The sequence below is a fragment of the Mycobacterium sp. genome (assembly GCF_035623875.1).
In the GTDB taxonomy this organism is placed as follows: Bacteria; Actinomycetota; Actinomycetes; order Mycobacteriales; family Mycobacteriaceae; genus Mycobacterium.
In genome coordinates this window covers 1-86,189 of sequence record NZ_DASPSP010000167.1, presented here as the reverse complement: position 1 = coordinate 86,189, position 86,189 = coordinate 1, and the positions used below count along the sequence as shown (strand labels likewise).

Annotated in this window: 70 protein-coding genes, 3 tRNA genes and 2 pseudogenes; 24 read left to right on the top strand and 51 right to left on the bottom strand. The window is 65.6% G+C overall.

All coding sequences use genetic code 11. The features are described 5' to 3' along the window. From octT to VEI45_RS13900, 7 genes are all read right to left on the bottom strand, one after another. The coding region (octT, locus tag VEI45_RS13930) for a diglucosylglycerate octanoyltransferase (RefSeq protein ID WP_324854100.1) at positions 1 to 653 on the bottom strand (653 nt) is incomplete at its 3' end. Then, positions 643 to 1,326 carry a glucosyl-3-phosphoglycerate phosphatase gene (gene gpgP, locus VEI45_RS13925; protein ID WP_324854098.1) on the bottom strand — a complete coding sequence of 228 codons (684 nt, stop codon included), beginning with the start codon at positions 1,324 to 1,326 and terminating at the stop codon, positions 643 to 645. The genes gpgP and octT, both read right to left, overlap by 11 nt. Beyond that, positions 1,323 to 1,712 (bottom strand): ribosome silencing factor, encoded by a 390-nt coding sequence (gene rsfS, locus VEI45_RS13920; protein ID WP_324854096.1) that lies wholly within the window; start codon positions 1,710 to 1,712, stop codon positions 1,323 to 1,325. The genes gpgP and rsfS overlap by 4 nt, the downstream gene beginning before the upstream one ends. Continuing rightward, the gene (gene nadD, locus VEI45_RS13915; RefSeq protein WP_324854094.1) at positions 1,709 to 2,329 is read right to left on the bottom strand and encodes a nicotinate-nucleotide adenylyltransferase; all 621 of its coding nucleotides are present in this window, start codon (positions 2,327 to 2,329) and stop codon (positions 1,709 to 1,711) included. Before nadD ends, rsfS begins: the two co-directional genes overlap by 4 nt. Positions 2,330 to 2,393: 64 nt before the next feature. After that, entirely contained in the window at positions 2,394 to 3,836 is a 1,443-nt protein-coding gene (locus VEI45_RS13910) for a VWA domain-containing protein (protein WP_324854092.1), read from the bottom strand. Positions 3,837 to 3,845: 9 nt separating this feature from the next. Beyond that, a complete protein-coding gene (locus tag VEI45_RS13905; RefSeq protein ID WP_324854090.1) occupies positions 3,846 to 4,721 on the bottom strand; it encodes a MoxR family ATPase in 876 nt (291 codons plus the stop codon). 21 nt (positions 4,722 to 4,742) lie between these two features. Continuing rightward, entirely contained in the window at positions 4,743 to 5,990 is a 1,248-nt protein-coding gene (locus tag VEI45_RS13900) for a glutamate-5-semialdehyde dehydrogenase (protein ID WP_324854088.1), read from the bottom strand. A 297-nt stretch (positions 5,991 to 6,287) separates the two neighbouring features. Here VEI45_RS13900 and VEI45_RS13895 point away from each other — a divergent pair, with 297 nt between their 5' ends. Further along, positions 6,288 to 6,479, top strand: coding sequence for a hypothetical protein (locus VEI45_RS13895; RefSeq protein WP_324854086.1), 192 nt, complete (start codon positions 6,288 to 6,290; stop codon positions 6,477 to 6,479). Here the strand turns inward: VEI45_RS13895 and VEI45_RS13890 are convergent. Both VEI45_RS13890 and VEI45_RS13885 read right to left on the bottom strand, forming a co-directional pair. Further along, positions 6,436 to 7,824, bottom strand: coding sequence for a mechanosensitive ion channel family protein (locus VEI45_RS13890; protein WP_324854084.1), 1,389 nt, complete (start codon positions 7,822 to 7,824; stop codon positions 6,436 to 6,438). The genes VEI45_RS13895 and VEI45_RS13890 overlap by 44 nt on opposite strands. After that, positions 7,821 to 9,887 carry an adenylate/guanylate cyclase domain-containing protein gene (locus VEI45_RS13885; RefSeq protein WP_324854114.1) on the bottom strand — a complete coding sequence of 689 codons (2,067 nt, stop codon included), beginning with the start codon at positions 9,885 to 9,887 and terminating at the stop codon, positions 7,821 to 7,823. The genes VEI45_RS13890 and VEI45_RS13885 overlap by 4 nt, the downstream gene beginning before the upstream one ends. A gap of 249 nt (positions 9,888 to 10,136) precedes the next feature. Between VEI45_RS13885 and VEI45_RS13880 the strand changes: the two genes are divergently transcribed. From VEI45_RS13880 to VEI45_RS13870, 3 genes are read left to right on the top strand one after another with little or no spacing between them, the layout of a single operon-like run. Further along, a complete protein-coding gene (locus VEI45_RS13880; protein WP_324854082.1) occupies positions 10,137 to 10,994 on the top strand; it encodes a ribokinase in 858 nt (285 codons plus the stop codon). Positions 10,995 to 11,039: 45 nt separating this feature from the next. Next, positions 11,040 to 11,882 (top strand): enoyl-CoA hydratase/isomerase family protein, encoded by an 843-nt coding sequence (locus VEI45_RS13875; RefSeq protein WP_324854080.1) that lies wholly within the window; start codon positions 11,040 to 11,042, stop codon positions 11,880 to 11,882. A 2-nt stretch (positions 11,883 to 11,884) separates the two neighbouring features. Beyond that, complete coding sequence (locus VEI45_RS13870) at positions 11,885 to 12,505, top strand: isoprenylcysteine carboxylmethyltransferase family protein (protein WP_324854078.1); 621 nt, start codon at positions 11,885 to 11,887, stop codon at positions 12,503 to 12,505. Here VEI45_RS13870 and VEI45_RS13865 read toward each other — a convergent pair. Further along, positions 12,502 to 13,308: a GntR family transcriptional regulator gene (locus tag VEI45_RS13865; RefSeq protein ID WP_324854076.1), complete on the bottom strand. Its 807-nt coding sequence runs from the start codon at positions 13,306 to 13,308 to the stop codon at positions 12,502 to 12,504. The two genes, VEI45_RS13870 and VEI45_RS13865, sit on opposite strands and share 4 nt — an antisense overlap. Positions 13,309 to 13,401: 93 nt before the next feature. Between VEI45_RS13865 and VEI45_RS13860 the strand changes: the two genes are divergently transcribed. The 7 genes from VEI45_RS13860 to VEI45_RS13830 are packed head-to-tail and all read left to right on the top strand — an operon-like array spanning position 13,402 to position 20,843. Beyond that, positions 13,402 to 14,832, top strand: coding sequence for an MmgE/PrpD family protein (locus VEI45_RS13860; protein ID WP_324854074.1), 1,431 nt, complete (start codon positions 13,402 to 13,404; stop codon positions 14,830 to 14,832). Between the two features lie 11 nt (positions 14,833 to 14,843). Further along, positions 14,844 to 15,725: an isocitrate lyase/PEP mutase family protein gene (locus VEI45_RS13855; RefSeq protein ID WP_324854072.1), complete on the top strand. Its 882-nt coding sequence runs from the start codon at positions 14,844 to 14,846 to the stop codon at positions 15,723 to 15,725. Further along, the gene (locus VEI45_RS13850; protein WP_324854070.1) at positions 15,722 to 16,969 is read left to right on the top strand and encodes an aconitase/3-isopropylmalate dehydratase large subunit family protein; all 1,248 of its coding nucleotides are present in this window, start codon (positions 15,722 to 15,724) and stop codon (positions 16,967 to 16,969) included. Before VEI45_RS13855 ends, VEI45_RS13850 begins: the two co-directional genes overlap by 4 nt. 8 nt (positions 16,970 to 16,977) lie before the next feature. Beyond that, on the top strand, positions 16,978 to 17,526 hold the full coding sequence (locus VEI45_RS13845) for a 3-isopropylmalate dehydratase (RefSeq protein ID WP_324854112.1): 549 nt from the start codon (positions 16,978 to 16,980) through the stop codon (positions 17,524 to 17,526). Next, positions 17,526 to 18,074 (top strand): YbhB/YbcL family Raf kinase inhibitor-like protein, encoded by a 549-nt coding sequence (locus tag VEI45_RS13840; protein ID WP_324854068.1) that lies wholly within the window; start codon positions 17,526 to 17,528, stop codon positions 18,072 to 18,074. The genes VEI45_RS13845 and VEI45_RS13840 overlap by 1 nt, the downstream gene beginning before the upstream one ends. Continuing rightward, the gene (locus tag VEI45_RS13835) at positions 18,071 to 19,429 is read left to right on the top strand and encodes an MmgE/PrpD family protein (protein WP_324854066.1); all 1,359 of its coding nucleotides are present in this window, start codon (positions 18,071 to 18,073) and stop codon (positions 19,427 to 19,429) included. The genes VEI45_RS13840 and VEI45_RS13835 overlap by 4 nt, the downstream gene beginning before the upstream one ends. Beyond that, a complete protein-coding gene (locus VEI45_RS13830; RefSeq protein WP_324854064.1) occupies positions 19,404 to 20,843 on the top strand; it encodes a DUF2252 domain-containing protein in 1,440 nt (479 codons plus the stop codon). The genes VEI45_RS13835 and VEI45_RS13830 overlap by 26 nt, the downstream gene beginning before the upstream one ends. Before the next feature lie 27 nt (positions 20,844 to 20,870). On the opposite strand, the gene VEI45_RS13825 is transcribed toward VEI45_RS13830, so the two are convergent. Next, the gene (locus tag VEI45_RS13825) at positions 20,871 to 22,913 is read right to left on the bottom strand and encodes an NAD(+) synthase (protein ID WP_324854061.1); all 2,043 of its coding nucleotides are present in this window, start codon (positions 22,911 to 22,913) and stop codon (positions 20,871 to 20,873) included. Positions 22,914 to 23,091: 178 nt separating this feature from the next. Between VEI45_RS13825 and VEI45_RS13820 the strand changes: the two genes are divergently transcribed. Next, positions 23,092 to 24,051 (top strand): transglycosylase SLT domain-containing protein, encoded by a 960-nt coding sequence (locus VEI45_RS13820; protein WP_414687477.1) that lies wholly within the window; start codon positions 23,092 to 23,094, stop codon positions 24,049 to 24,051. A gap of 27 nt (positions 24,052 to 24,078) precedes the next feature. Then, the gene (locus VEI45_RS13815; RefSeq protein ID WP_324854059.1) at positions 24,079 to 24,924 is read left to right on the top strand and encodes an NAD-dependent deacetylase; all 846 of its coding nucleotides are present in this window, start codon (positions 24,079 to 24,081) and stop codon (positions 24,922 to 24,924) included. Between the two features lie 4 nt (positions 24,925 to 24,928). On the opposite strand, the gene VEI45_RS13810 is transcribed toward VEI45_RS13815, so the two are convergent. Further along, the gene (locus VEI45_RS13810; RefSeq protein WP_324854057.1) at positions 24,929 to 26,188 is read right to left on the bottom strand and encodes a cytochrome P450; all 1,260 of its coding nucleotides are present in this window, start codon (positions 26,186 to 26,188) and stop codon (positions 24,929 to 24,931) included. Positions 26,189 to 26,319: 131 nt separating this feature from the next. On the opposite strand from VEI45_RS13810, the gene VEI45_RS13805 reads away from it, so the two are divergent. Continuing rightward, positions 26,320 to 26,955, top strand: coding sequence for a TetR/AcrR family transcriptional regulator (locus VEI45_RS13805; protein WP_324854055.1), 636 nt, complete (start codon positions 26,320 to 26,322; stop codon positions 26,953 to 26,955). Here the strand turns inward: VEI45_RS13805 and proB are convergent. From proB to VEI45_RS13745, 12 genes are all read right to left on the bottom strand, one after another. Continuing rightward, positions 26,952 to 28,055, bottom strand: a complete 1,104-nt coding sequence (gene proB / locus VEI45_RS13800) for a glutamate 5-kinase (protein WP_324854053.1) — start codon at positions 28,053 to 28,055, stop codon at positions 26,952 to 26,954. The two genes, VEI45_RS13805 and proB, sit on opposite strands and share 4 nt — an antisense overlap. Continuing rightward, the gene (obgE, locus tag VEI45_RS13795; protein WP_324854051.1) at positions 28,052 to 29,488 is read right to left on the bottom strand and encodes a GTPase ObgE; all 1,437 of its coding nucleotides are present in this window, start codon (positions 29,486 to 29,488) and stop codon (positions 28,052 to 28,054) included. Before obgE ends, proB begins: the two co-directional genes overlap by 4 nt. Before the next feature lie 65 nt (positions 29,489 to 29,553). Further along, positions 29,554 to 29,820, bottom strand: coding sequence for a 50S ribosomal protein L27 (gene rpmA / locus VEI45_RS13790; protein WP_324854049.1), 267 nt, complete (start codon positions 29,818 to 29,820; stop codon positions 29,554 to 29,556). 16 nt (positions 29,821 to 29,836) lie between these two features. Then, a complete protein-coding gene (gene rplU, locus VEI45_RS13785; RefSeq protein WP_324854046.1) occupies positions 29,837 to 30,148 on the bottom strand; it encodes a 50S ribosomal protein L21 in 312 nt (103 codons plus the stop codon). 158 nt (positions 30,149 to 30,306) lie between these two features. Next, positions 30,307 to 33,162 carry an Rne/Rng family ribonuclease gene (locus VEI45_RS13780; RefSeq protein ID WP_324854045.1) on the bottom strand — a complete coding sequence of 952 codons (2,856 nt, stop codon included), beginning with the start codon at positions 33,160 to 33,162 and terminating at the stop codon, positions 30,307 to 30,309. Positions 33,163 to 33,456: 294 nt separating this feature from the next. Next, on the bottom strand, positions 33,457 to 33,867 hold the full coding sequence (gene ndk, locus VEI45_RS13775; protein WP_324854043.1) for a nucleoside-diphosphate kinase: 411 nt from the start codon (positions 33,865 to 33,867) through the stop codon (positions 33,457 to 33,459). Positions 33,868 to 34,083: 216 nt separating this feature from the next. After that, positions 34,084 to 34,488, bottom strand: coding sequence for a DUF4233 domain-containing protein (locus VEI45_RS13770; RefSeq protein WP_324854041.1), 405 nt, complete (start codon positions 34,486 to 34,488; stop codon positions 34,084 to 34,086). Beyond that, positions 34,485 to 35,927, bottom strand: a complete 1,443-nt coding sequence (gene folC, locus VEI45_RS13765) for a bifunctional tetrahydrofolate synthase/dihydrofolate synthase (protein WP_324854039.1) — start codon at positions 35,925 to 35,927, stop codon at positions 34,485 to 34,487. The genes VEI45_RS13770 and folC overlap by 4 nt, the downstream gene beginning before the upstream one ends. Next, positions 35,924 to 38,596 carry a valine--tRNA ligase gene (locus VEI45_RS13760; protein ID WP_324854037.1) on the bottom strand — a complete coding sequence of 891 codons (2,673 nt, stop codon included), beginning with the start codon at positions 38,594 to 38,596 and terminating at the stop codon, positions 35,924 to 35,926. The genes folC and VEI45_RS13760 overlap by 4 nt, the downstream gene beginning before the upstream one ends. 64 nt (positions 38,597 to 38,660) lie before the next feature. Further along, the gene (locus VEI45_RS13755) at positions 38,661 to 39,221 is read right to left on the bottom strand and encodes a DUF937 domain-containing protein (protein ID WP_324854035.1); all 561 of its coding nucleotides are present in this window, start codon (positions 39,219 to 39,221) and stop codon (positions 38,661 to 38,663) included. 181 nt (positions 39,222 to 39,402) lie between these two features. Further along, positions 39,403 to 40,662 (bottom strand): trans-acting enoyl reductase family protein, encoded by a 1,260-nt coding sequence (locus VEI45_RS13750; protein ID WP_324854033.1) that lies wholly within the window; start codon positions 40,660 to 40,662, stop codon positions 39,403 to 39,405. Beyond that, the gene (locus VEI45_RS13745) at positions 40,659 to 42,665 is read right to left on the bottom strand and encodes a S9 family peptidase (RefSeq protein ID WP_324854031.1); all 2,007 of its coding nucleotides are present in this window, start codon (positions 42,663 to 42,665) and stop codon (positions 40,659 to 40,661) included. The genes VEI45_RS13750 and VEI45_RS13745 overlap by 4 nt, the downstream gene beginning before the upstream one ends. A gap of 96 nt (positions 42,666 to 42,761) precedes the next feature. Here VEI45_RS13745 and VEI45_RS13740 point away from each other — a divergent pair, with 96 nt between their 5' ends. Both VEI45_RS13740 and VEI45_RS13735 read left to right on the top strand, forming a co-directional pair. Continuing rightward, entirely contained in the window at positions 42,762 to 43,133 is a 372-nt protein-coding gene (locus tag VEI45_RS13740) for a helix-turn-helix domain-containing protein (RefSeq protein WP_324854029.1), read from the top strand. 20 nt (positions 43,134 to 43,153) lie between these two features. Beyond that, positions 43,154 to 43,681, top strand: a complete 528-nt coding sequence (locus VEI45_RS13735; protein WP_324854027.1) for a PaaI family thioesterase — start codon at positions 43,154 to 43,156, stop codon at positions 43,679 to 43,681. 67 nt (positions 43,682 to 43,748) lie between these two features. On the opposite strand, the gene VEI45_RS13730 is transcribed toward VEI45_RS13735, so the two are convergent. The 6 genes and pseudogenes from VEI45_RS13730 to clpX all read right to left on the bottom strand — a co-directional run bounded on the left by VEI45_RS13730 (position 43,749) and on the right by clpX (position 51,496). Beyond that, a complete protein-coding gene (locus VEI45_RS13730) occupies positions 43,749 to 44,390 on the bottom strand; it encodes a transglycosylase family protein (protein ID WP_324854024.1) in 642 nt (213 codons plus the stop codon). A 1,103-nt stretch (positions 44,391 to 45,493) separates the two neighbouring features. After that, positions 45,494 to 46,126 carry a molybdenum cofactor guanylyltransferase gene (gene mobA, locus VEI45_RS13725; protein WP_324854022.1) on the bottom strand — a complete coding sequence of 211 codons (633 nt, stop codon included), beginning with the start codon at positions 46,124 to 46,126 and terminating at the stop codon, positions 45,494 to 45,496. A 1-nt stretch (position 46,127) separates the two neighbouring features. After that, on the bottom strand, positions 46,128 to 47,213 hold the full coding sequence (locus tag VEI45_RS13720; protein ID WP_324854020.1) for a 2-oxoacid:ferredoxin oxidoreductase subunit beta: 1,086 nt from the start codon (positions 47,211 to 47,213) through the stop codon (positions 46,128 to 46,130). Then, entirely contained in the window at positions 47,213 to 49,189 is a 1,977-nt protein-coding gene (locus VEI45_RS13715) for a 2-oxoacid:acceptor oxidoreductase subunit alpha (RefSeq protein ID WP_414687476.1), read from the bottom strand. Before VEI45_RS13715 ends, VEI45_RS13720 begins: the two co-directional genes overlap by 1 nt. Before the next feature lie 281 nt (positions 49,190 to 49,470). Then, positions 49,471 to 50,188, bottom strand: a pseudogene (locus VEI45_RS13710) (MFS transporter). 24 nt (positions 50,189 to 50,212) lie between these two features. Beyond that, positions 50,213 to 51,496 (bottom strand): ATP-dependent Clp protease ATP-binding subunit ClpX, encoded by a 1,284-nt coding sequence (gene clpX / locus VEI45_RS13705; protein ID WP_324854017.1) that lies wholly within the window; start codon positions 51,494 to 51,496, stop codon positions 50,213 to 50,215. Positions 51,497 to 51,760: 264 nt separating this feature from the next. Between clpX and mmuM the strand changes: the two genes are divergently transcribed. Further along, positions 51,761 to 52,666 carry a homocysteine S-methyltransferase gene (gene mmuM, locus VEI45_RS13700; protein WP_324854108.1) on the top strand — a complete coding sequence of 302 codons (906 nt, stop codon included), beginning with the start codon at positions 51,761 to 51,763 and terminating at the stop codon, positions 52,664 to 52,666. Positions 52,667 to 52,694: 28 nt separating this feature from the next. Here mmuM and clpP2 read toward each other — a convergent pair whose 3' ends face one another. The 4 genes from clpP2 to VEI45_RS13680 all read right to left on the bottom strand — a co-directional run bounded on the left by clpP2 (position 52,695) and on the right by VEI45_RS13680 (position 55,612). Next, positions 52,695 to 53,330: an ATP-dependent CLP protease proteolytic subunit ClpP2 gene (clpP2, locus tag VEI45_RS13695; RefSeq protein WP_324854014.1), complete on the bottom strand. Its 636-nt coding sequence runs from the start codon at positions 53,328 to 53,330 to the stop codon at positions 52,695 to 52,697. After that, positions 53,327 to 53,914, bottom strand: a complete 588-nt coding sequence (locus tag VEI45_RS13690; protein WP_414687478.1) for an ATP-dependent Clp protease proteolytic subunit — start codon at positions 53,912 to 53,914, stop codon at positions 53,327 to 53,329. The genes clpP2 and VEI45_RS13690 overlap by 4 nt, the downstream gene beginning before the upstream one ends. Before the next feature lie 114 nt (positions 53,915 to 54,028). Next, entirely contained in the window at positions 54,029 to 55,462 is a 1,434-nt protein-coding gene (gene tig, locus VEI45_RS13685) for a trigger factor (protein ID WP_324854010.1), read from the bottom strand. A gap of 76 nt (positions 55,463 to 55,538) precedes the next feature. Further along, positions 55,539 to 55,612: transfer RNA gene (locus VEI45_RS13680), tRNA-Pro, on the bottom strand. A 125-nt stretch (positions 55,613 to 55,737) separates the two neighbouring features. Here VEI45_RS13680 and VEI45_RS13675 point away from each other — a divergent pair. Beyond that, positions 55,738 to 55,808 (top strand) — tRNA-Gly (locus VEI45_RS13675). 109 nt (positions 55,809 to 55,917) lie between these two features. Further along, positions 55,918 to 57,102, top strand: a complete 1,185-nt coding sequence (locus tag VEI45_RS13670) for a serine hydrolase domain-containing protein (protein ID WP_324854008.1) — start codon at positions 55,918 to 55,920, stop codon at positions 57,100 to 57,102. Positions 57,103 to 58,818: 1,716 nt separating this feature from the next. Here VEI45_RS13670 and VEI45_RS13665 read toward each other — a convergent pair. The 3 genes from VEI45_RS13665 to VEI45_RS13655 all read right to left on the bottom strand — a co-directional run bounded on the left by VEI45_RS13665 (position 58,819) and on the right by VEI45_RS13655 (position 60,828). After that, entirely contained in the window at positions 58,819 to 59,625 is an 807-nt protein-coding gene (locus VEI45_RS13665) for an Fpg/Nei family DNA glycosylase (RefSeq protein WP_324854006.1), read from the bottom strand. A gap of 8 nt (positions 59,626 to 59,633) precedes the next feature. After that, a complete protein-coding gene (locus tag VEI45_RS13660) occupies positions 59,634 to 60,113 on the bottom strand; it encodes a ribose-5-phosphate isomerase (protein WP_324854004.1) in 480 nt (159 codons plus the stop codon). 103 nt (positions 60,114 to 60,216) lie between these two features. Next, a complete protein-coding gene (locus tag VEI45_RS13655) occupies positions 60,217 to 60,828 on the bottom strand; it encodes a DsbA family protein (RefSeq protein WP_324854002.1) in 612 nt (203 codons plus the stop codon). A 129-nt stretch (positions 60,829 to 60,957) separates the two neighbouring features. Between VEI45_RS13655 and pepN the strand changes: the two genes are divergently transcribed. Beyond that, positions 60,958 to 63,540, top strand: coding sequence for an aminopeptidase N (pepN, locus tag VEI45_RS13650; RefSeq protein WP_324854000.1), 2,583 nt, complete (start codon positions 60,958 to 60,960; stop codon positions 63,538 to 63,540). 14 nt (positions 63,541 to 63,554) lie between these two features. On the opposite strand, the gene VEI45_RS13645 is transcribed toward pepN, so the two are convergent. The 3 genes from VEI45_RS13645 to VEI45_RS13635 form a co-directional block, all read right to left on the bottom strand. After that, positions 63,555 to 64,022 carry a DUF5130 domain-containing protein gene (locus VEI45_RS13645; RefSeq protein ID WP_324853998.1) on the bottom strand — a complete coding sequence of 156 codons (468 nt, stop codon included), beginning with the start codon at positions 64,020 to 64,022 and terminating at the stop codon, positions 63,555 to 63,557. Further along, entirely contained in the window at positions 64,009 to 64,239 is a 231-nt protein-coding gene (locus tag VEI45_RS13640) for a hypothetical protein (protein ID WP_324854106.1), read from the bottom strand. Before VEI45_RS13640 ends, VEI45_RS13645 begins: the two co-directional genes overlap by 14 nt. Before the next feature lie 89 nt (positions 64,240 to 64,328). After that, positions 64,329 to 64,988, bottom strand: a complete 660-nt coding sequence (locus VEI45_RS13635) for an HNH endonuclease (protein ID WP_324853996.1) — start codon at positions 64,986 to 64,988, stop codon at positions 64,329 to 64,331. Between the two features lie 157 nt (positions 64,989 to 65,145). On the opposite strand from VEI45_RS13635, the gene VEI45_RS13630 reads away from it, so the two are divergent. Genes VEI45_RS13630 through VEI45_RS13620 form a run of 3 tightly spaced genes read left to right on the top strand, consistent with a single transcriptional unit; the run spans position 65,146 to position 68,162 of the window. After that, positions 65,146 to 65,541, top strand: coding sequence for a globin (locus VEI45_RS13630; RefSeq protein WP_324853994.1), 396 nt, complete (start codon positions 65,146 to 65,148; stop codon positions 65,539 to 65,541). Beyond that, positions 65,541 to 67,115 (top strand): glycoside hydrolase family 13 protein, encoded by a 1,575-nt coding sequence (locus VEI45_RS13625; RefSeq protein ID WP_324853992.1) that lies wholly within the window; start codon positions 65,541 to 65,543, stop codon positions 67,113 to 67,115. The genes VEI45_RS13630 and VEI45_RS13625 overlap by 1 nt, the downstream gene beginning before the upstream one ends. A 9-nt stretch (positions 67,116 to 67,124) precedes the next feature. After that, positions 67,125 to 68,162 carry a pyridine nucleotide-disulfide oxidoreductase gene (locus VEI45_RS13620; protein WP_324853990.1) on the top strand — a complete coding sequence of 346 codons (1,038 nt, stop codon included), beginning with the start codon at positions 67,125 to 67,127 and terminating at the stop codon, positions 68,160 to 68,162. A gap of 27 nt (positions 68,163 to 68,189) precedes the next feature. On the opposite strand, the gene VEI45_RS13615 is transcribed toward VEI45_RS13620, so the two are convergent. The 11 genes and pseudogenes from VEI45_RS13615 to VEI45_RS13565 form a co-directional block, all read right to left on the bottom strand. After that, positions 68,190 to 68,816, bottom strand: coding sequence for a hypothetical protein (locus VEI45_RS13615; protein ID WP_324854104.1), 627 nt, complete (start codon positions 68,814 to 68,816; stop codon positions 68,190 to 68,192). Positions 68,817 to 68,848: 32 nt separating this feature from the next. Then, positions 68,849 to 69,265 carry a thioesterase family protein gene (locus VEI45_RS13610; RefSeq protein ID WP_324854102.1) on the bottom strand — a complete coding sequence of 139 codons (417 nt, stop codon included), beginning with the start codon at positions 69,263 to 69,265 and terminating at the stop codon, positions 68,849 to 68,851. Then, positions 69,263 to 69,331 (bottom strand): annotated as a pseudogene (locus tag VEI45_RS13605) (16S rRNA (guanine(966)-N(2))-methyltransferase RsmD); the annotation flags it as partial. The gene VEI45_RS13610 and the pseudogene VEI45_RS13605, both read right to left, overlap by 3 nt. Positions 69,332 to 69,333: 2 nt before the next feature. Continuing rightward, positions 69,334 to 74,196 carry an NAD-glutamate dehydrogenase gene (locus VEI45_RS13600; protein WP_324853988.1) on the bottom strand — a complete coding sequence of 1,621 codons (4,863 nt, stop codon included), beginning with the start codon at positions 74,194 to 74,196 and terminating at the stop codon, positions 69,334 to 69,336. Between the two features lie 49 nt (positions 74,197 to 74,245). Further along, the gene (gene ettA, locus VEI45_RS13595; protein WP_324853986.1) at positions 74,246 to 75,922 is read right to left on the bottom strand and encodes an energy-dependent translational throttle protein EttA; all 1,677 of its coding nucleotides are present in this window, start codon (positions 75,920 to 75,922) and stop codon (positions 74,246 to 74,248) included. A 67-nt stretch (positions 75,923 to 75,989) separates the two neighbouring features. Next, entirely contained in the window at positions 75,990 to 76,457 is a 468-nt protein-coding gene (ssb, locus tag VEI45_RS13590) for a single-stranded DNA-binding protein (protein WP_324853984.1), read from the bottom strand. Between the two features lie 313 nt (positions 76,458 to 76,770). Next, positions 76,771 to 78,777 carry a bifunctional copper resistance protein CopD/cytochrome c oxidase assembly protein gene (locus VEI45_RS13585; RefSeq protein WP_324853982.1) on the bottom strand — a complete coding sequence of 669 codons (2,007 nt, stop codon included), beginning with the start codon at positions 78,775 to 78,777 and terminating at the stop codon, positions 76,771 to 76,773. 43 nt (positions 78,778 to 78,820) lie between these two features. Next, positions 78,821 to 81,169: a glycerol-3-phosphate 1-O-acyltransferase gene (locus tag VEI45_RS13580; protein WP_324853980.1), complete on the bottom strand. Its 2,349-nt coding sequence runs from the start codon at positions 81,167 to 81,169 to the stop codon at positions 78,821 to 78,823. After that, positions 81,166 to 82,842, bottom strand: a complete 1,677-nt coding sequence (locus VEI45_RS13575) for an HAD-IB family hydrolase/lysophospholipid acyltransferase family protein (protein WP_324853978.1) — start codon at positions 82,840 to 82,842, stop codon at positions 81,166 to 81,168. Before VEI45_RS13575 ends, VEI45_RS13580 begins: the two co-directional genes overlap by 4 nt. Next, complete coding sequence (locus VEI45_RS13570) at positions 82,839 to 84,314, bottom strand: wax ester/triacylglycerol synthase family O-acyltransferase (protein ID WP_324853976.1); 1,476 nt, start codon at positions 84,312 to 84,314, stop codon at positions 82,839 to 82,841. Before VEI45_RS13570 ends, VEI45_RS13575 begins: the two co-directional genes overlap by 4 nt. Before the next feature lie 226 nt (positions 84,315 to 84,540). Next, on the bottom strand, positions 84,541 to 85,791 hold the full coding sequence (locus VEI45_RS13565) for an alpha/beta hydrolase (RefSeq protein WP_324853974.1): 1,251 nt from the start codon (positions 85,789 to 85,791) through the stop codon (positions 84,541 to 84,543). A gap of 191 nt (positions 85,792 to 85,982) precedes the next feature. Here VEI45_RS13565 and VEI45_RS13560 point away from each other — a divergent pair. Beyond that, positions 85,983 to 86,056, top strand: a tRNA-Arg gene (locus tag VEI45_RS13560). Positions 86,057 to 86,189 lie beyond the last annotated feature (133 nt).

Sequence of the window (86,189 nt, the reverse complement as noted above, 5' to 3'; positions counted from 1 at the left end):
TGGATACCGTCGGGGTTGCCTCGACCACTCATAACATGCTCGGCCACCGCCGATTTCAGGTCAACCAGCGGGATGTCGTGCTGCTGAGCCCATTGGGTGATCGCCCCAACCGTGCCGGCTCGGCCATGATGGGCCTTTCCGTAAGTCTCGGCGATGTGCACCGACGGCAGCGACGCCACGATCGGGATCCCGGGCCGATTGAAATCGATTGCGCCGCGGGTCTGTTCGAGGTATTCGGCGGACAGGTGGGGTGGCAGCGCGGCTCTGGCCACCGGAGACAGCCGCGGCTGCACCCAACCGTAGCCATCGCGGACCCATCGCCGCAGCCACGGCGGTCGCACGTAACGGATGAGCTCACGCAACGCGGTCGGCAACGGCGACGGCAGCGAATCCATTCCGCCTGTCGCGAAGATCACCGCCCCGGCGCGGGGCAGCGCCGCCCAGGCCCGCGGGTCCTGGGTGGCCGCCCACCACACATCCCGACACGTCCAGCCGATGCGGCCGATCAGCTCCAGATCCCAATTTAGCTGCGAGGCAACAATGTTGGGCCAGATGCGCGGATCGTCTGCAGGCAGGCCACCGGTTGGTCCGTAGTAGGCCAGTGAATCGGCGAAGATCAGCAGCGCCGGACGCGGCAATTGCTCAGAGGACATCGGCGGTGACCTGTGCCGATGCGTTCCACACGTCCAGACGCCACCGAATGTCGTCGCCGGCATAGGCGCCGTTCTGCGCATCGCCGGAGTGCCCGGCCAGCTGCGTCCAGCTGGCGTTGCCCATGCCGCCCAGCGCGGGCCAGTTGGCGACCGGCAGCCGCAGCAGCGCCGCGGTCAGGGCCGCGATCAGCCCGCCATGCGCGACCAGCACCACCGGTCGCGCCGGTTCCTCGTCGGCACCCCATTCGGGCTCACCGGTGACCAACTCGGTGATCAACGGCAGGCTGCGCGTGGCCACATCGACCCTGCTCTCGCCGCCGTGCGGTGCCCAGGTCGCGTCCTCGCGCCAGGCCAGCCGGGCACCCGGTGCTTTCGTGTCGATCTCGGCGTGCGTCATGCCCTGCCAGTCGCCGAGGTGGGTCTCGCGTAACCGCTGGTCAACCCGCACCGGCAAGCCCATACGCTCCCCCAGCGCGACTGCGGTGTCGTATGCGCGTCGCAGATCCGACGACACGATGAGCAGCGGCTGGCGTTTGGCGAGCGCCTCGGCTGCGGCGACCGCCTGGGCGCGGCCCAGCTCACTTAGCTCGGTGTCCAGCTGGCCCTGCATTCGACTGCCGAGATTGAAGTTCGTCTGCCCGTGCCGCAGCATCACCAGGCGGCGCGTCGTCATGACCGGCTCGCAGAGCTCTGGGGGTTTTCGGACAAGTCCACTAACACCACCGGGCAGTCACCCCAAAGCCGGTCCAGCGCATAGAAGTTGCGTTCGTCTTGGTGCTGGATGTGCACGACGATGTCGACGTAGTCCAGCAACGTCCAGCGGCCTTCGCGGGCACCTTCGCGGCGCGCGGGCTTGTAGCCGGCCCGACGCATCTTCTCCTCGACCTCATCGACGATCGCGTTGACCTGCCGTTCGTTGGACGCCGAGGCGATGACGAAGCAGTCGGTGATGACCAGCTGACCGGAAACGTCGATGACGACGACATCATCCGCAAGCTTCGACGCCGCCGCGCCCGCGGCGACGGTAGCCATCTCGACCGCCTCCGAGGTGGCCGTCACGTGTCGTCCCGGGGTTTGCGGTACAGCTCGCGCTTGGAGATGTACTGCACCACGCCGTCGGGCATCAGATACCACAGCGGCCGCGACTCTTGCGCCCGCCGACGACAGTCCGTCGACGAGATTGCCAGCGCCGGGATTTCCACCAAGGTCAACGCGTCGTCGGGCAGGCCGTCGAGGACATCGGCGAGATGTTCGCGGTCCAGCTCATAGCCGGGCCGGCTGACCCCGACGAACCGCGCCATGGCGAAGAGTTGCTCCAAGTCCTGCCACGACAAGATGGCGGCGAGCGCGTCGGCACCGGTGATGAAGTACAGGTCGGCGTCAGGGTTGAGCGCGTGCAGATCCCGCAGGGTGTCCTTGGTGTAGGTGGGCCCGCCGCGGTCGACGTCGACCCGGCTCACCGAGAAGCGGGGATTGGCCGCGGTCGCGATCACCGTCATCAGATACCGGTCTTCGCCGGCGCTGACCCGGCGTTGCTTCTGCCAGGGCTGACCGCTGGGCACGAAGACGACTTCGTCCAGATCGAACAGATAAGCGACTTCGCTGGCCGCGACCAGGTGGCCGTTGTGGATGGGGTCGAAAGTTCCACCCATCACTCCCAGCCGCCGCTTTCGCATGGTTTGCCAGCTTACTGGAGCGGCGCCGCACACCCGATTCCCGCAAGCGTCCTTGCTGGCCGGGCTAGACGGGCAGCAGCTGGTCGATCACCGCCGCCAGCTGCTTGGCGGAGCGGCATTCGTGCATGGTGATCACCTCTTGGTAGCGGGGCACCGCCGAGTCGCCGCTGCCCCACAGGTGCTTGGGCTCCGGGTTGAGCCAGTGCGCGTGCCGGCTGGCGGTGACCATGTGGGCCAGCACATCGGTGGCCGGGTCGCGGTAGTTGGTGCGGCCGTCGCCGAGCACCAGCAACGAACTGCGCGGTGACAGCACGTTCGGATGCGCCTGGATGAACGAGACGAACGCGTTGCCGTAATCACTGTGGCCGTCGCGGGTGTAGACACCGGCCTCCCGGGTGATGCGCTGGATCGCCACGGCCAGGTCGGCGTCCGGGCCGAACATGTGGGTCACCTCGTCGGCGGTGTCGATGAAGGCGAAGACCCGAACGCGGGAAAATTGTTGGCGCAGTGCGTGCACCAGCAGCAGGGTGAAGTGGCTGAAGCCGGCGACCGACCCCGACACGTCGCACAACACCACCAGTTCGGGGCGCGCCGGGCGCGGTTTGCGCAGCACCAGGTCGATCGGCACGCCGCCAGTGGACATCGACTTGCGTAACGTCTTGCGCAAGTCGATCGCCCCCGCGCGGGCACGGCGCCGACGAGCGGCCAACCGGGTGGCCAGGGTGCGGGCCAGTGGCTGCACCACCCTGCGCATCGCACGCAGCTGTTCGCCTGAGGCGCGCAGGAATTCGACGTTCTCGGCCAGCTGTGGGATTCCGTACATCTGGACGTGGTCACGGCCGAGTTGCTCGGCGGTGCGCCGCTTGGTCTCGGCGTCGACCATTTTGCGCAACTGGGTGATCCGCTGTGCGGCAAGCGCTTTGGCGATCTGCTCCTGGGTCGGCGTGGGCTCGTCGCCGTAGGGAGCGAGCAGTCCGGCCAACAGCTTGCCTTCCAGTTCGTCCAGCGCCATCGCCTTGAGCGCCTGATACGACGAGTACGACGGGCCGCGGCTTGAGTTGTACTTGCCGTAGGCGTCGACGATTTGGGCGATCATCGCCAATAGCCGCTCGTCCATGTCGGCGAGGTCGGCATTGGCGGTGAGCAGATCCAGTAGCATCTGCCGCATCGCCTCGACGTCGTCGGGTGGCAACTGGATTTCGGGATCGGCCTCGGCCTCCTCCGTCACGACGGCACGTGCACCCAGCGCGGCGGGCCACCACAGGTCGAACATCGCGTCGTAGGTCTCGCGGTGCTCGGGCCTGCGCAATACCGCGCAAGCGAGCCCCTCGCGCAGCACCTCGCGATCACCGAGGCCAAGGACCGCCATCACTTTGCCGGCATCCACCGTCTCCGATGGTCCAACCGAAATGCCTTGCCCGCGAAGCGCTTCGACGAAACCCACCAGATGACCCGGCAGGCCGTGCGGAGCAAGCGGATAGCTGGGGCGAACGCGGCGAACGGTCATCTGTGCGCCCTAGTTCAGCCGAAGTTCGCCGGTCGCGCGCTGCTGATCGGATTGGTGTTTGAGCACCACGCCCAGCGTCGCGGCGATGGTCGCATCGTCGATGGTGTCCATGCCGAGCGCGAGCACCGTCCGTCCCCAGTCGATGGTCTCGGCCACCGACGGCAGCTTTTTGAGTTGCATTCCGCGTAGCACCCCGATGATGCGCACCAGCTCGTCGGCGATGTGTCCGGGCAGTTCGGGGACGCGGGACAGCAGGATACGGCGTTCCAGCTCGGGGCTGGGGAAGTCGATGTGCAAAAACAGGCAACGTCGCTTGAGGGCCTCGGACAGCTCGCGGGTGGCGTTGGAGGTCAGCACCACGAACGGCGCCCGCTCAGCGGTGATGGTGCCCAGTTCGGGGACCGTCACCGCGAAGTCGGAGAGCACTTCTAGCAGCAGACCCTCGATTTCGATGTCGGCCTTGTCGGTTTCGTCGACCAGCAGCACCGTGGGCTCGGTGCGCCGGATCGCGGTCAGCAGCGGCCGCGACAGCAGAAACTCCTCGCTGAACACGTCCATCTTGGTCTGGTCCCAGTCTCCGGACCCGGCCTGGATGCGCAGAATTTGCTTGGCGTGGTTCCACTCGTAGAGCGCGCGGGCCTCGTCGACGCCTTCGTAGCACTGCAGGCGAACCAAACCGGATCCGGTAGCCTGCGCGACGGCGCGGGCCAGCTCGGTCTTGCCGACCCCGGCGGGTCCTTCCACCAAGAGCGGCTTGCCGAGCCGGTCGGCGAGGAAAACCGCAGTGGCGGTGGCAGTATCGACCAGATAACCGGTTTCAGCCAGCCGCTGCTCGACGTCGTCGATATCAGCGAACAGCGGCACGGGCCGCGCGGGCACACTCACGTTGTGTTTCTCCTCAGCATGTCAGGCCGGGCGTGTCTGACCGTCTCCCCAGACGATCCACTTGGTCGAAGTCAATTCTGGCAGTCCCATCGGGCCGCGGGCGTGCAGCTTCTGGGTGGAGATGCCGATCTCGGCGCCGAACCCGAACTGCTCACCGTCGGTGAAGCTCGTCGACGCGTTGACCATCACCGCGGCTGCATCCACTCCTTCGGTAAACCGTTGAGCAGCGGCCATATTGGTGGTCACGATGGCTTCGGTGTGCCCGGTTCCGTATTCGTTGATATGCGCGATCGCCGCGTCGACACCATCGACGACCGCAACCGCGATCTCCATCGCCAGGTATTCGCGGCGTAAGTGCGCCTCATCGGGGTCGAGATGCACGGTCACGCCGGCGTCTTGCAGTGCAGCGATCAGCCGCGGCAACGCCTGCCCGGCGATCGCGGCGTCGACCAGCAACGTCTCGGCGGCGTTGCAGACGCTGGGCCGACGGGTCTTGGAGTTCAACAGGATCCGTTCAGCCATGTCGAGGTCGGCGGCATCGTGCACATAGACATGGCAGTTGCCGACACCGGTCTCGATGGTCGGCACTTGCGCATCTCGGACCACCGCGTCGATCAGGCCGGCTCCGCCACGCGGGATGACCACGTCGACCAGGCCGCGGGCCTGGATCAGATGGGTGACGGTCGAGCGGTCGGCAGCCGAGAGCAGCTGGACGGCGTCGGCGGGCAGGTCCTCGCTCAGCAGCGCAGCGCGTAACACGGAGACCAGCGCCTCGTTGGACTTCGCCGCCGATGCGCTGCCGCGCAGCAGTGCGGCGTTGCCGGACTTGAGCGCCAAACCGAACGCGTCAACGGTGACGTTGGGCCGGCCCTCGTAGACCATACCGATCACGCCGAGCGGAACCCGCTGCTGGCGCAGCGCCAGCCCGTTGGGCAGGGTGTAGCCGCGCAGCACCTCGCCGACCGGATCGGGCAGTCCAGCGACTTGGCCCAGTCCGGCGGCGATGCCCTCGACGCGCTTCGGGTCCAATGCCAACCGGTCGATCATGGCGGTCGGTGTCTGCGCTGCCCGCGCCGCATTCAGATCTTCGGCGTTAGCCGCCAGGATCTGATCGCAGCTAGCCACAATTGCCTCCGCGGCGACACACAGCGCCTGGTCCTTGGCGACAGTCGGCAAAGAGGCCAGCACTCGGGCCGCGACCCGCGCCCGGCGTGCGGCGTGGTGCACCTGTTGGCGCAGGTCGGGAGCCGACGGAGCATGCACACTCATTAACCCAGGGTATCGAGTTTCCTACGGCCCGGTTGACACGGCCCTAGTCGACGTTCGGGCGAACGCTTCGGCAGACCGAGATTTACCTCTCTGCGGCGCGGCAGGATGCGCTAGAAGGCGGCTGAAATCCCTTTGATCATCGCTATTCCGGCGTTGTGGGCAGTGATATTCGGCTGGCCTTTGGTCAATCGCGGCCGTGGCGCCAGGGCTGGGCAATATCGAGATGGCCAGGTTCGAGTTGTGCGCATCGCACCTGTAGGCGCCGATGTAGCTGGCCCACGACGGAAGAAGGTCGCAATGACGCGCCTGATTCTTGAATTCGTTCGGGCCTTACCGCTGGTAATCGCCTTCATCCTGACAGCCATGCTGGTGCAGACTGCCATGAGCCTGGCCGGTCCCTGGCCGCTGAAGGTCATTCTCGACAACGTGGTGGTCGCGAATGCACTTACGACCCCGGGCTGCCGACGCGCTTTCGCCGGTCTTCGATGATGCGGCCCAGCTCCTGAAGCAGTAAAGGTGACCGCATGACCACATCTTCGATGTGCTCGCGATCGATCTCCAGCGCAGTCACCTCTTCGAGCGCATACGCTGTAGACAGACTTGGTTGACGGGTCAGTGTGGTCAGCCCGAGGAATGAACCTTCTTCCAGCACGCTAAGTGACAGGACAGAACCGTCTTCGGCAGTGGTGGTCAGCCGGACGCAGCCGGTGATCAGAAATGTCATCGCGGTGGGCACTTTACCGGCGAATTGCACGACTTCGTCGGTGCCGTATCGAACGATTTTCGCGTGCGAGGTCAGGGACTGTTGATCAGTGTGACTCAACCGCAAGGCTGGCGCCACGACAGTTCGCATCGCCATCTGCACCCGTGCCGGTGTGGAGAAGTCGTCGTCGGCGCCGTCGAGGTGGAGGCCCTCACGCCGCGCCGCGTACCAGATCCATCGGAGGAATGTCGCTCGCGCCGCGCCGTCATCGGCGGGCGACTTCAACCCGATGGTGACGCGGTACTCGCCGCTACCGGCGGCCACTGCGGTCGGTGTGCTGTCGGCCTTGCATTGCGGCAGTGTGCCGGCGATCCGCGATAACAGATGTCGCACGCGGTCGGGCGGGTCGTCAGGAGAAAATATGGTTGTTATCTCCAGTTGGTGTGCGCCGGGCGGACGGCTGAGATTCGTGAACGAAGTAGCGGCCAGTACCGAATTCGGTGTGATCTGCAATCCGCGGTCGGTTTGGATGTGGACGGCGCGCCAGTTCGCTTCCACGATGCGTCCCCGCGCCGTCGGGGTGTCCAGCCAGTCGCCGATCCGGAAGGGTTGCTCGAACAACATGAACAGGCCCGACACGATCTGGCCGACGGAATTCTGCAGCATCAGGCCGATGACCACCGACCCAACGCCGAGCGCGGTGAACAGGCCGCCGATACGCACTCCCCAGACGTAGGACAAGATCAGCGCCAGGCCTACGGCGATCAGCAAAAGCCGCGTTACGTCCCGAAATATCGTCGGTACCCGCGCGCGCCAAGAGCCCTGCGGGGCGCTCTCGAACAGCGTGGCGTTCAGCCCGGACAACAGCAGTACCAGCACCAAGAAGCCGAATACCGTCGCGAGCATCCGCACCGAGTTGAGCCGCTCCGGAACCTGCGCCACCTTGACCAACAGCAGCAATAGCGCTGTCAGCGGCACCAGATAGCTGCGCAGCAGGTTGACCGGTCGGGCCAGAGCGCTCTGCCTGCGGGCGAGCGCGTGGTGCAACTCGGTGAGAGCGATCAGCGTGAAGGGCAGTCCGACGGTTAGCCCGACGGCCCAGTAAAACCAGGCTGCGTCAACGAATTTCACTTGCGCTCCGACAATCGCCAAATCGGCTGCTCCGAGCCGCCAACCGTGATGGTGCCTGCGGGCGTGAAGTGCCGAATATCCCGCATCACCTCGTACACCTCCGAGGTGACGTAGATCCCCGACTCCGTTGCACCGCTATGCATCTGGTGGGCCAGATTGACCGCGGCGCCCCACATGTCGTAGATGACGCTGGTCCGGCCGACAAGTCCACTGATGACGTTGCCGGTGTGAACGCCGGCCCGAACGCTGAGGTGCTGGCCCGTCCGGCTATTGAATCGCTCGATGACGCGTTGCATCTCCACGGCGAAGTCGATGGTTCGGGGCACGCTGTCCAGCCGCGGAACATTCAAGCCGCAGCTGGCGAGGTAGCCGTTGTGCACGGTGCGAACCGGCTCGACGCCAAGGGTTTCCGCCGCCGAATCGAGTTCCCGAATCAGCTCGTCGACCATCCCCACCAGTTCGTCACCCGATAGCTCGTTGGAGATCTCGTCGAGGCCGACGATGTCCGCGAAAATGACGGCGACGTCCTGGTGCTCTTGGGCGATAGTTTGTTCGCCTTCGCGGTAGCGCCGCACGACCGGCTCGGGCATCAACGACAGCAGCAGCCGGTCGTTTTCATTGCGCTGTTCGGTAAGCAGTTCTTCTTTGGTCTGCAGATTCCGGCTCATGTCGTTGAAAGCGACAGTGAGATCACCGATCTCGTCACGCGACGTCACCGGCATGCTCACGTCGTAATTCCCGGCGCTGATCGCCTGGGCGCCGGCCTGCAGCCGCCGGATAGGCCGCACGAATATCTGGGCAATCAGCATTGCCGCCACGCAGATGACGAAAACCAATGCCGCGGTGGTCAATATCAGTGTTCGGGTGAATGAACTGATCCGGTCGAAGGCTTCTGCGCTGTCCCTGGTCGCCAGGATCGACCAGCGCAGGTCCGAATTGGGCAGGTGGAGCGGGGCGTAGGCCGCGAGCTCCCGGTCTCCCAGGTAGCCGGTATCGACGACGGTTCCGGTCTGCCCGCGTTGGGCGGCGCGAACAGCCGCGGTCTCGACGGGTTGAACCAGCGTCGTGCCGTGCCACCTGATCGCCTGGTCGACGATGTCGGGCGGGGTTCCTGCCGCTTCGGCCTCGCGCCGGTATCTCTTGGGGTCCTCCAGAAACAACCGCGAGTCAGAACGCATTAACTTGTCCGGACCGGCCAGATACGTCTCCGCCGTCTCCCCCATGCCGGCGGCTTTCCAGCCCTTGTCGGCAGTCATGATCCGGTTGACTTTGGAGATCGGTAACGGCAGCGCCAGCACCCCCGCCGTCTTGCCCGCCGCGGTGATCGGCGATACCAGCCAGGCGATCGGCACCCCGAGTGCGGCCTGAAACGGCTGGAAGTCGGTGATCCACACGAAGTCCACCGAGTCGGCGGCCATTGCCTTTTCGTAGGCGCTGCGCAAGTTGGACTCGCGATACGGACCGGTCAGGATGTTGGTGCCCAGCTCGGGACCTTTGTTCACGCTGTAGACCACGTTTCCCCGGGTGTCGAGCAGAATGGCGTCCCGGTATTCGAAGCGGGTCGCGATCTCGCGAAAGTAGTTGTTGAAACGGGCATTCGCGGCCGACCAGGCGCTGCCGTCACCGGCATCGTCGAGCGAGGTTGAGGCGCCGAACGACGGCAGGGTGTAGTGGATTTGCAGATACTTCTGCGCATTGCTGTCGGGCAGCACCGCATTGATACTCAGCTTATCGCCGGTCGCCTGCTGAATCGGTTTGATTAGCTTGTTGTTGTAGAAGTTCACCAGCGACTGTTGTTGGCCGGGGTCGATCGTCGCATTAGCCAGTTGGTCGAAGCCGTCGGTGAACGCCTGCACCGCCTCGACGGCGGTCGACCCGCTGCTGTAGACAATCAGCGAATTCGTCAGGTCCGCGAACAGCATCTCCATTGCCCGCTTCTGTGCCTCACGCAGCTGGATCATTCGTTCGGACTCGGCAGGCAACAGGGCGTGACGGGCGGATATGAACTCGACGACGCAAATGACCGCCAACGACGCAAGGCTGGAAACCAGCAGCAGCACCATGATCTTGGACTGGATGCTTAACCTGGGCAGCACCCGCAAGTGTCGCCTACCCTTGCCGGCCGGGACCGTTTGGTCTTGCGATACCGGATCAGTTGAGAGCCGCGTCAATCGGCTTCCTTTCGCTGACGGGCCGGAAAAGTCCAGATCACGCAGCAGCGTAACGCGAACGGTGTACTGAAATTGGATTTGCCGAAAACCGTTATCAACGCGCCGTTGTGAAACCGCGCGCGACTCCATACCGTCGGCGGAATGACACGCGTATGCGTGGTGGGCAGCGTGAATATGGACATGGGGTTCGAGGTCGACGCCCTACCGCACCCGGGCGAGACGGTGCTGGCGACTACAACCCGATCGACACCCGGTGGTAAGGGCGCCAATCAGGCGGTGGCGGCAGCGCGTGCCGGAGCGCAGGTGCAGTTCGTCGGCGCGGTGGGTGACGACTCGGCGGCGACAGCCCTGCGCGAGCATCTGACCGCGAACGGCGTGGGCACCGACGGACTCATCACCTCGCCGGGTCCCAGTGGCAGCGCAGTCGTCGTGGTCGACTCCGCCGGCGAAAACCTCATCGTCGTCGCGCCCGGCGCCAATGGTCACCTGACGCTGCACTCCCCGGTGCTCCGCGGGCTGGCCGCCGACTGCGATGTGCTGTTGCTGCAGTTGGAGATTCCGGTCACGACAGCGACAGCAGCTGCCCGCGAAGCCCATTCGGCCGGAGCGACCGTCATCGTCAACGCCTCACCGTCCGGTGGGGACCCAGCCGAGCTGGCCGAACTGGCCGAGCTCACGGATGTGGTGGTGGTCAACGAAGCCGAAGCCGCGCACTGGGTTTGGCCAGTCCCGCATCGGGTGATCACCCGCGGCGCCCACGGCGCCAGCTATGCCGGCGACGGTCAGGAATTCAGCGCCACGCCGCCGGCCGTGGAGGTGATCGACACCTCCGGCGCCGGCGACGTGTTCGTCGGCGTGCTGGCAGCGGGCTGGGCCAACGGCCACGACCACGCGTTGCGCCGCGCCTGCGCCGCCGGCGCGCTGGCGACGCTGGTGCCCGGCGCCGGGGACTGTGCACCGTATTCCGAGGCGATCGACGAAGCGATTCTGCGGGACTGATCAAATACCAGAACCGAACGAATCGCGCCGCAAAGGAGAGACGCAATGCCGCCAACCCCAGCAGACCTGCCAGACAATGGCAGCCCACGCCCGCCCGAGGGTGACTGGCTGGGAACGCCTTATCTGACGTTTCGGCGCGACGGGCCGTTCGCGATCGTGACGCTGGACCGCCCGCAAGCCCGTAACGCCATGACACCGGCGATGTACTTCGGCATCCGCTATGCCGTTTCGCGGGTCGACGCCGACGCCGATCTGGCGGGGCTGCTCCTCACCGGAACCGGTGACGTGTTCGCGCCGGGCGGCGACCTGGGCGGTGGCGGAGCCGACAACTGGATGCAGTGGGGATCGGCGCTATCACTGGATGTGACCCCGTTCGACACGTTGCGGAAGTCGGCCAAGCCGGTGGTTTCCGCAGTCAACGGGCTGTGCCAGGGCGGCGGGCTGCAGATCGCCATGTGCAGCGACGTCGCCGTGGTCAGCGAGCAGGCAACCTTCCGAGTCCCCGAGTTGTACCGCGGTATCGCCGACACCTATTACAGCCAAATGCTGGCGCGAATCGTGGGCCCGATCCGCACCCGCGATCTGATGCTGACCGGGCGGACGTTGTCCGCGTCGGAAGCCGTCGAGTGGGGCATGGTCGCGCGGATGGTGCCGCACAACGAACTGATGACAGCCGCCAAGGAGGTGCTGGCGCAATGTTGCCGTACCGCGCCCGGAGCGCGACGGGTCGTCAAGTCCAGCCTGGATAACTACCTCGGCCTCTACGACCGCATCGGGATGGAAGCCAGCATCGAGAGCGCCGAGGCCGTCGAAGGCTTCGTCGCATTCCGGGAGCGCCGGTCCCCGAACTGGGTGCATCCCGACCTGCGCGTCGATGGACGGCTGTGACGATGTCTCCCGTTTCTGCGGCGGTGATCGCGCTGGCGTTGCTGATGGTGTTCGGTCTGCTCGGATTCGTCTGGCGCGCTTGGCTTCAACTTCGGCGAACGGGATCGACCGGGCTTCGCGGTACCAACGGCAGCATTGGCTCAGTGGAATGGGTCGCCGGGCTGGGCTTCGTCATCGCACTGGTCGTCGCGGTGATCGGCCCGTTGCTGCAGCTGTTCGGCATCATCACTCCGCTGTCCGTCCTGCACGCCGACGGAATTCAGACCGCGGGAATCGCGTTGGCCATGCTGGGCATCGTGTTGACGGTGTGGGCGCAGCTCGACATGGGAGATTCGTGGCGCGTCGGCGTGGACGAGAGCGAAACGACCGCACTGGTGCACACCGGCATGTTCGGGCGGGTGCGTAACCCCATCTACATGGCGATGCTCACATTTAACTTCGGAATCGCCTTGCTGACACCGAATTTCGTGACGATCGCCGGACTGATCCTCGCGGTCAGCGCGCTCGAGCTGCAGGTACGCCGAGTCGAGGAACCGTATCTGCTGGGCAAACACGGTGCGGCCTACCGTAGCTATACGGCCCGTGTCGGCCGGTTTCTCCCCGGCATCGGGCTGCTCCGTTAGGTCGAGCCGCGCCGCACGTCGTGAGCGATCGCCAGGCCGTCATCCGTTTGGAGTTCGGCGGCGGTCTGGCTCATCAGCACGCGACTCCGGTTGGGCGAGAGCAGGATCGATACGTAGTGATGCGGCGAACCCGCCACGAACGCCAGACGGTTGACGCGAAGCAGCGCCGAACCGATCGCAGTGTTGAGCAGACGCGCGTTGCGCGGACCCGCGATCTCCGCCGTGATCTCATGCTGCATCCGGTCGATGACGACACCGGCGGTGGAGAGCAACTCGTAAAGCGGTTTTCGGCGCAGCGCCGAGGTGCTCAGCGTATCGGCGAGACCCGTTGGCAGCCAAGCTTCAGTGACCATCAACGGCTCGTGGGTTCTGCGCTCGCGGCGCACCCGCAATATGTGCAGTATTTCGGCGGTCATCCCGAGCGCATCGCCAATTGAGGACGGCGGCGTTCGGAGGTCGTACTCCACCACGTCGATGGACGTCTGGAATTGCGCCTGCCGAAGACCGTCCATGTACGAGCCGACCGGAGGTGCCTGGTCAGATCGGCCGCGTTGACGGACGAACGATCCCACGCCTTGCCGGCGATCGATGTAGCCCTGCTCGGCCAGGTCGGCCAACGCCCGACGCACCGTAATGCGGGAAACGCCGAACTGGTCGCACAGCGCTTGTTCGGTCGGCAGCGCCGCGCCGGGAGCGAGCGCTCCCCGGGCGATCTCGTCATGCAACACCAAAAACAGCTGACGATGCAGCGGCACCCCGGCACCGGTGTTCACCGGTCCGACACCGCCGTCGGTCTCCTGCATGAGCATCAATGTTCGCACACTCCCTTGCCGACCTCGCCATCATTTGTTATATCTATATAACAAGCATACAACAACGGATGGAGGGCAGACAAAATGACCGCGGTTCAGCAGGCCGCCGCCACCGATCCGAACGGACCGACCGGACGGCTCGCCACTTGGGTCGCCGACGTGACACTTGACGACGTGCCGTGCGATGTCGTCGAACGTGCCAAACACCTGCTGCTCGACGGGGTTGGCTGCGCCCTCATCGGATCGCAACTGCCCTGGTCGAGGGTGGCCACTGGGGCGGTCCTGGAGTTGGAGAACACCGGCGGCGTCGCGGTCATCGGGACCGGCAAATCCACCAGCGCACCCGCGGCAGCGGTGCTCAACGGCACCTTTATTCAAGGATTCGAGCTCGACGACTTCCACCCGATCGCTCCGGTGCATAGCTGCTCCCTGGTGATTCCATCACTGATCTCGACAGCCGCTGCACGGCCCGGAACCACCACGGGGGCAGACTTTCTGCTCGGGGCGATCGCCGGATTCGAGGTCGGCCCGCGCGTCGGCTACACGCTGCACGGCACGCAGATGCTTGACCGCGGTTGGCACTCGGGACCGGTCTTCGGCACCCACTCCGCGGCCATGGCCTCTGGGAAGATGCGCGGGCTCTCCCCCGCACAGTTGGAAGATGCATTGGGCCTTGCCGGCACCCAATCCGCGGGGCTGATGGCCGCGCAGTACGAGGCGATGAGCAAGCGGATGCACCATGGGTTCGCCGCCCGCAACGGCTTCTACGCCGCCGGGCTGGCCGCGGCGAACTACACCGGCATCAAACGGGTATTCGAGCGCGAATACGGCGGATTCCTTAGCGTTTTCGGCGAAGGCCACGATCCCGACGCGTCATTGCTGACCGAGCAACTGGGTGAGCGCTGGGAGACCAGCATCATCATGGTCAAGTCCTACGCGGTCATGGGTGGCCTGCACGGAGCCGTCGACGCGGCCCGGCAGCTGCGCCAATCGCTTGTCCCCGAAGACATCTCAAAGATCGACATCATGGTGGGCGAGACTGTATACAAGCACGGTTGGTGGAAGCCTGAGCGGCCGCTGACCGCGATCGGCGCCCAGATGAACATCGGCTACGCGACCGCCGCCGCGTTGCTCGACGGTAACGCTCTGCCCGAACAATTCACCCCTGCGCGGCTAGGCGCCGACGACATCTGGTCGCTGATCGACAACACCGATGTGCACCTGGACGAGTCGCTGGCCGGCGCCCCCCTTACCGAGCGGTTCCGCACCGACCTCTCGGTGACCACCCGCGACGGCAGCGTGCATCACACCCGCGTCATCGCACCCCATGGTGCGCCGTGGGACCCGGTCACCAACGAGGAGCTGGTCACCAAATTCCATGCCCTCGCCGACCGGGTCACCAGCCGCGATCGCGCGGACGCGATCGAGCGAGCAGTGGTCGGTCTCGAGGACCTCGACGACGTCGGTGCCCTCGTCGATCTACTGGCCCCGCCCGTCGCCGGCGCACTCGACTGAAAGGATGACAGATGGCCACCACACCGGCCCGACACAAATTGCGCGCCTTGCTCGATGACGGCGAACTCATCGTCGCCCCAGGCGTTTTCGACGGGATAACCGCACATCTGGCACAGCGCACCGGTCAGGCGGCGGCGTACATGACCGGCGCCGGCGTGGCGGCGTCCGGGTTCGGCCTGCCGGACATCGGACTGGTCACCGCCACCGAGATGGCCGACCGGGCCCGGATGCTTGTCGGCGTGCTCGGCGACGTCCCGTTGATCGCCGACGCCGACACCGGCTACGGCGCCGCGATGAACGTGGTGCGCACCGTCCGTCTCTACGAGCAGGCGGGCGTCGCTGCAATCCAATTGGAAGACCAGGCATTTCCGAAACGCTGCGGGCACCTGTCTGACAAGCATGTCATCGACGCAGCGGCCTTCGAGCAGACTTTGGCCGCCGCGCTCGACACTCGCGATGACAACAACGTGCTGGTCGTCGCGCGGACCGACGCTCGGGCCCAGCTCGGATTGGAGGCCGCGATCGAGCGGGCGAATCGCTACGCCCGGGCGGGTGCGGACGTCATCTTCGTCGAGGCGCCGCAGAGCATCGAGGAGATTGAACGTATCGCACGCGACGTCGAGGCTCCACTGCTGATCAACCTGGTACTTGGCGGTATGACACCGCTGGAGTCGGCGACGCGACTGCAAGAACTGGGTTACGCCATCGCCATCCATCCGAGCAACCCGCTCGCCCGTGCGGTCCTCGGCATGCTCGAGGGGCTGTGTGAACTCAACGGGGGCAACGTCGCCGACTACCTGCCCACCCGACCCGCCGACTTCTTCAACCTGGTCGGGATGGCGGAGTGGCTGCAACTCGACGCCAAATACGCACGCATGAAGGACCGCCCATGAGCATGACCATCATCGAGAAGATCTTCGCCCGCAAGGCCGGTGTGGACAAGGTGTCCGCGGGCGAGACCGTCGTCGTCGACGTCGACATGACGGTGCTGATCGATCTGCAGTTCGCGACGATGTGGATCGAGCCGCTTCGCATTCACGACGCCGACAAGCTGGCGATCGTCATGGACCACGCCGTACCCGCACCGACCATCAAAGACGCCGCCGGCGGCCCGCATGCCCGAAAGTTCGCCGCCCAGTTCGGCATCGAGCGCTTCTACGACGTCGGCAGACACGGCATCTGCCACCAGGTCATCGCCGAGAACGGGCTGGCGCGCCCCGGAGAAATACTGGCCTGCACCGACTCTCACACCTGCGCAGCCGGCGCCTACAACACCGCCGCCCGCGGGCTGGGCCCCGCCGAGGTGTACTCGATCATGTGTACGGGCAGCACCTGGTTTCAGGTCGCGCCGACGATCCGCTACCAGCTCGAAGGCGTCAAACCCGACACGGTCAGCGGCAAGGACATCTTCTTGCACATCGCCAACGAGTATGGCGACGCCGCGAACCTGAACCTGGAATTCGGCGGCCCCGGGCTGGCGAGCATCCAGATGCACGACCGCCGCACCATCGCCACCCAGGGTGCCGAGGTGTCGGCCGACTTCAGCACGTTCGAGCCCGACGAGGTGCTGACGTCCTTCCTCGACGAGCGCGGCGTCACCGGATATGACTCTGCGGCACCGGATTCCGATGCGGCCTACCGCGAGGTGCGGCAGGTGGATCTGGCCGCTCTGGAACCCTACGTGGCCCGGCCGGGCACGGTGAGCCGCAACGGCTTGCCGGTCTCCCAGTTGGGCATGCAGAAAATCGATCAGGCCTTCATCGGTTCGTGTGCCAATGGCCAACTCGCAGACCTCGAAATCGCCGCGGACGTGTTGCGCGGCAAGACGGTTGCCGGCGGTGTCCGGCTGCTCGTGACTCCAGCATCGCAGGCCGTCTACCGCGAGGCGATGCGGCTCGGCTACCTGCAGGACATCGCCGACGCCGGCGCGGTGATCACCAACTCCACTTGCGGCGCGTGCTTCGGGTACCACATGGGTGTGCTAGGGCCCGGCGAAGTCTGCCTGACGTCGAGCACCCGGAACTTCACCGGTCGCATGGGCAGCCCCGAGGCGCAGATCTTCATGGCCTCACCGGCAACCGTCGCCGCATCGGCGATCACCGGCTACATCACCGACCCAAGGAGTGTGACCCGATGACGCTCGCCATCACCGGAAAGGTCTGGGTGTTCGGCGACGATCTGAACACCGATGCCATGTATCCGGCCTTCGCGATGAAAATGGATCCCCCAGAGGCGGCCAAGCACATCTTCTACGAGGTGCGCCCCGGTTGGACCGATCAGGTGTCATCCGGCGACATCGTGGTGGCGGGCAAGAACTTCGGGCTGGGATCGTCGCGTCCGGTCGCGGCGCTATTCACCGAACTCGGCGTCACCGGCCTGGTCGCCGAGGAATTCAATTCACTGTTCTTCCGCAATGCCGTCAACGCCGGGTTGCCCGCGATGACGATTCCCGACGCCACCTCCGTGTTCAGCGAGGGCGACACCGGCAGTTTCGATCTAAGCACCGGCGAATGGCGCAACGAGACGACCGGGGCGTCGGGATCGGTACCCAGGCTGCCCGACCTGATTCTCGACATCATCGCCAGCGGAGGCGTATTGCCGCGGCTGGCGGCGCAAGGTTACCTGCCGTCCGAATTGGGCGACATGCTGCGGTCCAGCACAGTGGCGATCCGCGGCGCCGGAAGCGGCGCGTGATGGGCACCCTCGGCAGACTGCTCCACAGTGTCCGAGCCGGCGAGCATCGAAGCCCGCTGGCCGGTTCGGATTTCACCGCCCCCTATGACATCACGATCACCAGCACCGCATTCAGCGATGGCGGCGCGATGCCGGCGTCGAGCGCCGGAAAGGGCGTTGGTGACAACAGGTCACCGCAGCTGCACTGGACCGGGCTGCCGGCACAGGCCCGTCAGCTGGTGCTGATCATCGACGACGTCGACGTTCCGCTGCCGCGCCCGCTGCTGCACACCGTCGCGGTGATCGAGTCCGGCATGCAGGATGTTGAGACCGGCGCGTTGCAGCCGGGTACCGCCGGAATGCGCTTCATCCCGGGCAGTTTGGGGTATCGCGGATACGCGGGCCCACGCCCGATTCCCGGTCACGGGCCACATCACTACCGGTTCCATGTGTTGGCGCTTGACGAGCCGGTTCCCGACCACGTCGCCACCGCTAAGGCACTGCTGAAGCAGATGGCCGGACACGTCATCGCCCGCGGGGTGCTGACCGGAACGTACGAACGCCCATGACCGGCTTGACATCGGAATTGGGTGAACGGTCGGCCCGTCTGAGTTTCGAGCAACTGCCTGACGACGTTGTCGCCGTGGCGCGGTTGTGCGTGCTGGACTGGCTCGGCGTCACCGTCATCGGCAGCCGAGAACCGGCTCCGCAGACACTGCTGCGAACGCTCGCGCCCGACGCCGTCGCGGAAGGCGCCAGCGTGATCGGTCACGGGGTTCGGGTGAACCCGCTGCAGGCCGCGCTGGTGAACGGCACCTCATCGCACGTCCTCGACTTCGACGATGTGAACGCGACGCTCATCGGTCACCCGTCGGTCGCGATACTCGGAGCGGTATTGGCGTTGGCCGAATCGCTGCACAGCTGCGGGCCAGAGTTCCTGTGCGCCTTCGTCGCCGGCTACGAGACCGCTTGCCGGGTTGCCGCTGCGGTTGGCCCGCTGTCGTATCTCCGGGGCTTTCACCACACCGGGACGATCGGCACACTGGGCGCCGCGGCGGCGTGCTCGCGTCTGCTGTCGCTCGACGCGCAACGCACGACGATGGCACTCGCGTTGGCCGCCACCCAGGCCGCCGGGCTGGGCTGCATGGTGGGCACCATGTCCAAGTCGTTCCATGCGGGAAAGGCATGCGAAAACGGGCTGCTGGCCGCGCTGCTGGCCCAGAACGGATTCACCGCAAACGAATCAGCTATCGAGGGCGCAAAGGGTTTCGCCGCCACTGCGAGTGGAGCATGCGACGCGGCTGCCGCGCTGGCCGAACCACCGATGGGCTGGCACATCTTGAGCAACCTGTTCAAATTCGACGCGTCCTGCTATATGACACATTCGACGCTGGGCGGCATCCGTAAGCTACGCGCGCAGCATCAGCTGAACATCGATGAGGTCAACGAGATTCGGCTACATCTGGGCGAATTGGAATTTGCCACCTGCGCATTGCCCAGGCCGGCAACCGGACTCGAAGTCAAGTTCAGCGTTGCGCACCTGGCCGCGATGGCGACCCTGGGCCGGTCGACCATGGTCATCGACGACGCGGCGGCCAGCGACCCGGCAGTCATCGCGCTGCGCGACAAGGTGACCGTCACCGACGACGGAACATCGGGCGCGCCCACCCTCGTTGAGGTGACCCTGAACGACGGCAGGCAGTTAAGCACCACTCATGACGTGAACACACCTCAAGCTGATTCGGCCCTGCAGCGCCAACGGCTCGAACAGAAATTCCGGACCATCACCACACCGCATCTCGGCGCGGACCGCGCCGAAGCGGTGATCGCCGTGCTGGCCAAGCTCCCAGCCCTCCTCGACATGGCCTCGGTTACCGAACTCACCTGCCATCATGCCGATGCAGGACGCAACGACCTGGGTTGAGTACGCTGAGCAGATGCCGCAACGGGTGTTGCGTGACCGCCTGATCGATCTCGAAGTCCCGAGCAAGGATGTGGCGCGCGGTCGGGCGCTGCGAAAGACCGCCCCACGGCGCGCTCTCGCACAGCTGACTCCCTCTCCGCGAACGGCCGCCGAAATCCTCGTCGAGCAAAACGCCGACCGGCTGCGCGAACTCGTACCGCTGCGTTTTGCCCGGATGCTCGCCGACCCATTCTCGTTCTACCGCGGCTCCGCCGCGGTCATGGCCGCCGACCTCGCCGCCAGCCCATCGAGTGGGATCGAGATCATGTGCTGCGGTGACGCTCACATCTCGAACTTCGGCATGTACGCCGCCCCGGACCGCGCAATAGTGTTCGACCTGAACGATTTCGACGAGGCTGCTGTGGCGCCCGCCGAGTGGGACCTCAAACGCCTGATCACCAGCGCGATCATCGGGGGCCGCCATGCCGGGTACCCGGCCAAGGCTATCCGCCGTTGCGTCGAACAGGCGCTGGCGGGTTACCAAACCAGTCTGCAGGCGATGCTCGAGGAGATGAATGTTCTGGACCGCTATTACCTGCGGCTGGAGCCGGAGCACTACACCGGGAAGGTATCCAAGGGCCTGCAGGCCGTGATTCAGAAGACGACATCTCAGGCGCGCACTCGAACGTCAGCGCGAGTCTTTAAGCAAATTACGAAGATTGGGCCCGATGGGACGCCGCGCCTGCGGGAATCACCGCCGGTCCTCCAGCATGTCGACGAAGAGGTCGAAGCCCCGCTGGTGGAGGCGGTCCAAGAGTATCTGGCCGCAGTCCCGACCGACGTTGCGCTGCTGCTATCGCACTTCCGCATCACCGATGTCGCGCTGCGGGTAGTTGGCGTCGGCAGCGTCGGCACCCGCTGCTATTTAGTCATCTTGGTCGGCCCCAACGACACACCGCTGATCCTGCAGATCAAACAAGCCACGCGATCAGTGCTCGAAGAATACGGGGGTTGGCGCCAACCCAAAAGCCTGACCGAGGCCGTCGCGGCGAAGGGCCAGGGCGTGCGCGTCATCGATGGCCAGCGAATTCTGCAGGCAATGTCCGATGTGTTCCTCGGAACGACCCGCAAAGACGGCCACGACTACTACATCCGCCAGTTCCACGACATGAAGGGCAGCGTCGACACCGAAGGCATGTCGGCCTCGACGTTCCGCGAGTACGTCCTAGCCTGTGCGGTGCTGCTGGCGCGGGCGCACTCACAGAGTGCGAACGCGTCCATCCTGCGGGGATACGTCGGCACCAGCGACACCGCGCACGACGCGGTCGCCGAGTGGTCGTACGCCTACGCCGACAAGTCGCTTGACGACTTTCACCAGTTACGGGCGGCGGCCGCGGCCGGGGACATCGAAGTCGCGGACGATCCCGCCCGCTAGCGGGTCGGCAGGCAGCCCGCTCTCGTACTACTCTTCGGGAATGTCATGCTCGATCTCGTCGAGCCAGGCCTGCGCCGACATGTCCGACGGGGCGCGCCAGTCGCCGCGCGGGGACAGCGCACCGCCATGCGACACCTTGGGCCCGTTGGGCAGCGCCGAGCGCTTGAACTGGCTGAACGAGTAGAACCGCTGCACGAAGACCTGCAGCCAGTGCCGAATCTCCTTGAGCGAGTAAGACGGTCGCATGCCATCCGGAAACCCCGGTGGCCAGCCGCCGCAGTCGGGATCACTCCATGCATGCCATGCCAGAAACGCGATCTTCGACGGCCGGAATCCGTAGCGCAACACCTGGAACAGTGAAAAGTCCTGCAGCGCAAACGGTCCGACCTTGGCCTCACTGCTCTGCAGCTCCTCCTCCTCGCCACTCGGGATGAGCTCCGGGGTGATCTCGGTGTCAAGCACCGACTGCAGCACCTCACCCACCTGTGGGTCGAACTGGCCGGAGGAGATGACCCAGCGGATCAAGTGTTGGATCAGTGTTTTGGGCACACCGGCGTTGACGTTGTAGTGCGACATCTGGTCGCCGACACCGTACGTAGACCAGCCCAGCCCCAACTCGGAAAGATCACCGGTTCCCAGCACGATTCCGCCGCGCTGGTTAGCCAGCCGGAACAGATAGTCGGTGCGCAGGCCGGCCTGGACGTTCTCGAAAGTGACGTCGTAGACCCTCTCGCCACGTGAGAACGGATGATCGATCTCCTTGAGCATCAGCTTTGCAGTCTCGGTGATGTCGATCTCGGAGAAAGTGACACCGAGTGTTCGGCACAGCTCGACCGCATTGCGTTTGGTGTGCTCGCCAGTCGCGAAGCCGGGCAGTGTGAACGCCAAAATGTCGCTGCGCGGCCGGTCTTCGCGGTCCATCGCTCGCGCAGCGACAATCAGCGCGTGCGTAGAATCCAGCCCACCGGAAATCCCGATGACAACCTTGGGATATTTCAATGCCCGCAACCGCTGTTCGAGCCCGGCGACCTGAATGTTGTAGGCCTCGTAGCAGTCTTGCTGCAGCCGGTTGGGATCAGCCGGCACGAACGGAAACCGTTCGACCGTGCGCCGCAGCCCGATGTCGCCGGACGGTGGCTCCACGCGAAAATCGATGCGCCGGAACGACTCCGCCAGCGCCCGGTGGTGGCGCCGGTTGTCGTCGAAGGTCCCCATCCGCAGCCGTTCCGCGCGAAGCAGCCCAGTGTCGACGTCGGCGATCGCACGTCGTTCGCCTTTGGGAAAACGCTCGGACTCGGCGAGCAATACACCGTTCTCCCAGATCATGGTCTGGCCGTCCCAGGCCAGGTCGGTCGTCGACTCGCCCTCGCCTGCGGCGGCGTAGAGATAGGCGGCCAGGCAGCGCAACGACGCCGAACGGGCAAGCAGGCCGCGATCCTCGGCGCGCCCGATCGTGATCGGGCTGCCCGACAGGTTGGCCAGCACCGTCGCGCCCGCCAGCGCCGCTTCAGCGCTGGGCGGAATCGGCACGAACATGTCCTCACAGATTTCGACGTGCAACACGAAATCGGACAGGTCCGATGCCGCGAACAACAGGTCCGGGCCGAACGGAGCTTGCATGCCGGCGATTCGGATCGTGCCGCGCTCGTCGTCACCGGGCGCGAGCTGGCGGCGCTCGTAGAACTCCCGGTAGGTGGGCAGGTACGACTTCGGCGCGACCCCAAGCACAACACCGCGATGGATGATCACCGCAGTGTTGTAGATGCGGTGCCGGTAACGCAGCGGGGCACCGACCACCAGCACCGGCAGCAGGTCGGAAGAAGCCGTCACGACATCAAGCACGGCGTCCTCGACGGCGTCGAGCAACACGTCTTGCAGCAGGATGTCCTCGATGGAGTACCCGGACAGCGTCAACTCCGGAAAGACGGCCAGGGCCGCGCCGTCGTCGTGGCACTGGCGGGCCAGCCGCAGGACCGACGCGGCATTGGCCGCCGGGTCGCCGATCGCGGCATGGTGTGTGCACGCGGCGACACGGACAAACCCCTGGCTGTAGGCGTTATAAAAGTCCATCGCCCTTCCATTGTCGCCCGGCCGGTGTTCACACCCGACCATCGGGTATCAGCACAGCATGCGCGACGAACCGATAGCCGTCATCGCATTGATGTCGTACGGTCCGATACGAAAGGCTCGCGGGCGGGCCAACCACCCGCAACCGCGAGAATTCCGGCCACCGAGGGAAGTGAGCACAGTGGGCTCTAACCGTGTCATCGCAGGTCCGCTGCGGCCGGCTTTCGGGCTTCTTGGAGCGATCGTGTTCGCCCTCGTCGGCTGCACACAGTCGACGGAGCCGCCAACCAGCGCGGTGACCGCGACGACAGCCGCCGCCACGCCGCTTGCGTCAAGAACATTGGCCGCCGCACCGAACCTGCCCAAGGGCGCGCAGCCACAGCTGGCATCGGACCCCGCGCAGCTGGCCGACGACCTTGTCGCCGACGAGCACGCGCTGCGTGACCCGTCAACAGCGGAGGAAGCGCTGGTGGCGGCCGCACGCCGTGAGCAGGCGGCCTACCGCGCCATCGGGCGGCACCCCGAGTGGAATGCGATCACACGACCGCGAATCCCGCCGTCCCTGCTCGACGTCTACGACCGCAATGTCGATGCCCGTCGGCAGCTCAGCGCGATAACACCCGTGAGAAACACGCTGCCTGCGTGGCGCATCGAGCCACCAGCTCCGGCCGACGAACTCATGGGCTACTACCATGCGGCGGAGGCTGAGACCGGCGTCGGCTGGAACTACCTGGCCGCGATCAACCTCGTCGAGACCCGCTTCGGCAGCATCGTCGGCGCCAGTACCGCCGGCGCGCAAGGACCCATGCAGTTCTTGCCCGCGACCTTCGCCAGCTACGGGCAGGGCGGCGATATCAACTCGCCCCGCGACAGCATCATGGCAGCGGGCCGCTACCTCGCCGCTAACGGCTTTGCCAACGATCGTGATCACGCCATCTACCGGTACAACCACGCGAACGAATACGTGCGTGCGGTCAACCAATACGCAGCGCTGCTTGCCGCCGATCCCGCCACGTTCACCGGCTACTACCGCTGGGACGTCTATTGCGGCACGACCGCGGGCGATGTGTTGCTACCCATCGGCTATGCCGCGACGTCACCGATCCCCGCCGCAGACTACGTGGCAAGCCACCCACAGTAAGGTCGGCCGATCCGTACTCTCGAATGGGTGACGGCCTGCGCGGAATCTCCGGAGCTGATCGCCCTGTTGGCCGGTCGCCGTGTCGCGGTTTTGACCGGAGCGGGGATTTCCACCGACTCCGGTATCCCCGATTACCGGGGTCCCGATTCGCCACCGAGCAATCCCATGACAATTCGGCAGTTCACCTCGGATCCGGTGTTTCGGCAACGGTACTGGGCGCGCAATCATGTCGGCTGGCGGCACATGGACGCAACCCTGCCCAACGCCGGGCACCGAGCGGTGGCTGCGCTGGAGCGCGACGGCGTGGTGACCGGGGTTATCACCCAGAACGTTGACCTGTTGCACACCAAGGCAGGCAGCCACAACGTGATCAATCTGCATGGCACCTACGCGCGGGTGATCTGCCTGCATTGCGGCGACTCGATGAGCCGCGCCGCGCTCGGCGAAAAGCTCGATGCGCTCAACCCGGGATTCGTCGAGCGGGCCGAGGCAATCGGTGGGCTGGCGGTTGCTCCCGACGCTGATGCCGTCGTCGCCGAAACGGATTGCTTCCGCTACCTGGACTGCCCATCGTGTGGCGGTATGCTCAAGCCCGATATCGTCTATTTCGGCGAAAATATATCCAAAGCTGTTGTCGAACAAGCTTTCTCGCTAATTAACGGAGCTGACGCGCTGCTGGTGGCCGGATCATCGCTCACGGTGTTCTCGGGCTATCGGTTCGTGCGCCACGCTGTGGCGCTGGGCATCCCGGTCGCGATCGTCAACCGCGGGCCCACCCGCGGCGACGACCTGGCCGCCGTCAAGGTCGACGGCGGTTGCTCGGAAGTGCTGACGCTGCTGGCCGAGGAGCTCGCCGCCGCGTCGGTTCGTTAGTCGTCTAAAACGTGCAGGGCATTTCGCGAATGGCGTGGATGAAGTTGCCGGGCACGTATGCGGGATCGCCGGCCTGGATATCCGGCAGCTGACGGAGTAGCTCGCCGAAGATCGCGCGCAACTGCGCTCTGGCAACGTGTGCTCCGAGGCAGAAATGCACTCCGCCGCCGCCGAAACCGACGTGCGGGTTGGGGCTTCGGCTCAAATCAAAGCGCTCCGGATGGTCGAACACCTCGGTGTCCCAGTTGCCGGACGGGTAGAACATCACCGCCTTCTCACTGGCCCGGATGGTCTGGCCGCCGAGTTCGAAATCCGTTGCGGCCGTGCGGCGGAAGGTCATCACCGGTGTGGCCCAGCGAATGAACTCTTCGATCGCCCCGCCGATGCGGTTGTCGAAATCTTCCAGCAGCCAGGCGCGCTGATCGGGAAAGTCGGTGAGCGCCTTCATCGCGTGGCTGGTGGTCTGGCGGGTGGTGTCGTTGGCGGCCACGGAGAGCAGCACAAAGAAAGCGGCCACGTCGGTATCGGCGAGCCGGTCGCCGTCCACCTCGGCGTTCACCAGGCTACTGAAGAGGTCGTCGCCGGGATGCTCGCGGCGCTCGGCGGCGAGCATCCCGGCCACCTGATGGATGTACATCTGGGCCTCGAAAAGCACCTCCATCGGGTTGCGGCCGTCGAGGTAGACCGAGTCGGCCCACGACACCATGGCATCGGCGGCATGCGCCACGTGCTGACGTTCCGATTCCGGAATGCCCACCATGTCCGACAGTGTGCGGATGGGCAGTTCCTTGGCGCAGTGATCGACGAAGTCGACGCCGCTGCCGGCGGCGCTGAGCTCTTCGACGATGGTCTTGGCGTTCGCCTTGATCGAGTCCTCGATGCGCCTGACCTGCCTCGGGGTGAACGCAGCACTGACGAGCTTGCGCAAGAAGGTGTGCCGAGGCGGGTCCATCGCCAGGAAGGACTGCGACGCTTCGAGAAGCTCCTCGGGAACGTTTTCGAAGATGACGCCCTTGCCGGACAGGAACACCTCGTTGTTGCGACTGACCGTGACGATGTCGGCGCGTCGAGTGATCGCCCAGTAGCCGCGGTCGTCGGGATCAGTCATCAGAGCGTCTTCGACCGGAGGATGCCAGCTCACCGGGCGTTCGGCCCGCAGTAGTGCAAACGAGCGCTCCCGCTCTTGCGCGGTGGTGGACCAAAACGCCCGCGACGACAGATCGATGGGGTCGTAGGCGCGCGGGGTGGCGGCCGTAGCTGTCATGGTGGGTCCTCCATCGGCTATGACGTCGGTCACGAGTCTGGACAGCACCGACAATAAATCTAGACATAATGTCTAGTCAAGATGTCAAGATTTCGGCTACGCTCTGGCCAGCGGTGAGATGAGGAGGAGCCATGCCGTCGGTCACCCGCAAACCGCAAACCAAGCGGCAGGAGCGGCGCGAGCAGATCGAACGCCGGTTGCTCGACGCCACCGAACGACTGGTGCGTGACGGCGCCAGCTTCACCGAACTCAGCGTGGATCGACTCTCCACCGAGGCCGGGATGTCGCGGGCCAGCTTCTACATCTACTTCGAGGACAAAGGCCACCTGTTGCGCCGTCTGGCCGAGCAGGTGTTCGCCGATCTCGCTGACAGCGCCGAGCGCTGGTGGCGCGTGGCGTGGCGACACGATCCAGACGACGTCCGCGCCGGGATGGCCAGCATCATCGCCAGCTACCGGCGACATCAACCGGTACTCGTCGCGCTCAACGAGATGGCCGCCTATGACTCCCTGGTCGGAGCGACCTACCGCAATCTGCTGACTGCGATCACCGGGCGGTTGACCCGTGTCATCGAAGAGGGCCAGGCCGACGGCTCAATCCGCCGCGAGCTGCCCGCGGCGACCGCGGCCAGTGCGCTCACCTGGATGGTCGAGCGGTCCTGTCAACAGAACCTGCCGACCGAACCGCCCACATACGATGCCGAACTGGCCGCGACGCTCACCGAAATCGTCTGGGGCGCGTTGTATCTGAAGCCTATTGCAGGCTAGACGGCCACCAGATCGTCGGCGTGCACGGCGGGCCGGCGCAGCTCGGCGGGCAGATCTGAGGTCGACCGGCCGATCATGGTGGCCAGCTCGGCCGCGTCGTAGGCGACCACGCCGCGGGCCACCAGGGTCGCGTCGGGCGCATTCAGGTCGACAACGTCACCGCCGTGAAAACGGCCGGTAAGCCCCGTGATACCCGCGGGCAGCAGTGAACGGCGTTGGCCCAGCACCGCACGCACCGCGCCATCGTCCAGGGTGAGCGCACCGGCGGACTCCGCGGCGTAGCGCACCCAGAACCGACGTGCCGACATCCGGTTGGGCCGCGCGGCGAAAACCGTGCCCACCGAGGCATCCGCCAACGCGTTCGCGGCGTCCGCGGCGGCTGCCAACAGCACCGGCACCCCGGCGTCGGCGGCCAGTAGCGCCGACGACACCTTCGACGCCATTCCGCCCGTGCCCAGGTGGCTGCTTTGTCCCGCGATCACGCCGTCGAGGTCGGCGGGCCCGGAAACCTCAGGGATGAAACGTGATTCGCGGGCCTTGCGCGGATCGGAGTCGTAGAGCCCGTCGATGTCGCTCAGCAGCACCAGCGCGTCGGCCCCGACCAGGTGCGCCACCAATGCCGAGAGCCGATCGTTATCGCCGAACCGGATTTCGTTGGTCGCGACCGTGTCGTTCTCGTTGACGATCGCCACCGCGTGCAGCGCCCGCAGCCGGTCCAGGGTGCGCTGGGCGTTGGTGTGCTGCACGCGCATCGAAATGTCGTGCGCGGTCAGCAATACCTGCCCAACGCTGCGCTGGTAGCGAGCGAATGCGGCGCTCCACGCGTTGACCAGTGCGACCTGCCCGACGCTGGCCGCCGCCTGTTTGGTGGCCAGGTCAGTGGGTCGCTTGGCCAGCCCGAGCGGCTCGATGCCGGCCGCAATGGCCCCGGAGGAGACGATGACGACGTCGGAGCCGGCTTTCATCCGAGCCTCGATCGCGTCGACCAGCCCCGCCAGGCTGCCAGCGTCGAACATGCCGGTCGGCGTCGTCAATGCGCTGGTGCCGACCTTGACCACCACGCTTCGCGCTGTCCGGACAGCTTCACGCGCGGTGCTCATGCGCGCGGCTCGCGGCGACGACGGCGCGCCGCCTTGCGTTCGGCGGCCCCGACGCGGTCGGTGCTTTCCAGGCGGGCATCGGTGCCGCGGGCAGCCATCGTGGTGTCAACGCCGGACGGCGTCTGCGGCTCCCAGTCGAAGGTGACCTCGCCGATGGTAACCGCGCATCCAGGCCGGGCGCCCAGTCGCAGCAGCTCGTCTTCGACGCCCAGCCGGGCCAGCCGGTCACCGAGGTAGCCGACCGCCTCGTCGTTGTCGAAATTGGTCTGCGTGATCCAGCGCTCGGGTCGCCGGCCGCGGACGACGAAGCCACCCTGCCCGTCAGATTCCACCGTGAAACCGGACTCGTCGACCGGGATGGGGCGGATCACCGGCCGTCGCGGCACTAGAACCGGCTGTGCGGCGTGATACTGCGACACCATGTCGGCGAGCGCAAAGACCAACGGCTGCAACCCTTCCCTGCTGACCGTCGATACCAGGAACACCGGCCAGCCGCGCGCGGCGATATCGTCGCGAACAAACTCGGCCAGCTCGCGGGCCTCCGGCACGTCGATCTTGTTGAGCACCACCGCCCGCGGCCGCTCTACGAGATCACCTAGCGCCGAGTCACCCTGCAGCGTAGGCGTGTAGGCGGCCAGTTCGGCTTCCAGCGCATCGATGTCGGACACCGGGTCGCGGCCCGGCTCGGCAGTGGCGCAGTCGACGACATGCACCAGCACCGCACACCGCTCGATGTGCCGCAGGAAGTCCAGGCCCAGACCGCGGCCCTGCGACGCACCCGGGATCAGGCCCGGCACGTCGGCGACGGTGAAGGTGCGCTCCCCCGTCGAGACCACGCCCAGATTGGGCGCCAGCGTGGTGAAGGGGTAGTCGGCGATCCTCGGTTTGGCCGCCGAGATCGTCGACACCAACGAGGATTTGCCGGCCGACGGGAACCCGATCAACCCGACGTCGGCGACGGTCTTGAGTTCGAGTGTGAGATCGCGGGATTCGCCCTTTTCGCCGAGCAGTGCGAAACCCGGCGCCTTGCGGGCCCGCGAGGCCAGCGCGGCGTTGCCCAGCCCGCCGCGACCTCCGGCCGCGGCTTCGAAGCGGGTGCCCGCACCGACGAGGTCGGCGAGCAACCGGCCGTCCTCGTCGAGCACGACAGTCCCGTCGGGGACCTTGACTTCCAGGTCGGCACCCGCGGCGCCATCGCGGTTACCGCCCATTCCCTGCTTGCCTGAAGCAGCGACGATGTGCGGCCGGAAGTGGAAGTCGAGCAGGGTGTGCACCTGCGGGTCGACGACCAGCACGACGCTGCCGCCGCGGCCGCCGTTGCCGCCGTCCGGACCGCCGAGCGGCTTGAATTTCTCGCGGTGGACCGACGCGCAGCCGTTGCCGCCGGAGCCTGCCCGCGTGTGGATGACGACGCGGTCGACAAACCGAGGCATCGGGTTCCTCTTACTCGTCGAGTGCGAAGCTAGTGCGGCTTCACACTCGCGACGCTCAGTCGGTCTCAGTCAGAGGTGGTCGGGGCCGTGACGATGCTGATCGTCTTGCGGCCCCGCTTAACGCCGAACTGGACGGCCCCCGCCGCCTTGGCGAACAAGGTGTCGTCGCCACCGCGGCCGACGTTGCTGCCCGGGTGGAAATGCGTGCCGCGCTGACGGACGATGATCTCGCCGGCCTTGACAAGCTGACCGCCGAACCGCTTGACGCCCAAGCGCTGGGCGGCGGAATCGCGCCCGTTGCGTGAGCTGGAAGCGCCCTTCTTGTGTGCCATCTATTCGTCGCCTCCGCTACTTAATGCCGGTGACCTTCAGGACCGTCAGCTGCTGACGGTGACCCTGACGCTTGTGGTAGCCGGTCTTGTTCTTGAACTTGTGGATACGGATCTTGGGACCCTTGGTGTGCTCGAGCACCTCACCGGTCACCGCGACCTTGGCCAGCGCCGCGGCGTCGGTGGTCACGGTGGCGCCGTCAACGACCAAGGCCACCGGCAGCGACACCTTCGCGCCAGGCTCGGACTCGAGCTTCTCGACCTTGACCACGTCCCCGACCGCGACTTTGTACTGCTTGCCACCGGTCTTGACGATTGCGTAGGTCGCCATGGTTACGTCTACCTCTTCTTCTTCGCGTCCTTCGGGCGCCGCGCGGTACCGAAGGTGCGCGGGCTGGTCTGGGAGTGCCGACCAAAACCCGGTCAGCGGGCCTGGTGACAACTGGTCAAGGGTACGTGACCAGCGGCTAAAGGGTCAAACCAGTCAGTTCAGGCCTCATGGATCGGTGGGCCGGCCGGCCTGGCCGCTGCCCGACGCCGGCGGGGTTGCGCAGCGGGCGCGGTGAAGGCGGCGACGGCAGATTCGTGGCCCGATTCCTCGACATCGGAGTCTTCGGCGTCGTCGCTGTCCTCGACGTCGAGATCGTCGTCGAGGTCAAGATCCTCGTCCTCATCGACCTCATCGTCCTCGTCTTCTTCATCCTCGAGGTCCTCGTCGTCGAGGTCCTCGTCGTCGTCGAGGTCGACCTCGTCGTCTTCATCGCTGTCGTCGAAGTCGGCATCCTCCAAGTCTTCTTCGGCGGCCTCGCGCGCGACTTGCTCCTGGAGCTGACCATCGGTTTCCGCGTGGTCCCGGTCGTGCTCGCCGACTGCTGCATCGACGTCCTCGATGGGCGCAGCCTCGTCGGTTTCGTCGTCATGGCGACCGTTGGCCGCGGCCATGGCCTTGAACATCGGATGTTCGCCGGGAGTGTGCACCGGCACTTTGGCCACCGCCTGCTCGTCGGACCGGCTCTTCTTGGAGCGCCGGCCCCGCTTGCCGCCCGACTCGGGTTTACGACTGGTCGCCGACGTCGAGTCGACGGGGTCAGCGTGCAGGGTTATTCCGCGGCCGCCGCAGTGCGGACACGTCGTGGAGAACGCCTCGATCAGCCCAGTTCCGAGCCGCTTGCGGGTGAGCTGCACCAGCCCCAACGAGGTCACTTCGGACACCTGATGACGAGTGCGGTCACGAGCCAACGCCTCGGTCAGCCGGCGCAGCACCAGGTCACGGTTGGACTCGAGCACCATGTCGATGAAGTCGATGACGACAATGCCGCCGATATCGCGCAGACGCAGCTGGCGCACGATCTCTTCGGCCGCTTCGAGGTTGTTCTTGGTAACGGTCTGTTCGAGGTTGCCACCGGACCCGGTGAACTTGCCGGTATTGACGTCGACCACTGTCATCGCCTCGGCTCGGTCGATCACTAGCGTGCCACCCGAGGGCAGCCAGACCTTGCGGTCCATCGCCTTGGCCAGTTGCTCGTCGATGCGATGCACCGCGAAGACGTCAGGGCCCGCCTGTCCCTCAGCAAGCTCTGCGACCTCGTATTTAGTCAGTTTCGAAACAAGCTCGGGGGCAACCGAATTCACGTACTCGTTGATGGTGGTCCAGGCTTCCTCGCCGGACACGATCAGCTGAGCGAAATCCTCGTTGAACAAGTCACGAATCACTTTGACCAAGACGTCGGGCTCTTCGTAAAGCGCCACAGCGGCGCCGGCCGCCTTCTCCTTGGTCTCCTCCGCCTGCGCGGCGATTTTCGCCCACCGGTCCTGCAGGCGGGCCACATCGGCGCGGATGTCCTGCTCCTTGACGCCCTCGGAGGCGGTACGGATGATCACCCCGGCGTCTGACGGCACCACCTCACGCAGGATCTCTTTGAGGCGTTGGCGTTCGGTGTCCGGGAGCTTGCGGCTGATCCCGGTCGACGATGCACCGGGCACGTACACCAGGTAGCGACCGGCCAGCGACACCTGGGTGGTCAGCCGGGCACCCTTGTGTCCGACCGGGTCCTTGCTGACTTGCACCACGACGTAGTCGCCCGGCTTGAGCGCCTGCTCGATTTTGCGGTTGGACCCGCCCAGCCCGGCGGCTTCCCAGTTCACCTCACCGGCGTAAAGCACGCCGTTGCGGCCGCGGCCGATGTCGACGAAGGCCGCCTCCATCGACGGCAGCACGTTCTGCACGATGCCCAGATAGATATTGCCGACCAGGGATGCCGAGGCGGCACTGGTGACGAAGTGCTCGACGACGATGCCGTCTTCGAGAACGGCGATCTGGGTGTACCGGGCGCCGGGGTGCGGCGGTTCGGTGCGGACCCTGTCGCGCACCACCATCACCCGCTCGACCGCTTCGCGGCGGGCCAGGAATTCGGCTTCGGTCAGGACCGGCGGGCGGCGGCGTACGGCATCGCGCCCATCGCGGCGGCGCTGCCGTTTGGCCTCCAGCCGGGTCGATCCGTCGATGCCCTGGATCTCGGTGCTGGCGGAGTCGTTCTTGGCTTTGTCAGCGGCCCGGGGTGCCCGCTCGTGCACCACGGTGTTCGGTGGATCGTCGGGCGACGGGCTGTCGTCGTTGTCGTCGCCGGACCCCGATTTGCGGCGACGACGGCGTCGGCGACGACGGTTGCCGGCATCGGCCCCACCGTTGTCCGCGTCACCGGTGTCGGTGTCCTCACCGTCGCCACCGTCGGCTTCCTCGGATTCGTCCTTCTCGGCGTCGGCCGAATCTCGTCGTTCGCCGTTGTCACCGGCGTCGCCACCGTCGGCGTCGTCGCCATCGCGGTTTTCCGACCCGCCCTGCTCGCCGCGGCCGCGGCCACGCCCGCGGCGTCCACGGCGACGCCGCCGGCCGGCCGGGCGTTCGGTCTGGTCGTCGTCGGTGTCGAGGTCGTCATCGTCGGAGTCCGCCGAGTCGTCGGTGTCGTCTGAGCTGTCGTCGATCTCGATCGGCTGTGGCGCGACGAAAAGCGGCATGTACTCAGGACGGTCGGCCGCCGTCTCCAGCATCAGCCGGGATTCAGGTTCCTCCGCCGCGACGGCCGCCTCGGTCTCGGTCGCGATGACCGCCGCGACGGCGGTAGCTGGCGTGCTGCCCAGCAAGTCGCGCACCCGGACCGCGTCGACGCGGTCCACGGTGGAATGCGCGCTACGTATCCGGCCGTCGAGTTCGGCCAGTGCGTCAAGCACCCGTTTGCTGGTCGTCCCGAGCGCTCTCGCCAGCGAATGGACTCTTAGCCGTTCAGGCAGGTCCTCGTGCTGCGACGAGTCTTCGGGAAGCTCTGAGGATGGGCCACCGTCTATCACGTAATCTCCTCAAGCCCCCGGGCGCGTCCTTGCGACGCGGCCACGCGAGGGCTTTGCTATGTGTCCGGGCCACTTCTCCCGAACTTGTGATGGTCTCGCCCCGAGCAGCTCATTTCGAACGCGCTCGGCGCCGGTTTGAATGATGGCTGGACAGTCGGCGCCGCATCGCGGTTCGCGGTGGTCGCGCTTGTCGAAGTCTTCATTCGGGCGTCGGAAGCCGGTCCGGCGACGTTCACCCGCTACTCAGTATCCCATACCGCCGAGGCGCCTAGGACCGAGTGCACCGACCCGGGGTCAGGTCCCGGAAAACCAGAGCGCGATCTCACGCTCAGCCGACTCTGGCGAATCGGAGCCGTGCACCAGGTTGAACTGCGTTTCGAGGCCGAAATCGCCGCGGATGGTGCCGGGCGCGGCCTGCTCGACCGGGTCGGTTGCGCCGGCCAGTTGCCGCACCGCCGCGACCGCCCGTGGGCCCTCGACGATCGCGGCCACCAGGGGTCCCGACGTGATGAACTCCAGCAGGGACGCGAAAAACGGCTTGCCGTCATGCTCGGCGTAGTGCTGGCGGGCCAGCTTGTCGCTGACAACGCGCATTTCCAGCGCCGCGACGGTCAGGCCTTTGCGCTCGATCCGGCCGATGATCTCGCCCACCAGGCGTCGCTCGACCCCGTCGGGCTTGATCAACAGGAGGGTCCGCTCAGCCATTAGCGCCGCTCCTCCCCATCGCTTCGTCCCCCTCGCCGCTGCGCGGCTGGGGGTGCCCCCACTGCATCGTCGCCAGCGCAGCCATTAGCGCCGCTCCTCCCCATCGCTTCGCTCTGCATCGTCGCCGGCGCGGCTGGGGGTGCCCCCACTGCATCATCGCCGGCGCGGTCACGGCGGACAGCGTACCGAACCAACGAGGCGCACCGACGACGGCGATCAGTCCGGCGGGCCTTCTTGGCCCGGGAGGAGCCCACGTCGCTGCCTGCGGAGAACCTCGGACCGGTAATAAACGATCAGCGCCCAGACCGCGGCGAACAGTATCCCGATGAAACCCACCCCCGGGTAGACCAGGAAGCCGGCGATCGGTACCAGCTGCACGGCAAGGTTCGCCCAGATGGCCCACGACCGGCCCTGCAGCCCGGCGAGCACGACCAGGACCGCCGCCAAACCCAGCAGGTATCCCAGTGCGCCCGGCGTCAGCCCGCCGCCGACTGCGCTGACCACCGGCAACGCCAGCAGCACCACGATCACCTCCAGGATCAGCGTCCCGGCCGTCACCCCACGGAAGCTTTTCCACGGATCCGGCGACCGGACTCCACCGTTGTCGTCCGGGTCCGTCACGCCGGATCACGACCGAACAACGTACGTGCAGCCCCGGCGGTGACCACCGAGCCGGTGATCACAATGCCAGTGCCGGAGAATGCGTCCTCCCCGACTTCCCCTTCTGCGAACGCGTCGTCAACCAGCGCGGTCGCGGTTTCGATGGCGGCGGGCAGGCTCTCGGCGCCGATCACCCGGTCGGGCCCGAACCGCTGCTGCGCGGCAAGCTCCAGCAACTCGACGTCCAGGGCACGCGGAGACCCGTTGTGGGTGACCACGATTCGATCGAGCACCGGTTCCAGCGCGGCCAAGATGCCGCCGACGTCCTTGTCGGCCAGCACGCTGACCACCCCGACCAGGAATCGGAAATCGAACTCCTCAGCAAGCGTCTGCGCCAGCGCCGCCGCACCCGCGGGGTTGTGCGCGGCGTCGATGAACACCGTCGGGGCGCTGCGCATGCGCTCCAACCGGCCCGGGCTGGTGGCGGCGGCGAATCCGGCCCGGACGGCCTCCACATCGAGTTGACGCTGCGCGCCCGCACCGAAGAACGCCTCGACCGCGGCCAGCGCCACCGCCGCGTTGTGGGCCTGATGTTCACCATGCAGCGGTAGATACACGTCGGAGTACACCCCGCCGAGGCCCTGCAGTTGCAGCACTTGCCCGCCGATGGCGACTTGACGGCCCAGCACCGCGAATTCCGAGTCCTCGCGGGCGACCGCGGCGTCGGCGCGCACGGTCTGCGCCAGCAGCACCTCCATCGCCTCGGGCACCTGGCGGCCGATGACCGCCACGGTGTCGGGCGCGCCCTCCTCCGCCTTGGTCATGATGCCGGCCTTCTCACCGGCGATCCCGGCGATGTCGCCACCGAGGTATTCGACGTGGTCGACGCTGATCGGGGTGATGACCGCGACCGGCGCGTCGACCACATTGGTGGCGTCCCAACGGCCGCCCAGACCCACCTCGACGACGGCGACCTCGATCGGCGCATCGGCGAACGCCGCGAACGCCATTGCGGTGACGACCTCGAACTTGCTCATCGCCGGGCCGCCGTCGTCCTGCGACCGCCGGTCGATCATCTGCACGAACGGCTCGATCTCCCGGTAGGTGGCCACATACTGGGCCGGACTGATCGGGTGTCCGTCGATCGAGATCCGCTCGAGCGCCGACTGCAGGTGCGGGCTGGTAGTCCGTCCGGTGCGCCGGTGCAATGCGGTCAACAGCGCGTCGACCATCCGCGCCACCGAGGTCTTGCCGTTGGTGCCGGCGATATGAATCGACGGGTAGCCGCGCTGCGGTGAGCCGAGTAGGTCCATCAGCGCACTGATGCGGGTCAGGCTCGGCTCGATCTTGGTTTCCGGCCAGCGCTGGTCGAGCAAATGCTCGACCTGCACTAGGGCCGCGATCTCATCTGGGGTCGGAACCACGCCGGTAGATCCTGGGTCGGGCGGCTCCAGGGTCACTGCAGCCCGGCCAACCTGGCCGTTATCCGGTCGGCTTCCTCGCGAGCGACTCGCTGACGCTCTCGTTGCTTGTCGACGACAGCGGCCGGCGCTTTGGCCATGAAGTCGGCGTTGCCCAATTTGGCGGTTGTGGACGCCAGCTCCTTTTGTGCTGCGGTCAAATCTTTTTCGAGGCGTCGACGTTCGGCCTCGACGTCGATGGTGCTCGAGGTGTCGAGTTCGACCATTACGGAACAGTTCGAGCCCCCGCCCAGGCCAACCTCAAGCGACGCCGACGGCCTGAATTCCGGGCCCGACTGGGTCAGCCACGCCAGCGATGTGACGGAGCCCACCTGGCCGCTCAGGTCCGCGGTGTCGATGCCGGATAGCCGGGCCGGCACTTTCTGCCGGTCCGCCAAACCCTGGTCGCTGCGGAAGCGGCGGATCTCGGTCACCAGCTTCTGCATGTTCGTGATCCGTTGCGCGGCAACCCTATCCAGGCTGATACCGGACGACCTCGGCCAGTCGGCGATCACCAGCGACTCTTGACCGGTCAACGCCTGCCACAGCGCCTCGGTGATGAACGGGATCACTGGATGCAGCAGCCGCAGCAGGGTGTCCAGCACGGCGGCCAGCACCGCGGTGGTGTGGGTCAGACCGTCGGCCAGCTGCGTCTTGGCCAGTTCGACATACCAGTCGCAGAATTCATCCCAGGTGAAGTGGTACAGAGCTTCACAGGTCCGGCTGAATTCATATCCGTCGAAAGTCGAATCAACCTCGGCGCGAACTTCTTCCAAGCGTCCCAGGATCCAACGGTCGGCGTCGGTCAATTCGGCGAGGTCAGGCAACGGGGCGAGGTGGGCACCGTTGAGCAATGCGAACCGGGTGGCATTGAAGAGCTTGGTGCCGAAATTGCGCGACGCCCGCACGTGATCCTCGCCGACCGCGAGATCGCCGCCGGGACTGGCGCCGCGGGCCAGCGTGAACCGCAACGCGTCTGCGCCGTAAATGTCCAGCCAGTCCAGCGGATCGATGGCGTTGCCCTTGGACTTGCTCATCTTTCGGCCCGCCTCATCTCGGATCAGGCCGTGCAGGAAGACATCGGTGAACGGCACCTGCGGGCCCCGTTTGCCGTCCTGGGTGATGGCGTCGTCCCCGCCGACGAAGGTGCCGAACATCATCATCCGGGCCACCCAGAAGAACAAAATGTCGTAACCGGTCACCAGAACGCTTGTCGGATAGAACTTTTCCAGTTCCGGGGTCTTCGACGGCCAACCCAGCGTGGAGAACGGCCACAGCGCCGACGAGAACCAGGTGTCCAGCACGTCGGGGTCCTGTTCCCAGCCGTCGGGCGGTGTCTCGTCCGGGCCCACGCATATCTGCTGACCGTCGGGCCCATACCAGATCGGAATACGGTGACCCCACCACAGCTGCCGCGAAATGCACCAGTCGTGCATGTCGTCGACCCAGGCAAACCAGCGCGGCTCCAGGCTGGCGGGATGAATCACGGTGTCGCCATTGCGCACCGCGTCGCCAGCAGCCTTGGCCAACGATTCCACCCGCACCCACCACTGCAGCGATAACCGCGGTTCGATCGGCTCGCCGGTGCGCTCGGAGTGTCCGACGCTGTGCAGGTAAGGGCGTTTCTCCTCAACGATCCTGCGCTGCGCCGCAAGAGCTTCGCGCACTGCGACGCGGGCATCGAAGCGGTCCAACCCGTCGAATTGTGTTCCGGTGTCGGCAATCCGGCCCTTCGTGTCCATGATCGACGGCATCGGCAGCTGATGGCGCAGCCCGATCTCGAAGTCATTCGGGTCGTGGGCAGGCGTGACTTTGACTGCGCCGGTACCGAACTCGGGGTCGACATGGTCGTCGGCGACGACGATGAGCTGCCGGTCCAGGAACGGGTGCGGCAATGTGGTACCAACCAGCTGTCGGTAGCGGTCGTCATCGGGATGAACCGCAATCGCAGTGTCGCCCAGCATCGTTTCCACCCGAGTGGTGGCCACCACGATGTGCGGCTCTGCGTCGTCGAGCGAGCCGTACCGGAACGACACCAGTTCGCCTTCGACGTCCTCGTAGCGGACCTCGAGATCCGAGATCGCCGTTTCCAACACCGGCGACCAGTTCACCAACCGCTCGGCTTGATAGATCAGGCCGGCGTCATAGAGCCGCTTGAATATCGTCCGTACCGCTCGCGACAGGCCCTCGTCCATGGTGAACCGGTCGCGGCTCCAGTCCACGCCGTCGCCCAGCCGGCGCATCTGGCCACCGATGGCGCCGCCGGACTCGCGCTTCCAGTCCCACACCTTGTCGACGAACAGCTCGCGGCCGAAGTCCTCCTTGGTCTTCCCGTCCAGCGCGAGCTGCTTTTCCACCACGCTCTGCGTCGCGATGCCCGCGTGGTCGATGCCTGGCTGCCACAGCACCTCATAACCCTGCATGCGCTTGCGGCGGGTCAGCGCATCCATCATGGTGTGTTCCAGTGCGTGGCCCATGTGCAGGCTGCCGGTCACATTCGGCGGCGGCAGCACGATCGAGTACCCAGGCTTGGCGCTGGTCGGGTCCGCCGCGAAGTAGCCCGCGTCGACCCAGCGTTGGTAGATCGCGCTTTCGACCGCAGCCGGATCCCACGCCTTGGGCAGGGCTTCGGCCCGCTCGTTGGCGGCAGGTTCGGGGCTAGCGGTCACCCGTCAATTCTAGAAAGCACCGGGGTGCGCGACGAACACCGCCCGCATGCGGTGCCGTCCCTGGTTACTTCTTGCCGCCCAGCAAGCCGCCGAGAATGTCGCCGGCCTTGGAACCCAATACATTGCCCAACACGGTACCCAGCGACTTGTTGCCGCCCATCCCGCCGAGGATGCTGCCCAACACGTCGTTGAGCGCGCCTCCGCCGGCGCCGGCGGGAGCTCCGCTCTTTCCGCTGAGTTGCTTTCCGACATAGGCGAGCACAATCGGCGCCAAGATCGGCAGCAGCTGCTTGAGCAGATTGCTGTCGCCTCCGCCGCCGCCGGCCAGCGCGCTGGCGACCTGGGCGGCATCATTGCCGCCGAAGATCCTCGCGATCGCCTGCTGGCCTTCCTGCTCGTCGACATGATCAAGGTTCACGCCGCCGTCGAGCAGGCCGACGTGGCTGTCGGCCGCGGACTCGATTTTGCTGGCATGATCGGGGTCCTGTGCGTTCTCGTGCAGTCCGCCGACCAGCACCGGTACCAACAGCTGAACTGCTTTGTTGACTTCGCCCTCGTCGACGCCGATCTTGCTTGCGATGTCACTCGTGGGGATCTGAGCGAGAAGATCTTCAAGGCCAGACATGAACCCGTCCACCTAACGTTGCTGGGATGGTGTGGTAACTCGATAACGACACTAGTCGGAGCTGGAGCGCTCCGACAGGAGTTCGTCAGAGCAGATTTAATTGCTGATTGCCCGCCTCTCCCCCGCAAGCGGGCGGTACCCCCACCTCGGGCCGCTCCACGGCCCGCATCGTCACCGGGCGTTAGCGGGGCGTCAGCTTGGCGGTTTCCAGCGACACCCCTGCGGCCGGGAGCCGCGCCAGTAGTGCGTCACCCATCGCGGCTGCGGGTGTCAGCACACCATGTAGCTCGGAGAGTTCATCGCGATCCTTGGCCAGCGCCAGCCCGCTTTCCCCCAACAGCACCGAGGTGGCCTGGTATCCCGGGTCGCCCTGCTGGGCGATGGTGGCGACATAACGGGCACCGGTGGTCGTGGTGGTGTAGGTCTCGACCTTGTAGAAGCCGCGCTGCCGAGCGGCTGCGCTGGGCCCGCTGCCGGGTTTGGGCAGCACCCGCTCCACCAGTCGAGGCGGCAGCAGCCGGAAATAGCGGCTGCCCAACCCCGATACTGCGTTGCCGACCACGTTGACGACGGCTGACGCCACCGGCGCCGCGGCCGACGACCCCAGACTCATGTGCTCGCTATACCGGAATTGTTTGCCGTACGCCCACCCCTGTAATGCGTTGCTGCGGCGCACGATTCGGGTGTTGGTGGGCGCCATCGCGAATCCGGCCGTCCACAGACCGGTGAGCTCCGGGGCGATCTGGCGACCACGACGCCACCGCAGGTCGGGCTGGGCGCCGAGTTCGGGTTCGGCGCCGCGGTCGGGGCTCAGCGTGTAGGGGTCGGCGAACTGACGGCGCGCGTCGGGATCACTGGAAACGGTGCGCAGCACTTCCACACCCGAGGCGATCGTCCCGCCGGATAGCCCGCCGGACATGGAGCGAACCACGAAGTCGGTGCCGACCAGCTCGCCGGTGCTGTCATCACGTGCCCTCCGATACAGCGCGTACACCGTGAGATCTGAAGGGATCGAGTCGAATCCACACGCGTGCACGATGCGTGCGCCGGTATCCAGGGCCTGCTTGTGGTACAGGTCGATGCTGTCGCGAACGAATGGCGGTTCGCCGGTCAGGTCGGCGTAATCGGTACCCGCCGCGGCACACGCCGCGACCAGCGGCAGGCCGTACCGGCTGTAGGGCCCGACGGTGGTGACGACCACCCTGGTGTGGGCGGCCATGGCATCCAGCGTTGACGGCGAGGAGGCATCCGCCACCAGGACCGGCCAAGACTGCGCCGACTCTCCCAGCGTTTCGCGGATCGCGAGCAGGCGTTCGGTCGACCGGCCGGCCAGCGCGATCCGCGCGTCTCCGCCCGCGCGGGCCAGGTATTCGGCGGTCAGCTTACCCACGAAGCCAGTTGCCCCATATAAGACGATGTCGTATTCGCGCGTTCCGGTCACAGGCGCGACGCTACTCCGAGCATCTCGGGCAATTCGGCGCTCTCCCCCAGCACGTGCTCGGCCAGGAAGGCGACCACCACCTGATACCAGATCTTCGTGTGCTGTGGCGCGGCCACCCAGTGGTTCTCCGACGGGAAGTACAAGAACCGGTGCGGACTGCTGCCATCCTCGCTGGCCGGCAGCGCCGACTTGGCGAGCAGCTCGTACCACAGCCGCAGGCCCTCGCCGATCGGCACGCGATAGTCCTTGTCGCCGTGGATGACCAGCATCGGCGTGCCGATCCGGTCGACGAACTGGTGTGGCGAGTGTGCGGCGGTCATCTCCGGCGTCATCTCACGGCGCCAGTAGTAGGCGTGATCGGTTGTCGGACTGAATTGGTCCAGCGCCCACAGGCTGGCGTGGGTCACGATCGCGGCAAACCGGTTCGTGTGGCCGGCGACCCAGTTGGCCATGTAGCCGCCGAATGAGCCGCCCATCGCGGCGACCCGGGTCGCATCGATGCGCGGGTGAGCACAGGCCACGTCGGTGGCGGCCATCAGATCGTCGAACGGCGGTCCGCCCCACGCCCCCCAACCACGCTGGATGAACTCCTGTCCGTAGCCGGTCGACAGCGCCGGATCGGGCAGCAGCACCGCGTAGCCCTTGGCGGCCAGCAGCCACGGGTTCCATCGCCATGACCAGCTGTTCCAACTGTCTAGCGGCCCGCCGTGGATCCATAACAGCAGCGGGGCGGGCGCTGCGTCGTCGGGCAGCACCAACCACGATCGCAACACCGTCCCGTCTGCGCCGGGGGCGGTGACATCGGTCAAAGTTCCCGGCAGCGTTGGCAAGTCGACGCATGGCAGCACGGTGACGGCACCACCGGGATCGATCCGCACCGGATGCGGCGGTGCCGCATACGAGCTGCGCAAGGCGTACAACACACCGCCGGGCGCGGCGACGACGTCCGTGTAAGCGAAGTCGTCGTCGGTGAGCTGCGTGACCGTCGAGCTCGACAATTCGACGAGGAACACCGGAGCCCGGCCGCCCTGATCGGCCGTTACCACCAGCGAGGTGCCATCGCTCGACCAGGTTATCGACGTCGGCCGGCGATCCCATGTTTGCGCCACCGATCGCGGTTGGTCGCCGAATCGCAGGTATTGCAGCGTCATTCGCGGGGCAAGGTCTGGAGTGGTGATGGTTTCCCGGGCGAACGCGATCGCCAACCCGTCTGGCGAGATCGCGGGTTGTTCGAGGTCGGCGTCCGGATCGTCAGCAATCACGCGGCGTTCTCCGGAAGCCAGGTCAACCCGCACCAGCACCGAGCGCTCGGTGGCCTCGGGCCCGGTGACCCGCCAGGTCGTCACCAGGAATCGGCCGTCGGCGCTGATATCAAATACGGCGTCATCGAATCCGGCTTCACGCAGCGCCCCGCCGGGCTGCGGCGTCAGATCCCGCAGATCCGCCGCGTCGAACAGATGAGGTTCATCCGGGCCAATGTCCTTGTCCCAGAAGCGCACCGGATACCCGGAGTGCAGGATCGCGCTGACGTTGTTGGCCTTGCGCAAATCGCGCAGCCGCCGGTCGTCGTCGACGTCGCGCGCCGACGGCAACAGCGGGGCGCCGATTACCGTGGCGTCGGCGCCGCGGGCGGTGCGTACCACGCTGACCCCACCGGGCATGCTCAACACTTCGACGGCCTCGCCGCCCTCCGCGGGCAGCCGCCACAGCGAGGCCGATGGCTTGTCGGTGTTGTCGCCGGTAGGTCTCGAGGAGACGAACAGCAGGTCGCCGTGCACGCTGAACGCCGGTGAGGAGTCCCCCTTCGCGCCACGGGTAAGCCGGTGTGCGGGCCTGTCGCCGGTCGGATCGACTTCCCAGACGGCGCTGACGTACTCGGTGCGTTTCTCGTTGAGTTCGGCCACGGTGGTTACCACCCGCGAGCCGTCCGCCGAGACTGCCAGGCCCGAGACACGTGGCAGCGCCACGTAGTCGTCGAGGTTGTCGAATGCCGTTGCGGTCACGAGTCGTTGGTAACACAGGGCGGTGCTTGGTGCGGTGTGCGCAGCATCACGTGGAGTAAGTTTGATTTTCAAACTCGATGTTGACATGCTGGTCTTGTGCCGGCTGTCACGCTGGCCGACCTGCCCGGCCGGCCTTGCCCCATCGCCGCCGCCCTGGATTTGGTCGGCGAGCGATGGGCGTTGCTGATCGTCCGCGAGCTGGCCCTGGGTAACAGCCGCTTCGAGGACATCGTTCGCGGCACCGGCGCGCCCCGGGACCGGGTGGCGGCCCGGCTCAAGGCGCTGGACGACGCCGGGGTAATCCAGCGTGTCCGGTATAGCGCAGCGCCACCGCGATTCGACTACCAGCTCACGGATTCCGGCCGCGCGCTGCTGCCGGTGTTGGATGCGTTGCTGGCCTGGGGCCTCGACCACGCGGTCCGTCCGGGCGACCCGGGTCGTGACCGCTACCACTGGGCGACGGCCTAGCAGCGAGCAGAAAGGACACCATGACCACCGTCGACAACAACACGGAAAAAGAGCTGTGGGGACCGCAACGCTCACGCACGGTGACGTGGCACGACCCCGGCCCGGGCACTGCGCGCGGCCTCGCTATGGCCGGCATCGACTATCTCAAGGCGATGATCGCCGGGGAGCTTCCGCCACCCCCGATGACCGCGCTGCTGCAATGCGAGCTTGTCGACGCAGAACCCGGCAAGGTCGTGTTCGCCTGCCGACCGGACGGGTCGGTGTATAACCCGAATGGCGGCGTCCACGGCGGCCTGGTTTGCACGCTGCTGGATTCCGTCGCCGGGTTAGCAGTGCACAGCACGCTACCAGCCGGCAGGGGCTACACGTCGATCGAGATCAAGGTGAATTACCTCAAGCCGGTCCGGCTCGGCGCCGGCCCGTTGACCGCGACCGGGACCGTCGTCAAAGCGGGTTCGCGGGTGGCCTTTACCGAGGGAGCAGTCACCGACGCGTCGGGTGCGATCGTGGCGACCGCTACCAGCACCCTGCTGGTGTTCGACCTCTAGCCGCGTGAGACGCCTGACGGCGGTGGCGGGCTCAGCCCGGCCACCGCCGTCAGTTTGTTCGCGTTGGTCAGCCGCGTCGGCCGCAGACCGGCCAGGCGCCGATGCCCTGCGTGCGTAGCACGTTCTCGGCTACCCGGATCTGCTCCTCACGGCTCGCGCCGTTAGGGGATCCCCAGCCACCGTTGGCCCGCCAGGTGCTCGGCGTGAACTGCAGACCGCCGGAGTAGCCGTTGCCGGTGTTGATCCCCCAGTTGCCACCGGACTCGCACGCAGCGATCGCGTCCCAGTTGACGGTGTACGCCTTGACGGGCGCCTTGGCCGGCTTCGGCGCGGGCGCGTCATCGGCCGGCGGAGCCGGCGGCGGGGGCGCGTCCGGTGCGGGCGCAGCTTCCGGCGCCGGAGGTGGCGGCGCGTCGGGCGCCGGGGGCAGGTCGGCCGGCGGGGCCGGCGGCGGGGGCGCGTCCGGTGCGGGCGCAGCTTCCGGCGCAGCGTCCGGAGCAGGCGGCGCGTCCGGCGCGTCCGGAGCCGGCGCAGCGTCGGGCGCGGGCGGTGCCACAAACCCAGCAGGCAGGAAGGGCGCGCCTAGCGTGTTCGGGTCCCACCGCATGTCGTCTGCTGCGAAGGCGACGCCGTTGGACAGGGTAAGCGGCGCCGTCGCGAGCACACCGGTGATCGCAGCCATGGTGAGCGCCTGGCGGACGTTCTTCAACATCGTTCCTTTCGCGGTGCGCGCGCCGAAATAAGCCCAGCCATGTGGGCGGGTGCCTGTGTCCAGGGCGGGGTGATGCTTCGAGTCGCGCCGTCTCGTTCGGGCACGACAGCGGGGGCCTGAGCCGCCGACCGGGCTTCTGCCCGACGGCTATACGGAGGCGTCGTCGCCGTCCGCAGCCTCCGCTCACACGCGGGTCCGTGGATTCGATTTTGCTTTGCCTTTTTCGGGCCGAAACGGACCGTACGAGACCGGGGAGCATTCGTCATCTCACGACACGCCGCTATCTCGAACCAATAACGGGCCGATTGCGGCTGCGTCAGCTAATTGTCCCCCCAGGTCACGTGCGCATTTTTCGCTCACGTCAGCGGCTCAGCGCGTAGGTGTGATCGTGAGCCAAATCACGCACTTTTTGTGAACTGTGCCACGCATTTGCCGTGGCCAAACTGCTCGGCCCGGAGCGCTGCGCGACCATCGCCTTGCGCTAAGGACGATGTCCAGGTCGGCGTGTTAGCCAGACCGGTGGCACAAGGCCCCCGACGGAAGGTGTCCACCGGCAGTCCCGCCACAACGGCTTGAGACTCTTAATCCCAAGCAGGATAGGCTATTTCAACAAAATATGCCGCGTTCGAGCCAACGGTGCGAGAATCAGGCCTGTCCCAGGCCAGGCGAAGCGGTGGATCGCTAATATTACTATTTGCCACAGGATTTCACTAACATTGCGGGCCGGCGATCACCATCCGGCGAGGGCCGGCGTGAATCCTCGATCGGAGCGGCGACAATAGCTTGGGTCATTTGCCAGAAGTCGGCTGACTATCCCGCTTCACGACGGCGTGACTCGCCGTCGGCGTCGCCCGTGCCCGATCGCTGGATGCCCCAAACGTCCGCTGCCGCAACGTGATACGAGTCGAATTTCAGATTTGACTACTGCACCAATGCTGACCAATCAAAACATAATCGACGGAATTCACTGTAGCTAATCGCACGTTTATTAATCAACATTTAAATGCGCACAAATTTCGGACGTGTGAACGCGTCGAATAATTGTCGATGGAAAGCGTTGCCCGACTAAATTGAACCCGCGTGAAAGAGGGTTTAGCTTGTCAGCTCCCGGTCCGCTGCAGCAGGCGCAGATCGGCCGCCGAGTTGACGTTCGCCAGCGACCGGGACTCGGGTATCACGATTCGTTGCGCGTCGACCCGGTCGACCAACGCGCGCATATTCCGTTCGCCGGCGGCTATCAGAGCATCGACCTGCGCGGCCAGTTCGGTCCGGTATACCGCAGCCAGGTAGTGATCGCGGCCGTCCCACGGCAACACGACGTCGGCGTCCAGTTCAATGGCCCGGCTTTCCAGCAAGTCGATCAAATCGACAGTCAGCAATGGCATATCGGCGGCGCACAGGAACGCCCGCTTCGCGCCGGCCTCGGCGGCGGCGCGCAATCCGCGCCCGGTGGCGAGCAAGGGGCCCAGTCCTCGCACCTCGTCTCGCACCACGCGGGCCGGCAGTTCCGGCAGGGATTGTCCCGGCGCGGCGACGACGAAAACCGGCTGACACCGCTGCCCGACAACGCTGACCACCTGCTCGACCATCGTTGTGGGCGCTTCGGACCCGTCTTTGGAGCCGAGGAGACCGGCGGGAACCGGCATGGTGGCCTTGTCCCGGCCCATCCGTAGCGACGCTCCCCCTGCCAATACCACACCGGCCAACGAAGCCGGCTTCGCCGCCGGCGTCACCTCAGTTCACAATCCAGGTGTCGCGCCCGTGCAACAGCGACTGCAATGCGGCGCGGTCGCCCGGCTTGGACTCCTGCGCGGCGCGGACCTGTGCTCGGGCCGCGTCATCGTAGGTTGGCCGACTGACCTGACGGAAAATGCCCATCACCGTGTGCTCGAGGTTCTGCTCAGACAGCCGCGAGAGCGCGAACGCGTAAGCCGAATCGGCGGCGTGCGCGTCGTGCACCACGATCTCGTCGACGCTGACGTCGGCGGTCTTGGCCACCTCGAGTCCGTATCCCGACCGCACTACGCAGTATTCGCCGTTGGCGCCGAAGATGATCGGCTCGCCCTGGCGGACGTTGATCACCCGCTCCTCGGCGCCCTCTTTGCGCAGCGCGTCGAACGAACCGTCGTTGAAAATTGGGCAGTCCTGCAGGATTTCGACCAACGCGGACCCGCGATGCTGCGCCGCGGCACGCAAAACCTCGGACAGGCCGTTGCGGTCGGAGTCCAGCGCCCGGCCGACGAAGCTCGCCTCGGCGCCGAGCGCCAGCGACACCGGGTTGAACGGCTGGTCAAGCGATCCCATCGGCGTCGACTTGGTGACCTTGCCGACTTCGGATGTCGGCGAGTACTGACCCTTGGTCAGGCCGTAGATCCGGTTGTTGAAAAGCAGGATGGTCAGGTTGACGTTGCGACGCAACGCGTGGATCAGATGGTTGCCGCCGATCGACAACGCGTCCCCGTCTCCGGTGACCACCCAGACCGACAGGTCCTCACGCGCCAGCGCCAGACCTGTCGCGATCGCCGGCGCACGGCCGTGGATCGAGTGCAGGCCATAGGTTTCCAGGTAGTAGGGAAACCGACTCGAGCAGCCGATGCCGCTGACGAAGACGATGTTCTCGCGGCGGAGTCCCATCTCCGGCAGGAAGTTGCGCATCGTGTTGAGGATGACGTAGTCGCCGCACCCGGGGCACCACCGGACCTCCTGGTCAGTGGTGAAGTCCTTGGCCTTCTGCGGTTGGTCGGTGGTGGGCACACCGTAGTTCTTGGACAGCACGTCCGGCAGCCCGAGATCCACGCCCGTGCCGATCAGGTCAGTCATCAGTTAGCTCCCGCTCCAACCGTAGCCGCCGCCAGTCTCGCGACCATCGTCTTGTCCTGCTCGATTTCGGCCAATGTCCCGCCCAGCGCGGCGCGGATGACACGCCCCACCTCGTCGGCCAAGAACGAGACGCCCTGGACCTTGGTAACCGATTGCACGTCGACCAAGTACTGGCCACGCAGCAGCAGCGCCAGCTGGCCCAAGTTCATCTCCGGCGCCACGACCTGCGGGTAGCGCCGCAGCACCTCGCCCAGGTTGGCCGGGAATGGTCGGAGATACCGCAGATGGGCATGCGCAACCTTGATGCCGTTGCGCCGCGCACGCCGGCAAGCCTCGCCGATCGGACCGTAGGAGCTGCCCCACCCAATCAACAGCAGTTCGGCGTCTCCGGTCGGATCGTCGACCTCCAGATCGGGAACAGAGATGCCGTCGATCTTGGCCTGGCGCAACCGCACCATGAGATCGTGATTGGCCGGCTCGTAGGAGATGTCGCCCGCACCGTTCGAAGCTTCCAACCCGCCGATGCGATGTTCCAGACCGGGGGTGCCGGGTACGGCGAATTGCCGAGCCAGGGTTTCCGGGTCGCGGGCATACGGCTGGAACGGCTCGTCCGACTTGGCGAAGATGTGCTGTATGGGCTCCAGCGTATCGACGTCCGGGATTCGCCACGGCTCTGAGCCGTTAGCAATTGCCCCGTCCGACAACACAATTACCGGGGTGTGGTACGACACCGCGATGCGCACCGCCTCCAGTGCGGTCTCAAAGCAGTCCGACGGCGACCGCGGCGCCAGCACCGCCACCGGCGACTCCCCGTTGCGGCCGTACAGCGCCTGCAGCAGATCAGCCTGCTCGGTCTTGGTCGGTAAGCCGGTCGACGGCCCGCCCCGCTGCACGTCGATGACCAGCAACGGCAGCTCGGTCATCACCGCCAGTCCAAGCGCCTCGGACTTCAGCGACAGGCCGGGTCCCGATGTGCTCGTGACCCCGAGCGCACCGCCGTAAGAGGCGCCCAGTGCAGCGCAGATCCCGCCGATCTCGTCTTCAGCCTGGAAGGTAATCACGTTGAAATTCTTGTGTTTGGAGAGCTCGTGCAAGATGTCCGAGGCCGGCGTGATCGGATAACTGCCGAGCACAACCGTAATGTCGGCCAGCTGACCGGCGGCGACAATGCCGTAGGCCAACGCGGTGTTGCCGGAGATCTGCCGGTATTCACCTGTGGGCAGCTTCGCCGGCGAGACCTCGTAGGTGACGGCGAAGGCCTCGGTGGTTTCCCCGTAGTTCCACCCCGCCTTCAGGGCCAGCACGTTCGCCTCGGCGACGTCAGGCTTGCGGCCGAACTTCTCCCTGATGAATCGTTCGCTGGTTTCGATCGGCCGCCCATACATCCACGACAACAAGCCCAGCGCGAACATATTCTTGGCCCGCTGGCCATCTTTCTTCGAAGCGCCGATGACCTCGACCGCGCCGAGCGTCAGCGTGGTCATCGGGACGGCCTCAACCTTGTAGTCGGACAGTTCTCCGTTTTCCAGCGGGTTGTCCTGGTAGCCGACTTTGGCCAGGTTGCGCTTGGTGAACTCGTCGGAGTTGGCGATCACCAGCCCGCCGATGGGCAGGTCGGTGATGTTGGCCTTCAGCGCCGCCGGGTTCATCGCAACCAACACGTCGGGCCGGTCGCCGGCGGTGAGGATGTCGTAGTCAGCGATTTGGATCTGGAACGACGAGACGCCCGGCAGCGTGCCCTGGGGCGCGCGGATCTCGGCCGGATAGTTCGGTTGGGTCGCCAGGTCGTTACCGAAAAGCGCTGCCTCCGAAGTAAACCGGTCACCGGTGAGCTGCATGCCATCGCCGGAGTCCCCGGCGAAACGGATGACAATTTGTTCTAGTTTCTCCCGCTTTTGCGGTTCGGGCAGCGTCGCATCGGCTCGGTGTGAATCTGGGTGAGATTCTGACCTGGCTCCGTTGTCGTTCGGACCCACGTCCCCGCCTTCCATCGCTGTTCACCGCACGGGCACGCTGCAGCTACCGGTGCGTATCGTCGGAGTGAATCCCCGGCCGGGTTTTATGTCACTGGCGGTACCGATTATTGCACTATTCTTAGGATTCATTGACGCCGATACACACCGCCACGCTACCGCCACTTGACCAAAATACGAGGTCAGACACACGTCATCGGCCAATCTCGCGACGAAGTGTGGTGTTCGTCACTTTTGCTGGCGCGCGAAGTCTAAGAATCGAAGTTACGCGCCGGTAATATTTGCTAGCGGCTTCCCTCCCCCGCGCCTCCCCCATTTGGGGGAGGCGCGGGGGACCTGCTTTTCACACTTGTCGCGGCATTGGGGCCGGTCTCGGGCATGGCAGCGAGGTAGAGCGCCAAGCCCACCCCGGCAAGGGCACCCAGCGAGCTGAACGCCGCGTCGTAGCCAGCGACCACCACGATCCATCCGGCGACGATGTTCGAGAGCGCCGCGCCCACACCCCACGCTGTGGTCACCGCACCCAGGCTGACGTTGAACCGCCCGGTCCCGTGCGTCAGGTCCTGCACGACGAGCGGGAACAGCGCGCCGAAAATCCCGGCGCCGACGCCGTCGAGGATCTGAACGCCGACCAGCCAGTACGAGTTGTCGGACAGCGTGTAGAGGAAGCCGCGAGCCGTCAAGACGGCGAAACCAACCAGGAAGATCGGCTTTCGTCCCCAGGGCCCCGGTAGTGACTGTAACTGCGCCGGCGATTACCAGCGCCCGCTTGGCGGTCGTCCGATCGACGAAAGCGCCCACCGGTGTCTGCGCGATGATCGCCGCGATGCCGCCGACCCCCATCACGAAGCCGATCGAGGCCTGGTCCCAGTGGTGGGTCAGCAGGAGATAAATCGAGAGGTACCGGCCCAGACCGTCGCGAACATCAGCCAGAAAGAAGTTCAGTAAATCCAGCGCGTGTGAGGTCCGCCGTGGGATTGTCCCAGCGGCGTCGGCACTCAACAGTTACCGAACGGGCCAGTTCTGCTAGGCGCTCTTGTCGCGGCGCTCGGTGCGAGCCGGCTTGCGTGGCACGATCGTCGGCAGCACGTTGTCCTGGACGGTCTCCTTCGTCACCACGACCTTGGCGACGTCGTCACGGCTGGGAATGTCGTACATGACCGGCAGCAGAACTTCTTCCATGATCGCGCGCAAGCCGCGGGCCCCGGTGCCGCGATGAATCGCCTGCTCGGCGATCGCTTCCAACGCGTCCTCGGTGAATTCGAGCTCGACGTTGTCCATCTCGAACAGCCGGGTGTACTGCTTGACCAAGGCGTTCTTGGGCTGAGACAGGATTTTGACCAGAGACTCCATGTCCAAGTTCGTCACCGACGCGACCACCGGCAGCCGGCCGATGAATTCGGGAATCAGCCCGTATTTGATCAGGTCTTCCGGCATGACCTCGGCGAAGTGGTCGGTGGTGTCGATCTCGGCCTTGGAGCGCACCTCGGCCCCGAAGCCCAAACCGCGCTTGCCGACCCGGTCGGAGACGATCTTCTCCAGCCCGGCGAACGCACCGGCCACGATGAATAGCACGTTGGTGGTGTCGATCTGGATGAACTCCTGGTGCGGGTGCTTGCGGCCGCCTTGCGGGGGCACCGACGCCTGGGTGCCTTCGAGGATCTTCAGCAGCGCCTGCTGCACGCCTTCCCCGGATACGTCGCGGGTGATCGAGGGGTTCTCGCTCTTGCGGGCGATCTTGTCGACCTCGTCGATGTAGATGATCCCCGTCTCGGCGCGCTTGACGTCGTAGTCGGCGGCCTGGATCAGTTTGAGCAGAATGTTTTCCACGTCCTCGCCGACGTAACCGGCTTCGGTCAGCGCGGTGGCGTCGGCGATGGCGAATGGCACGTTGAGCATCTTGGCCAGCGTCTGGGCCAGGTAGGTCTTGCCACACCCGGTGGGGCCCAGCATCAAGATGTTGGACTTGGTCAGCTCGACGGGCTCGCCTGACCGGGAATCACGGCCCTTCTCGCCCGCCTGAATGCGCTTGTAGTGGTTGTAGACAGCGACCGCCAACGTCCGCTTGGCGGTGTCTTGGCCGATGACGTAGCCCTCCAGGAAGTCGCGGATTTCGGCAGGCTTGGGCAGCTCGTCAAGTTTGACGTCGTCGGCGTCGGCGAGTTCCTCTTCGATGATCTCGTTACAGAGATCGATGCACTCATCGCAGATGTATACGCCGGGCCCCGCAATTAGCTTTTTGACCTGCTTCTGGCTCTTTCCGCAGAACGAGCACTTCAGGAGGTCACCGCCGTCTCCGATGCGCGCCATGGTGCTGGAGGCCTACTTCCTGTTACCGGTCCGATCGTGCTATGCCGCGTGTATTTTCCCGACGCTACCCGCTTGCTCTACAGCGATGCGACCGTTAGAGCCGAATCGCGTCGGTGATATTCGTGCTTGCCTGCCTGAACATATCGCCTGAGGCGGCCCCACGCTTGCCGGAACGCGCCGCCGTGTCCTTGGCGTGTCGCGGCCGTTATGCGACCGAAAGCCGGACATGGTCGGCGGACCTACATTAGGCCTGTGGGATTCGCCGTGCCCGAGAATACCGCCTTAATCGCCGATGGTGGCCTGGCGACCGAACTCCAGGCGCGCGGTCATGATCTTTCCGACGCGTTGTGGTCGGCACGGCTGCTGGCCGACGCGCCGCAGGAGGTCACCGCGGTGCATACCGCCTTCTTTCGTGCCGGGGCAATGATCGCGACCACGGCCAGCTACCAGGCGTCCTTCGACGCCTTCGCCGCCCGCGGGATCGGTCGCGACGACACTGCCCGGCTGCTTCGGCGCAGCGTCGAACTTGCCAGGAACGCGCGCGACGAAGTGGGCGGCGTGGGGCGGCGGATAGCCGCCTCGGTAGGCCCGTACGGCGCCGCGCTCGCCGACGGCTCGGAATACCGCGGACGCTACGGGCTCAGCGTTGCGCAGCTACAGGACTGGCACCGGCCTCGGCTGGAGGTGCTGGCAGACGCCGGCGCCGACGTGCTGGCCCTGGAAACCATCCCCGACGTCGACGAGGCCGAGGCGCTGGTGAACCTGGTGCGAACACTTGGTGTGCCGGCCTGGCTCAGCTACACCGTCGACGGCACACACACCCGCGCCGGTCAGCCGCTGGCCGACGCTTTCGCCGTGGCAGCGGGAGTACCGGAGATTGTCGCGGTCGGGGTCAATTGCTGCACACCCGACGACGTGCTGTCGGCGATCGGCCCGGCCCGAGTAACCGGCAAACCGGTGATCGTGTATCCCAACAGCGGCGAGCGCTGGGATAGCGCTCGGCGCGCATGGGTCGGCCCGTCGCGGTTCGCGCCGCAGTTGGCTGTGCAGTGGTTGGCAGCAGGCGCACGGGTGATCGGGGGGTGCTGTCGGGTGCGACCAGCCGACATCGCCGCTATTCGCCGAGCGTGTATCCAGGACGAAGAATCAGCCGCGGAAAAGTCGCCGTGAGTGCACGCTCGGCGATGGGCCGAAACCGTTACGCAGTCTGCGCCGACAGCTTCCGGTACTCCAGGACGGTGTCGATGATCCCGTAATCCTTGGCCTCTTCCGCGGTCAGGATCTTGTCCCGGTCGGTGTCCTTGCGGATCGTCGCGGCGTCCTTGCCGGTGTGGCGAGCCAGCGTGGTCTCCATCAGCGTGCGCATCCGCTCGATCTCGGCGGCCTGGATCTCCAGGTCGGAGAACTGGCCCTGGATCACGCCCGACAGCGAGGGCTGGTGGATCAGCACGCGCGCATTCGGCAGCGCCATCCGCTTGCCCGGTGTTCCGGCGGCCAGCAGCACAGCCGCGGCCGAGGCGGCCTGTCCCAGGCACACCGTCTGGATGTCGGCTCGCACGTATTGCATGGTGTCGTAGATCGCCATCAGCGAGGTGAACCCACCACCCGGCGAATTGATGTACATAGTGATGTCGCGGTCGGGATCGAGGGATTCCAGCACCAGCAGCTGCGCCATGATGTCGTTGGCCGACGCGTCGTCGACTTGGACGCCGAGGAAGATGATGCGTTCCTCGAACAGCTTGTTATATGGGTTGGACTCCTTGATGCCGAAGCTCGAATGCTCGATGAACGACGGCAGGATGTAACGCGCTTGGGGCTGGAGTTCGGGGTTCATAGTGATCGGGCTCCGTTGGTCTCGGCACGGGTAATGATGTGGTCGACGAACCCGTATTCCAGGGCTTCCGGGGCGGTGAACCAGCGGTCGCGATCCGAATCCGCCACGATGCGCTCGATCGGCTGGCCGGTGAATTCGGCGTTGAGCCGGAACATCTCCTGCTTGATGACGGCGAACTGCTCGGCCTGGATGGCGATGTCGGCGGCGCTACCGGTGACCCCGCCCAACGGCTGGTGCATCAGGATGCGGGCGTGCGGCAACGCGTACCGCTTGCCCTTGGTGCCCGCGGCCAGCAGGAACTGGCCCATCGACGCGGCCATGCCCATTCCGTACGTGGCGATGTCGCACGGCGCCAGCACCATGGTGTCGTAAATCGCCATGCCGGCGCTGATCGATCCGCCGGGCGAATTGATGTACAGCGAGATGTCCTTGTTGCTGTCTTCGGCCGCGAGCAGCAGGATCTGCGCGCAAAGCCGGTTCGCGATGTCATCATCCACCTGCGACCCCAGGAAAATGATGCGCTCGGAGAGCAAACGCTCATAGACCGAATCGACGAGGTTCAGACCCCCCGCGTTCGCCCGCATTTCACTCGCACGGCTCACAGTGGCTTACCTGCTTTCTTTGAGTTCCGTATGCACCGACACTAACCAACCGGGGCCGCCGCGCACTCCCCGAACTCCCCGCGTTCGCTCACAGCGTCACTTCGTGTCGCCCGACGGCTCTTCGGACGACGCCGCGGCGCCTCCGGCATCCGTGGCTTCGGCGACGTCGACGTCCGCAGTCTCCCCATCATCCCCGGCCTCCGATCCGGCGTGCTTGCCAAAGAACTCCTCGGTGTCGATGGCGTTGCCGTCGGTGTCGGTGACGGTGGCCGTCTCGACCACCTCAGCGATGGTCAGCCCGCGGCGCACGTCGGCGAACATCGCCGGCAGCTGATTGTTCTGCTGCATGTAGCCGAGCAACTGTTGGGGTTCAATGCCGTACTGCTGCGACGTCAGCACCAGCCGTTCGGTGACGTCTTGCTGGCTGACCTGAATGTCGAGATCGTCGGCCAGCGCGTCCAGCAGCAACTGGGTCTTGATGGCTTTTTCGGAGTTCAAGCGGGTGTCCTCGTCGAACTCTTCGCGCGACGAGCCTTGCTTTTCCAGCGCTTCGGCGAACTTGGCTTCATCGTGGTCGAGGCCATGCAGCGCGTTGTGCAGGGTGTTGTCCACCTGGGCCTGCACGATCGCTTCCGGCAGCGGCATGTCGACCTGCTCGAGCAAGGCATCCAATGTGGCGGTGCGGATCTCCTCCGCCTGGTGGACGCGCTTGACCCGGCGCACCTGATCGGTCAGATTGGCGCGCAACTCGTCGATGGTGTCGAATTCGCTTGCCAGCTGGGCGAATTCGTCATCGGGTTCGGGTAGCTCGCGTTCTTTGACCGAGCCCACGGTCACGGTGACCTCAGCCTCCTTCCCGGTGTGCGGCCCGGCTGCCATCGTGGTGGTGAAGCTTTTGCTTTCCCCGGCTGACAGGCCGACGATCGCGTCGTCGAGACCATCGACGAGCTGGCCGGAGCCGACCTCGTGGGACAGTCCCTTCGTCGATGCCTCGGGCACGTCTTCGCCGTCGATATTGGCCGACAGGTCGATCGAGACGAAGTCGCCGGTCGCGGCTGGCCGTTCGACTCCAGTCAGGGTGCCGAACCGGGCCCGCAAGGACTGCAGTTCGGCGTCGACGTCCTCGTCGCTGACTTCGATCGGATCCACCGTGATCTTCAGCGCGCTCAGGTCGGGCAGCGTGATCTCGGGTCGTACGTCGACCTCGGCGGTGAAAACGAGCTCCTGGCCGTACTCCTTCTTGGTGACTTCGATCTCGGGCTGGCCCAGCGGACGCACGTCGGTTTCGGTGACCGCTTGGCCGTAGCGGCTGGGCAGGGCCTCGTTGATGACCTGGTCGAGCATCGCCTCCCGGCCGATGCGCGCCTCCAGCAGCTTGGCCGGTGCCTTGCCGGGACGGAACCCCGGCAGTCGCACCTGCTTGGCCAGCTCTTTGTAGGCCCGGTCGAAGTCGGGCTGCAGCTCGGTGAAAGGCACCTCAACGTTGATGCGAACCCGGGTGGGGCTCAACTGCTCGACGGTGCTCTTCACGGGTTTGCTCCTCGGTTGTACTGGCGGACTTCTGGTGGTCTTGTACTGCTCAAGCCCGTTGCCTGTGACGTGCCGGTCGGGGTGACAGGATTTGAACCTGCGGCCTTCCGCTCCCAAAGCGGATGCGCTACCAAGCTGCGCTACACCCCGCGGTGACCTCGCGATCCTACGGCCAAGCCCCGCCATCCCAGTAGCGGCCTCACAACGAAGTTACGGAATGGCATCATTTGGATTTGATGTCTGCCGCAACGTACAGTCGCGCTCGACTAATACACGCGGGCGTAGCTCAATGGTAGAGCCCTAGTCTTCCAAACTAGCTACGCGGGTTCGATTCCCGTCGCCCGCTCGAGTCGGGCACTCGACATGCGGGCCTATTAGGCTGTGGAGGCGGAGCAGGCGGAGGACTAGCGGGTCCGGCGAGGCTGAGGAGGCCGACAATTCAGCACACTGGCACAATGGCCCACGTCAAAATCCACGGCTCATGCGCGTCGCGCTTCGAGCGGGTACGCGACGCGTTCGAGCAGAACTTTGTGCAGGGCAAAGAGGTTGGTGCAGCGGTCGCAGCCTGGGTGGATGGCGAGTTGGTCGTCAACCTCTGGGCCGGTACGGCCGATGCCGCCGGTACCCGACCGTGGCAGGTGGACACGGTGGCCACCGTGCTGTCCGGCACCAAAGGCTTGACCAGCACATGCGTACATCAGCTCGTCGAGTGCGGTGAGCTCGATCTGGATGCGCCGGTATCCCGGTATTGGCCCGAGTTCGGGCAGGCCGGCAAGGAGGCCATCACCATCGGGATGGTGATGGCTCACCAGTCGGGCGTGATCGGGCCGCGCAAGCGACTGCCCTGGCAGCAGATGACCGACTGGGATTTGGTCTGCGAACGGCTGGCCGCCGCCGAACCGTGGTGGGAGCCCGGAACCGCGCAGGGCTACCACATGACGACTTACGGCTTCATCCTCGGCGAGGTGTTCCGCCGCGTGACACGTAACACGGTCGGTCAATATCTGCGCACCGAAATCGCGGCGCCGCTCGGCGCCGAGGTCCACATCGGCTTGTCACGCGCCGAACAACGCCGCTGCGCCGATCTGGTGGAAAAGCCCCACATCCGCAAGATGCTTTCTGACGTCGACGCGCCTGGCTACCCCACCACGCTGGCTGAACACCCCAAAGCCGGCCTGGCCGTGTCGATGGGATTCGCACCCGACGACGAAGTCGGCTCCAACGATCTCGAGTTATGGCGGGAAATCGAATTCCCGGGCACCAACGGGCAAGTCTCGGCGCTGGGACTGGCGACCTTCTACAACGCGCTCGCGCAGGAGCAACTGCTCAGCCGCAGGCACATGGATCTGGTCCGGGTGTCGCAAGGTGGCTTCGACACAGATCTGGTCCTCGGCCCGCGCGTTGCCGACCATGGATGGGGTCTGGGCTACATGCTGAACCAGCGCTGCGTCAACGGCCCCAACCCGTGGATCTTCGGCCACGGTGGCCTGGGCGGCTCGTTCGGTTTCGTCGACCTGGAGCACCGGATCGGTTACGCGTACGTGATGAATCGCTATGACGCCACCAAGGCCAACGCGGACCCACGCAGCGTGGCGCTCAGTGATGAGATCTACGCGGCGCTCGGGGTTAAGAAGAGCTGACTGCGCGGCCCACGCTGCACCCAGTGACGACCAGGTCCGCCCGGTCTAGCAATTCACTACCCAAGGTTCACCCGGTCCGCCCTGGCCACTGGGTCCAGACGGCGGGTGGCCGGGCCCGCCAGATCGACCGGCTCAGGGCGGCGGCGACGGTCCACCGGGACCCCATCCCGGTCCCCAGCGCGGATCAGGATGAGGGTTGGGCCCAGGTCCCTGCCAGTTATCGTGGCAGCCTCCCCAGTCCCAGTTGGGACCCCACCCCGGGTCCCAGAAATCACCTGGGCACCACTGCGGGAACGGGCCCGGTTGAGCTTGAGTCTCGGTAGCAGCGCCCGAACCGGCCAGTCCCAGACCGGCAGCAATTATGGCTGTTCCTGCGGTCCAGCGCGCGACATTTTTCATGCTTCCGTTCTAGCAATACAACTACGGCTGAAATTGAGGATCCGAGAGCCGGCTGCACGTTCTCGCCTTCGCGGCTGCGACCCTTCGCCCGGCAGCGAGACGCAGTGCGTGGTTCGGGTTATACGGGGCGATTTAGACTCAAGCCGAATACCTTTGGCGACAGTGCCTGCCTGAGGCGCTGACCGCCTGCCCGTACATATCTGCGTCAGAGGCTAATTCGTCCTCGATAACGCCAAATTGCGCTGCGGAGATGAGGAATGAGCGCGCAGCCGTCGTGAAACGCCTTGTTACGCCAGCGATAGCGCGACACTAGTAGGGGCTAGTCAGCAAGGCCTATCGGCGTCGCTATCAGCTGTCCCCGGACGAGTCGGAGCTACCAGACGAGTCGGCTCCTCCGGACGAGTCGGAGCTGCCAGACGAGTCGGCTCCTGCGGACGGGCCGGTATCCGGTCCAGACGGGCCGGTGTCCGGTGCGGCCGGTCCAGCTCCGCTAGCATCCGGTGCGGGCGCGCCGGCGTCGGGTCCGGGTCCGGCAGGTTCCGGCGCAGGCGCGCCGGGTTCCGGCCCAGATCCGGGGCCGCCCGGTCCGCCAGGTCCCTGTCCCTCAGACCCCGGGCCGCCCGCTCCCGGCCCGCCCGGAGCCCCAGGATCATGTCCTCCAGGTCCTCCAGGTCCGGGCTCGCCGGTCCCAGGCTCGCCAGGCCCTCCCGGTCCGCCGGGCCCGTGTCCGCCATCACCCCCAGGGCCGCCCGGTTCGTGTCCACCGGGGCCGCCGGGTTCATGCCCTCCTGGCCCGCCCGATCCTCCTGGCCCACCCGGTCCGCCAGGCCCGCCCGGCCCGCCGGGGCCTCCAGGTCCTGGCCCACCAGGCCCACCAGGACCAGGTCCGCCAGGGCTACCCGGTCCTCCCGGCCCACCAGGGCCGCTGGGGCGGACCGGTCCCGGCACGCCCGGGTTATTAACGCTCGGCGGACGTTGGACGATGGTAGGTCCGTTGTTGATGATCGGGGGCGCTTGCCAGGTGCCGTGGCAGGCGTTCCAATCCCAGTTAGGCCCCCACGCCGGATCCCAGAAATCGCCCGGGCACCAATTGATGTTGGGCCCAGGTTGCGCTTCAGCCTCGGTCGCGGCGGCCGAACCGACCCACCCCAAACCGGCGGCCATCACCGCTACCGCGGCAACACTGCTTGCGAACTTGTTCATGCGGGTATGGATACCGGTGCAAGCTATGTGATTGCCCAGTAGACCCTTGCGCTCAGATGAGCAATTGCGAGCGAGGCCGGCGTGGTTCATCCCATCATGCTGCAACAATCCGCGTTAGGTCTGGCAGGTTTGGCACCAAAAGACGTTTCGGCCTTCCAGTTCGGCACTGCGGATCGTCGTGCCGCACACCCGGCACGGATCCCCGGCACGCCGGTATACGTAAGTGCGCGGCCGATTGCGGCCGTAAGACGGTGCACCGTGGTCGTGCTCGGGGCGTACCACGATGATCTTGCCGCGCCGCAAACCGATCTTCATCAAGTCCACCAAGTCGGTCCACGCTGCGGCAAACTCGGCTTCACCGATCGCCCGGCCGGCCCGATACGGGTCGATGCGATGGCGGAACAGCAGCTCGTTCCGATAGACATTGCCGACGCCAGCGATGATCGTCTGATCCATCAACAGCGCGCCGATTGGCCTGCGCGACTTGCTGATTCGTGCCCATGGCCACGCCGGGTCGGCGTCTCGGCGAAGCGGGTCAGGCCCGAGCCGAGACACCACATCGGCGACTTGCGCGTCATCCAGAAGCTCGCAGACCGTCGGGCCGCGCAAATCGGTGCCGTATTCGGCGCCGACCATCCGCATCCGCACCTGCCCGACCGGAAGCGGCATCGCAACATCGGGCGGCCGCGTCCACTCGGTGAAGGTCCCGTACAGCCCGAGGTGCACATGCACGGTCGAGCCGCCTACATAATGGTGGAACAGATGCTTACCCCACGCGCTGGCGCGCCGCAGTACCTGGCCGTCGACAGCAGATGCCGCCGCAGCGAACCGACCCTGCGGACTCGAGACCGCTACTGCCGCACCGGCATATCGACGCTGGTGCAGCCGGGCCAGTCGATGCAGGGTATGCCCTTCGGGCACGCCTGGTCTTAACCCACCGCGCCGGGTACCGGCGGCGCGTGGTGAGTGCGTTCGTATTCGGCGAGTATGTCGATACGCCGTTGGTGGCGTTCAGCTTTCGACCACGGTGTGGTCAGGAACGCATCGACGAAGGACAACGCCTCGTCGACGGTGTGCATCCGGCCGCCAATTCCGATCAGTTGGGCGTTGTTGTGCTGCCGGGCCAACGTCGCCGTCTCGACGCTCCACGCCAGCGCGCAGCGGGCCCCCGGCACCTTGTTTGCCGCGATCTGCTCACCGTTGCCCGATCCGCCGAGCACGATGCCCAAGCTGTCCGGGTCGGCCACCGTGCGGGTAGCCGCGTCGATGCAAAACGCCGGGTAATCGTCCTCGGGGTCGTAACTGAAGGCCCCGCAGTCGATCGGCTCGTGGCCGGTTTTCTTCAGGTGGTCGATGATCTGCTGCTTGAGCTCGAATCCGGCATGGTCAGAGCCGAGATAGACACGCATGCCCGCAATCCTTACCTGCCGGTGCTCACCGGCGCAACGCGGCCCGGCGGCGGCAATCGCAAGCGCGCCAAAACCGGGCGCCGCGGCTCGCCGCCCGGACTGTCTAGTCGAATTCGGGCTTCTCGGTGCGGGTCCGCTTGAGCTCCCAGAAGTGGGGGTAGGCCGCGAATGTCACCGACGCGTCCCACAGCTTGCCGGCCTGCTCGCCGCGCGGAATCTTGGACAGCACGGGGCCGAAGAACGCCACCCCGTTGACGTGGATGGTCGGTGTGCCGACGTCTTCGCCGACGGCGTCCATCCCGGCGTGATGGCTCTTGCGCAGGGCGTCGTCATAGGCGTCCGTGTTAGCGGCGTCGGCCAACTCGGGCGGCAACCCCACCTCTGCCAGGGATTGCTTGATGACATCGTCGAGGTCCTTGTTGTCCTCGTTGTGAATGCGGGTGCCCATCGCGGTGTACAGCGGCGCGAGCACCTCAGCGCCGTGGGCCTGCTCGGCGGCAATCGCCACCCGCACCGGCCCGAAGGCCTTCGCCAACCGTTCCCGGTATTCGTCAGGAAGCCCCTCACGGTTCTCGTTGAGCACCGCCAGGCTCATCACCCGGAAATTGACCTCGATATTGCGGACCTTCTCCACCTCCAGGATCCAGCGCGAGCTGATCCAGGCCCACGGGCACAGCGGATCGAACCAAAAATCGGCAACTGACTTCTCAGGCATTGGAATCCTCTCCTCGACGGCCGATCAACCGTCCAGCACAACCCTAGCCGCGGCGGTCCTGTTCCCGCCGCTGGCACTGATTGTCTCGGCACCAAGCGGCTGGCCGCGTCGCGCGCCTAAGTTGGACACGTGGCACTACCGAACCTCACCCGTGACCAAGCCGCCGAACGCGCCGCGCTGATCACCGTCGACGGTTACCGGATCGACCTGGATCTCACCGACGGCAGCGGTGGGCCAGGCGAACGGATCTTCCGGTCGATCACCACCGTCGAGTTCGCTGCACTGCCGGGTGCCGACACCGTCATCGACATCGCCGCGGACAAGATTCGCCGCGCCACCCTCAACGACCGCGAACTGGACGTGTCCGGTTACGACGAGTCGATCGGTATCGCACTGACCGGTCTGGCAGAGCACAACGTAGTCGTGATCGACGCCGACTGCCGCTACTCCAACACCGGCGAGGGCCTGCACCGATTCGTCGACCCCGTCGACAATGAGGTGTATCTGTACTCGCAGTTCGAAACCGCCGACGCCAAGCGGATGTTCGCCTGCTTCGACCAACCCGACCTCAAAGCGGTGTTCGACCTGTCGGTGACCGCACCGCAGCACTGGCAGGTCGTCTCCAACGGTGCCGCGGTAAGCACCGACGGCGGCGTGCGCACATTTGCCACCACACCGCGGATGAGCACCTACCTGGTGGCGCTGATCGCCGGCCCGTATGCCCGCTGGGACGACACCTACCGCGACGAGCACGGCGAGATTCCGCTGGGCATCTTCTGCCGGGCCACGCTGGCGGAATTCATGGACGCCGAGCGGCTGTTCACCCAGACCAAGCAGGGATTTGGCTTCTATCACAAGAACTTTGGCGTGCCGTACGCATTCGGCAAATACGACCAGTTGTTCGTCCCGGAGTTCAACGCCGGCGCGATGGAGAACGCCGGCGCCGTGACGTTCCTGGAAGATTACGTCTTCCGCAGCAAGGTCACCCGCGCGTCCTATGAGCGTCGCGCCGAAACCGTGCTGCACGAGATGGCTCATATGTGGTTCGGCGACCTGGTCACCATGCGTTGGTGGGACGACCTGTGGCTCAACGAGTCGTTCGCCACCTTTGCTTCGGTGCTTTGCCAAAGCGAGGCAACCGAATTCACGCAAGCGTGGACGACGTTCGCCAACGCCGAAAAGTCGTGGGCCTACCGCCAAGACCAACTGCCGTCGACGCACCCGGTGGCCGCCGATATCCCGGACCTGGCCGCGGTCGAAGTCAACTTCGACGGCATCACCTACGCCAAAGGCGCGAGCGTGCTCAAGCAACTGGTGGCCTATGTCGGCCTGGAACACTTCCTGGCCGGTCTGCGAGACTACTTCCGCGCCTACGCGTTCGACAACGCCACGTTCGACGACCTGCTGACCGCGCTGGAAAAGGCCTCGGGCCGTGACTTGTCCGACTGGGGTCGGCAGTGGCTGAAAACGACCGGCCTGAACACGCTGCGCGCGGATTTCGACATCGATGCCGGCGGGCGGTTCACCCGGTTCGCCGTGGCGCAGAGCGGCGCTGAACCCGGCGCGGGCGAGACACGCGTGCATCGGCTCGCGGTAGGGATTTACGACGACGATGGCAGTGGCAAGCTGGTGCGGATCCACCGCGACGAACTCGATGTAAGCGGTGAAAACACGGAAGTTTCTGCGCTGGTTGGCATTTCGCGTGGTCGGTTGATACTGTTGAACGACGACGACCTGACCTACTGTTCGCTTCGACTGGATCCTGAATCTCTGCAGACTGCGCTGGAACGCATCGGCGACATCGCCGAGCCCATGCCGCGCACGCTGGTGTGGTCGGCTGCTTGGGAGATGACCCGCGACGCCGAGCTGCGCGCCCGCGACTTCGTGGCACTGGTCTCGGGCGGCGTTCATGGCGAGACCGAAGTCGGGGTGGCGCAGCGGCTGCTGTTACAGGCGCAGACCGCACTGGGTTCTTACGCCAACCCCGACTGGGCCCACTTAAACGGCTGGCCGGCGTTCGCTGACCAGCTGCTGGAACTGGCCCGCGGCGCACAGGCGGGCTCTGACCATCAACTGGCCTTCGTCAACGCACTGTGCTCATCGGTGCTGTCGACCCGGCACGTCGTGGTGCTGGCCGACTTGCTCGACCACGACCCCGCCGATCTGGGACTGACCGGCCTGTCGATCGATACGGATCTGCGTTGGCGCATCGTCACTGCGCTGGCCGCCGCCGGCGATGTCGACGCCGACGGCCCGGAGACGCCGTTCATCGATGCCGAGGTCCAGCGCGACCCGACGGCTGCCGGCAAGCGGCATGGCGCCCAAGCCTCGGCCGCGCGGCCGCAGTCGGCCGTCAAGGAGAAGGCGTGGAGCCAGGTCGTCGAAGACGACACGTTGCCCAACATCACCGCCCGTTCGATCATCGGCGGCTTCGTCGAGCCCGGCCAGGCCGAGCTACTGAAGCCGTTTACCGAGCGCTATTTCGCGGCGATAGCCGGCGTGTGGCAACGCCGCTCGAGTGAGGTCGCGCAGACGGTGGTGATCGGTCTGTACCCGTCGTGGGACATCAGCGACGATGGCATCGCCGCCGCCGACCGCTTTCTTGCTGACCCCGGGCTGCCTCCGGCGCTGCGCCGGCTGGTGCTCGAGGGCCGGGCCGGTATCGAGCGGTCGCTACGGGCCCGCCGGTTCGACGGTGGCGGGGCGGCCTGACGGGGCGGAACGAGCTAGGTCGGCGAGATGCCGGCGCTGGTCACCCGGATTGCGCTGACCAGGCCGTCGATCAGCTCGCCGGCCTGGAACGCCGACGCCGCGGCGGCGACGCCCAGCGGCGCGGACGACTCGACACCCCGGCCGCGAACTTCCGAGCCGTAAGCCACCTCGATCGCGTGCTGGTCGGGTGAGACGGCGATCAGCACCGCATTGTTCGGCGTCGGCACCTTGCCCAGGATCTCGCGGGCCCGCGCCGCGGTGTCGCTGCCCAGGTCGCCGACGTAAACAGCGAACCGTGCGCCCGCGGCGCGCGACCCGTAGGTCAGCGCGTCGTCAAGGGCGACCAGGTCGTTGATGGGAAACGGGTAGTGCACCGACAGCTCTCCGGGCTCGGTGACCCCGGAGATCCGCCCGCTGGTGGTGATCACCGAGCCGCTGGGCAGCTCGGCCGGCCTGACGATTGCGACCTCACCACTTGCCACTGGCACCACCTCCCACGCTGATTTCCGACGTGCCGTGGCCGGAATGCGCCCCATGACCGAAAACCTCGTCGGTGGCCGCCCACAGGATCGGCGGATGAGTCCATGGCTCAGACAACTTGTAGGTCGCCGGATGCGGTCCCTTACGCGACCAGATCAGCGCCACCAGCACGGCCACCAGCAACAACGGGATTCCCACGAAGTAAAGATGGACTTCCATCATGCTCACGACGCAAACCGTATCCCACCGGCGATCACTCCACCGGGCGACACCAGGATTGCCGCTACGCGGCCCGCATCGTCACTTGGCTAAGCCGCGCCTTCGCCGAGGTATCGCGCCCATGACGGGTCAAGTTCTTTGACCGTCGACAGCAGCCGCCAGTGCTGGCCCTTCGGCGAGGTCGGCGCCAACCGCAGCGACCAGCCGAGCTCGGTGAGCAGCTTGTCGCCTTTTCGGTGGTTGCAGTTCGAGCAGCACGCCACGCAGTTCTCCCAGGAATGATCGCCGCCGCGGCTGCGGGGCACTACATGGTCGACGGTGTCGGCCTTGGACCCGCAGTAAGCGCAACAGAAGCGGTCACGGTGCATCAGTGCCGCCCGGGTCATCGGGACACGGGCCCGGTAGGGCACCCGAACGTACGACCGCAGCCGGATCACCGACGGCAAGGCAATCGCCCTGGTCGCCGAATGAATGACGGGGCCGGTTGGATCGTCGTGCACGACGTCGGCTTTGCCGCAGATCAGCATGATGATCGCCCGCCGGACGGGCAACGCCGTCAGCGGCTCGTAGGTGGAGTTCAGCAGCAGCACACGCCGGCGATTCCAGATCGAGCCGGCCTCATGCGAGACCGGCGACTGGTCGATGCGGGGGACGCTGGAGACACTGTGCAGACATGAACTGGTCGCGAGCCCGGTTAGGGCTGCCGCGGCACCGGAACTACGGTGGCGGCGTCCTTTGCGCTGCGCCATACATCCTCCGCCGAACAGTCCACCACGATTCGCCAGCGATCGCACGCCAAATTGGCCGGTGTTCGCTGGTCAATCCGATGAACAGCGGGTGCCAAGTTCCGCGACGGCGGATGACATGCACCCAGCGGTCGGTCCCGATGCCCCACAATGGAAGGTGATGGAACAAGTAGAACAATCCTTTTACGACGCTGTCGGTGGCGCTGACACCTTCCACGCGATCGTGTCGCGCTTTTACGAGCTGGTCGCCGAGGACGAAATTCTGCGTCGGGTGTACCCCGAAGACGACCTGGCGGGCGCCGAAGAACGGCTGCGGATGTTCCTCGAGCAGTACTGGGGCGGCCCGCGGACGTACTCCGAGCAACGTGGCCATCCCCGCTTGCGGATGCGGCACGCGCCGTTCCAGATCGGCCCGTTCGAGCGTGACGCCTGGCTACGGTGTATGCACACCGCGGTCGCATCCATCGACCCCGACACCCTCGACGATGCGCATCGTAAGGAGTTGCTTGAGTACCTGGAGATGGCCGCGCACTCGCTAGTCAATTCCGCCTTCTGATGAGCAGGTCGCAACACGAACCGTGGTGGGCGCGCGCGGTGTTCTATCAGGTGTATCCGCGGTCATTCGCGGACAGCAACGGCGACGGCGTCGGCGACCTCGACGGAGTGGCGTCGCGGCTGGACTATCTGGATCGACTGGGCGTCGACGCGCTCTGGTTCAGCCCGATCATGGTGTCCCCGATGGCCGACCACGGTTATGACGTCTCGGATCCGCGGGACATTGATCCGTTGTTCGGCGACCTGGCCGCTTTTGAACGACTGATCGCGTCAGCGCATGAGCGCGGCATCAAGATCACCATGGATTTGGTGCCCAACCACACCAGCTCGGAGCATCCCTGGTTTCAAGAGGCACTGGCCGCCGAACCGGGCAGCGCAGCCCGGAACCGCTACATCTTCCGCAACGGTCGCGGACCAGGTGGTGTCGAGCCTCCGAATAACTGGCAGTCAGTGTTCGGCGGGCCGTCCTGGACCCGGGTCGTTAAGCCGGACGGTAATCCGGGCCAGTGGTATCTGCATCTCTTCGACGTCGAGCAGCCCGACCTCAACTGGGACAACCCGGAGGTATTTGACGATCTCGAGAAGACGTTGCGGTTCTGGCTGGAGCGCGGCGTAGACGGCTTCCGCATCGACGTCGCGCACGGGATGGCCAAGCCGCCGGGGCTCCCGGACACCGATGTCGAAATGCGGCCGCGGATGCTCAGCGACGGTGATCCACGGTTCAATCATCCCAACGTGCACGCGATTCACCGCGACATCCGCACGGTCATGGACGACTATCCCGAGGCGGTGACCATCGGAGAGGTCTGGGTTTTCGACAACGCGAGCTGGGCCGAGTACTTGCGCGCCGACGAGCTGCACCTGGGTTTCAATTTCCGCATGGTGCGAGCCAAATTCGACACCACAAGCATCCATGATGCGATCGAGAACACCCTGGCCGCCGCAGCGATTGAAAACGCCACCCCCACTTGGACATTGGAAAACCACGACGTCGAACGGGGACCCAGCCGCTACGGCGGGGGTGTCGTCGGACTCGATCGGGCCCGGGCTATGGCGATGGTGACCCTCGCGCTGCCTGGTGCGGTGTTTCTCTACAACGGGCAGGAGTTGGGGCTGCCCAGTGTCGAGTTGCCCGACGAAGCGCTGCGGGATCGGACGTGGGAACGCTCGGGGCACACCGTGCGCGGCCGCGACGGGTGCCGCATTCCGATTCCGTGGCGCGGCGACACTCCCCCGTTCGGGTTCTCCACAGCGCCCGACACCTGGCTGCCGATGCCGCCGGAGTGGGCGACCCTGACCGTCGAAAAACAGCTCAACGAAACCGACTCGACGTTGTCGTTCTTCCAGCACGCACTCGGAATACGCCATAGCCGTGCGGAGTTCACTGGAAACCGGGTCGAGTGGCTGACCGCACGCCGCGGTGCTCTGGTGTTCGCCCGCGGTGAGCATGGTCTGCGCTGTGCGCTGAACACCGGCAAGCGGGCGCAGCCGCTCCCGGCCGGCGAGGTAATTCTGACGAGCGCGCCATTGGTTGACGGGAAGTTGCCACCCAATGCCGCCGCCTGGCTGGTGTAGGTAGAGTCGATGGCGGCCTTCGCGTGGACAGTTATCGGAGCCGGACCTGCAGGGATCGCGGCTGTGGGCAAACTCCTCGATCAGGGCATAGCGCCCGAATCGATCGCCTGGATCGACCCCGCATTTGGCGCCGGTGACCTCGGCGAGAAGTGGCGGTCGGTTTCGAGTAACACGCAGGTCGGGCTGTTCCTGAGCTACTTGGACGGCTCTTCCGCATTTCGGTTCTCAGCGGCGCCTCCGATGCCGCTACGGGACGTGGATCCTCAAGAGACATGCGCCCTGGCGCTGATTGCCGATCCTTTGGTTTGGATCACCCAACACGTTCGTGAGCGGGTAGAAGTTTTCCAAACGATTGCGACCGCCCTCTTCTTGGAAAGAAGGCAGTGGAGAATTGAAACGCACCAGCGGGAACTTGCCTCCAAAAATGTGATCCTCGCTGTCGGGGCAGTTCCGAAAAAGCTTTCCTATCCTCATCTGGAGGAGATTCCGCTAGAAGTGGCGCTCGACCCGGAGAAGCTCGCAAAACAGCCGCTGGAAAATGCCACGGTCGCCGTGTTTGGTTCTTCTCACTCGACGATGAGCGCGTTGCCGAATCTCTTGCGTCATCCCGTCGAGAGAGTGATCAACTTCTACCGCAGTCCGCTGAGATACGCTGTCTACCTCGATGATTGGATTCTGTACGACGACGTTGGCCTGAAAGGTCAAGCGGCTGAATGGGCTCGAGAAAATATCGACGGCACCTATCCGGACCGGCTGGAGAGATGCTGGGTGGATGGCACGGATTTTGTCGAGAAGCTCGAGGCATGCGACCGCGTCGTTTATACGGTCGGTTTTGAGCGACGAAAGCTGCCTGGCACGAGACAGTTTGGCCAGCTAGATTACGACCCCACTACCGGTATCCTCGCTCCCGGCCTGTTCGGGTGCGGCATCGCGTTTCCGGCGTATACAGCGGACCCGTATGGTTACTGGGAATACCGAGTGGGCCTTAAGAAATTTATGGACCACCTCAATTCGGTCCTGCCTTTGTGGTTCCGGTACGCACCATAATGCCGTCACGCCGCCTTCCGCTGCAGATCAGCGCAGCACGAGCGCCGGGTCGCCGCGACGCCGGTATACCGAACCGAACCGAGCGTCGATGCGCAGCCAGGCCGGCAACGTACGTACCCGGACGATCTCGTCGGCGTCGACGGCATCGGCTGACTGCGGCAGGAAACCCATTGCAGTCAAAGCGAATACACACCGCATAGGCACACCTACGCTGACGTCGGCTGAGCTGACCCGGATCACTTCCTGGTCGAGCAGCGACACCGGCGGCCCCTGGGCACTGCCGTGCTCTTTGGCCAACTGGGCGCCGCGCTGCGCCAAGTCAAGCATCAGGCGTGCCGGTACGTCGTCGAGGTGGGTGAAACCGGAGTCCGGCGGCAACACGCCCCGCCACGCGGAGTCCATCGGGAATCCGGGATTGACGTAGCCGGAGCTGTCTGCCGCGGCCAGTCCGCGCGCCAATTCGTCTGCGCCGACGGATAAGTCGTGGGGCCGCAGGGTGCCGGCCACCACCCGGCTCGCCAGCACGTCGAAGCCGGTGGCCGCCCAAGCCGTGACTAAACCGCCCGAACGAGCGCGCAGCCGGATCACCGCGGCGGCGTCCAGCCGCGCCGCCCGCTCGACGAACGCGGTCAAGTCCGCGCGGTGGGCCGCCATGGCTTCTGGACCCAGCCACAGTCCCCGCTCTGCTACCGGAGCCACCGCTGCAGGTATTCCCGATGATGTGGCGACAGGCGCACCAGCCGCTGGTCGTCGATGTGAAATGCGGCCAATTGCGACTCGGCGATCACGGCGGGCTTCGACTCTGGGTCAGCGTTGGCCGACCGCACCTCGTAGCCGAGCGTGAAATCGACCGCTCGCACGCGCTTTACCCACATGGTGACCTGAAGTGGCGAATCCGTCAGCCGTAGCTGACCTTTGTACGTGATGCGAACGTCGGCGATCAGCAGACCGACGCTGGTGATATCGGCACCGAACGCATGCGAAAGAAACGGGACGCGGGCCTCTTCGAGAATCGTGACCATGATCGCGTGGTTGACGTGCTGGTACATGTCGATGTCCGACCACCGCACCGGGACAGCCGCAACGAATCCCACGCTTTCTATGCGCCGCTCCTCCTCATCGCTCCGTCCCCCGCAAGCGGGAGGTGCCCCCACTGCATCGTCGCTGGCGGTCACCCCGACGATCCTCGCCCGCTGGTGCGCGTCATGCGGCGAATCTGCCGTGCCGCCACCGACAGCGTGGCCAAATCCTTTTGACCGCTCTCGTAGATTTCGGTCAGCGTCCGGCGCGCGCGCTCCACCCGTGAGGCGCTGGTGTGCTCCCACTCAGCGATCTTCTCGTCAGCGCTTTCGTCCGGTTCAGCAATGGCGAGCACGTCGAAACACAACGACCGCAGCGACGCGTAGATATCGTCACGAATCGCCAAGCGCGCCAACGAGTGCCAGCGATCGCTGCGTGGCAGTTCGGACACCGCGGTCAGCAGACCGTCGGTGCCCAGGCGGTCCATCAGCGCGAAATAGGTGTCGGCGACCTCAGCGGGGTCGTGGTCCTCGATATCGGCGATATCGATGATGTCGAGCAAGCTGTACCGGTACAACCCGGCGGCCACCATGTAGCCGAGGTCTTCTGATGCACCCTGCGCGACGAATTCAACGGCTTCCTTTTCCACGATCGCCTTGTCGTCGCCGCGCAGCCACTCCGACATCCGCGGTGTCAGCGTTTCCACCTTCTTTGCGAATCGGTTGATTTCGGCGCCAACCGCCAACGGCTGCGGACGGTAGTTGAGGAACCACCGTCCGGCACGGTCGATCAGCCGACGGGTATCCAATGTCATCCGATCAGAGACCGCGATCGGCACGTCGGCCGCGCGGATACTGTGCCACAGTTGCCCCACTCCGAAGACGGCGTCGGTCGCTACGTAGGTGCGCACCGCATCCACCAGACTCACACCGATATCCTGAGCGACCCGGTAGTCATAGCTGATGCCGGCTGTGTCGACCAGATCGTTGACCAGCATCGTGGTGACGATCTCCCGCCTTAGCTGGTGGGAGCGGATCGCCGGACCGAAGCGGTCGCGCAGCGGTGACGGGAAGTATCGCGGCAATCTGCTGGCGAACACCTCTTGATCCGGCAGATCGGTACGCAACAGCTCGTCTTTGAGCGCCAGCTTGACATGCGCCATCAACGTCGCGAGCTCCGGTGACGTGAGCCCTAGGCCGGCCTCGAGTCGCCGCGCTATCTCCTTATCCGACGGCAGCGCTTCGAGTTCGCGGTTCAGCCCCCGCTCGGTCACCAGGTATTTGATCTGGTCGGCATGCACGGGCAGCAGGCTCGGGGCATTGGCGCGGCTGGTGCCGATCAGGTCGTTCTGGTCGGCATTGTCGGCGAGCACCAGTTCGGCGACTTCGTCGGTCATCGACTCGAGCAGTTGGGTGCGTTCACCCGGGTCGACCTTGCCCGCGGTGATCAGGGAGTCGACCAAGATCTTGATGTTGACCTCGTGGTCAGAACAATCCACGCCGGCCGAATTGTCCATCGCATCGGTATTGATCCGACCGCCGCACAGGTCGAACTCGACCCGGCCGCGCGCCGTGACGCCGAGATTGCCACCCTCGCCAACCACCTTGGCGCGCAACTGATTCGCATTGACCCGTACCGGGTCGTTGGCACGGTCACCCACGTCGGCGTCGGATTCCGCTTCGGCCTTGACATAGGTTCCGATGCCGCCGTTGAACAGCAGATCCACCGGCGCACGCAGGATCGCGCGCATCAGGTTGGGCGGGGCCATCTCGTTGACGTCGTCCGGGATGCCCAAGGCTGCGCGAACCTGGTCGCTGATCGGAATCGCTTTGTGTTCGCGGCTGTACACCCCGCCGCCCTGGCTGATCAGTGACTTGTCGTAGTCCTGCCAGCTGGAGCGGGGCAGATCGAACATCCGCCGTCGCTCCTCCCAGGAAGCGGCCGGATCGGGATCGGGGTCCAGGAAGATGTGGCGGTGGTCGAACGCGGCCAGCAGTCGAATGTGCTTGGACAGCAACATGCCGTTGCCGAACACGTCACCGCTCATGTCACCGATGCCGATGACGGTGAAGTCCTCGGTTTGGGTGTCGACCCCCATCTCCCGGAAGTGCCGCTTGACCGCTTCCCAGGTGCCCTTGGCGGTGATGCCCATTACTTTGTGGTCATAGCCGACCGATCCGCCGGATGCGAAGGCGTCGCCCAGCCAGAACCCGTAGGACTTGGCGAGGTCGTTGGCGATGTCGGAAAACGTCGCGGTGCCTTTGTCCGCGGCCACCACCAGATAGGCGTCGTCGCCGTCGCGCCGCACCACCTCCGCGGGTGTACTGACCTTGCCGGTGGTGAGATCGACGTTGTCCGTGACGTCGAGCAATCCTGAGATGAACAGCTTGTAGCAGGCGATGCCTTCGTTTCGGGTGGCGTCGCGGTCAGCACCGGGGTCGCCGGTGGGCAACGGCGGCTGTTTGACGACGAAACCGCCTTTGGCGCCGACCGGCACGATGACGGCGTTCTTCACTGCCTGAGCCTTGACCAGACCGAGGATCTCCGTGCGGAAATCCTCGCGACGATCCGACCAACGCAAGCCACCGCGCGCCACATAGCCGAATCGCAGATGCACACCTTCGACCCGCGGCGAGTACACGAAGATCTCGAACTTAGGCCGCGGCAGTGGGAGTTCCTCAACCAGCTGCGCATCCAGCTTCAGCGACAGCACATTTTGGCTGCGAGCGGAACTCTCTTGTGTCACAAAGTAATTGGTACGCATGGTGGCCTGGATCAGCGAGGCGAGCGCCCGTAGGACGCGGTCGGTGTCCAGGCTCACCAACGCGTCGATATCCGCGGCAACCGCTGCGGCGGCAGCTTGAGCGTCGCGGTTCTTCGACGAACCGGAAGGGGTCGGATCGAACAATGCCTCGAACAGCCTGACCAACGACCGTGCGGTCTGTGGGTTTTCGTTCAACACCGATTCGATGTGGGACTGACTGTACGGAAAACAGGCCTGCCGTAGATATTTCGCGTAGCTGCGCAACAGCACGACCTGCTGCCAGGTCAGGTCGGCGCGCATCACCAGCTCGTTGAACCGGTCGATCTCGATGCGGCCTTCCCAGATCGCGGTGACGGCGTCGGCGAAGCGTTTCGCGGCGGCTTCCCGCTCAGGCCCCCCCGATGCCAGCGGAATGGTCAGCTGCGGCGTGATCTTGAACTGGTAGATCCACACCGGCAATCCGTCGGGCCGAGTGACGGTGAACGGTCGCTCCTCGAGCACCACCACACCCATGGATTGCAGCATCGGCAGCAACTGACTCAAAGACGCCGTTCGCCCACCCAAATACCAAGTCAGCCGGGCGGTGTCGTCGTAGTTGTGGTCGGAGAGAACCAGCTTGACCGAGTCGTCGGTCAGCTGCTCGAAGATGGCGATGTCATTGATCGCTTCGGTCGGGGTGACGGCCTGTTTATAGGCCTCAGAGAACGCCGCCGCGTAGTGCTCGGCCTCCAGGGGTCCGACAGCGCCGACGGATCCCCCAGTCGCCTCGCTGATCAGCCGGTCGGACCAGGTGCGCGCGGCTTCGGTCAGCAACGCCTGGATACGGACTCGGTTGGCTTCGGAGGTGTCGATCTGCGTAGCGCCATCGGGACGTAGCCGGACCATGAAATGCAGCAGCGCCCAAGGTGATTCGGTGACGCGAGCGGTGAACTCGAGGCTGGTGCCGCCGAACTCCTGGACCAGGATGTCCTCGATCTGCAAACGCACGGCCGTGGTGTAGCGGTCGCGGGGCAGGTAGACCAAGCACGACACGAAGTACTCGAGTCGGTCAGCGCGCAAGAACAGCAGTGCTCGGCGCCCGGATCCGAGATCCACCACGGCTTTGGCCATCGCCAACAGCTGCTCGGCGCTGAGCGCGAAAAGCTCCGAGCGCGGCATGGTCTGGATGACGTCGAGCAGCAGCTGCCCTGGATGGCCGGGGTCGAGGTCGGCTAGTGCGAGCGCCTCGCGGACTCTGCGCGAAATTATCGGGATCTCAAGCACGTCGGCGTTCATCGCGGCGACCGTGAACAGCCCGATGAGGCGGTGCTCGAAGACGCTGCCGTCGACGTTCTCCCGCACCGCGAGGACATACGGGTAAGCACCGAAGCGCAGGTAGCTGGCAACGTCTGTTTGCGCCAGCGCCAGCAGTTCGGTGTCGTCGGTCAGGCGAGGACGAGAACCCTTGCGCCGGCGCAGCACACCGAGGCTGGTGGTCGCGTCATCGCCCGACACGCGTCCGTCGCGAACTGGACACCGTTGATAGCCCAGCAGCGTGAAATGCCCGTCGGCCAGCCAGCGCAACAGCGCGGCCACATCGCCGCTATCCGGCCCCGCATAGCGCCCGCCCGCGTTGGTTTCCACATCCTTGGCCAGGTCGTCGAGGATGGCCCACATCGCGGCCGAGTCCGCTGCGACCCGACGCACATCGGCAAGCACACCCGGCAGCAGGCGTTCGGCTTCCTGCAGCGCCTCGCGCTCAACCGACGGCGAAAGCTGTACGTGCACCCAGGTCTCTTCGACACCGCCGCCCGCTGAGCCTTCTGCGGTCTTCGGCTCGACGCTCAGCAGATCTCCGTCCGTGTTGCGGCGGACCTGGAACACCGGGTTCATGATCGCCGCGTACGCCACACCAAGCCGGTGCAGCAGCACCGTCACCGAATCCATCAGCATCGCGCCGTTGTCGGTGACCAGTTGCAGCGCGGGCCCGAATCCGGCCGCATCGTCGGGTGGATAGATGGCGATTCGGCTTTCTCCGCTCGGCCGGTGCAGACCAAGCCGGTAGTGCGCGCCAAGCAGCGCCGGCGTCACCGCCGTGGCGACAGTGGGGCTGTCGGCCGACCCGCGGTCGGCCACGGCGTCGTCGCCACGCGGGCCTTGATAGGTATCTGTGTATGCCTTGGAGATCCAGTCTGGAATGTCCTCAGACTTCGCGAACGTCGTCCAGTCCACAGCGCCCTGAAGGCTGGTGGATCCGCGTTGACCCGTCATGCCGACTGCTCCTGCCTCAGCACGCATACCAGCGCTGGTAGGCCTGACACTAGTCCCGCGTCAGCCTTCGGTGAGTCACCCTGTGCGGACGCGCGGCTTCCACGCCAAGCCGTTCGACTTTGTTCTCCTCGTACGCACCGAAGTTGCCCTCGAACCAGAACCACTTGGCCTCGTTGTCCTCGTCGCCCTCCCACGCGAGGATGTGGGTGCACGTCCGGTCGAGGAACCAGCGGTCGTGGGAAATCACCACCGCGCAACCGGGGAATTTCTCCAGCGCGTTCTCCAAAGAGCCCAGCGTCTCGACGTCGAGGTCGTTAGTCGGCTCGTCCAGCAGGATCAGGTTCCCGCCCTCTTTAAGCGTGAGCGCGAGATTGAGCCTGTTCCGTTCGCCACCGGATAGAACGCCAGCCGGTTTCTGCTGGTCGGGTCCTTTGAAACCGAACGCCGAGACGTAGGCCCGCGACGGAATCTCGTTCTGCCCGACCTGGATGTGGTCCAGTCCGTCGGAGACGACTTCCCACACGGTCTTCTTCGGGTCGATACCGGCCCGGGACTGGTCGACGTAGCTCAGCTTGACGGTCTCGCCCACCTTGACGGTGCCGCTATCGGGCTGCTCGAGCCCGACGATGGTCTTGAACAGCGTGGTTTTGCCGACCCCGTTGGGACCGATGACTCCGACGATGCCGTTGCGGGGCAGCGTGAACGACAGGTCCTTGATCAGCGTGCGTCCCTCGAACCCCTTGTCGAGATGCTCGACCTCGACGACCAGGTTGCCCAGCCGCGGGCCGGTGGGGATCTGGATCTCCTCGAAATCCAGCTTGCGCGTCTTCTCCGCCTCGGCGGCCATCTCCTCATAGCGCTGCAGTCTGGCCTTGCCCTTGGCCTGGCGGGCCTTGGCGCCGGACCGCACCCACGCCAGCTCGTCCTGCAACCGCTTCTGCAGCTTCGCGTCCTTGCGGCCCTGCACAGCCAACCGCTCGGCCTTCTTTTCCAGGTAGGTGGAGTAGTTGCCCTCGTACGGGTAGGCGCGGCCGCGGTCGAGCTCCAAGATCCATTGGGCGACGTTGTCCAGGAAGTATCGGTCGTGGGTCACCGCCAGAACCGCCCCCGAGTAAGCGGCCAGGTGCTGTTCGAGCCACTGCACGCTCTCGGCGTCCAGGTGGTTGGTCGGCTCGTCGAGGAGCAACAGGTCCGGTTTGGACAGCAGCAGCTTGCACAGCGCCACCCGACGGCGCTCACCACCGGAAAGGTGTGTCACTGGCTCGTCGGGCGGCGGACACCGAAGTGCGTCCATAGCCTGCTCCAGCTGCGAGTCGAGGTCCCACGCGTCGGCGTGGTCGAGCTCCTCCTGCAACCGGCCCATCTCCTCCATCAACTCGTCGGAATAGTCGGTGGCCATCAGTTCGGCGACTTCGTTGAAGCGGTCGAGCTTGACCTTGATGTCGCCCAGCCCTTCTTCGACATTGCCGCGAACGGTCTTCTCCTCGTTCAGCGGCGGCTCCTGTAGCAGGATGCCGACCGTGGCATCGGTGGCCAGGACAGCCTCACCATTATTCGGCTTGTCCAGCCCCGCCATGATCCGCAAGACGCTCGACTTACCTGCCCCGTTGGGGCCAACGACACCGATCTTGGCGCCCGGATAGAAGCTCAACGTGACGTCGTCAAGGATCACCTTGTCGCCGTGCGCCTTGCGGACCTTCTTCATCGTGTAGATGAACTCAGCCATGCCGCGGTATTGCCTTTCTAGTGTCGCGAGGTTGCCCGCGACCCATCCTAGGCAGACGGTCGCGCCGCTAAGCAGACAGCGGCAACCCCGTCTCGGTTACCCGGGCGACGTCATCTCCGGCTTCGGCGTCAGCCGCATCGCGCTCGACCGCTGGTGTGCTCGCGGCATCCGTTGCCACCGAGACCGTCTTCTCGATTCGGGCGTGGCAGCGGGACAGGTCGGGGCCGATCGAGGTGGCGCGCATCTCCAACGTCGAGCGACGAATCCCGTCGCGGTCCTCGTATTCGTTGGTGTAAATGTGGCCCACGACGATCACCGGCGAGCCCTTACCCAGCGATGCGCCCACGCCGGAGACCAGCCGGCCCCAGCAGTTGACGGTGACGAACAGCGAATTGCCGGCCTCCCATTGGCCGTCGGCGCCGCGGCGGCGTGAATTGCTGGCTACCCGGAACTTCATCACTTCCTGTGCGCCCGCCGGCCGACGTTTCGGGTCGTTCACGATGTTTCCGACCACGGTCACCTGCGTTTCGAACATTGCTCTTCCTTTCTGAAATGGCGGTGATCTGCCTGACGACCCGGGCAATCCCAGTGACGCCACACCGCCGGGTGCTGGCTCCAGTCAGCGCAGGCGGACCGACAACCGCGGCGGTGCCGACTCGGCGACGGACGGAACCGGTGGATAGAGCCGCGACTGTGGATAGACGACGGATGGGGTAAGCGACCTCATCAGTCCCAGAAGCAACTTGAGCCGCCGGCTGAGGGATTAGCCGCGGTGATTGCGGATGCGATATCAGGGCGATTCGCCGCCACTCTTGGTAGTCCAGTGGCCTGCGAGGCGAGCCGCGCGGCTAATGCCGCGATGCGTCGCGACGGGCCAGCTCGGCCAGCATCGCGTTGTAAGCCGCCAGCTCGGCGTCGTCGTCGCGTTCTGCCGCACGATCCAGTCGCCTGGCGGTCCGCTGATCGCTGCGCGACCATTGCACAAGCAACGCGATCATCACCAAGACCAGCGGTATTTCCCCTGCCGCCCAAGCGATTCCACCGCCGAGCCGCTGATCGCCCAGCAGGTCGGTGTGCCAGTTCAGGTGCAGCGACCGATAAAAACTCTCCCCGAGCACCTTTTGCGTGCTCATCAGGACTACCCCGAAGAATGCGTGCAGCGGCAACGACGCGAAGACCACGGCGACCTTGGCCAGCGGCGGGATCGGCCGCGGCGTGGGGTCGACACCGATCACCACCCAATAGAACAGGTAGCCGCTCACCAAGAAGTGCACATTCATCGCGACATGCCCCATGTGGCTGTCAACCGCGGTGTCGAAAAGACCGCCCAGATAAAGCCCGTAAAACCCGGCGACGAACAACACCGTGGCGACCACGGGATTGGTGAGGAACCTCGAGAGCCTGCTGTGCAGGGCGGCCAGCAGCCATTCCCGCATACCCGGCGGGTCATCGCGGCCTGCTGTCGGCAGCGCCCGCAACGCCAGGCTGACCGGGCCTCCCAACACCAGCAGGATCGGGACCAGCATCGACAGCAGCATGTGATCGGCCATGTGCATGCTGAACATCGCTGGCATGTACCGGCCCAAACCCGACGACGTGACGAACAGCAACGCCAGGCAGCCCAGTAGCCAGGCCGCGGTCCGGCCCGCTGGCCAGTCGTCGCCCCGGCGCCGGAGCCGACGCACTCCGGCCAGGTACAGCGCGGCGAATACGAAGGCGGCCGTGCCGAAGATCAGGTCGAAACGCCAGTCGAACAACACCCGCGCCGGGGTGGGCGGTCCGGCGAAGTCGTAGCCGATCTTCACGTCGGGAATCGAGGGGATACCGATCGGCAGCGGCGGTGGCGGCGTGCGGCTCAGACCGACGGCGATGCCGAACGTGACGCCGAAGATCAGCGCCTCAATCAGCGCCAGCCGGGTGAGGGCGGCACGCGAACTCGGATCCGCTTGCAGCGCAGCGACTCCGCGCCGCCGTTGACGCCAGCCGGCCACACCGAGCAGGCACAGTGCGACGAACTTGGCGAGCACCAGCCGCCCGTAGTCGGTAGTGAGCAGGTCCGACGGCAGAACCCGCACCAGGGCGTTGACGATTCCGCTGAGCGCCATCGCGACAAAACACCACAAGGCGATGGCGGAGAATCGCCGCGCGGCCAGGTCGGCGTGCTGACCGCCCCGGATGACGTGGCCCAGCAGCGCCAGCAGGCCACCGGCCCACAAGCTCACCGCCACCAGATGGATCAGCAGGCCATTGGTGGCCAGGTCATGGGAACCGCCCGCCGACGAGTGGCCGGTCAACCCGAGCGGTATCAGGGTCACCAACGACCCGACCAGCAGCAGCGGCGTCCATGACCAGCGCAGCACCGGCAGACTGGCCAACGTCACCGCCGCAGCCAGCAACGCCGTCAACCGCCACGCCGCGGCGGTGTTGATCAGGCTGGCCAGCGACCAGATCGTAACCGGGTTGAGGTGAGCGGTCATCGGTTGACCGGAGACGTCGGAAATCGTCAACGGGACCAGCAGCGCGGCACATACCGCCCATGCACCGGCCGCTACCGTGCCGATCCGGACGGCTCGGTAGCCGTCGACGTCGAGGACGCCGCTCTTTTGCGGCGGAACCAGGAATGCGGCCAAAAGAAACGCTCCGACGGCAACCACAGCCGCGACCTCCCCGGCCGCGCGGACGAACGGCAAGCCCAGCGTGGTCACCGGACCCGGGTCGGGTAACCCGGTTGCGGTCAGCGCCGCAGCTACCGACAGCGCCCCGATCCCGGCCGCGGTGCAGCCGGCGAGCACCGCCACCCCGGCGAGCAGCGGCCACACCGCCGCGCCGCGCCCAGTGGCCGGAGCACCCGTCATGCATCAAGAGTATGGGCACGCTGACTGCCGGCACCCCGGACAGCTATTGATTGTCGCGCCGTCCGCCGCGCGCCTCCACCTCGCGCGCGACGAACTGGTTGCGGGCGATCCGCGCGACGTGGTTGAAATCCTGAAGAATCGACTGCAATTCCCGGCGAAACGCGATCCGGCGCTCAACCAAGTCCGGTGCGGGCTTCAGCAGGTCCTGGTCGGCGACAACCTGGCGTGCGGTCGCGAACAGGAGCGTGGATACCGGCTCGCTGCTGCGCACCCGGCCCTGCGCGACGTACTGGCGGCCAACACCGAGCGCCAACTTGGTGAGTTCCTTTTCACCGATATCCGCGGGTGCGTCGCGCAACACGTCAGCCACGATCTCGTAGGCCTCGAAGAACACCCGCAGCATCGCGTCCGACATCAACGGTCGCTTCGCATACAGCATTGCGTCGATCTCGTCGGCGCCCCCGGCGATGTGCGCTTCCCAATCCTCGTGCCACGCCATCTCTTCGGCGATGTTTTGCCGGAATGCGGTGGAATCGGCAAAGTAGAAGTCAAATTTCAGCAGATCTCGCAGCCGCATGGCCTGATTCCAGAACGCCTCCAGCCGATTACCTGTGGCGTGACCGGCATGCGCCAGCGCCAGTTCGACGATGGCGGTCTCCAGGAATGCGTGGATCACCGAGTTGCGGTAGAAGGCCGCGGTGTGCTCGTCCTCGGGGGCGATGCGCCACACGGGTTCTCGGCCACTGTCGACACGAGTAACCGGGTGGCCGTTGGACAGCGAGTCCACCGCCGCCCGGACGCCCTCGGGGGTGCGCAGCCGCAACGCACTGGTTGACATCGGGGTGTGCTTGCGTTCGAGATAGTCCAGTGAATCCTGCAGGGTGTGGTGCAGCTGCCCGAGCGTCAACGCAACCCCGTGGGTGGTCAGCAGTAGCGCCGAAACCAGACCGGTGGCATTCACCGGGGTCGCCTGCAGAATCCGCCATGCGACTTCGAACGACATCTTCTGCAGCGCAAGCCGTTTGGCGGCTTGATCCTCGGCGATCGGGCCGTGCGACGGGCCGAGGTATTCCCGCATCGAGACGGCTTCGGGGAAACGCACGTAGATCTTGCCGTAGTTGCGTTCCCCCTGAGCCTTGATGAAGTTGTACAGCCAGCTGAAACCCTCCGGCCGCTTTTCGCCGCCGCGAGCGTAGGCGGCGTATTCGGCGGTCTCGTGCAACTGGTCGAAACTGATCGAAACTCCCTGCAGCAGAATGTCGTCGCTGCGGCCGTCCAGATAGGCGTCGGCCACATAACTCAAAAGTCCAAGCTTGGGCGGCAGCATCTTCCCGGTGCGCGAGCGGGTGCCCTCAATGGACCAGCTCAGGTTGAAGCGCTTCTCGACGACGTAGCCCACGTACTCTTTGAGCACGTACTTATACAGCGGGTCGTCGCCGATATTGCGCCGGATGAAGATCACGCCGGCGCGACGCATCAGTGGCCCCATCACCCCGAATGCCAGGTTGACACCTGCGAAGACATGCACCGGCGGCAGCCGGTTTTCCTGCATCGCCACCGGCATCACCGCGCCGTCGATGTAGGACCGGTGTGAGAACAACAAGACCGCCGGGTGAGCTTCCAACGCGGCGCGCATCGCCGCGACCTGGTACTCGTCGTAGTCGATCTCCCGGTCGAATCCCCGGCTGAGCATCCTGCCCAGGACGGAGACCAGGTCGACGGAGACTCGGCTCCACCCGGTGGCGAGCTCGTCGAGCATCTTTCCGGCTTCCTCGACGGTGGCACCCGGAATCCTTTCCAGGCCGGCACGAAATCGCGCGGATGCCAGGATTTCCGGCCGCACCAGCCGCGGAGACTTGTAGTGCGGTCCGAGGATTCGGTATTCGGCGCGTTCCATTGCCAGCAGTGCTCGGCGGGTGACGAAATGCGCGAACTCACGTGGGTTGTCGCCGACCGTGATGTCTCGCCATTGCTGACGAAGTTCGGATACCTTGGCCGATTCGCCGGCCACCACCCGGGCGCGGGATGGATCAGTGCGCAGGATGTGGCGTTGCTGACGCTCGCTGGGCTGGTATGGATTTCGCCCCGGGAGCAACGCTGCCACCCGGTTCAAAGCCGACGCGTCGGCTTGCGGCATCCAGAAGACCCGCACCGGCACGATCGATCGGTCCTCGTCCGACTCGAGCTGTTCGACCAGCTGCGCGAGCGCCGCGGGTGGCGCATTGCGTGCCGGCAACGGCAGCACCTCGAGCTTAGTCTCCGGGTGCTGGGCACGTTGCTGGTCCAACCATTTCGCGAGCAGTTCCGATTCCACCGGCGAGGACGCTGACGCCAACACCAACGTGTCGTCGGCGGTGGTGAAGGTGCCGGTGTCGGCGGCCGATCTGGTCACGATCGTCCTCGCGGCCGAGGCGTGCGTGGTTGGGCCTTGGTGACCTTGCTCGCCGCAGTTTTGGGCTGGGCCTTGGAGACCTTCTTCGCCGTGGCCTTGGCCGCCCCCGCCGCAGCGGGCTTGCTGGTGGTTTTCCGCGGCGCCTTTTTCGGTGCCGCCTTCTTTGCCGGGCGGTACAGGCTGGCTTCGGGTAGCTCGTCGACCGGCCAGTCGGCCAATGTGTCCACATACAGTTGGCGGACCTCGGCGATCCGATCCGGCAGCGTGTCAAGTGTCCAATCTTTGACCGAAATCGGCGGGAACACAGCGATATCCACCGTGCCCGGATTCATCGTCATCGAGTCCCGCGCAGCGACGATCTCCGCATTGCGGATGACGATCGGGACGATCGGGATACCGACCGTCATCGCGATCCGGAACGCCCCCTTCTTGAATGGGCCGACGCTGGTGGTGTCGAGCCGGGTGCCCTCGGGCGCCATCACAATGGACAGCCCCTTTGCGGCGCGCTCTTCGACTTGATGCAATGTCTCCACCGCGGCGGCCGCATCGTCGCGGTCGATGAAAGCGGTGTCCAACAGCTTGCCGAGGGTGCCCATCACTGGGTCGCTGGCTAATTCCTTCTTGCCCACGCCAACCCAGTTGTCGCGCACCAGCGCACCGCTGATAACCGGGTCGGCCTGGTTGCGGTGGTTGAAGATGAACACCGCCGGGCGTTCGGCGGTCAGATTCTCGGCGCCGATGACATTGAGATGCACGCCGCTAGCGGCCAACAACAGCTGTGACCAGGTGGAGGTGAAGAAGTTCACCCCGCGGCGGCGGCTGCGGGTGAGCAGTCCGATACCTACCGCGCCGGCGGCCACCGGGACGATCGAGCCGAAGCCGGCCAGCGTCCGCAGTTGTGAGCCGATACCCCCGCCGCCGCGGCTGCTGAACCGCAGGATCGGCCAGCCACGCCGGCGGGCGACGGCGGCCATCTTGCCTTCCGGATTGGTCGGCCGCGGATTGCCGACCAGGTACATCAACGCGACATCTTCGTCACCGTCGGCGTAGAAATAGCTGTCCTTGAGGTCGATGTCGTTCTCGGCGGCGAATTTCTGCACGGCGGCGGCCTTGCCCGGTCCCCACAGGATCGGCTTGAGCACACCTCCGGTGAGAAGCCCGTCCGCGTTGGTCTCGAGCTTATTAGTGAGCGTGTTGAGGATGCCGAGGAAGCGGGCCACGGGTCCGACCTGAATGGTCAGCGCCGACGAGCTCAGCACCACGGTGTGACCGCGAGCCAGGTGGGCGCGGACCAGCTCACGCATCTCCGGGTAGATCCGTGACTCGATTTTCTGGTTGAACAGCCGCTCGCCGATCTCTTCCAGGTCGCTCAACGCGCGCCCGGCCAATGCCGCAGAAGCCTTGCCGATCAGTTCTTCGAACTCGATGCGCCCGAGCTGGTGGTTGAGGCCAGCGGTAACCATGCTGAACAGCTCGCCGACACCCATGTCGCGTTGGCGCAGCCGCTCCTGAGTGAGGATGACCGCGGTGAAACCCGCCACCAGGGTGCCGTCCAGGTCGAAGAACGCGCCGATCTTGGGGCCAGGCGGGCTGGCCATGATTTCGGCGACCGACCCGGGCAACCGAAGATCACGGTTCGATTTCCGCGACGGGCGGTCTTCGTCGGCGGTCATGAGCCCGACACCGATCGGTTCGGCGAGTCGGACGGCTCGGCGGCGAAGGACGCGGGCACCGCATGCAGGTCGGGCTCGCCGGCCAGCGCAAGGATCTCGTCGAAACCCTCCAGCAGGCACCGGGCGAACAGTGCCTCATCCCGTATTGCGGCGCGGTCGTAGCGCGCGGTAATGGTGCAGTAACCACCCCGCGATATCAGCACGACCATCATCGCCACGCCCGGCAACGGGCCAATGCCGTACTGCCGCAAGACCTTTGCACCGGCTAGATAGGTGTCGCCGGGGAAGACTGGAACGTTGCTGGCCTGGACGTCGGAGCCGACGATCGAATCCGTCACCGCCTCCAGCAGCGGCCCGGGCAAGACGCTCAGCACTGGCGCGATGGACCCGAGCACGTTAAGCGCGCGTTCCTCGCGGCGCTGTGTCATCTGCGCGCGGATCTTTCGGATGCGAGCAACCGGGTCGGCCGTACCAACTGGCGCCGCCAAATTGACGCCGGTGAACCGGTTGCCGCCGGCGGGGTCGGCTTCGGCGCGCATGTTCACCGGCACAGCCATGGGCAGTGTGCTGACGGGCACGCCCAGCGCCTCGTGGTAGCGCCCCAACGCGCCGCACAGGCCGGCCAGGTAGGCGTCGTTGATCGACCCACCGCCCGCCTTCGCAGCCCTGTGTAGGTCGGAGAGCTTCATATCGATAGCTTCGCTGCGGGTGGAAAGGCTGCGGCGGCGCAGCAACGGCGACGGCTCGGCAGCCTGCTGCAGCACTCGGGCACCTGAACTGGCGTAGCCGAGGACCCCCGTGACTGCCGACGCTGGGTTGAGGACCGCCCGACCGACTGTCGACACCACTCCGCCCAGCGCGCCAAGAACCCCATTGACAACATTGGCGGGCAAGTGGTTGAGCCCTGCGCGCATCAAGTCGTTGGCCGAGAGATCCTGCGGAATGGGTTGCGCAGGCGTCGGCTGGGGCGGTGGATCCCGCTCGAGGTCGTAGATCTGGGCGAACATCTCCACACTGCCGACACCGTCGGTGACGGCGTGGCTGAGGTGCAGCAGCGTCGCAGCCTTTCCCTCCGCGAGACCCTCGAGCAAGGTGGCGGTCCACAGCGGTCGGGCGATGTCCAATGGCGACTGCAGCATCACCTCTGCTAGATCGAATGCCTGCCTCAGCGTGCCGGGTTCGGCGAGACGCATCCTGCGCACGTGGAAGTCCAAGTTGAAGTCGGGATCGACCACCCAACGCGGCGCAGCCGTCGGCAGCGTCGGCACCACGACCTTCTGTCGCAGCCGCAACACCCGTCGCGACGCGTTTTCGAACCGGGTCCGGAAGCGGTCCCAATCCGGCGTGCTGTCGAGGACTTCCAACGCCATGATCCCAGAGCGCGTCCGCGGATGCGCTTCGCCCCGATGCAGCAGGTAATCAAGCGGTCCCAGCGCGGCGGGCAATCCGGCCGCGTCGACCGTCTCAGCCACCGGCACTCCTCCGTCCTGTCACCGCGCCCGCTACTCGACGCGCTAATACCCTTTGCCACAGCCCAGCGTTGTGCCGCGGGCCACTCCAACGCTAGCCCGGTTGGCGCGGTGGCGGTAGCCGATTGTGCGGATCAGAACACCAGGTTAAACGTGTCCGCGACGGCCTGCGAATTACTCTGGTGGGCTGCCGAATTGGAAATACGCGGCGGGTTGCGCACCGGGAAATTCAGCTGGCCGGTGTTGCACGTCTGCGCAAAACCGTCGATCGTGAGCGCAGATATCGTCCGTAAACGACACCGAAAAAGTCGGCGACGGCGTCGGCAGCCAGTCGGGACCGGACCGTGGCGAACATGTCAAAGGCGTGGTGGGCGTTGGGAAGCTCCGCGTAGCAGACGGTAGGGGCCCCGGCCTCGCGCAGCGCCACGCAAAAGGCCTGCGCCTGCACGCTGGGAATCACCGAATCGTTCTCGCCGTGCAGCACAAAGAACGGCGGTGCCTGGCGGTGGACGTACGAAATTGGTGACGCCGATTCGAACAGCGCCGGTTGGTCGGTGTAGCGCGCTTGCATAACGAAATGCTCGAGAAACGGAAGCATCATCTCGTGCATTTTTTTGACATCGGTCAGGTCGTAGACACCGTAATAGGGTGCCGCCGCCTGAACGGTTGTGTCGGCATCCTCGAAGCCGGGCTGCAGTCGCTCGTCGTTAGCGGTGAGCGCGGCCAAAGAGGCCAAGTGTCCGCCGGCGGAGCCACCTGTGACCGCGATGAAGTCAGGGTCGCCGCCGTAGTCGGCGATGTTGTTGCGGACCCAGGCCAGCGCGCGTTTGACGTCGATGATTTGTGCCGGCCATGCGTTGCGCGGGCTCTTGCTGTAATCGATGGACACGCAGATCCAACCCAGCTCGGCCATCCGGCCCATCAGCGGATATGCCTGGGGCCGTCTGCCGTTCACGGTCCACGCACCGCCCGGGATCTGCACCAACACCGGTGCCCGGTCGCTCGCCTGGACGGTGGGATGGCGCCAGATGTCCAGCAAGTGATCGCGGTCCGGGCCGTAGCTGATATCCGATGTCTGCGCCGCGTAACGGCGGCGATGCCCGGTCGCTTGCAACAGGCCCCCGCGGCGGCCGCACGCAGGATCATCGCCGATCGGATGACGCGCCTTTTCGCGGTATTTCGGTCCGAGCGAGTCCGCCAGCGCGGCGGTGAGAACCTGGTCCGCCCGCTGCGCCGCCCAGCCCGTTGCGACGCGGCCCACCGACAGCGGCGTCACCCCGGACAGGGCTTGCCCGGTGACCACGTGGGGGGGAAATTCGGCCGATAGCCATTCGGCCAGAAAGCGGACCACCCACGGCGAGCCGCGGAGAAGCAACGCGCCGGTGCGGTAAGCACCCATCGGCCCGGCCGCCAGCTGCAGTCCGTGTCGCAGCACCTCGGCGCTAGCCCGCGAGTATCGAGCTCCTATGGCAACCGTCATGCCCTGCCACTCCTCGTCATTGAGCACAGGCCGCCGGCCTGCACGCGGCCCAGCCGTCGGTAGCGTACGTGTGTGGCGGGCCTCACACTAGCGAATCCCCGTTTCTGCCAACGACATTTCTGTCGGCGTTGCGCACCTGGGGCTCGCCTCCCAGGTCGTTGGATACACTGACCTGGGCTTAGGAGTCTCTGGCCCCCGTAGCTCAGCTGGACAGAGCACATGACTTCTAATCTTGTGGTCGCAGGTTCGAGTCCTGCCGGGGGCACAGATCGCGGCGCACATCAGGGGCACACTGATGTCTCAAGACATCGGAATAGTTCCTAACCAGAACGCCAAGTCAGGTTAGATTGTCATCGAGCCCCATGAAAGCGACTCGATCTAGTACCACCGCGGAGCAG

Coding starts and splice junctions, on each gene's coding strand:
- gpgP (WP_324854098.1), bottom strand. CDS start 1,326: ATGACGACGCGCCGCCTGGTGATGCTGCGGCACGGGCAGACGAACTTC.
- nadD (WP_324854094.1), bottom strand. CDS start 2,329: ATGCGAAAGCGGCGGCTGGGAGTGATGGGTGGAACTTTCGACCCCATC.
- VEI45_RS13910 (WP_324854092.1), bottom strand. CDS start 3,836: ATGACCGTTCGCCGCGTTCGCCCCAGCTATCCGCTTGCTCCGCACGGC.
- VEI45_RS13900 (WP_324854088.1), bottom strand. CDS start 5,990: ATGAGTGTGCATGCTCCGTCGGCTCCCGACCTGCGCCAACAGGTGCAC.
- VEI45_RS13895 (WP_324854086.1), top strand. CDS start 6,288: ATGACGCGCCTGATTCTTGAATTCGTTCGGGCCTTACCGCTGGTAATC.
- VEI45_RS13885 (WP_324854114.1), bottom strand. CDS start 9,887: ATGGTGCTGCTGCTGGTTTCCAGCCTTGCGTCGTTGGCGGTCATTTGC.
- VEI45_RS13880 (WP_324854082.1), top strand. CDS start 10,137: ATGACACGCGTATGCGTGGTGGGCAGCGTGAATATGGACATGGGGTTC.
- VEI45_RS13875 (WP_324854080.1), top strand. CDS start 11,040: ATGCCGCCAACCCCAGCAGACCTGCCAGACAATGGCAGCCCACGCCCG.
- VEI45_RS13870 (WP_324854078.1), top strand. CDS start 11,885: ATGTCTCCCGTTTCTGCGGCGGTGATCGCGCTGGCGTTGCTGATGGTG.
- VEI45_RS13865 (WP_324854076.1), bottom strand. CDS start 13,308: ATGCAGGAGACCGACGGCGGTGTCGGACCGGTGAACACCGGTGCCGGG.
- VEI45_RS13860 (WP_324854074.1), top strand. CDS start 13,402: ATGACCGCGGTTCAGCAGGCCGCCGCCACCGATCCGAACGGACCGACC.
- VEI45_RS13855 (WP_324854072.1), top strand. CDS start 14,844: ATGGCCACCACACCGGCCCGACACAAATTGCGCGCCTTGCTCGATGAC.
- VEI45_RS13850 (WP_324854070.1), top strand. CDS start 15,722: ATGAGCATGACCATCATCGAGAAGATCTTCGCCCGCAAGGCCGGTGTG.
- VEI45_RS13840 (WP_324854068.1), top strand. CDS start 17,526: ATGGGCACCCTCGGCAGACTGCTCCACAGTGTCCGAGCCGGCGAGCAT.
- VEI45_RS13835 (WP_324854066.1), top strand. CDS start 18,071: ATGACCGGCTTGACATCGGAATTGGGTGAACGGTCGGCCCGTCTGAGT.
- VEI45_RS13830 (WP_324854064.1), top strand. CDS start 19,404: ATGCAGGACGCAACGACCTGGGTTGAGTACGCTGAGCAGATGCCGCAA.
- VEI45_RS13825 (WP_324854061.1), bottom strand. CDS start 22,913: ATGGACTTTTATAACGCCTACAGCCAGGGGTTTGTCCGTGTCGCCGCG.
- VEI45_RS13810 (WP_324854057.1), bottom strand. CDS start 26,188: ATGACAGCTACGGCCGCCACCCCGCGCGCCTACGACCCCATCGATCTG.
- VEI45_RS13805 (WP_324854055.1), top strand. CDS start 26,320: ATGCCGTCGGTCACCCGCAAACCGCAAACCAAGCGGCAGGAGCGGCGC.
- proB (WP_324854053.1), bottom strand. CDS start 28,055: ATGAGCACCGCGCGTGAAGCTGTCCGGACAGCGCGAAGCGTGGTGGTC.
- obgE (WP_324854051.1), bottom strand. CDS start 29,488: ATGCCTCGGTTTGTCGACCGCGTCGTCATCCACACGCGGGCAGGCTCC.
- rpmA (WP_324854049.1), bottom strand. CDS start 29,820: ATGGCACACAAGAAGGGCGCTTCCAGCTCACGCAACGGGCGCGATTCC.
- rplU (WP_324854046.1), bottom strand. CDS start 30,148: ATGGCGACCTACGCAATCGTCAAGACCGGTGGCAAGCAGTACAAAGTC.
- ndk (WP_324854043.1), bottom strand. CDS start 33,867: ATGGCTGAGCGGACCCTCCTGTTGATCAAGCCCGACGGGGTCGAGCGA.
- VEI45_RS13755 (WP_324854035.1), bottom strand. CDS start 39,221: ATGTCTGGCCTTGAAGATCTTCTCGCTCAGATCCCCACGAGTGACATC.
- VEI45_RS13735 (WP_324854027.1), top strand. CDS start 43,154: ATGACCACCGTCGACAACAACACGGAAAAAGAGCTGTGGGGACCGCAA.
- VEI45_RS13720 (WP_324854020.1), bottom strand. CDS start 47,213: ATGACTGACCTGATCGGCACGGGCGTGGATCTCGGGCTGCCGGACGTG.
- clpX (WP_324854017.1), bottom strand. CDS start 51,496: ATGGCGCGCATCGGAGACGGCGGTGACCTCCTGAAGTGCTCGTTCTGC.
- clpP2 (WP_324854014.1), bottom strand. CDS start 53,330: ATGAACCCCGAACTCCAGCCCCAAGCGCGTTACATCCTGCCGTCGTTC.
- VEI45_RS13690 (WP_414687478.1), bottom strand. CDS start 53,914: ATGCGGGCGAACGCGGGGGGTCTGAACCTCGTCGATTCGGTCTATGAG.
- VEI45_RS13670 (WP_324854008.1), top strand. CDS start 55,918: ATGGCCCACGTCAAAATCCACGGCTCATGCGCGTCGCGCTTCGAGCGG.
- VEI45_RS13660 (WP_324854004.1), bottom strand. CDS start 60,113: ATGCGTGTCTATCTCGGCTCTGACCATGCCGGATTCGAGCTCAAGCAG.
- VEI45_RS13655 (WP_324854002.1), bottom strand. CDS start 60,828: ATGCCTGAGAAGTCAGTTGCCGATTTTTGGTTCGATCCGCTGTGCCCG.
- VEI45_RS13640 (WP_324854106.1), bottom strand. CDS start 64,239: ATGGAAGTCCATCTTTACTTCGTGGGAATCCCGTTGTTGCTGGTGGCC.
- VEI45_RS13635 (WP_324853996.1), bottom strand. CDS start 64,988: ATGGCGCAGCGCAAAGGACGCCGCCACCGTAGTTCCGGTGCCGCGGCA.
- VEI45_RS13630 (WP_324853994.1), top strand. CDS start 65,146: ATGGAACAAGTAGAACAATCCTTTTACGACGCTGTCGGTGGCGCTGAC.
- VEI45_RS13625 (WP_324853992.1), top strand. CDS start 65,541: ATGAGCAGGTCGCAACACGAACCGTGGTGGGCGCGCGCGGTGTTCTAT.
- VEI45_RS13620 (WP_324853990.1), top strand. CDS start 67,125: ATGGCGGCCTTCGCGTGGACAGTTATCGGAGCCGGACCTGCAGGGATC.
- VEI45_RS13615 (WP_324854104.1), bottom strand. CDS start 68,816: ATGGCGGCCCACCGCGCGGACTTGACCGCGTTCGTCGAGCGGGCGGCG.
- VEI45_RS13600 (WP_324853988.1), bottom strand. CDS start 74,196: ATGACGGGTCAACGCGGATCCACCAGCCTTCAGGGCGCTGTGGACTGG.
- ettA (WP_324853986.1), bottom strand. CDS start 75,922: ATGGCTGAGTTCATCTACACGATGAAGAAGGTCCGCAAGGCGCACGGC.
- ssb (WP_324853984.1), bottom strand. CDS start 76,457: ATGTTCGAAACGCAGGTGACCGTGGTCGGAAACATCGTGAACGACCCG.
- VEI45_RS13585 (WP_324853982.1), bottom strand. CDS start 78,777: ATGACGGGTGCTCCGGCCACTGGGCGCGGCGCGGCGGTGTGGCCGCTG.
- VEI45_RS13575 (WP_324853978.1), bottom strand. CDS start 82,842: ATGACCGCCGACGAAGACCGCCCGTCGCGGAAATCGAACCGTGATCTT.
- VEI45_RS13565 (WP_324853974.1), bottom strand. CDS start 85,791: ATGACGGTTGCCATAGGAGCTCGATACTCGCGGGCTAGCGCCGAGGTG.